We start from the raw sequence: 107,887 nt of genomic DNA on the forward strand, positions 1-107,887 counted from the left end.
GCCTACGACATCGCTCTCGACATCGAGCGGTAAGCCGGAAGGCCCGATCGGTGACTCGGCAGTCGCCGGTTCGTGTCGCCCCTGGAGACGGAGGCAAAAACGTTGGAATCGGCCCGTAAACGCTGCGTTCAGCCGGTGACGTTGACGCGGTTGGTCGAGATATGCAGGTACGTGACCCGGACGACGTCGTCGCCGCGAGTCAGGGTCTGTTTCTCCCGGAGTGCTTCGTCGTAGTGGATCGATCCTTTGTTGATGGTCGTCGTCCCGGTGACCAACCCGCCGTACACTTCGCCGAAGTCGAGGTTCACGTCGCCGGTCCCGCCGTTGCCCGGCGGCGCGTAGATGACGCCGACGTACTTGGCGGGGTCGCTCCCGCCGCCGCCCCCGGAGCCGATCCGGCCCGTGAAGTTGGCCGGGCCGAAGATACGGAACTGGTTCGCGTCGTCGCCGGCGTTGGTGATCGCCGAATCCTTGTCTAGGGAGAGGTCTTCGGTGTGTGGGCCGGCGCCGTCGACGTAGATGAACACCACGCCGTCGCCCAGCACCTCGATGTCGCTGTCGGCGAGGTGAATGTACTCCTTTACCGAGAGCGTGACGTTCCCGCTCGTCGTATCGAAGTATATCTCCTTGCCGGAGGCGTCGATCCGGTCCAGATAGTAGTTACCCGGCCCGATAGTGACCTCGTCGGACGGGCTCGCAGCGCCGTAATCGAGCGCGTCACCGGAGATACTACTCGTTCCGCCGTTGCCGTTGCTGTCGTCGGCCTCCTCGACTGTACTCCGGATGAGATAATCGAGCGCGCCGCGTTTCTGGATTCCGTCGATCTGGTTGACGGTCCCGCTCGCCGTCGTGATTCTGGACTGGCAGTCGGCGATGCTTGGCTGGCAGGCCGTCGTGTAGTTGATGTCGCCGCCGACGTCGGGTTTCCCGCCGCCGTTGCCGACCTTGACGGTTCCGCCCGAGACCAGCGAGCCGTAGAAGTTGTCACCACCGGCCCCGCCGCTGATGTCGATATCGTTCCCGTAGATGACGTCACCCTTGTTGTCCGGCGTCTGGCTACAGTAGTCGTCGCTCGTCCCCGAGGAGTTGTAGCTGTCAGTGTAAGTGTCGGCCCGACAGACGCTCTTGGCCGCACCGTTGACCTCGAAGGTCCCGCTGGCGGCCAGGCTCGCGGCCGCCGAGTTGACGTCGCTCGCCTGTAGCGGCGTGACGAGGTCGACGGTCACGCGGCTGTTAGGATGATCGTAGCTGACGTTGCCCGTCGTCCGTTGCTCGAAGAAGGTCCCCCAGGCTCGGTAGTAGTCGCTCTGGACGGTCACCTCGACCTCGCTGCGCTCCAGCGGGTTTGTGAAGTTACCGTTGGCCGACTCGTTAGGGAAGTACGCCTGGGACGTGTTGCGGCTGATGACGGCTCGGCCGTCGATCGATTCGTCACCTGAGACAGTCACTAGCGGGAGTGTCAGCGTCGCCTCCCGGTAGTGGAACTCCGGCGGCGACACCATCACGGCGTTGCTCTCGCCGTCGGATCGCCAGACTCCCCCGCCCTGATAGGCGATCTCACGATCGTCGTTGTCGTAGACGATCGCACCCATCGACTCGTTCATGATCGTTGTCGATCCCCCACCGGTGAGGTTCGTGTAGGTGACGTCCATCCAGCCGGTGTTCTCCGCGACGCGATAGCTGTCGCCCGACGACACGGCGAGTGATACTTCCTGGACCTGGGAGTTACCGAGGGCGACCATCGCCGCCTGTGAGTCCAGTTGCGTCATCGACTTCTCGGCACGCTCTATCGATAGTTGATCCTGTGTCGAGCCGAACGCTTCCGCCCCGAGTGCGACTGTCAGCGCGGTGCCGCTGACGACGATCGCGAGGATGAGAATGACGCCGAGCGGACTGCTCTGGCCCCGGTTCCCGATATCGGGTGGTTCGCTCACCATACCTCACGCTCCGTCGACGCTGTGTCGGTCGTACTGTCCCGACAACCGCCCACAGCGACCCGCTCTTGTGACCCCATTGTCCTGTCTCGTGTTCCCGTATGGATACTCCTACCTATCCAGTTTTCATATATGATATTTGTGGCCGAACCGTCGTACTGACAGGTTCGTTCGCTGTCCGCCGACAGCCGGCCCGGTCCCACCACTCCCGTCGTCGCTGGTCCCAGGACAGTACCGTTCGAAGCGAGTAGTAACCGTTATACGCGTCGGCAGACCAACGTCGGACGGGAACAGCACGACCGCAAATCTGACACGCCGTGGGCTTCCACGGCTCGGGATTGCGGCCGTGTTCGGCACCGGACGGTGCCAATACGCCTCGCGACCGGTAGCGACGAGCGGTTCGTGCAGTTCCAACACAACTATGGCACGAATGCATACACGCCGCCGTGGCTCGTCCGACTCGGACAAGCCGGCGGCAGACGAACCCCCGGAGTGGAGCGACGTCGACGCCGATGCCATCGAGGATCGCGTCGTCGAACTCGCCGAACAGGGCCACTCGCCCAGCGAGATCGGCCTGAAACTGCGCGACGAAGGCGTCCAGGGCACTCCCGTCCCGAACGTCAAACTCGCGACCGGCAAGAAGGTCACCGAGATCCTGGAGGACAACGAGGCCGAACCGGAGTTCCCCGAGGACCTCCGGAGCCTCCTCGAGCGGGCCGTGCGCCTCCGTGACCACATGGACGAGAACCCGACGGACTACCAGAACAAGCGTGCGCTCCAGAACACGCAGTCGAAGATCCGCCGGCTCATCGACTACTACCGCGGTGACGAGATCGACGAGGAGTTCACCTACAGCTACGACAACGCCGTCGAAGCCCTCGGACTGGAGTAACCACGATGTCGACGACCGGTCGGGACGACGCGTCGGCCACCATCCCGAGTGATATCGCCACGACGCTCGCCGACGCGACGTTTGTCCGTCTCGTCAGCGGCGTCACCGGCGATGCGCTCGCTGGCACCGGTGTGCTGGCGCGGGCACTGGCCGACAGCGGGACGCCGTTCCAGGCAAGCGCCGTCGGCCCCTTCGCCGACCCCGACCGGTCGACCGACGCCGACGTCACCGTCGCACTCGGCCGCCAGTACACGGCTGCGGATCACACCGTCCGCGATCGGATCGCGCCAGCGGCCTTCGAGGCCGCCCGCGAACTCGGCGTGACCGCCAGCCCGACGCTGGCGCTTGCCGGGACGATCGCGGCCGGCGACACCGACAGCCGAGTCGCCGAAGCCGCCGAGCAGGCCGGCGTGACCCGCCGACCGGGCGTCGCCGTCCCGGCGACGGACCTGGCCGACGGGCTGGCCCACTCGACGCTGCTCTCGGCTCCCTTCTCGGGTGACTCCGACGCGGCACGGGCCGCGCTGGCGTCGCTCGACCTCCCGGACGACCTGAGCGAGGACGACCACCGGCGCGTCGCCTCGCTTACCGCACTCGCCGTCACCGATGCCGAGGACGCCTCGCCACGCGCCGCCGAGGCCGTCCAGCGGGCGCTCCGACCCTACGTCGGTGGCCCCTTCGAGACGGTCGGCGGCTACGCGGACGTGCTCGATACTGTCGGGCGGGAACAGCCAGGTACCGCCGTCGCGCTCGCTCTCGGGCACGACGGGGTCCGCGAGGACGCACTGGTCGCCTGGCGCCGTCACGCGAACCGTGCTCACGAGGCCGTCCAGACGGCCACAACCGGCCGCTACGAGGGCCTCTTCGTCGCCCGTGGCGACGAGATGCCGATCGGAACCGTCGCCCGACTGCTCTCGCAGTACCGCTCGCCCGAGCCCGTAACGCTGGTCGTCACCGACGGCCACGCCGCTGCCCGGGCGACGGACGGCCGCGACGTCGCTGCCGCGATGGACGCGGCGGCGGCCACAGTCGACGGCGAGGCGGTCGGGACGGGGACTCGCGCACGGGCACGGTTCGACGTGTCAACGGCCGACCTCATCGAAGCGTTCCGGGAGGCAGTATGAACGACGCCGAGATCCGTACGACCCACGGCAGCCCCGCGACTGCAGTGCGGATCGCGGCCGCGCTCCGACCGGACAACACCGACGAGATGCGGACGTGCGTCGAGGGCGACACCGTGGTGACGACCATCGATCGGGAGTCGATCGGTGGCCTCCAGGCGACTGTCGACGACTACGTCGTCAACCTCCGGGTTGCAGCACAGCTTTCCGACCAACCGACACACGACACAAACCATGAGTGAACGAAGCGTCTCCAAGCGCAAACAGCAGAAACGGTGGTACACCGTCTACGCTCCCGAGCAGTTCGACCGGGAGGAACTCGGTGAAACCACAGCAGACGAATCGGAGAAGGTGCTCGGTCGCACCATCGAGACCACGCTGGGCGAACTCCAGAACGACGCCAGCGAGAACAACACGAAGCTGACCTTCAAGATCAACGAGGTCGCCTCGGACTCGGCGTACACCGAGTTCACCAAACACGAGCTCACGCGGGATTACCTGCGCTCGCTCGTGCGCCGTGGCTCCTCGAAGGTCGAGGCCTTCATCACCGTGCTGACCACGGACGACTACCGTGTCCAGATCCAGCCGGTCGCCGTCACGACCAAGAAGGCCGACGCCTCCCAGGAGAAGGCGATCCGCCGCACGATGATCGACCTCGTCGAGGAGACGGCCAAAGACCGGACCTTCGCAGAGGTAATCGACAGCGTCGTCGAAGGCCGTCTCTCCTCGGCCATCTACGGCGAGGCGAAGGACATCTACCCCCTGCGCCGCGTCGAGATCCAGAAGACGACGCTGGAAGCCCGGCCCGAGGAAGTCGCAGCCGAAGAGGAAGCCTCCGTCGACGTCGACGAGGAAGACGTCGAAGTCGAGAGCTAATCCGCTCGAACACACTTTTTCGTCGCGCCGCTTCGAAGTGGCGACGCCGGCTATCCCGTCGTCGTGCTGGGATCGTCAGTGACGACGACGGTCCCGACCATCCCGCCCCGCTCGTGGGGGATACAGAAGTACGGGTACTCCCCGCGGATCTCGAAGGTGTGGCTGTAGCTCTGGCCCTCGAAGAGGGTCCCGCCGTCGCCTGCACCCCACGCTTCCCGGGCGCTCTCCTCGTCGTCGAAGCCGCCGGAGGCCCAGTAATCGGCCCCCTCAGGAAGGCCGGACTCGTAGGCCGTCACGGAGTGGCCCTGCTTGCTCGTGTTGCGCCAGACCACCTCCGCCCCCGGCGCGACCTCGATCGTCTCTGGGCGGAACGCTCTGGCAGACATTCCGATGTCGTACTCGGCGCTCGTGCCGCTGGTGCCGATACATCCGGCGAGGCCCGCTGCTGTGACCGCGCCGACAGCCCGGAGGTAGGCCCGTCGCTCCATGGTCTCGCTCGGGACTGGACGGACAAAGACACCTCGGTTCTGCACTGCTACTCCCGGAAGGTCAGCCCCGATCGCAGCTCTCGCGCGTCCGCGAGTAGTCGTTCGCGATCCTCGCCGGTCAACGTGACGTGGCCCATCTTCCGGAGGTCGTACACGTCGCGCTTACCGTACCAGTGGAGGTGAGCCCGATCGGTTTCGAAGACCGATCCCTCGCCAGAGAGCGTCGCAGGCTGTCGTTCGTCGACGTCGCCGAGGATGTTCGTCGAGACCGTGGGGAACCGCTGGTCGGTGGGGCCGAGTGGTCGGCCGGTCACTGCCCGGAGGTGTTGCTCGAACTGCGAGGTGTGACACCCCTCGATGGTCCAGTGTCCGGAGTTGTGGGGCCGGGGCGCGATCTCGTTGAGCAGGATGCGGTCGTCGCCGGTCTGGAACAGTTCGATCCCGAACACGCCCCGACCGTCCAGCACGTCCAGCACGTTCAGTGCGACCTCTTGGGCGCGCTCTCGGACCCGCTCGCTCGCTCGTGCGGGCGCGACCATCTCGCGAAGGATCTCTTCCTCGTGGACCGTCTCGGTGACCGGGAACGTCGCCCGCTCGTCGTCGCCGCGACAGCCCATGACCGCCAGTTCCCGCTCGAAATCGACCATCTCCTCGACCATCGCCGGCCCGGCGACGTTGTCGATCGCCGCCTCCACGTCGTCCGGCCCCTCGACGGGAACGTTCCCGCGGCCGTCGTAGCCGCCGGTCCGGGCCTTGAGCATCGCCGGGTAGCCCAGCTCCTCGCAGGCTTCCCGGAGGTCGTCGGCGCTCTCGACCGCGCGGAACGCCGGAACGGGGACGCCCGCGTCGGCCAGTCGGCGCTTCTGGACGAGTTTGTCTTGGATGGTCCGCAGCGTCTCCGGCGCCGGGTGGACGGGTGTTCCGGTCGCCTCGGCGACCGCTTCCAGCACGTCCGGGTCCGCGAGTTCGATCTCGTAGGTCAGATACTCGGCACGTTCGGCGAGTTCCCGAAGCGTCTCGCGGTCGTCGAACTCACCAACGACTTGGTCGCGGACGACCGGCAACGCCGGGCACTCCGGCGTCGGGTCCGAGACCACGAGGTCGATCCCAAGCGGGGCAGCCGCTTCCCCCAGCATCCGGCCGAGTTGGCCACCGCCGACGATCCCGACGGTCGGCCCTGGCGAGGAGAGTGTCATCTATCGGGCGATACCTCAGCGGTCGGGTTAAGGGTTCTCTCTTTGCCTGACTACGACGGGCGCTGGTCGGTGTGTGATTCGTGAATCCAGACGGTGAACGTGTTCTTGTACCCGCCAGTCCGTAGCTGATGGGAGCGCCGTTCGTACCCTGCCGGGCCGAGCTGTTTCCCTGGCTGTGTCCCGTCGAACGGCTGTGTGATGACGATCGGTGGCTGTTCGTCGCTGACCATCCGACTCAACTGCTCGCGGTCGTTCTCACAGACGGTCTCCATCTCTCCCGAGGCGAAGTACCACGGCAACGGCAGCGTGTTGTACCACTTCAGACAGGTCGGCCGCAGGTTCCAGAAGGCCTCGCCCCACTCGTCGCGGTTCTCCTGCACGTAGGCGCTCCCGCCGTCGAAGTCGTCGCCGCTCTCCCCGTAGTAGACGACCACGTCGGTCCCCTGATTGTCGCGGGCGATGCGCTCCATCGCGGTGAGGTCGCTCCGTAGTTCCTCCTGGGGCTGTGCGAACTGGACGAGCGGGTTCGACTCCTCGTGGGCGTTGCTGTAGACGGTCGTGGCGGCGACGTTGCCCACGAGTGCGGTGACGAGAACGAGTACGAGCGCGGCGGTGGCCACGCCGGTGATGTCGTCGATCGAGATCGCTTCGACCCCCCAACGGAACACCGCAGCGACGCCGACGCCGGCCGGGATCGCCAGGGGCACCACGACGTGGGCGCCGATCCAGGGGTTCCCGATGTCGGTGCCGATGGGGTAGCCGACGATCGAGACGTAGCCACAGTAGGCCGCGAACGGGACGAGATGTCGCGGCCGGATCGAACCCACCCGATCCAGCGCGTAGCCGAACGCCGAGAAGGCGACCAGCGGTCCACAGGTGTACGCGAGTGCTTCGAGCAGGATCCCGTAGTGGCCGTCGACTTCCTCGTAGAACCGGTCGAACCGCTCCCCGAGCGTACTCTCGCCGGTGGTCGTCGCCCGCTCGGAGGCCGGGTTGAACCAGTTGCTATACTGCTCGATAACCCGATCGTAGGTCACCTGGACCAACTCCGGGAACATCGCCGGGTTGGTCACGCCGTTCCAGAAGTTGACGCTGTCGGCCGTGGGTGTCGCCGGCGGGTGCTGGATGCCGGCCAGGCCCGCGCCGCGTGGCGCGTAGAAGAACAGCGAGACGGCGAAGAAGATCGCCAGCCCGATCCCGACGTGGCCGACGTAGGCGACCACCACCTGCCAGGGGCTCCCGTGGCGGTCACGGAACGATCGAACAGTCTCGACGAGGAGGGTCACGTCCGAGCGGACGCGACCGGTCATCCGGTTCCAGATCGCCGACGGCGACGGGACACTGGCGAGGAACGACGCCGCGTCGCGGTAGCCGTTCGGAAGGACGAGAACCTTCGCCAGCAAGAGCCCCGTCGCCCCGAGCCAGGTCACGACGTAGACGATGGCGTTCTCCTTCGAGGCGAACCCGAGCGCGGCGAAGGCGCCGACACCGTAGAGATAGCGGGCCTTCCGGGTGTCGTAGAACCGAACGAGCAGGCCGAAGGCGGTGAACATGAACGCCGCGACGAGCACGTCGCTGCGCATGAACCGCGAGTAGTACAGCAGGAGGGGGTTCAACGCGAGGAAGGCGGCGACGCCGACGACCTCCTCCCGGCGGAGGTGCTCACGGAAGAGCAGTGCCGTCACCGGCAACAGGCCGCCGACGAGCGCCACGGGGAGGCGCATGATCACGTCGCTCGTTCCCAGCACCGAGAACAGCCAGGCGTCGACGTGCTGGATGAACGGGCCGTGGATGATGTACCGATAGGTGAACGATCCCGTCTCGGCGAGGTTCAGCGCCCAGTAGGCGACCCGTCCCTCGTCGTAGTGGGCGACTCGGGAGCCGAGACCGACGACGCGGAGAGCGACGGACAGGAGCGTGATTCCGAGGACCACCTTGGGGACGGCGTAGTCGTCGCCGTCGGCCCAGGCAGCGACACGTTCCCGCAGGCGTTTCAGCCGCGAGAGTTCACGGGGCGGCGCAGCCATACCCGGTGTGTGAACAGCGGTCGTTAGAACACTTCTGGTTTCCCGAAGCCGGAACGGTAGTTCTTTAGGGATAACAGCCACCCACACGAGTATGGTGCAGCTCGGGCTGGTCGTCGCCCAGTACGACAAACACGGGCAGGTCGTCGAGGAGATGGAGGAGTCGGCCCGACAGGCCGCCGCCGACCACGACGCCGATGTCGTCGAGACGGTGGCTGTCCCCGGCTCCTACGACACGCCGCTGGCCGCCGATCGGCTGGCACGCCGGGACGATGTCGACGCCGTCGCGGTCCTCGGCGTTATCGTCGAAGGCGACACCGACCACGACGCGGTCATCGCCGACGCGGCGGCACAGGGATTGACCGATGTCGCCCTCGACCGCGACACGCCTGTCACGCTGGGGATCATCGGCCCCGGTATGAGTACAGCCGAAGCCGAGGCACGAACTCACAAGGGCGGCTCGGCAGTCACGAGCGCCATCGAACTCGCTACCCAACTACCATGACTATGGACTTCGCATCCCGCGTCGAACGTGTAGAACCGAGCGCGACGCTCGCGATCAGCAACAAGGCCGCCGAACTGGAGGCCGAGGGGAAAGACGTCGTCGACCTCTCGGTCGGCGAACCCGACTTCGATACCCCCGAGAACATCAAGGACGCCGCGAAGGACGCTCTCGACGCCGGCCACACCGGCTACACCCCTTCGAACGGCATCCCGGAACTCAAGGAGGCCATCGCCGAGAAGCTCCACGACGACGGCCTGACCCAGTACGGTCCCGAGAACCTCATCGTCACGCCCGGCGGTAAGCAGGCCCTCTACGAGGTCTTCCAGACGATCATCGACGATGGGGATGAGGTCGCCCTACTGGACCCGGCGTGGGTCTCCTACGAGGCGATGGCGAAACTCGCCGGCGGGACGCTGACCCGCGTCGACACCGCGGCCCACGACTTCCAGCTAGAGGGCGCGCTCGACGACCTCGCGGCCGCGGTCTCGGACGACACCGAACTGCTGGTGGTCAACTCGCCGGGCAACCCCCACGGCGCCGTCTACTCCCGCGAGGCGATGGAGGGCGTCCGTGACCTGGCCGTCGAACACGACATCACCGTGATCTCCGACGAGATCTACAAGGAGATTACCTACGACGGCGCCGAGGCCGTCTCGCTGGGAACGCTGGAGGGCATGGCGGACCGTACCGTCACGCTCAACGGCTTCTCGAAGGCCTACTCCATGACCGGGTGGCGGCTGGGCTACTTCGCGGCCCCGGAAGAGCTGGTCTCGCAGGCAGGGAAGGTCCACTCCCACTCGGTCTCCTGTGCGGTGAACTTCGTCCAGCACGCCGGCGTCGAGGCGATCACCAACACCGACGAGGCCGTCGAGGAGATGCGCCAGGCCTTCGCGGAACGGCGCGAGTTCCTGATGGGACTGTTCGAGGACCACGGCGTCCACGTTCCCGAGCCACAGGGCGCGTTCTACATGATGCCGGAGATCGCCCCGGACGGCGACGACACCGAGTGGTGTGACAAGGCGATCTCGGAGGCCCAGGTCGCGACGGTCCCCGGCAGCGCGTTCGGGACGCCCGGCTACGCCCGTATCTCCTACGCCAACAGCAAGGAGCGCCTGCAGGAAGCGGTCGACCGACTGGCCGAACACGACCTGCTGTAGCGGTTCATCCAGCGAGTCAGTGTACAGCCGTTCTCACGACACGCCGTCGTGTTCACTCGCGCTCGTCGAGCACGCGGGCGATGATCTGACCGGTAGAGAGGAGGGATTCGTCGCCCTCCTGTTCCAACGGGCTCGCCCGCCGGACGTCACAGTCGATGCCACGCTCAGAGAGCGCGTTCCGGAGCTTCTCGATGTCGTGATGTTGGTCGTAGCCCAGCGCGATCACGTCCGGTTCGAGCCGTTCGATCGGGACGAAGATGTCCTCGGGATGGCCCAGATGGGCCTCGTCGACCGGCTTCAGCGACGCCACCATCTCCCGCCGTTGCTCGTCGGGCACCACCGGCGGCTCCTTGTGTGTGACGTTGACCGAGCGCGCGACGATGACGTGGAGTTCATCGCCCATCCGGGCGGCGTCCCGGAGGTAGTGGACGTGTCCGGGGTGGAGGATGTCGAAGGTCCCCTGTGCGACGACCCGCGTCACGAGTCGAACTCCTCGTCGCGCAGTTCGCGGTCGATGTCCGACTGGTCGAAATCGAAGAACGTCTCCTCCGGCGGGGCGACGTCGAGTACCGGGAGGTCGATCGGTTGGCCCTCGTTGTCGAAGGCCTGCCAGTCGTCGGGACCGTACGGGTACCCCAGGATGATGTGGACATCACCCCGACCGAACGTCGCCAGGTCGGCGTCGCTGGGCTGTAAGACGCCGTTGGGGTGTGAGTGGATCGACCCCGCGGCGCGCATATCGTTGGGGACCATACTCGTCTTGACGGTCGCACTCACCGGGTTCGATTCGGTGCCCGGGATGACGAGCACGTCGGTCAGGACCGTCCCGTCCTCGTCGAGTCCGACCTTCGTCGCGTCGTCGCCCCGGAGCAGCCCCATGTACTCGTTGGGGTGTGACTCTTCCGAGGCGGCACGCGCGAACTCCAGTGCGGACTCGGCGATACCGAGGATACCGCCCGAGCGGAACAACGCCATACACACAGTCGGTGGGGCTGGCTTCTAAGGGTTGTGTCTCCGGCCAGCGGGCTCGCGTCCCGCGCTTTCCCGGCCAATTATCGTCGCTCGGATCGAGCGGCGCTACCCAGCGATTCCGAAGAGTACAAACGGCACAACACCGAAGTGACGGCAAATGTCTTCGCCAACCGGCACCGACGACGGTGCCGCGGTCCCCGATGGGGGGACCGTCGTCTACGATCTCGCTGCAGAGTGTACCGCCGACGATCTGGAGGACGATGGCCGCTACCTCGCGACTGTCAACGGCGTCGTCGAGTACGGTGTCTTCGTCGATCTCTCCGATACCGTCTCCGGACTCGTCCACGATTCGAACCTGTTGGGCGACTACGATGTCGGCGACGAACTCGTCGTCGAACTCGCCGAGGTCCGCCCCGATGGCGACCTCAGCTTCGACGAGGTCCGACTCGACGACTACCGGCTCGAACCGGTCGCTCACGGTGATCTGACGACCGTCGCCGACCTCGACGACGTGACCGGTGATACTGTGATCGTCGAGGGGACCGTCGTCCAGATCAAACAGACCGGCGGTCCGACCGTGTTCCAGCTCCGGGATACGACCGGCGTTGTCCCGTGTGCCGCCTTCGACGAGGCCGGCGTCCGCGCCCATCCCGGCGTCGAGATCGACGATATCGTCCGGATCGCCGGCCGCGCCGAGGAGCGGGACGGCGGCGTCCAGATCGAGGTCGATTCGCTGACCGTCCTCGACGGCGAGCCGGCGGCTGCCGTGCGGGACGACCTCGACGCCGCCCTCTCGGAACTGGCCGAACCGGCGGACATCGACCCGTTGGTCGAGTGGCCGGCCTTCGAGAAGCTCTGGGACGACCTACGGGAGGTCGCGACCGAACTCCGCCGGACGGTACTCGCTGGTCGGCCGATCCGAATGCGCCACCACGCCGACGGTGACGGGCTCTGTGCCAGCGTCCCGCTGCAAGTCGCGCTCCAGCGGTTCATCGCCGAACAGTACGAGGACAGCGACGCGCCCCAGCACCTCCTCAAGCGCCTGCCGAGCAAGGCCCCCTACTACGAGATGGAAGATGTCACCCGGGACCTGAACTTCGCGCTGGAGGACCGGACCCGCCACGGCCAGAAGCTCCCGATGCTGTTGATGCTCGACAACGGCTCGACCGAGGAGGACACGCCGGCCTACCGGAACCTCCGACACTACGACATCCCTGTAGTCGTCGTCGACCACCACCACCCCGACCCGGAGGCCGTCGAGCCGCTCATCGAGCACCACGTCAACCCCTACCTCCACGACGAGGACTACCGGATCACGACCGGGATGCTCTGTGTCGAACTCGCCCGGATGATCGATCCGACGCTGAGCGAGGACCTCCAGCACGTCCCTGCCGTCGCCGGCCTCTCGGACCGATCCGAGGGCGAGGCGATGCCGGACTACCTCGAACTCGCCGGCGAGATGGGCTACGACGAGGGGGACCTGCGGGACATCGGTGAGGCGCTTGACTACGCGACCCACTGGCTTCGCTACAGCTCCGGCGAACAGCTCGTGACCGACGTGCTCAACGTCGACTGTGACGACCGGGACCGCCACGAGGAGATCGTCGAGTTCCTCGCCGACCGGGCCGAACGCGACGTGGCGGACCAACTCGACGCCGCGATGCACCACGTCGACCACGAGCGACTCGACAACGGCGCCCACCTCTACCGGATCGACGTCGAGAACCACGCCCACCGCTTTACCTACCCCGCTCCAGGGAAGACCACCGGCGAGATCCACGACCGGAAGGTCGCAGAGACCGGCGATCCGGTCATCACCATCGGCTACGGTCCCGACTTCGCCGTCCTCCGGAGCGACGGCGTCCGGCTGGACATCCCGCGGATGGTCAACGAACTGACCGCGGAGGTCGACGGTGGCGGGGTCTCCGGCGGGGGCCACCTCGTCGTCGGCTCGATCAAGTTCGTCTCCGGGATGCGCGACGAGGTGCTCGACGCCCTCGTCGAGAAGATGGCCGAGGCCGAGATCGACGAGGAACTCGGGAGTTCGACGGCGCTCCCCGAAGACGTCGACGTCTGATCGATCACCCTCGTCCGACGGTTTCCGCGAACTCAACTCGACGCAACGCCAGCACAGCTACGATCCCGACGCCGAGACCGATTCCCAGTAATTCGAGGGGTAAGCCACTCCTTCCGCCCTGCCAGTCGGCGTCGAACACTTCCCGGTAGTACGACGCTACCTCCGACCCGTGGAGGAGGAGGACGACCTCCCGGTTCGTGGTCGCGGCCTGCTCGTTCCAGTTGAGGCTGCCGGCGACGACGCGGTCGTCGACGACCGCGCCTTTCGCGTGGATCTTCTCGTACCGGCCGGCGGGGTCGGCGACGCGGGCCGAGAGCGGGCTGTCGGTCCGGTCGGCCCACTCCCGGAACCGCTCGACCGTTGCTCGGTTCTCCTCGCGGACGTACCAGGCGTCGCTCAGGAGTAGGCGGACCTCGACGCCGCGCTGGGCCGCTCGACGCACCGCCCGCAGAAGCGGCTCGTCCCACCCGCCGACAGTCGGCTGGACGACGGCGATTCGCCGGTCGGCATCGTCTATCGTCTCAATCAGACGTTGCTGGGCATTGTCGGGTGTGACCAGTAGTTCCGTTCGCTCGACCGGGATGCTCGTCGGTTCGAAGCGTCGTGGGTAGCTCCCGACTGCCCGTTCACCACGCTCGAACTGACGGCCACGCCGGTAGGACTGCCAGCGGGTCGCGTCCCGCCATCCCGCGTCGGCGCGGAACGTCGTCGCCAGCCCCTCGACGACGCTCGGCTGTTCGGTCGCGACACCCCACCCGCGGCTGCTGTTGCCGCCAGTCCCGGCCGGTTTCCAGTTCTCGGTCAGGACGACCGCGCGCCCGTCGGCGACCGCATACTTCGCGTGGTGGTAGCGGTACCGCGCACGTGGCCCCGCGATCATCCGCACCTCGACGCCCGCCTTGACCAGACGGTCCAGCGTCCGGGCCTCCGCGCGGGTCCGATCGCCGACGGGGTCGCCCTCCAGCAGCACACGTACCCTCGCTCCCCGCCGTTTTGCCGCGATCAGGGCGTCAGCTACTCGTTCGGACGTGAGGGTGTAGCCGGCGAGTAGGACCCGACTCTCGGCCGTTCGAAGGGGTTCGAGTGGGGCATCGGGTGCGTCCGGGAGCGTAAACGCCCGGACGGACCCGCGGCCCGCGGTGACGACCGGTCTGTCCGAAGCACCGAGTGGTCGCCAGCGGATCGTCGAGCCGGCGACGACGCCGATATCTCCCTCAGTAGCATCGGTGTAGCGGACGCTGTCGATCGTCTCACCGTCGGTGACGAGCCGAACCCGTTCGCCGCTGTTGGCCAGTTCCGGGTGGTCCGGGAGCGCGACGACGGGATGATCGACCAGCGGTCGGACGGCGTCCGGCGCCGCGGTCAGCGCGACCGTTCCGGTGACTGTCTCGTTCGGGAGCGTGACCGTCGACTGGCCGTCCGAGAGTGCGTACCGACTCAGACCGGTCCGCTCGGGAACGTCGAGGACGACGAACTCGCCGGTGTCGCCACCGGCCACGGGATTCGGGTAGATCGCGTGAATCGACGGATCGGTCGCGGTCGGAGTCGACTCCGGGCCGGCAGCGACCGAGGGACCGATAGCTGGGGTGACGAGCAGGCAGATCAACGCGAAGGCGACGAACGACCGCATCGGAGGGTCTGGTCGCCCTTCGGTACAAGAAGGTTCGGCCGTGGGGACAGGCGATGGATCAGGCGCTTGCGGCCTTCTCGGCCTCTGCCTGGACGAGATACGCGCGGTCGTCAACGTACTGTGCGGCTTCGTCGAGTGCGCGTTCGGTGCCGATCTGGCGCAGCGCCCACGCGGCCGACGCGCGGGCCTGGTCGCTCTCGTCGCTCTTGAGGAGGTCCCCGAGCGGTTCGACCGCACGGGTATCGCCGAGCAGGCCCAGCGTGCGTGCGGCCACCGAGCGGATGTCCTCGTTCTCCGAGTCGAGACAGTTCGCGACCGGCTGGACGGAGTCGGGGCTACCGATCGAACCCAGCGCGCGCAGCGTCACCTTCTGGAGTGCGGGGTCGCCGTCCCCGTCGATGAAGTCGTGGAGCGTCTCGCAGGCACGGTCGTCGCCGATCTTTCCGAGTACCTTGATCGGTCCCTTGTCGCGCCGTTGGGCCTTCTCGTGCATCGCCTCGAAGGCCGGCTCGGCGTCGCTCCCGAGGTGATAGAAGATGTCGATGATGTACTCGTCCATGAACTCCGAGCCGAGCTTCTCGAACGCGAACAGCACGTCTTCGATGTTGCCCTGCTTCGCGTGGAGTTTGGCCGCGTTCCACTCGGGTGGGAAGTCCTTGCGGTTCTCGTTGGTCAGGATGTCGTAGAAGCCCCGTGCGTCGAGCTGTTCCCGGACGGTCAGATCGTCCCAGACCTCCGCGGCCTCCAGATCGTCCGCTAGCGTCTCGGCGACCTCCAGAAGCGAGGCGATCGTGTCGGCGTCCTCGTCGGCGTCCAGCCCGGCGGCGTCGATCGCGTCGGCGACCGTCTCAAGCGCGGAGCCAGCGTTGATGAGGTCCGTCTCGGTGTCGGCGTCGTGGGTGACGTGTTCGCTCGCCGTATCGAGGAACGACCGGATCGCTTCGAGCGCTTCGCCTTCGCCGTCTTCGGTCCATTCGCTGTCGTTGACCGTCGACTGTGCGGTCTCGACGATCCCGACGACATCCTCGGCGTACGGGCCGCGTTGCGCTTCGAGGCCGTCCCGGAGGTCCGAGAGCTTCGACTCCAGCTCCGCTCGGGGGTCCTCGGCGTCCTCGTCGTCTTCGTCCGGCTCCGGGAGGTCGGCCGACTCCAGCGCGCTCTCGATGTCGTCCAGTGTCGCCTCGACCTCGTCGAGGTCGGCCTCGGTTTCGGCGCCATCGAGGGCGCTCTCGGCCTCGTCGAGCCGTGATTCGAGTGCGTCGGCGGTTACGTCCGCGCCGACGCTGTCGTCAGACGCCTCGGCGTCGTCCGTGGGCGCCTCGGTCTCGTCCTCGGGTGCCTCGTCGTCCCCGTTGCTCATGTACGACGATGTGTCGGTGTGGGGCAAGAGCGTTTCCTTTCTTGGCTAGGGTCGGCGTGAGCGAAACCACATACGCTTAGGTGCCCCGCCGTGGAGCCTGGGCTATGACAGCCGACAGCGTGCAGTCCCTGATCGACCAACTCCACGAGGAAGCGGCGATGGATCGGCCCGACGAACTGACACCCGACGTGGGAATCGTCATGGGATCGGACTCGGATCTGGCGACGATGGCCGGCGGGAAGGGGAAACGGCCGGGCGCGTACGCCGCGCTCGCGGAGGAACTCGACTTCGAGGAACAGACCGACTACGCCGACGCCCCCGACGCTCGGTTCACCTTCGAGACGTTCGTCGTCTCGGCACACCGGACCCCGGAACTGATGTACGCGTACGCGGAGACCGCTGCCGACCGTGGTCTCGACGTGATCATCGCTGGTGCCGGAGGGAAGTCGGCCGATCTCCCGAACATGACCGCCTCGATCGCGTACCCACTGCCGGTCATCGGCGTCCCCGTCCAGGAGAAGTCCGTCGACTCGGTCATCGGGATGCCACAGGGGGCACCGATCACTGCCGTCGACGCGGGCAAGTCGTTCAACGCCGCACTGAGCGCCGTTCAAATCCTCGCACGCGAGCACGAAGCCCTCCGCGAACGACTGATCGAGTACCATCAGGGCCTCCAGGAAGGGGTCGGTGACGTTTCGCGGGACCTCCACGAACTGGGGACGCCCGGGTTCAAGGCCGAATACTGGGACGAATAGGGCGCGTGCGTGCCCGACCGCCGGCTGTGTCGGGCCGGTACTCACCGACCGCCGATCGCCGTCACAACGGGCGCGTGACCGACTCGAAACCCGAACAATGAACCCTTATATGCGAGTACACCTAACCGGCGAACGATAGGAGATTCCGGAATGAGTAATGCATGGATTGCCATCGGTGCGCTCGCGCTCGTGGGGCTCGCGATCCCGCTGGGGATGATGACGGCGTCGAGTCTTCTCCGGCCGAGCGTTCCCGAACAGGGCAAACGAACCACCTACGAGTCCGGTGAGGTGCCGACTGGCAGCAGCCGACATATCCGTTTCAACATCCAGTACTACATGGTCGCGCTGCTGTTCATGGTCTTCGACATCGAGACGGTCCTCATCTTCCCGTGGACCCTCATCTACCGAGATGCGGTGTCGGCCGTCGGCATCACCAGGGTTCTGTTGCCGATGGTGGTGTTCGTCGGCATCCTCGTCGTCGGACTCGCCTGGGCGTGGCGTAACGGCGCGGTCCAATGGGTGCGTAACCCGTCGGTAACGAAGGGGGCAGATACATATGAGTAGTGACCAGACACCGCCGACCGAGGTATCGACACGAGAGGCCCGGATGGGCGAGGGCGCGGACGACCGCTTCAACTCCAAACTGCGGGAAGCGTTCGGCTCGACGCCGTTTATCCTCACCAAGTTCGACCAGTTCATGAACTGGGTACGGGGCTCCTCGATGTTCATGCTACAGTTCGGGATCGCCTGCTGTAGCATCGAGATGATCCACACCTACGCGATCAAACACGACCTCGATCGCTTCGGTGCCGGCGTCCCGCGGGCCTCACCGCGGCAGGCCGATGTTATCATCGTCCCGGGGACTATCGTCTCGAAGTTCGCCCCGCGAATGAAGCGGGTCTACGACCAGATGCCCGAGCCGAAGTTCGTCGTCTCGATGGGTTCCTGTACCGTCTCCGGCGGCCCGTTCCAGGAGGGGTACAACGTCGTCAAGGGCGCGGAGGAGGTCATCCCGGTCGACATCCACGTTCCCGGTTGCCCACCCCGGCCCGAGGCGCTGATCTACGGCGTCGCCAAGCTCCAGGAACGGATCGCCAACGGCGAGTCCTCGCCGGTGACGGTCAAACCCTACGAACTCGAACAGTTCGGCGATCTCGAACAGGACGAGCTCGTCCAGAAGCTCGCCGACGAGGTCGACGAGGAGGACCTCGTGATGCGGTACAACTGGGACAACTCGCCCTGACTACCAATGAGTCTCGAAGAACCTACACCGGACACGACGGTCGATGTCGGAGTGACCGACGACGGGCTCGACTACGACGCGCTGGCCGCCATGCTCGACGGACACGTCCTCGAGCGCGAACAGCACGTCAACGCCGAGGGTTTCGTCATCCGCCCCGACGAGGTACAGACGGTCCTCTCGCAACTACGGACCGAAGCCGGCTTCGACCACCTCTCCTGTGTCACCGGCCAGGAGTACGACGATCGCTACGAGACGATCTATCACCTCAAAAAGTACGAGGACCCGACCCAGGAGCTGTCGATCGTCGTCCCGTCGCCGAAGGACGACCCCGGAAACGAGTCCGCAGCCCGCGTCTACTCGACGGCAGACTGGCACGAACGCGAGGCCTACGATCTCGTCGGGCTAGAGTACGACGATCACCCGAATCTCGAACGGATTCTCCTGCCCGAGACCTGGCAGGGCCACCCGCTCGGCCAGGACTACAACCAGGACCAGCCCCAGATCGTCACGCTGCGTGAGAACGCCAACCCGCTCCAGGAGGACCACCGGAGCGAGGAGAACCCGGACACGATGTTCGTCAACATCGGTCCGCACCACCCGGCGACCCACGGCGTGCTCCACGTCAAGACGGTGCTGGACGGCGAGCAGATCGCCGACATCGAGCCCGACATCGGCTATCTCCACCGCTGTGAGGAGCAGATGTGCCAGCAGGGGACCTACCGCCACCAGATCATGCCCTACCCCGACCGGTGGGACTACATCTCGGCCGGCATCCTCAACGAGTGGGCCTACGCCCGCGCGGCCGAGGACCTCGCGGACATCGAGGTTCCGGAGTACGCACAGGTCATCCGAACCATGTCCGCGGAGATGTGCCGGATCGCGGCACACATGCTCGCGCTGGCGACGTTCGCGCTGGACGTCTTCGGCGACTTCACTGCGGTCTTCCAGTACGGCATCCGCGACCGCGAGATCGTCCAGAACCTCCTGGAGGATCTCACCGGGCAGCGGCTGATGTTCAACTACCTCCGGCTGGGCGGCGTCGCCTGGGACCTTCCCGAGCCCCGCGAGGAGTTCTTCGAGAAGACGCGGGACTTCCTCGACGAACTCCCGGAGAAACTGGAGGAGTACCACGACTTGGTCACGGGCAACGAGATCTTCCAGATGCGGTGTGTCGACACCGGCGTTCTCTCGCCCGAGCAGGTCAAACAGTACGGCGCGACCGGTCCCGTCGCACGGGGATCGGGCGTCGACTACGACCTCCGGCGGGACGACCCCTACGGCTACTACGACGAACTCGACTGGAACGTCGTCACCGAGGATGGCGGCGACAACTTCTCGCGCGTGCTCGTCCGTATGCGCGAGGTCGAGGAATCCGCGAAGATCATCGAGCAGTGTGTCGACCTGCTCGAACAGTGGCCCGAAGACGACCGCGAGATCCAGGCAAACGTCCCGCGGACGCTGCGCCCGGACCCCGACGAGGAGATCTACCGCGCCGTCGAGGCCGCGAAGGGCGAACTGGGGATCTACATCCGCTCGGACGGGACGGACAAGCCGGCCCGATTCAAGATCCGGAGTCCGTGTTTCTCGAACCTCCAGACGCTGCCCGAGATGTCTCAGGGTGAGTACATCCCGGACATGATCGCCTCGCTGGGTAGCCTCGACATCGTTCTCGGGGAGGTCGATCGGTGATGCAAAGCGGCGGTGCACCACTCCCCGAGATGCTCGCGGAACTGCTCGGGCTCGATCCGACGAACCCCGGCGTCATCCTGGTGATGGCACTGATCGCCTCCGCCGCTGTCGGCTCGTTCGTCCTGACGAACACGGCCATCGTCATCTGGGCGAAACGGAAGATCACCGCGGCGTTTACCGACCGCATCGCGATCAACCGCGTCGGCCCACTCGGGCTGCTCATCATCGTCGCCGACGCGGTCCGCCTGCTCTCGAAGGAACTGATCGTCCCGGAGGGTGTCGACCGCCCGGCCTGGGACCTCGCGCCGCTGGTGCTGGCCAGTTCGGCCCTGCTCGGGTTCGCGGTCATCCCGATGGACATGGAGTACAACATCCAGATCGCCGACCCCGAGGTCGGGCTGGCGTACGTCTTCGCGACGGCCTCGATCGCCTCGGTCGGCCTGGTGATGGCCGGCTACGCCTCGAACAACAAGTACTCGTTCCTGGGCGGGTTACGCGCGGTGGCACAGAACATCGCCTACGAGATCCCGCTCATCCTCACGGGCGCGTCGGTCGTCATCTTCGCCGGCTCGCTCCAGATGAGCGAGATCGTCACGGCCCAGCAGCAATCCCTGATCGGTCCCATCCCCTCGTGGTACGCGTTCGTCAACCCGTTCGCGTTCGTCCTGTTCATGATCGCGAACCTCGCGGAGGTCGGACGGAACCCGTTCGACATCCCCGAGGCGCCGACGGAGATCGTCGCCGGCTACCAGACGGAGTACTCCTCGGTGTACTTCGTGTTGATGTACCTCGGTGAGTTCATCCACATCTTCCTGGGCGGGGCTATCGTCGCGACCATCTTCCTCGGTGGCCCGGCGGGGCCAGTCCTCCCCGGGATCGTCTGGTTCATCATCAAGATGTGGGCAGTGTTCCTGTTCACCCAGTGGGCCCGGTCGGCGGTCCCCCGTGTTCGCATCGACCAGCTCATCGAGATCGGTTGGAAGGGCATGCTCGTGCTTTCGCTCGCGAACCTCATGCTGACAGCCGTGATCGTCGGGGTGGTCAACGTATGAGCACAGCGACGTTCGACAACGGCGGTGATCCACAATGATCGGAGTCTTGAAATCCATGGCGACGACGATGAAACACGCCCTCGAAGGGGAGACGTTCACGGTCGAGTATCCGGACGTCGCCCCCGAGGTGAGCCCCCGCTTCCGTGGCGTCCACAAGTGGAGCCAGGAGCGGTGTATCTGGTGTCGACAGTGTGAGAACGTCTGTCCGAACAACACCATCCAGATCGTGATGGACGATCAGCGCAACGGCGAGCAGTACAACCTCCACATCGGCCAGTGTATCTACTGCCGGCTGTGTGAGGAGGTCTGCCCGACCGACGCCATCCTGCTGACCCAGAACTTCGAGTTCACGGCGGACACGAAAGACGAGTTCGCTTACGACAAAGAGCAACTGAAGAACGTTCCGTGGTACAAGGACATCGACCCCCTCGAATCGCGCGAGCCAGACCGGGGCGCCTGGATTGGCGAGGGCGAGGGCGAAGTCGATTACCAGTAAGCTCGTATCCGGCGGCGAATCCACCGATCCGTCTTTTCGTCGACGTTCTCCTCCCGAGCGACAGCTATCGGCCACTTGAGCGACACAAAATGGCGAACGAAAAGAGGAATCTTCAAAGGGCCGCCGGAAAGAGGTTCAAAGTAAGATGGGACTGTACGAGTCAATCGCGTTCGCGCTGTTCGCCATGGTTACGGTGGGCAGCGCGTCGGGTGTCGTGTTAGTGCGCGACGTCTGGCACTCGGCGTTGTTACTGGGTGTGTCACTGGTCAGCGTCGCAGTGTTTTACGTGCTGAACCAGGCCGCATTCGTCGCAACGATGCAAATTCTGGTGTACGTCGGCGGCGTCCTCATCCTCATCACCTTCGCGGTGATGTTAACCCGGGAGGACGAGTCGGTCATCGAGGTGACACCATGACAACGAAACCCGAGATCAACACCGAGGGGAATCTCACCGCTGGACTGGCCGCTATCGCACTGTTTCTGGTGCTGGGTGGCGTGTTCCTCACGGCGTCGTTCTCGACGCCGATCGGGTTTCCCGAGGGTGCAGCCGTCACGAAGAGTCTCGGCGCGGCGATGTTCGACATCGCCCCCGGCGCGCTGATGGGCGATGGGCAGACGGCCGTCCCCGCTGAAGGATTCATCGTCGCGTTCATCGCGATTGCCGTGGTCCTCGATGCGGCACTCGACGGCGCCCTGATGTTGGCAAAGCGTGACGACGAGGAGGATGTCGCCGCCGACGGGGGGGAGAGACGGTGATACCCGTTCAAGCGTACCTTCTGCTGTCGGCGGCCGTGTTCTGTATCGGTCTGTTCGGTATTCTGACCCGGAAAAACGCGCTTATCTTCCTGATGTCGGTCGAGCTGATGCTGAACGCGGCGAACATCAACTTCGTCGCGTTCTCGCTCCACCACGGCAACCTCTCGGGACAGGTCTTCTCGCTGTTCACGATGGGGATCGCGGCAGCCGAGGTGGCAGTCGGGATCGGTATCATCCTGGTCCTGTACCGTAACTTCAGTGACGTCGACGTGACGAAGGCGACGACGATGAGGTGGTAACAATGGCTGCATTCACATACGCTCCGGCGATCGTCCTGCTGCCGTTCGCATCGTTCCTCGTCGCACTGTTTGCCGGCGACCGGATGCCCAAGGGCGGCGCGCTGGCCGGCATCACGGCGACGGGTGGATCGCTACTGCTCTCGATCTGGGTGGCGCTGACTGTCGGTGGCTTTACGGGTAGTTCCACGTCCTACAACGAGTTTATCTACACGTGGGTCGCAGGGGTGGAGTCGATCCAGCTTCGCTTCGGGTTGCTTATCGACCCGCTCTCTGCCCTCATGCTGTTGATCGTCTGTCTGATCGCCTTCCTCGTCCACGTCTTCTCGCTTGGCTACATGAACGACGAGGGCGAGACGGGCCTCCCCAGGTATTACGCCGGGCTGGGCCTGTTCACGGCGAGCATGCTCGGGTTCGTCGTCGCCAACAACCTCCTGATGGCGTTCATGTTCTTCGAGCTGGTGGGCCTGTGTTCGTATCTGCTCATCGGCTTCTGGTTCCGCGAGGACGGCCCGCCGTCGGCCGCGAAGAAGGCGTTCCTGGTCACCCGTTTCGGTGACTACTTCTTCCTCATCGGCGTGGTCGGTATCTTCGCGACCTTCGGGACCGGACTCTTCGCTCCGATCACGGAGGGGGGCGAAGTGGTCGCACAGAGCTTCCCGGCGCTGGCCGAACACGCCGTCGTCGACGGCGAGACCGGCCCCATCTCGATGCTCGATACCGTCGGACTCGGCCCACAGGCCTGGTTCACGGTCCTGGGCCTGCTCGTGCTGGGCGGTGTCATCGGGAAGTCCGCACAGTTCCCGCTGCACACGTGGCTCCCCGACGCGATGGAAGGCCCGACGCCGGTCTCGGCGCTCATCCACGCGGCGACGATGGTCGCGGCCGGCGTCTACCTCGTCGCGCGTATGTACGGTTTCTACGCTATCTCGCCGACCGCACTCGCGGTCATCGCGCTGATCGGTGGGTTCACCGCACTGTTCGCGGCGACGATGGGCCTGGTCAAACAGGAGATCAAGCAGGTGCTGGCGTACTCCACTATCTCCCAGTACGGATATATGATGCTCGCGCTGGGATCGGGTGGCTACATCGCCGCGGTCTTCCACCTGACCACCCACGCCGTCTTCAAGGCGCTGCTGTTCCTGGGTGCCGGATCGGTCATCATCGCCATGCACCACAACGAGAACATGTGGGACATGGGCGGGCTGAAAGACCGGATGCCGGTGACCTACTGGACGTTCCTCTCCGGGTCGCTGGCGCTGGCCGGCATCGTTCCCTTCGCCGGCTTCTGGTCGAAAGACGAAGTGCTGTACGAAGCGCTCATCCACGGATTCGGGAGCGAGGGCGGCCTCGGGACGGCCTATCTCGTCGCGTACGCGATGGGGCTGTTGGCCGTCTTCTTCACCGGCTTCTACACCTTCCGGATGGTGTACCTGACCTTCCACGGCAACGCCCGGAGCGACACCGCACGTGACCCCGAACCGGTCCACTGGAACGTCAAGGGGCCGCTCACGGTACTCGGCGTGCTCGCCGCGACGATCGGGTTCATCAACATGAAGCCCGTGGCGGAACTGACCGGCGCACACATCGACTTCCTCCACACGTGGCTCAACGGCCCAGAAGAGGGCGGCTGGCCCGCGGCGCTGAACACCGGTCTCCACCACTACGAGACGCTCCTGCACGACGTCTCACACGTCGCTGCAGGCTACCCGCTGGGCGAGACTCCGACGCTGCTGGCCTCGGCGGGCGTCTCGCTGGGTCTCGCGCTCGCCGGTGCCGGTGCCGCGACCGCGCTCTACCGCGGCCCGGACCCGGTCGAGCACACGGACAAGCTTGGCGGTCTGAAGACGCTATTCATGCACAACTACTACCAAGACGAATACCAGGTGTGGCTCGCGACGGGCGTCACCTACCCGCTGGCTCGCGCGATGGACAAGTTCGACCAGGGCGTCGTCGACGGCGTCGTCAACGGTATCTCCAGCGTCAGTCTGTTCGGCGGCAGCCGCATCCGGCGTATCCAGTCCGGTGTCGTCAGCAACTACGCTGCGCTCCTGACGCTCGGGCTCGTGCTGTTGCTTGCCTTCTTCGGCATCATGGGGGGGTGGTTCTGAATGTGGGTCGCTGCCTTACTCGCGGTGACGCTGCTGGGAACCGGTCTCGTCTTCCTGTCGCCGGACCGGTACGCCGGGAAGCTCGCGGCCGGCATCAGCGCAGTTCCGGCCGTCGCGACGGTGTACATGTACTGGGTGTACCTGACCCAACACCAGGGCGCGGGCAACGCCTTACTCTCGCCCGGTGACGTCGCGTTCAGCCAACAGGTCCCGTGGATGGAGCTTGGCGGCTTCCAGATCGCCTACTACGTCGGACTCGATGGCGTCAGCATGCCGTTGCTCACGCTGACGACGATCCTGACCACGCTCGCGATCGTCTCGGCCTGGACGCCCATCGGCGAGCGCCAGTCCCAGTTCTACGGGCTGATGCTGTTCATGGAGACGAGCCTCATCGGCGTGTTCACCGCGCTGGACTTCTTCCTCTGGTTCATCTTCTGGGAGGGCGTGCTCATCCCGATGTACCTGTTGATCGGCGTCTGGGGCGGCCCACGACGCAAATACGCCGCGATCAAGTTCTTCGTCTACACGAACGTGGCCTCGCTGATCATGTTCACTGGCCTGTTCGCGCTGGTGTTCAGTACGGACCTGACCTCGCTGGCCCTGCCGGCGATGGCCGAGGCCTTCCGGTCGGCGTCGGGACTTCCCGAGATCGCCGGCGTTGGACTGGCGACGATCTCGTTCGTCCTGATGTTCTTCGGCTTCGCGGTGAAGGTACCCGTCTTCCCGCTGCACACGTGGCTGCCCGACGCCCACGTCGAGGCCCCGACGCCGGTGTCGGTAATGCTTGCCGGCGTCCTCCTGAAGATGGGGACCTACGCACTGCTGCGGTTCAACTTCACGATGCTGGCCGAGACCGCGCGAGCGCTCGCGATCCCGCTCGCGATCGTCGGCGTCGTCAGCGTCATCTACGGCGCGATGCTCGCGCTGGCACAGCGTGACCTCAAACGGATCGTCGCGTACTCCTCGATCTCGTCGATGGGATACGTCATCCTCGGGCTCGTCGCCTTCACGCCCCACGGGATGGGCGGTGCGACCTTCCAGATGGTCGCCCACGGGCTCATCTCCGGGCTGATGTTCATGTGTGTCGGCGTCATCTACAACACGACCCACACGCGCATGGTCGGAGACATGTCCGGGCTCGCGGACCGGATGCCCAAGACGATCGCCGTCTTCGTCGCGGCCGCCTTCGGTTACATGGGGCTGCCCCTGATGGCCGGCTTTGCGGCCGAGTTCCTCATCTTCCAGGGTGCCTTCGACGCGGCGACGCTTGGCAGCGCCGCGCCGATCCTGACCAGCGCCGCGATGTTCGGTATCGTCGTCGTCGCCGGCTACCTGCTGTGGGCGATGCAGCGCACGCTGTTCGGTGAGTTCGAACTCGGGACGGACTACGACGTGACGCCGGCGGCGTTCCACGACGTCGCGCCGCTGGTGGTGTTGCTCCTGTTGGTCATCGTCCTGGGTGTCGCACCCGACCTCTCCTACCAGATGATTCAAAACTCGCTCGTCTCCCTCGTCGGAGGTGGTGCATAGATGGTCCACCAGCTTCCCCCGTGGGCAGGCCTCGCGCCGGTGTTCGCACTCGCCGGATCGGCACTGCTCCTGTTGCTGGCCGATAGCGTCGACCCCGATACGACCAACACGGGAGTGCTCAGTGGTATCTCGGTTATCGGCTCTCTCACCTCTCTCGGGCTTGCAGTCTGGTTCATCGTCGGCGGGACCGGTATCCCCCAGAGCCAGGGTGGCCAGGGAACGCCGACCCTGTTCAACAGCCAGTTGATCGTCGACCAGATGGCCCTGTTCTTCATGATCATCGTCGCCAGCGTCACGGCGCTCGTGGCACTGGCGAGCTACGACTATCTGGAGGGCCACAGCTACCAGGCGGAGTTCTACTCGCTCGTCTTGCTCGCCGCGACCGGTATGTCGCTGCTGAGTGCGGCGAACAGCCTGGCGACGGCGTTCATCGCGCTGGAACTCGTCTCGCTACCGTCGTACGCGCTCGTCGCGTTCCTGAAGAAGAACCGCGGTAGCGTCGAGGCGGGCCTGAAATACTTCCTCATCGGCGCAGTGTCGTCGGCGATCCTCGTCTACGGCATCTCGCTGGTCTACGCCGCGACCGGTGTGTTCCGGTTCGACGGCGTCGCGGCCGCGATCGACAGCGGCGTCGTCCAGACGGTCGTCGACGGGAGCGTCCAGGCACAGAGTGGGAGTCCCGAGATCCCGATGTCGATACTGGGTGTCGGTATCCTGATGATCATCGGTGGCGTCGCGTTCAAGACGGCCTCGGTCCCGTTTCACTTCTGGGCGCCGGAGGCCTACGAGGGCGCGCCCGCGCCGATCTCGGCGTTCCTCTCGTCGGCGTCGAAGGCGGCCGGCTTCGTGCTGGCGTTCCGTGCCTTCGCCGTTGCCTTCCCTATCGAGTCGCTGATCGGTGGGCCAATCCAGGCACTCAACTGGGTCGTCGCCTTCCAGATCCTGGCGATCGCGACGATGTTCGTCGGGAACTTCGCCGCGGCCACTCAGGAGACGGTCAAACGGATGATGGCCTACTCCAGTGTCGGCCACGCCGGCTACGTCCTCATCGGACTGGCGGCGCTGTCCTCGACCGGTGAGGGGCTCTCGTTCAGCATGAGCGCCGGGATGGCCCACCTGCTAGTCTACGGGTTCATGAACACCGGTGCGTTCCTCTTCATCGCCCTGGCCGAGTACTGGGGCGTCGGTCGCCGCTTCGAGGACTACAACGGACTGGGCAAGCAGGCGCCGCTGGCCTGCGGGGCGATGACGGTGTTCCTGTTCAGCCTCGCCGGCCTCCCGATCGGCGGCGGGTTCTTCTCGAAGTTCTACCTGCTTGAGGCGACGGTCAACGTCGGTGCCTACTCGCTGGCGGTCGCGCTCATCGTCAACAGCGCGCTGTCGCTGTTCTACTACTCGCGAGTCGTCAAGGCGATGTGGATCGAGGAACCGACCGGCGATCGCAGCATCGAGTCGTATCCGACGGGCCTCTACACCGCGATCGTCGCCGCGGCCGTCGTGACGGTCCTGCTCCTGCCCGGTTTCCCGGCCGTCTCGGACCTGGCAACCCAGGCCGTCTCGTTCCTGTAGGCTACTCCTCGCGTTCGTAGACGAACACGCCGCCGTTCTCCCGTTTCTCGACGCGGTCACGCGCTTCTAGTACGTCCAGGTGCCCGACGGCCTCGCTCATCCCCGAGAAGTACTCCGTCGCGGGCAGCTCGCCGAACAGCGCCGTCATCACCTCTACCGGCGTGGTCACGCCCTCGTCGACGATCGATTCGACCTCGCCGGTCCGCTGTTCGTGGGCGTCGAGGATATCGTCGATCCGCCGCTGGGGTGATTCGACGGGTTCCCGATGTCCGGTGAGAAACCGGTCGTGGCCCTGCTCGCGGAGCCAGCGCAGCGAGTCGTTGAACGCCGGCAACACACGGGGGCGTTGCCCACCGGGTTCGGCGGGCGGCTGGAGGAACGGATTGGGGGTGATATCCGCGAGCACGTTGTCCCCGACCAGCGCTTCGTGGCGTCCGTCGGTGTCGTACGAGAAGACGATCTCGCCGACGGAGTGACCGTCGACGGGGTCGACCGTCAGGGGTTCGTCCTCGACTGTGACAGTGTCACCCGCTTCCAGCGCTCGGTCGGTTTCGACGCTCTCGGCGTAGGCTAAAAACGCCTCGGGGAGCTGTGTGACCGTCTCCGCGGTCTCACGAGAGGTCCCACAGCGTTCGAAGAAATCGACGAAATACGACTGCTCGTACTCCAGACGGGCCGCGAACTCGGCCATGATCGGTTCCGCGTCGGCACTCGCGAGAACGTTCGCCCCCGCCGTCCGGAACCGTTTGGCGAGTCCGAAATGGTCGGGGTGTGGGTGTGTCACGAGCACTTGCTCTACGTCCCCCGGTGCGAGCCCGCGCGCTTCCAGGGCTTCCAGCAGCCGGGACCAGGCTTCCTCGCTGTCCGGTCCCGGGTCGACGACGGTCCGTCCGGCGATGTAGGCGTTGACCGCACCGACCTGGAACGGCGTCGGGACCGAGATACGGGTGAACATACACCGCCGTTGCGCACGCGGGTGGATAACGGTTCGTTCCGCGGCACCGGAAACGCCCAGGCGGGCACAAAGGATTTATTCGTTGTCTCCGTAGGGACAGATATGAACAAACACTTCGAAGACGCACGGTACTACCTCAAGCGCGCCGGCGAGACCGCCACCAAAGGCGTCAAAGAGGAACTCGAACCGGTCGAAGAGCGGTTCCGCGAACTCACCGGCAAGGAAGAGGAGCCCGAACCGAACCGCTTAGAGACGGTCAAAGCCGACCTGAAAGACCTCCAGCAGCGAGCGGAGGGTGACGCCGAACAGGCGATCAAGGACGCCCGCGAGAAGATCGGTGACTACCGCAAGAGCGAGCAGTCCGAGGCGTAAGCGCCGGAAGGGGCGCCGCCGTCCCCCAGACGATAACGCTTAAGTCCAGTCATCAGATAGCTGGATGTACCGGGTTGGTGATCTAGTCCGGTTATGATACCTCCTTCACACGGAGGAAGTCGGCGGTTCAACTCCGCCCCAACCCACTTGCCTTCTTGATGGAGTGAAAGGACAGGACAGCAGTGGTGCCCTTATAAGCTTCCTGTCCAAGCGCCTCCTCATTCGGCCAAGTCTCCGAGTCGACTCACGCGAGCGTTTCCACTTGGACAACACTCAGGCAGGGGCAAAAAGGTTTAGACGAAACTAATTGAGAGGTTCTTAGAGACTTTTTAAAACTGGCTACAGCTGTATCGGGCAATTGGGGCCACCCCGCGAGAGAGCAGAATCTGGTGTGCAACCCGAATCTAACCTTGGTAGTAACTAACAAGGTAGGAAAGCACCGGAGGAGGTGGTCACGTGGGGTTAGCTCTCAGCTAAACCGCCACGCGTGACCGACAGGAACAGTCCTGTCAGCGACTTCCTTGCGGACGAACTTCCGCAGTTCCTCAAGGTCCTTCCCCACCGCTTCGTTGTAGCGGTTGGGGGCGTAGTCCCTGACGGCTTGAAGAAGTGCCTCCCGCGTCGGCAGAACCCGCAGTTCGCCTTGCGGTTCACCTCCGTCCGTTCGGGCACGTCCTCGTTCCTCGAAGATATACCCGATGATAGGCTTAGACTTCTGGCCGTTAATCGAACCGCGTTCTGCGGCTTCTCGGGCCAGTTGTCTGGCGTAGCTGTTGCTAAGGTCCAGAGCATCGGCAATGTCCGAAACGGACACCGGCTCTGGTTCACTGTTCACGTATTCGCGGAGTTGCTCTAACCTGTCTTCTCGGTCCATCAGTCAGTGCGACCGTGCTTACCACAGTGCGCGAGAACAGGGACAGACCTAAGATTGGTGAGTTAGTAGACTTCACCGGAAAGGCTATCTCTGCTTCATTGACCGTGGGTTGGCTTCTGGCCCCTGCGGTCGCAAGCAGGGGCTGGTCTTTCGCAGTGCGCGTGCAAGTGCCCTTAACACGCTGACGCGCACGAGGCAATCTCCACTGCCTCAGCATCCATCCTGCCGCCGTCAAACGAGATAATCGTCGCATCTCTGAGGCTATTAGCCTGTTGTGCATCCGGACACTTGAACCTTACTTCTATTCGACTTCGATAGCGCAAGTAGCACCCAATAAAGCGGATAATAGAGCAGATTATTTTCGGTTAACCTAACAAATAGGTCCAACAAGCAAGTAAAAGAGCCTATCTGAGGGTGAAACCGCCATACCTGAGACTGATATCTTACCGATTTAGCTGGGAATTAGCGGTATTCTTCACTCTAGAGTATTCACATCTGACTTGGCGCATTTCTCGATAACTTGTGGGCGGAAAATATTACTGTTTGGGGTCTCAAAAAGGAACTATGGGGAAGATAGACGGAAACCGATATCCACAACGAATGGATGCTGAAGATGCAGTTGAAGTTGCCAAAGCAGCAGTTAATGAGTTTGAAGGTGAACCGCCTAATAAAGAGGTGTTCGCTGAGGCATTAGGTCACTCCACTGCAAACAGTGGCGCATATATCAAAAGGGTTGCAGACGCCCGGAGTTACGGATTGCTCCCTAAGCAGGGACTTGAGGCTACTGAGCTTGCACACCGTGTAGCAAATCCTAAGGATGAGAAAGAGTTGCACGAGGGAATGTTTGAGATGTACCAGAACATTCCTATCCTCGAAGAACTTTACGAAAACCTTGACGGAAGAGAGCCACCAAACAAACTTTGGAGCGTGCTAAGTGAGATTACTGAAGCCAGTCGTACTGAGGCTAAAGACGCCGAAGAAGACATTAAGAGGCTGTACAACGATATGGTGGGGGTGGCGGCGAAGAAGGCAGATACAAGCAGTAAACCTCAGTCAGACCGGACGCAAGTCCCGACTGAATCCCAATCTGGTGGCGTAAACGAGACAGGGAACCCTGCTTCAGACAGTGATATATACTTAAAAGTTGGCAGTGACGAGCATAAATTCGAGGAACTAACCGCTATCAATATCGAAATTGCACAGAAAATTCTCGAATCGAAGAAACCCGCGAAATCGACAGGCAAAAAGGGTAATAAAGACGAATCTCAAGACGCAGATACAGAGTCACACGCTACATTTGATGAGTTTAACTAAATCAACTGTATCCGATTCGGTTTTATAGAACAGTATACCCCATTGTCGCCTGCGCTCCGCGACGGCGGTCCACCTCCGCTGGCGCTCCGGTGGCAGGTAAACACACCGCTCCCCTACCTCTTCGCCCGGCCTACATTCTGCTACGTTTAGTATCGCCTTGTGGTGCTGTTCCTGTGGGGAGTGTTTAGTTATTCAACCCATCCTCCCAATCTTCCAGTGACTCTAATAGCTCTGAGCCGATTTGCCATGCTCCAAAGAGAAAGGAAAAAAGTCCCGTAGCAAAAATCATCATTCCAATGAAAAACAGCCTTGCAGGAGAGTAAGTGAGCGCCCATAAGGATACATATGCGATGATAGCGAAGAAACTTAATGCACCTGAGAAGAACAATATGACAGTGGGAACTGCTTTGACAGCGCCCACATTTTCTGTATCCACGTGGCTTAAAATTACAGAAACCATCGCTATTGAGACGAAGAGCACGATAGTTATTGGAATGAGGTTCTGCTCGAAAAACGCCATATAGGGCTCTGGTGAATCGCTGGACAGCGCTGGTTTCGACCGTTAGAACTAGGAAGATGAAGCGGGAAACCGTCGATGATTCATGTCTAAGATCTCCCGCTTCACGAGCCAAGTCGTTCAGTTAGCTAAAAATGCTGTTGGTGAGCGAGGCGAAGTCGCCGCCCCCGAAGGGGGTGGCGGCTTCGCCGAGTATGCGGTGGTGTCGCTGCACTGTCTGCGGGTTTACCTGGAAAAATCCTACCGAGAGGCACTCGATTTGCTGAGCGAGATGCCACAAATACTCGGAGAGATTGGCCTCAACGCGGCTGATCTCCCCGACCACTCCACGCTAGTCAAGTGGTTTGACAGAATCAAGACAGCACTCTGGCGAGTGCTGCTGCGCCTCTCGGCGCAGCTGCACGACATGAGCGGTCACGCCGCCATTGATGCGACGTTTTTCGACCGGCAAAACGCCAGCAAGCACTACTGCCGACGGACGAATTACCGGGTTCAGACGCTCAAAGCAACTGCTCTCGTCGACACAGAAAGCCAAGCCATTCTGGACGTTCATTGCACGACTGAGAAACGCCACGACACACAGCTCGGCTGGCAGGTCGCCCTCCGCAACGCGGGCGACCTCGCCAGCCTCGCTGCGGACAAAGGCTACGATTGGATGGAGTTACGCGAAAAACTCCGCGAAGAGGGCGTAAGACCGCTAATCAAACATCGTGAGTTCCGGCCCATCGATCACGCGCATAACGCGCGGATCGATGGGCCTCGATACCGCCAGAGAGCCATGTGTGAGACCGTCTTCTCCACAATCAAGCGCACGCTCGGCGACGCCGTGCGTGCGCGAACTTGGTACGGTGAATTTCGTGAACTCGTCCTGATGTGTGCGGTTCACAACATCAAGCAATCTCTGAAACAGTGAAATCAAGCTACGTCTGGCGATTCACCACGGCCCCATATAGCTATCTATCTCGCCGGGTACTGAAAGGAAGACAAGATAGAAGGCGAGGATAGCTCCACTGAGAAGAAACAGAGCAACGCTTGCCAACATACTTCTAAAGTTCTGGATGAAGGAAGACACTCTAGAAGCGTCTTCTTCAATATCGATGAGTTCTACGTTGTCGGAGGCGACCGTGAATCGAAGAACGAGTTGAGAGATATAGATGACTGCTGTGATGGCAAGTATGATGACTTGGAGGAGCTGAATTACGTGATTCACAGTGAGCGACATTTCAGTTAGTTCTACCTCTCTGAAGATGGAAATAGTGTTCGGAGAAGCGTTCCTCAGGATAGATGAGTATAAATGCAGAAGGGACATTGTCAAATGACAATTAAGATACTACCTGTCTTGATCATATCGAGAGATGGCTATCATCCGCTGAGGACTGCGAACCGAACGCGGCTTGTGGTTCGAGTCCGCCGTCTCTCTGGATGTCTCCGCGGGCACAACGCGTAATCCCCTGGGGAACGCTGGCTGTAGTATGTCCGAGGAACCACTCCACGAGCGGATGGAAGCGTACGAGCGGTTGGCGACGGAGGCAACAGAGCGCGCCCGCGAGCGTGATCGGGTCGCCGCCGACATCGGCGACCAGCTCGCTACGGCCGTCTCGTCGGCCGCACAGGAGACGGGCGTCACTATCGAACCGGGGGACCGATCCAGGGACGGTCGTCGGTTCAACCTCACCGCCAGACTGGACAGCGCGGCGCTCGTGGCGGCCGTGACACGCACGCTGCCCGACGGTTTCGTCGTCTCGCACGTCAACGACGACGGCTCGCTGGACGTGGAGTGGACGGGAAAGCGCGAGACGCCCTCGAAGCGGGAACACGGCGCGATCCTGAAAGCCATCGTCGCCGAGGAGATGGTCCTCGACGAGGACGGACTCGTCGATACCGTCCCGACGCGCAAGCGGGTGCTGTCCCGAGCGGTCGAGTTGGGGCTCGACGAGAGCGATGCCGACGACCGGCTCGCGCGGTTAGCGACGCTGGATGTCGTCGATATCATCGACGGCAGCGTCTACCCGGACGAGAACTTCTCGCGGTACTGAGGGAGTCACACCGACTCGACGAACGTCGCGTCGGCGGAGGTCCGGCCCTCGTTGAACGACAGGACCTTCGCACGGATCACGTCGCCGGTCGAGAGCCCGCCGGGGATGTCTTCGACGAACAGGACGAACCCCTCGACTTTCCCGACGGCGACCCGGTCCCCGGAGTGGTGAGTGGAGAACTCAGTCACGCCGAACTCGTAGGTCGAGCCGACCTTGACCGGCGGCTCGCGTTCCTGTGCGGCTTCGTGGGCCTGTTTCGACGCTCGCGTGTCCGACGAACGGTACCGCATGATCGCGTAGGTGCCACCGAGACCGACGGCACCGCCGGCAGCGGCGGCGAGGACGAGTAGTTCCATAGCGGATGGGTCGTGGCCGTGCCCCTTAGCTTCCGGCACTTGGCGGTGACTCGGGAGCCGTCCGACCCGGTGTCCCCCTCCGTGTTACCGTCCGTTTTGTACTCCTCCATGGCGGCCGCGAAGCTCTCGACAGCTAGTTCGTCTTCGAGACGCCCGTCTCGCGAGGGCGACGTTGACGTGTGCCTGTACGCGACCGCGCCGCGTTGAATCGCGAACTGAGAGAGCGTCCCGGCGGTTACTCGGGCCGTGGGGTCGGCAGCGAGCGGTGGCGCCGCGGTGGGACGAGGAAGTAGCCACGCCGACGGACGAAGATGTACTCCAGGATGCCGTTGTTCACCCGCTGGCGGACCGCGGGGGTCTCGGCGGTGATGTCGGTGCCGTTCATCGCCTCCCGGACGGCTTCGAACTCGGAGATGCCCCGCTGGAGGGTCGGGAAATGGAGGCTCGCTACTTTCTGGTCCGAGCCGATGTCGTCGGTCGACTCGAAGTGGCGCCGCAGGAGCCTGACGTTGCCGTCCTCGTCACGGTTGCCGCGGGCGGCCTTCTGTGCGTGGCCGACGCGGCCGAACTCCCGGGCCTGGTCGACGATGTCGTCGACGTACTGGTCGACCTTGCTGTCGTCCCCCAGGTTTGCGCCGATCCCCTCGACGAGGTCGTCCTCGGCGTGGCCGGGCGAGAACATCTCCATGACCTGCTCGCGGTGGTCCTGTTCCCCGTACCAGTCGCCCAGGCGCTGACGGAGGTTCGCGACGGCTTTCGTCGTTCCGCCGGCGAACGGCCCCGAATCGAGCGTGACGTAGTCCTCGGTCGCTTGGTTGCCGACGAAACCGGCCTTGAACCCCATGAACAGCGGGGATTCCTCGGGAACCGGGTTGCCTTCGGGGATGCCTTCGGCGTCCTGGCGCTGCGCGGGGAGGCCGGCGCCGACGAAGCCGGTCCGGCGGGAGTCGACGGTCACGGCGTCGGTGAGCCGTGCGGTGACGTCCTCGCCGTTGATCGTCCCGCGGTCGCCGGTCAGTCCCGCCTCGGCTTCGAGGACCACGTCGGCGTTGTCGCTGGCGAGGTGGACCACGGCGTCCTGGGTGTCGAAGGTCGGCGTCTCGAACCCCGAGAGTGCGCGCGGTTCCGGGAGGTCGAGGTCGTCGGGGAGTGATCGGTCGAACCGGTCGAAGTACGCCCGGGAGTACGCGACGCTGAACACCAGGCCGTCGTTGCTCCACTCGTAGGCCCGATCCAGCGTCGAGAGGGCTTCGTTGACGGTGGCCCGTGCGTCATCGCCGGGTGGCCCGTCGGCGTCGAGGTCGACGTAGAGGAGCAGTTGGTGTTCCGGCAACAGCGAGTTCCCGTGATCGTCGTGGCGGATGTGCTCGCGCCAGGCGTGTTGGCGGGCGGGTTTCGCGTCGGGGTCACCGGTCGGCACTGGCTCGTCCCTGAACCGGCCGAGACACGCCGAAAGCGCGCTCGCGCCGCCGACGGCGACCGCTGCCTTGCAGAACCGGCGTCGTGAGAGCCCGTCGTCCAGCGGCTGCATGCCTGGGGATTGACGGTCGGCGTGTAAGCGCGTTGCGGTCGGTTACAGCCCCAGGATATCCCGGAGGCCGCCACTATCGCTGTCGGTCGCGTCGGCTTCGACGGTGGCGTCGCCCGGCAGTTCCCGGGCGAGTTCGGTGACCTCCTGCTCGCCGAAGCGCTCGTCGTCCCGTGCGTCCTCGATCCAGGCGGCCCACTCCTCGTCGGTCAACAGCCCCCGGGAGTCGGTTCCCCATTGGTCGACCAGCGCCTCCCGGTCCTGGAAGGGGATGTCCATCCCGCTGTTGCCCCAGTACAGCGGCGAGAGCTCGAAGTCGTACGTCTCGTGGTCGAGCCAGACGAGCCGGTACGGATAGCCGTTGTAGAGGAAGACATCGTCGGGGCCGACACGGTCGCCGGTCGGGAGTTCGAGCCGCTCTGACATACCTCCGGCTAGGCGAGCGAGACAGTTCAGGGTTGTGTCCGGCGGAAAACCGAGAGCGGACCACACTGGGTCGTCGGCGGTCAGTACTCGTGGAGCGGTCGCTGTCTGATCTTCGAGCGGAGTTCGGCCAGCGAGGGGTTCTCGTCGCCACTGAACTGCTGACAGACCGCGTGGACCTCCTCGCGAGTGATCTTGACGTTGCCCTCCTCGATGACGTCGGCCGGCCGATCACGGAGTTCGCGGATCGTCCCGACGGCGAGCAGGAACGGGATGGCCCACGCAGACAGACGGTTCCCGCGGGTCTCGGGCATCGCGTCGAGCCAGTTCTGGGCGCCGTCGAGGTAGCCTTCGGCCCGCTCGGTGACGGCCTCGATGACTGGGACCAGCGCGGTGGTGTGGCCGGTGTCGCCCACGTCACCGTGGTCTAGCCCCTGCTCGTCGAGCAACTCCAGCGGGAGGTAGACGTTGTTCTCCTCTTCCATGTCGGTCGCGGCGTCCTTTGCGACGTTGACCAACTGGAGCAACAGGGCAAACGACCGCGCGTTGGCCTCCATCTGTGCGACCTGTTCGTCGCTGGCCTCGTGGGAGACCAGCCCCGTCACGAGCGTCCCGACGGTCCCGGCGGCGTACCAGCAGTACTCTTCGAGTTCTTCGAGGGTCTGGATACGGAGTCCGCCCTCGTCGGCGTAGCGGTCGACGAACATCGCCATCCCGTCGACGAGTTCCCGGACCGGACCGCGGATCGTCTCCGGTGAGCGCCCTTCGAGGGCTCTGAACACGTCGACGACGCGGCCGGCGTTGTCGACGACGCGCCAGTCGTCGTTTTTCGACTCCGGAATCCACTCGTCTGCGGCCTCCCGGAAGGTTCGGATGGTCGTATCCGCCTCGGGGTCGAGGACGCGACTGTACGTCCGGAGGAGGTCGGCCTGGACGGCTGGGGGGACGTGACCGGCGTCCTCGATCGTGTCCGCGACGCGACAGAGGAGGTAGCCGACGCAGATGTCACGCGCCATCGGCTCTTCGAGTTCCGCTATCGTCAGACTGAACGTTCGCGATACCCGATGGACGGCGTCGTAGCACCACTCGATGTCTTCCTGTGACGACCGGTCAGTGTGGTTCTGAGACATTCCCGACATCCGCGGTAGGGCATACTGTGATAAAAATGGGGCGGCTATCGATCCCGGTCGGACCGGAGCGCCACGCATAAGCAGCGGTATCCCCTAGCGCAACCATGCATACGGCCCACCGGCCGGTGACCGACCGATGAACGACAGCATCGCGCTCGGGGTGGCAATCGCCGCGGTCGTCGTCGTCCCCGGACTGGCAAACGGCTTCCTCAACGCCCTCGGGTTCCCGACCGTCGGCAGCATCGTCTGGGCGCTGGGCTACGGTCTCGGCGTCGTCTTCATCTGGTCCGAGTGGATCCGCCCGCTGGACATCACCGGCCCCGAAGGTGTTTCCCTCTCCGAAGACGAATCGACAGGCGATCGCTCCTGAACGTGCAGAAACGAACATACTACAGCAGTAGTAGTCATCCAGAACTGTTAACCCGATTGTCGAGACACACACGTGTATGACAGAGCAGTCGCTCGGCGAGGGTGTTCCCGGACATCAGGCCCGCGCCGGCTGGAGCCGCGAGCAGGCCGGAGCGATCGAACGGACCGACGACACCGTTGCCCCAATCGTCTACCCGCCCGAGGACGACCAGATCCCCGAGGTCCACATCTGGGACACGTGGTTCCTGCGCACCCGTGACGGCACGCTCGCCGAGGTCGACGGCTACCGCGTCTGTTTCTCGCTGACCGCGCCGTCGGACCTGCTGCCCGGCAAGCGCCACGACGTGGCGACGATCCGGTGTTTCTACTCCGACGACGGGAAGAACTGGCACAACGCGGGTCCGGTCTTCGAGGACGCACTGGGCCAGCGCCAGTGGGCCGGCTCGGCGCTGTACGACGACGACGGCTCGGTGTATCTGTTCTACACGGCTGCCGGGGAAGACGGTGCCGAAGACCTCACCTACGGCCAGCGGATCGTCGGCGCCGGCGGCGGCCGTATCCACACCGACGACGGCTTCGAACTGTCTGGCCCCTGGACCCACCACGAACTGCTCCAGCCCGACGGGGAGCGCTACGAGCGCGAGGACCAGTCCCGCGCGATGATCTATACGTTCCGTGATCCGTGGTTCTTCGAGGACCCCGAGACCGGCGAAACCTGGCTTCTCTTCGAGGCCAACTCTCCCGTCCCGGAGGGGAGCGACGCCTGTGGCGGCGACGCCGAACTGCAGGGGTTCAACGGCAGCGTCGGTATCGCCCGCTCGCCGTCGGGTGATCCCCTGGAGTGGGAACTGGAAGCCCCCCTCTTGGACGCCGTCGGGGTCAACCAGGAACTCGAACGGCCCCACATCGTCTACGGTGACGGGCTGTACTACCTCTTTTTCTCCAGTCACCTCCACACGTTCGCGCCCGGCCTCGACGGCTTCGACGCGCTGTATGGCTTCGTCGCCGAGGAGTTGCGCGGCGACTACGTTCCGCTGAACGACTCCGGCCTGGTCGTGACCAACCCCGGGAACGCACCGTTCCAGTCCTACTCCTGGATGGCGTTTCCCCACGACGACGAGGTGTTGGTCCAGAGTTTCTTCAACTACTACGAGTTCGCCGGCGAGACGTTGGACGAGATCGCACACCTCCCCGAGTCCGAGCAGATGCGCCGCTTCGGCGGGACGCTCGGTCCGACAGTCCGGCTGGACGTCGAGGGCACCCGCACACGGATCATCGGGGCGCTTGGTCACTGGCACATCCCGATGGCCGGCGAGGCATTGCCCCCGACCGACCGGGAACTGATCCGGCGGGGGCGGGCCAGCGATCGCGGGAGCTACGGACAGTAGACCGGCCGTAGCGTTTTGGTCTCCCGGCGCGTCTACGGCATACGAACCGATGCGCGGCGACGACACCACCGTCCCGGACCCCGAACACGCGCTCGCAGTCGTCGGACACGGCGGTCTCGAACGACTGGGACGAGGGTTGGGACGGGTCCCCGGTGTCACGTCGCTGGCCGAACCGCCCGCTCCCGACGGCGAGAAGGCGGCCGTCACGCTCCTGCTGACGGACTTTGCCGACGGCGTCCCGCCGTCCGTCGAGTGGATCGACGGCGTGACTGTCGGCGCGGGACTCTCGCTCGCCGTGATCGGTGCCCCCGCTTCGGCCGACGCCCTCGATCCGACGGTCGCCCGCGAGATCACGCGGCTCCGGGACGCGGTCGACGCGACGGTGGTCGTCCCGCCCGCGTGGCATCGCCGCGGTGTCCGCGGGACCGTGACGACGCTCGCGGACCTGCTCGTCCGGCCCGGCGTCATCAACCTCGACCCGGCCGATGTCCGGACGGTCCTGCAGGCCGGGCCGACGGCGGCTATCGCGACGGGTTCCGGAACCGACAGCGGGGACACCGCCAGCGACGCTGTCACGGCGGTCCGGGCGGCACTGGAGACGCCGTACGCGGACGTGGGGCCGCCGGCGGCCGTCCTCGTCAATCTCGTCGGCGGACCGGAACTGACGCTCGCTTCGGCGGTCGAGGCCGTCGACGGCATCCAGCGGTCGGTCCCCGACGACGCGGTGTTGCTCTGGGGGGCCGCCGTCGAGTCGTCGCTGTCGACGGTCCACGCACAGGTCGTCGCCAGCAGCGCCACGGCGCCGGCGTTCGAAGGGGTCGTGTCGGCGGCCCGCGAGCCCTCGCCGGGCGAGAACTGCCCGCGGTGTGGCGGCCACGTCGCGGCCTACACGCTGGGGGACAGCCACACGGTCGCCTGTGACGACTGCGGGTTCTCTGGGACGAGCACGCGGCTGTGAGCGATGACTACTGTGACACCCGGTCGGTCCCGGCACGGGGCCAAGCGCCCGCCAGCTCCCAGACGTCCAGCGAGGCGACCGTCGCCCGGCCGCCCTCGGCCCGCAGCGAGATACCGGTGGCGTCCTCGCGGGTGGGGTAGACGCGACTCGTCAGACAGTGGCGCTCGTTAGCGAACACCTCGACGACGGAGCCGTCGACGAACACGCGTAGGGACAGCGGCGAGTCGTAGGGGGTCACCCGCATCCGCTGGGTCGCGCTCGTGGCCCGTTCGTCGAGGCTGGCCGTCGAGCGGTCGACGGACACCTCGGAGCGTCGCGTGTACCGGATCGGCGTCTGTTCCTCCCGGTCGGGCGTCTCCAACACCGACAGCTCCAGGGCGTCGGCGTCGTCCAGTCGAACCGTCGAACGCAGTTCGAACTGGCAGCTATCGATGTCGAGCGTCCGGCGCTCGCTGTCGAGACGCAGGACGTCGTGACCGACGTTCTCACCGCGTAGCTCCCGGAGTTCCGGGGCTGGCCGCTGACAGAGGCCGCCGTCGTCGGCCAGACTCAACTCCCGGGGGAGCGACATCGTGCCGGACCAGCCGGCGTCCCACTGCGCGCTGACGTCCCTGGCCTCCGGGAGCCATCCCCAGGTGAGGACCCGCCCGTCGTCGAGCCACATCGACTGGGGGGCATAGAAGTCGCCGTGGTCGAGCTTGTCCCGCCGTTCGGCGTCGAACTGGCCGTCCTCGTAGGTCCCCAGGAAGTAGATGACGTCCTCGTAGTTCGAGATGTGCAGCAGCTGTTTCTCGCCGAAGTCGAGCAGTTCGGGACACTCCCAGACGGTTCCGGCCGTGTCCCGGTCGCCGGTCAGGATCGGCCCGCGGTACTCCCAGTTCCGGAGGTCTCCGGACTCGTACAGCAGGGCCGCGCCGCCGCCGTCCTCGATGCCGGCGCCGATGAGCTGGTACCAGGTTCCGTCCTCGCGCCAGACGCAGTGGTCCCGGAACTCCCCGTCCCAGTCCTCCGTCGAGAGCACCTGTGGCTCCCGGGGGACCTCCTGGATGATCGGGTTCTCGGGGTCTTTGCTCCAGGTTCGCAGGCTGTCGTCGTCGGCGGTCGCCATACAGGGTAACTGGAGCTTCTCGCGACCGCCGGTGTAGAGGACCGTCGGGGTCCCGTCGTCGTCGACCGCACAGCCGGACCAGCAGCCGTCACGGTCCGGGCCGTCCGGCGAGGGCGACAGCGCGACCGGTTCGTCCTCCCAGTGGACCAGGTCGTCGCTGACGGCGTGGCCCCAGTGGATCGTCCCGTGGAACGGGCCGGCGGGGTTGTACTGATAGAAGAGGTGATAGCGACCGTTCCAGTGGATGAGACCGTTGGGGTCGTTCAGCCAGTTGGCCGGCGGCGTGACGTGATAGTTCGGGCGGAGCCGGTCGGTCGCCAGCCGGTCCCTGGCTAAGCCGAACGTCCCGGCGTCGTTCGGTCGGCCAAGCAGCGGCGACCGCTCCCCGCCGGCCAGCTGCCGGAGGGCGTTGCTCACGAGCGTCTCGCGGTTGCGCTGGCAGATGTCGTGGGTCGGGTGGAGAAAGGAGACGGCCGACCCGATCCCCAGCACCTGTCCGTCGCCGGGATGCCAGGCGATCGTCGACAGCTCCGAGACTGCGTCGGTGTCCGCCCGTGCAGTGCTCGCGAGCACGTCTCCCCGGGTCGGGACCACGCCTTCGTATCGAGCGTACGGAACCGTCACCCCGGGACCGCGAGTGTGGATACGCAGCGTGTCGAACTCCGCGTGGACGGGGTGGTCCTCGTAGAGGGCCTTCCACAGCGGCCCGGTCGGCTCGGAGATCTCCTCCCAGCCGGTCTCGTCGGGTGGGACCGTCTCGAAGCCCAGCGGGACGACCGCGCCCATCGCGCCCAGCGTGAGCAACAGTCCGCTGCCCGATTCGACGGCCGACCGAAGCGTCTCCGCGGCGTCGGCCGGCAAGTCGTCCGGATCGAACTCGTCGTCGCGGTGCCACCACAGGACGTCGAACGCCTCGGGAGCAACCGCCGTGAGTGAACACCGCTCGACCGTCCCGGCTGCTTCCTCGCACCAGTCGTAGGCCGCCGCCTGCTCGTCGGAGCAGGAGTCGGCGTAGAGACAGCCGATACGCAGCGATTCGACCATTGGCGGAGAGTCACTCTCTCAAATATAAAAATATTCGGTAATCGTTCGTGCGTATTTATGCACGATTCCGCCGTCGCGACCTACTTTTCGACGACAGAGTGGTTGTTCTCGCCCGCCGCGTGGGCCGGTGTCGTCTCGTCGACGGCCCCGTCGCGGTCGGATGTCGGCTGGGACCCGTCGTCACACTCGGTCAGTTCCGCCTGTGCCCGTTCGATGCGCCCCTCGACGGCGTCTAGTTCCGTCCGGAGGTGCTCGACGGCGTCGGGATAACAGTCGTGGGCGGTCTCCAGAGCGTTCTCGAATGCCTCTCGGGCTGCTTCGAACTCTTCGATAGCCGGGTCGTACTGACCGGCAGCGGCGTACCAGTCCCCGGCTTCGGTCTTGTCGCTGGCGATCGTCCGCCGGGTCTCCGTGAGCCGTTGTGCAACCTCGCCGAGTCGGTCCCGGATAGCTGCGGGATCGCCGTCGAACCGGCGCTCGTCGGCACCCCAGTCGAGCCCCATGGCGGTTCGGTACCGTTCGAGGGCTATCTCCCAGTGGGTAACAGCCTGTTCTGGCTCGTCTGCGGCTGCCGCCGCTTCAGCCGCCTGTTCGGCTCGCTCGATCGGAGCGGCCGAGAGCCGATCGAGTGTCTCACGCAGTCGGTCACGCTCCGACTGGACAGTCGATACGTCCGGCACGTCTTCGTATCGGTGCGAGAGGGCTGCCTCGTATTCGTCGAGTGCCGCCTCGAACGTGTCGTATGCGGCCTCGTATCTCTGGTCTCGCCAATACTGCTCCCCCTCGTCGCGGAGTTGGTTTGCGTAACTCCGGCGGATCCGTGTGTCGACTGTCGCTGCGCGTGCCGACACCGTCTCGACGCGCCGTTCCATCGCCGCGACGGCCCGTTCCGACGGAACGCCCGAGACAGTTGCCTCGGCGTCACTGAGCCGATCGAAGGCGTTCCGTACAGCGGCTCGTGCAGCGGCTATATCGCCGTCTTCCCGCCGGTCACTGGCCTCGACGAGCGACGTTCGGATGTCCTCCAGGACCGTCTCGGTGTGAACCCACGCCTGCGAGACGGCATCCAGAAACGTCGTGACCGTATCGAGCCCGTCGGTTCCACAGTACAGCGTCAGCGTCGCCCCCCCGGTCCGTCTGATCGTCAACTCACCGTGGCGGAGTCGGGTTGTGGTCTCGACCTGCTCGATCTCGGCGTGTGGGACAGCGAACTCGTGATCGCCGTCCTCGTCGACGCCGCCGACGAGGATCACCAGACGGCGGTCGGTGACGACGCCGATGGTCCGGTAGCCCTTCCCCGGACGCACCTCGTCGCGGCGTGTCTCCGATTCGAACGTGACCCCGTATTTCCCGTTCGTGAGGACGAACTGTGCTCGTTCGTCCCCCTCCAGTGCCGCGGTAGCCGGTGACTCCTGGAGCGTCCCCGACGACAGGAACCCACCCTGTCCGGTACTGGTGAGGACGTCCGGGAGATCATCCTCGGAATTATCTAAAATGATAATCTGACCCATCAAACAACTCTACAACCCCTTTCTATATGATATTCTCTTATCTATCCTGATACTCTCGGACGGTGTTTTTCGGCTATCGGTGAAAATCCTACTCGGTGACGGGGAGAATTTTGTCTGCACGGCGGATCGTCGGCTCTCCGACTGACACCTGTCTGACTGCCATTTAGGTGCCACGTTCACGTACCGTCTGCCATGTCTCGGCGAGTGGAGCAGGCCAACGACCGGCCCGAGAAGCGGCGGCCGTCAGCACGCGAAGAGCCGTTCGTCCGTCTCGACATCGCGGTGTTCGAGTCGCTCACTGACGACAGCGGCCTCTCTCAGTGTGGGAAGCGACCGCGGATCGAACGGTGGCTGGACTGCTGGGGCGATCCCTGAGAGCCGTTAACTGTTCTCGACCAGCCTGGTAGCGATCCGCTGGGCGCCGATAGTCGCCGCGTCGGCGGGCTCGTCGGCGGCCGTCGCTTCGATCTCTCGGTCCAGTTCCTCGCTGAGCCGTTCCTCGAACTCCTCGACGATACCGGGGATACAGGCCATCCCGCCGGTGAGGACGATCGGCTGATCGAGGGCGAGCTGGTACACCTTCATGTGGTCGTTGCCGAGTTCGGGCAGGAACGTGTTAGCCAACTCGTCGACCGCCTCGTCGAGGTACTCGTTGACGGCGTCCATCACCGACCGCTCGATGGTGAACTCGTGTGAGCCACCGCCGGGCTGTTGGATGATGTCGGTAAACGGCTCGAAGTCGACGAAGTCCGCGTGTTCCTCCTTGTACTCGCGGGCGGTCTGGGTGTCGATGTTGACCCGGCCCTGGGTCTCCTCCTCGACGTAGTTCGCGATCATCCGGTCGACCTCGTTGCCAGTGACTGCACCCGTCGTGAACGGCGCGAGCTGTTCGCCACGCCGGTAGGCCGAGGCTTCGAGGTTCGTCGAGCCCATGTTGACCGCGACGAATATCTCGTCGATGGCCTCCAGATCGTCGCCGAACGCGGGGATCGAGCCACACAGCGACTCGGGGTAGCTCTCGACCAGTTCCTGGCCGATCGAGGACTCTTCGATGACCGACCGGAGGTTCTCCAGCCCGGCCGGGTTATCGATCGTCGGGATCGCGTAGACGACGCCGCTGTCCTCGGGGATATCGTTCGCCTCGATGATCGCCTCGAAGAACGTTTTCGTCATCTCGGCGCGGTCCGCGTCCTCGGGGAGACCGGACCGGAGCATATACTGGACGCGATCGGGGTACTCCCTGGCGGCCTCTTCGCCGTAGAGGATCTTCTCCTCACCGGTGAGCGCGTCCTCGTAGGTCGCCATACAGGTCAACGACTTGACGATCCGGTTCCCGCCGTCCTCGTCCGGAAGTGCGATGACCGTCCGGGTACTGCCGAGTTTGACGCCGACGGGTACCGTGCCGCCGTCGGTCCAGCTCTCGGTCGCCGCGTCGTCCCCCGGTTCTGCGTCGTCATCACTCATGATTGGTAGCCTGTTCGCTCGCGTGTGGTATATAACCTCACCTCAAGAATCAGAGCTGATACCGCCTTACGTCATCGCAGTTAGTTTCGCGATGTACACCAGACTCAGCATGTGGTCGTCCACGTCGAGGTCGTTGCCCTCGTTGGCAGCCGACTCTTCGACGCCCAACAGGTAATCCGAGAGATCGGCCGTGACCTCCTCGGTGACCCAATCGACCGACTCGTAGTACGACAGCGCGTTGTCGGCACCTTGATACCCCGAATGCAACACCAGAAACTCCAGCCACTCGAAGACGACGAACTCGGCCGCGTAGGTCTCGGGGAGCGATTCGAGATACGGCTTCTCCAGTTCGTCGCCGCCGAGAAACGGCAGCAACTCCCGGTAGAGCCCCGACCGGAAGGAGTTCCCGGTCATCTCTTCGCCGTCGCCCTCTCCGAGTCCGACATCGGCGAGGTTCGACGGGTCGGGGAGCTCTCCGTCACCCAACCCGTTGTCCTGGTCCCCGCGCTTGCGGGCCAACTCCCGCAGTTCGTCGAGGTCGTAGTCGCGCGGATTGATAGTCATTGTACATACGTTCCAGCTACTGAGATATAAAAGTTCCACCCTGTCTGACTGCCGTCAGACGCCTTTTCGGGGCCGCTACCCGGGAAATACGCCGTCGTCTCCGAGTTCCGCCGTTGATAATCGGGGGCGTATTTTTATAGTGACCGGGCGATGAGTTCCCTCCACTTCGAGATGACGAGATCAGCAGCGGACGGCCCGGCGCGTATCTGCGTGACAAACGCGAAAGGCGGGACCGGGAAGACGACCATCGCCATCAACGTCGCCGGGGCGTTGAACGACAGGGGACGGGACGTCCTCTTCGTGGACCTCGATCCACAGGGCAACGCCACCGAGGGGCTCGGACTCGTCGACGCGTACGACGCCGAACCACCCACCCTGTTCGACGCGCTCACCGGCGACCCGTCGCTCCTGTCGGAGTTGGTGGTCGAACACGAGGAGATGGACGTCGTCCCGTCGAGCATCGACATGCTCCAGGCCGAACACGAGCTAACGATCGCGGACCTCATCGCACGGGTCCAGACACAGAACCGCGAGATCGATCCGGAGACGCTGGCGTCGTTCGCGATCAACGTCTCGCCGTCGATGGTCTCGGGGAGCCACGCCTTGGACACGCTCGACCGTGCGCTTTCGACGATCAGCGGCTACGATTACGTCATCATCGACTCCCCGCCGTTCTACGGGAAACTGACCGACACCGGCGTCTTCGCCGCACAGCACATCATCGTCCCGGCGCTGACCGAGGCCACCTCCGAACGGGCCATCGAACTGCTGATGGACCAGATGGCGGCCATGGAACGCCAGACGGGCGTCTCCGTCGAGATGCTCGGTGTCGTCGCCAATCGGGTCGAGACGACCGCGGAGGACGAGACGATGCTGGAGTGGTTCAACATGGCGTTCCCGGAGCGTCCGGTCTGGGAAGTGCGAAAGCGGGTCGCCCTCCAGCGGGCGTTCAGCGCCGGTCGGTCGGTGTTTGCGGCCGACGAGAACTGTGATATGGCCGCGGTGTTCGAGGAGATCGCCGCGGAGTTCGACAGGACCTTCGGATACACTGAGGTGACAGCATGAGTGACGACGACGACCGTATGGACCGTGCAGAACGCATCCGGAAGATGCGCGAAGGGGATCGAGAGGCAGACACCGGCGACTCGTCGACGGAGCCGACCGACGAGTCGTCGACGACGGATGCCGACGCGGACCGCGGGGAGACCCCGGAGCAGGACGAGTCGACCGACGACACCGCCCCGACGGCGTCGGAGACGACAGCCGACTCCGAGGAGTGGTTCGACGAACAGTCGGAGGACGCAGGCGACGCCGACGCGACGGCCGATCCCGGGGACGGTCCCCAGTCGGCCGACGACGCGCTCTCGGCGGCCGAACGAGCGGCACAGTCGGCGGCACAGTTGTCGGGTGGGGAAGCGGCTACCCCCGGCGGCGAACAACCGGGTGACATCTCCGCGACCGCGACGGCGATGCAGGGGCCGACCGGCGTCGAACTGCCCGACCAGCAACTCCTCGATGAGGCGATGTCCGGCTCCGAAGCGCCCAGAACCGAAGGGGGCGCACGGGCGGCGGCGGTCGGCGAGGAGACCGGCTCCAAGAACGAGGAGTTAGTCCGTGTCCTGGAGTTCACCCTTTCGGGGGAACACTACTGTCTGGACATCGAGTACGTCGAGGAGATCGTCAAGCGAGACAGCATCACTCGGGTCCCGAACACGGCCGACTACGTCGAGGGCGTCGTCGACCTTCGCGGACAGATCACGACGATCCTCGACCCGACGGCGATGATGGATGTCGAAGATACCGGCTCCCAGGATCTCGTCGTCGTCTTCGATCCGGAGATGTCCGAAGACCAGGGTGCGATCGGCTGGGTCGTCGACGAGGTCCGGCAGGTCGCCCCGGTCACCGAGGACCAGGTCAACGACCCGCCGGTCGACGCCGAGTACATCAACGGCGTCGTCGACCGCGAGGACCAGGACCAGTTCGTCATCTGGATCGAACCCGACGACGCGCTCGAACAGGCGACCCTCGACGACGAGGACTGACCTCACTTCTCGGTCTCTGACAGCGCCTCGTCGATCTCGTCTTCGTCGATGGCTACGTCCAACTCTTCGCGGACCAGATCGACGGCGTTCTCGATGGCACCCACGCTCCCCAGGTAGCCGGCGCCGACGGTGGTTTTCAGTGCCAGGGCCGTTCGGCCGGTCAGCACCGTCGGCCCGACCTTTGCGACGGCGTCGTCGCCGACCGACACCAGCCACCCGGGCACGTCGAAGGAGTAGCGGGTCAGCCGCGGCTCGAACCCGCCCCGGCCGTCCCGGAGGTGGTCGACCAACGCCGCGATGTTGCCGCCGGCGACGCGAGCTTCACGGATCGCGGCCGACGCGCTCGCCGGGACCGCCTCGCCGTCGCTGTCGACGACCCGGGCAGCGTCGCCGACGGCGAAGGTCCGCTCGCCGAGACGGAGGTCCGCCCGGACGACCGGGCGCTCCTCGCCCATCGCGTCGGTCCCGGTGATCCCACCGGTCCAGACGAACTGGTCGTAGGCGAGGTCCTCCCCGTTCTCCAGCGAGATCGTCTCCGCGTCGGCCCGTGCCACGGAGTCGCCCGTTCGGACGGTCACGCCGGCATCGACCAGCGCGTCGTGGACGGCGACCTGGAACGACTCCGGGAACGTCGGCGCGACCTCCGACTCCTGTTCCAGCAGCAGCACCTCGGTGTCGGTCCCCTCCTCGTCACGGAGCGCGGCGAGTTCGCCGGCCACCTGAATTCCCGAGAGGCCCGCGCCGCCGACGACGACTCGGCCCGAGGACAGCGCCAGGAAGGCCTCTCGGATCGTCCGGGCGTCATCGAGCCGTTTCAGCGGTGTCGCGTGGGCACGCACGCCCGGGAGGTCGTAGAAGGCCGTCCGGGCGCCCAGACACACCGCCCCCACGTCGTAGGACAGCGTCTCCGCGCCGTCCAGGGTCGCCGTTCCCGCGTCGGGGTCGATAGCCGTCACCGACGCGGTCCGGAGTTCGCAGTCCAGTACCGCGTCGAGGTCGACCGAGATCTCCTCGGCCAGCGACGGCCGCCGGACAACCCGGTGGAGTTCGTGTTGGACCACGTGAGTGGCGCTCTCGTCGACGACCACCAGTTCCACGTCGTCGGGGAGAGTCCGTTCGAGCTTCCGGGCGAGGGTCAGGCCGGCGTAGCCGGCACCGAGTACAGCGACGCGCATGTGTGCCGGTAGGGTCCCGACGCCCATAACCGCTCGCTCAGAACAGCGCCGCGTCCGAATCGAGGACGCGGGCGGGGCCGCCGACCTCCCAGACGCGGGTGTCGACCCCACAGTCCGCGACCGCGGCTTCGACCTCATCGACGTGGTCGGCGGTGGTGTTGATGTAGACGCTCGCGCCGGTGTCGACCGAGAAATAGACGGGCAGGTCCCGCTCCGTGCGCAGTTCGCGGACGGTGTTGAAGATATCGATCGTCCGGGGTTGCCAGTAGACCCAGCCGGCGGGACCGGTCATCGTCGTCGCCGCCAGCGACAGGGAGTCGTGCTCGGCCAGCTCGAACGCCCGGTCGAAGTCGGTGTCGTAGAGCGCGTCGCGCATATCGGAGATCTGGCCGTGGATGTGGGCCATCCGTGCCTCGAACATGTGGCTGTCGGCGGCCTCCTTGTGTGCAGCCTCCGTTTCCTTATACGAGGGGACCATCCCGGCGACGATCCGGAGGTCGTCATCCAGGTCGGTCTCGATGCGCTCGCTCCGGCAGTCCTTGTCGTTCATGCCCGTCCGGAGGTGCGAGAACGCGCCCGTGACTGCCCGGGCGGCCGAGGAGGACCCCCGACGGGCGACCGTCGAGATCTCCGGGCGAGTCATGTCGAGGCCGGCGGCCTCGACCAGCGCCATCGCCGCCGCGGCGAAGCCCGACGACGAGGAGCCAAAGCCGATGTTGGTCGGGAAGTTGTTCGTCGACTCGAAGCGGACGCCGTGGTCGATGCCCGCCAACTCCCGGACGTGGTCGACGACGGCGTCGATCCGCTCGGCGCCCCGGCCCTCGACCGGTTCGCCGTCGATGACGTAGCTGTCCTCGGTCCGGTCGGGCTCGAACTCGACGGTCGTCTTCGAGTGACTCGGCGCCGTACAGACGGAGATGCTGTCGTGGTACGGGAGGCGAAGCTCCTCGTCGCGCATCCCGTGGTACTTGACCAACCCCTGGATCGGGTGGGCCTTCGCGGTCGCTTTCATACCTCACCCTTCCGGGCCGGTCACTTTGCTATTGCGAACCGGCACCGGCGGCCCGATCAGTCCTGGTCCTCGATCTCGGCGTCGGGGGCGTTGGTCTTGACGCTCTCGATGCCCTGTTTGGCCTTGGCCTTGCTGGCGTAGCCCTCGCCGCTGTCGGCGATGATGTTGCCGTTGTCGTGGCGGAGCCGCCACCGCCAGTCGTCGGCCGAATCGACGTAGAGTTCGAAGGTCGCTCCCATCGGTACCGGGCCACACGGAACCCATTCAAATGAAACTGTGGGCCGTACGAGCAGTTTCGGGGGGGTTCCGCCCGGAACGCCTGACCGCCTGTGGGCGGCTCGTCGGTCGACCTCCGCTCAGTAGTCGGGGTTCTCCTCCCGGACGCCCTCGCGTTTGTTGACCAGGCGAGCGAGCGTAAACAGCGCGTCCGAGAGCCGATTGAGGTAGACGATCGCCGTCTCGTTGACGACGGCCTCCTCGGCGGCCAGCGAGACCGACCGTCGCTCGGCTCGGCGACAGACCGCTCGCGCGTGGTGGAGCTTCGCACCCGGTACCGATCCCGAGGGGAGGATAAACGACTCTAAGGGGTCTAGTTCCTCGTCGGCTTCGTCGATGATCGCCTCGATCTCCTCGACGTGGGCCTCGGTGAGCCGCGGGTCCCCCTCCTCGGGCTGGGGGTTCGCGAAGTCGGCCTGGATGATGTGGAGGTGGTTCTGGACCGCCCGGAGTTTCTCGTCGATGTCGTCGTAGCCGGTCGGTCGTACGACGCCGACGAGGGCGTTTACCTCGTCGACGGTGCCGTAGGCCTCGATGCGGCGGCTGTCCTTCGAGACACGCTCCATGTTCCGGAGGTCGGTCTGTCCCTGATCGCCGCGGCCGGTGTAGATCGTCATAGCCGAGGCTGGGGCTGCCACGACCTTATACCCGTGCGTCGACGTGCCAGCCGACTGGTTACAGGCGGCGCTCCAGTTCCGAGAGTGCGGCCGGCGGGAGATCGACTCTCGCCAGGAACGCCTCGCGCTGTGATGGATCGCCGTGACCGGCGACGAAGCCGTTGAGGCGGGCGGCGACCGTCGAACCGACGAAGCCGTCACCGTACTGTTCGACGAGTTCGTCGCCCAGGATCGGCGTCGATCGGAGTTCGTACTTCTGGTGGGTGTCCTCCGCGAGGAAGAACGCCTCCAGGGGTTCGATCGGCGTCCGAACGGACTTGCCGGTCCGATCGGCCAGTGCGTCCCGGGAGCGTTCGGCGGCCGCCCGCTGGTCGTTGTCGTGGACGAGAACGACCCCGCGGTACTGGCGTTTGCGGGCCGCCGAGAACGGATCGTGACTGCGCCAGCAGATGTCCAGCAGGTCTGGATAGTCGAGTACGTCGGGGTCGTACTCCACCTGGACGACCTCGGTGTGGTCGCCCAGCGAGTAGTAACTAGGTGCTGGCTCGGTGCCGCCGGCGTACCCCACGCGAGTCCGGACCACTCCTTCCATCGCGCCGAAGCGGGCGTCGGGACCCCAGAAACAGCCTAGTCCGAACGTCGCTGTTCGCGTCTCGCCGGGCGGCGGCGCTGCCTCGTCCGGGGCGAGCGCAGTCGTCCGGTCGGTCGTTCCCATATCCCTCCGTTGGCACCGGTGTCGGTTCCGTCCTTCGCTCCCGAAACCGGGAGCTTCAATTGTACCGACGTGAAACAGCCTGGTATGAGCCTGGAACTCGAACACTACTGTCCGGAATGTGACCAGTACTGTGACTTCTGGAAAGTCGCCAGCACGCGGATGCATCTCGGCAGGAAAGTCAAGTGGCACTGTCCGGAGTGTGACTACGGGTTCGTCCGCATCGACGGCGAGGTCGACACTGCACAGGTCGCGTAGTTCTATACTGCTATTGAGGGCTCTTAGCAGCGGTTTTATTTGCCCTGTTCGACGACCGGGACGAGCCATGTATTCCGATCCCGACTGGGTGACCGACGACCGCCAGCAATCACCCGAGGAGCCGACCGTCGAACTGCGATCGACGGTCGTCCACTACAGCGACGGACCGGACCGCTGTACGGTGTACCCGCCCGATTGCCCCGAGACCGCCCGCCTCACGACCTGGCTCAGTGCCGACCGGAGCGCGTTCGTCGACCGCGATGTCATGCGGTGACCGGGATTTTATATTCGATGGTGACGACGTACGAGTAATGAGTATCGACGTGCTCCTGGTCGACGAAGACCGTGACGTGCTCGAAATCGTCGAGACGTTCCTGGGGCAGGAAGACGGGTTCGAGGTGACCGGCGAGACCGACCCCGAAGCAGCGCTCGAACGGATCGGCACCGAGGGGTACGATGCGGTCGTCAGCGACTACAAGATGCCGAAACTCGACGGACTGGAACTCTGTTCGGCGCTCCGTGACCGCGGGAGCGATATCCCCTTCCTCCTGTTTACCGCCCGTGAACTCGAAGACTTGGAGGGCGAGGCCGCGGAAGCGGGGGTCACGAACGTCGTTCAGAAGGGGACTGGGACCGAGCAGTACGGCGTCCTGGCCGACCACATCCGCGACGTGGTTTAGGTATCGGTCCGTGGGAGTCGGAGCCGAACGGTAGTCCCGTCGGTGTCGGCGTCGAACTCTACCGAACCGCCGTAGGAGTGAGTGATCCAGATGACGAGCCACAGCCCCAGGCCGCTGCCGTGGGTCAACTGGGTGATCGACTCGTCGCCGGTGAGAACGTCCAGTTCGTGGTCGGGAATCCCCGGACCGTCGTCGACGACGGTCACGGTCACGGTTTCCGGGGCGACCGCGACATCGAGCCAGACCGTCGGACCGGGGCCGGTATGTTCGACCGCGTTTTCGAGTAGCTCTTCGAGGACTCGATGGAAGCGGCCGTCGGCGGCAACTGCTGGCTGATCGGGGAGCGATGTCTCGATGTCGACTCCGTACTCCTCGGCGATAGCGTCAGCGACCGATCCCGCGACCGACGGGATATCGACCGGTTGGTTGCCGGCGTCCTCGCGGCGGACCGACTGCTCGATCTGGCGAGCACGATCGCTGAGGGAGGCGACTGCTTCGGCTTTCCCCTGGAGGCGATCCAGCAACGACGCCAGTTGCTCGTCCTCGACCCGTTCGCTTATCTCGTCTGCCAGCCCCAACACGACCGTCAGGTCGTTCCGGAGGTTGTGCCGCAACACTCTGTTGAGGACTTCGAGCCGGCGTTCGCGCTCACGCTGTTCGGTGATGTCGGTGTAGATTCCGAACCCGGCGACGGTGTCGTCGTCCGGCTGGGTGTAGGGGACACCCCGGAACAGGAAGTCGCGAGCGCCGTTTGCGGTCTGACGGCGGACCTCCGCCTGGACTGTCTCGCCGTTCCGGGCCAGTTCGTCGAGGTGAGCGGCCTCCTCGTGGATCTCCTCACCCGGTGGGAGGATGAACTCGTTGATGTTCGAGCCGATCACCTCGGTACGGTCGAAGCCGAACACGTCGGAGAACGCGGCGTTGAGCGACGTGACGATCGGCTCCCCGTCGACGAACTCGCTCTCGGTGACGGCGTCCGGGAGGTTGTCGAAGAGATACGTAAAGCGGTCCTGCTCCTCCTGAAGTTGCTCGCGGGCTCGTTTGAGGTCGGTGAGGTCCCGCACGACGCCGACCGTTCCCTGGAAGCTCTCGCCGTCGACGAGCGAGACCTCGATCTCGGCCGGGCGGCGTTCCCCCTGTGCCGTCGTCAGTTCCGTCTCCAGTTTGCTCCCGTCGGCCTCGCCCGCTCGCAGGTCACGGATCTCCCGCTCGAAAGCCGCGATCGCTCGGTCGTCGAGGACCTGGCCGGGATGCTCGCCAAGCATCTCCTCGGGATCGAAGCCCAGCCACTCGGCCAGCGGGTCCGTCACGAGTTGGAACCGGCCATCAGTGTCGAGGACGTACACCATGTCCCGGACGTTCTCGACGACCGTCTGGTAGCGCAACAGGTCCTGTTCGCGGGCGACGCGGTCCAGTGCCGCGGCGGCGTTCGAGGCGAGGATCTCTGCGACCGATTCGTCGGTGTCGTCGAACCCCTTCGGATCGTCGGTCCCGATGCTCATGACCCCGTGACTGCCCATCGGAACGTACATCGCACCGGTGACGGGGATCGGCCCGTCGACGAGGTGGCTGTCGGAAAACTCGTCGAAGTCGTCGACCCTGACTATCTCGCCCCGCTGGAACGCTCTCCCGGGGAGCCCCTCGTCGGCGTCGTACAGTGGCCGCTGTGGGGCCTTGTCCGTCGCGGCGACGACGCCGAGTGTCCCCTCGTCCTCGTCGTACAGCCGAACCAGATTCATCTCGAACCCGAGGTCACGGTTGGCCGCACTGATGACCGTCTCCGCGACTTCTTCGGGGCTGTGGGCCTGCATGAGCGCGCGGGTCGTCTCCAGCAGTCCCGACAGTGCCTCGTCACGACGGCGCTGTTCCGTGATGTCGTGGAAGTATACCGACAGGCCGTTTTCCGATGGGTAGGCGGTGACCTGGAACCATCTGTCGATCGGCGGGTAGTACGCTTCGAAGGTCGTCTGGCTCTGTGTCTCCATGGCGTCGTGGTACTGGCGGTAGAACTTCGAGTCGACCGCGTCCGGGAACATCTCCCAGAGGTTCTCACCCAGCACCGTCTCCGCGTCCTTTCCGAGAACTTCCTCTGCGCGGCTATTGAAGAAGGTCAGCTCCCAGCTGTCGTCGACGGCGAAGAACGCGTCGCCGACCCGCCGGAGGATCTGTTCGGTCCGCTCGCGGGCCAGTTCGAGTTCGCTCTCGCGTTCCTTGCGTTCGGTGATGTCACGGATGACGCCGGCCGTCCCGACGAACTCGCCGTCGTCGTCCCGCAGAAGGGTCATGTGGTCTTCGGCCGGGAAACTGTTGCCGTCGGCCCGCTGGAGTTCCAGGTCGAAGGTGGCCTCGTCGTCGAGGGTGCCAAACAGCATCTCCCTGAGGACAGTTACGGCCCGCTCGACCATCTCGTCGGTCTTGACGACGCTCGTGTGTGAACCCAGGAGTGCCTCCTCGGAGTAGCCGGTCAGATCGAGCATCGCCTCGTTGACGAACTCGAAGTTGCCCTCGTCGTCGAGGGCGTAGACGCCATCGTCGACCGCCTCGATGATGTTCTCGTACCGTTCGAGTTCCGTCTCGCGGTGTCGGCGCTCGACTTCGCGGCTCACCCACTGGATGAGGACCTCGATGAAGGTCTGCTCGGCGTCGGAGAAGGGCTTGGTCCGTGGCTCGTCGTCGGCGAAACACAGTGTCCCGTACAGTTCGCCGTCGACGTGGATCGCCCCGCCCATGTAACAGGCGATGCCGCTGGTCTGGTACGGAATACTGTCTTCCCACCCCTCCTCGGCGGCGTCACGGATGCCGAGGGTCTCGCCGTCCTGGACGATGCGCCGACAGTACGTGTGATCGAGGTCGACCGTGACCCCTTCCCGGACGATGTCGTGGTCCCCGACGAGGGTCTGGATCTCGTAGTCGTTCCCGTCGATCCGGCTCAGATAGCCAAGCGACAGGCCGAGCCGGTCGGCACCCAGTCGGAGGACACGCTCGATCGTCTCCTGCTGAGTGAGCGCGTCGTTTGCGGCCAGTCGCGCGAGCTTCTGGAGGAACTCGTTGTTCGTTCTGAGCGCGGCCTCGCGCTCCCGCTGTTCCGTGATGTCGGTCGCGATGGCGACCAGCCGGGGCGCTTTGGCGTCCCGTTCCTCGATGACTCCGTTCGTGTAGAGCCACCGACTTTCGCCGTCGAGATGGACCCGGAACTCCGATTCGAACTGCTCTCCCCCCTCGCGTGCCTTCTGGAACTCCTCGCGGAGCCCCGGGCGGTCGTCGGGATGGACGCGGTCGAGGAACTCGGTCAGTGACCCGCCCGCCGTCTCCGACGTTGTATTGAACAGCGCCGCGGTCGCGTCGTCCCACAGCAACTCGTCGGTTCCGAGGTTCCACTCGTAGACGCCGGTATCGGTTCCGTCGAGCGCGAGATCGAGGCGTCTGTTGGTCTCTTCGAGGAGTTCCTCGCGCTCTTTTCGGTCCGAGTCGTCGTCCCCGGTGCGGTGCGCATCGATGCGTTCGGCGAGGTCAGTCTCGTTTCGCGGCACGTACTCGGTTGCGCCGGCTCGGGTTGCCTCGGCTGCGACACGACCGTCCGGGCGGTCCGTACAGTAGAGGATAGGGACGGACGCGTCCGTTTGCCGGAGGGAAGCCACGACGTCGAGGCCGGTTTCGGCTCCGCCGAGTTCGTGTTCACAGACGATTACCTCCGGAGAGTCCTCTGACAGACGTTCTACCGCCGTTGCCGACGACGAAACCGCTACCAACCCGTCGACCGACAGTGTGGGTGCCCCCCAGTCCGACGGCCGGACGTACAGGACATCGACTTCCTCCGACATACTGCGAATACACGTAGGAGCAGCGCGAGATACATATACTCCTCGGCGTCGTTATCAGCGCCGAAAGTTGGCCCGCAGTATTGCGGTTCGTGTCCGGCGGACGGTCGAACCCGATCGTCGTCAGCGATAAACCGCACTTCGCGATAGAAAACTGGTAGCGGTGAGCCGACACACGATTTAGGGCTGTCGAGCGCGAACAGCCACGTATGTCACTTCGACAACTCGTCCTCTGTCTGGCCGTCGTCCTCTCGGTGGGCGTCGCTGCCGGTCCCGCGACAGCACAGACGAGCGATACCGACACACACGTGGTCGCGGCCGATGGAGGCGGCGAGTTCCGGACGATCAGTGGTGCTCTCGCGGTCGCCGACGACGGTGACACCGTCGAGGTTCGTCCCGGTGTCTACCGCGAGCGCGTGACCGTCAGCGATACCGTCACGCTCGTCGCACCTGACGGTGCAGTCCTCGACGGCGGACAGTTCACCAACAGCACGGCTGTCAACCTCGGGAACTCGACCGACGCGACGATCCGTGGGTTCACGGTCCGGCACTACACGGTCGGTGTCTGGGCCAACGGGACGGCCGGCGATTGGACCGTCACGAACGTCAGCGTGATCGGCGGGACGGTGGGGATCGAGGCCAGCAACGCCACCGGCGACTGGACGGTCGCGAACACGACTGTCGCCGCCACGACTAACGACGCGCTGTATGCCGCCCGGTCGAGCGGCGAGTGGACGATCACTGAGAGCCGGTTCGACGCGCCCGGCGGTGACGGGATCGACGCGACCCGGACAACTGGGGACTGGCGGGTCGGCGACGCTGTCGTCACGCAGGCGGGGACTGACGGAATCGACGCCACCGGCGCGACGGGCGACTGGGCAGTGACCGATAGCAGGATCAGCGACGCCGAACGCGGGCTGAAAGCCATCCGATCGGACGGCGATTGGCGAGCGACGACGGTAACCGTCCGGGACAGCCCCGTCGGAATCACGGCCCCGCAGGCGACGGGTGCATGGACGGTCACCGACGCCGACGTACAGGGAAGCGGTGTCGCTGTCTTCGTCGGCCGGACCACCGGTGCCTGGACGATCGAAGCGAGTCGTCTCGGCGGTGGTATCCGTGGCGTCTACGCGTTCGGGACGCGGGGTCCCTGGACGATCCGGGACACCGCGGTCACGACGAACGATTCGCCCGAGGCTGTCGGTGTCGATACCCGTGAGGCGACGGGTGACTGGCGGACACAGAACGTCTCTGTTCGGGTCGCTGGGTCGTAGTGCCAACGGATGCGTCCTGATCCGTTCCTGTTCGGACCAACTGTCGCCGCCGTCTTCCGGTCGTGACTGTGTTTGCTATCGCGAATACCGGTTTATCGACGGCAGGGCGAAACAGCACATTGAAATCAGCCCACGCGGGAGAGAGCCGTATGAGACTGCTGCGACGACTGCGTGGCACCGCCGAAGAGCGCACACGGGTCGGGCTGTTCGTCGACGGCCCCAACGTCCTCCGCAGTGAATTTGACGTGGACTTAGACGACGTGCGACTCCTCGCGGAATCGTACGGGCCGTTGGTGACGACGCGGCTTTATCTGGACGAAAACGCCTCACCGGGGCTCATCCAGGCCGGGGAAGCCCGGGGATTCGCGGTCGTCACGACGAGCGGTGACGTCGACGTGCGACTCGCGGTCGACGCCACGGCGGCGGCGGTCGACGACCGCATCGACGTGTTGGTGATCGCCTCGCGGGATACGGATTTCAAGCCCGTCATGGAAGCCGCCGCGCGAGAGGGCGTTCGGACTGTGGCTGTCGCACCGGGCGAACACGGGCGCTCCGATGCCCTCCGGAACGCCGCACAGGACGCCCTCTCGCTGGACGGGGACGTCGAATAGGTTTTACACGGGGCCGTCCGACGCCCGAACATGGAGATCGACGAGACGCCGGTTCTGGACAACCACTTGCATCTCGATCCGGTCCAGGGGCGCAACACCGAGGCTGCCGAGGAGTTCGCCGACCACGGCGGAACCCACCTGCTCGTGTTGAACAAACCATCTTGGCATCTGGTCGAGGCCGCGACCGACGAGGAGACGTTCCGCGAGGGGTTCGACCTGACCGTCAAGGCGGTCGAGGACGCGACCGAAGTGCTCCCGGGGCGGGCCTGGCCGGTTCTGGGCGTCCATCCGGCACTGATCTCGCGGCTCATCGACGAGGGATACACCCCTGCGGAGGCACGGGACATCATGCAGGCCGGACTCGACGTGGCCGCCGAGTACGTCACTGACGGCCCGGCCCTGGCGATCAAGTCCGGCCGACCGCACTACGATGTCGACGACAACGTCTGGGCGGCCTCGAACGAGGTGATGCGCCACGGGTTCGCGCTCGCGGCCGACGGGGAGTTCGCCATCCAGCTCCACACCGAGGGCGGGGAGGACTTCGGGGATGTCGCACAGTGGGCGGAGGCAGACGGACTCGACCGCCGCCAGGTCGTCAAACACTACTCCGGTGGGCGGTTGCGCGGGCCGACCAAGTCGGTGCTCGCGGACAAAGACGAGATCGAGACGGCCATCGAGGAGGACGACCCGTTCTTCTTAGAGACCGACTACATCGACGATCCGGAACGACCGGGTGCGGTACTGGGGCCGAAGACGGTCCCCCGACGAGTGCGGTGGCTCTTAGAGAACGGACACGACGACGCGGTCAGAACTGCCTGCGTGGAGACGCCGAAAGCGGTCTACGGCATCGACACGGAGGCGACGCTCGCGGACTGACCATCAGCCGAACTTCCCGGTGATGTAGTCCTCGACGCGTTGGCTCTCGGGGTTCTCGAAGATCTTGTCGGTGTCGTCGTACTCGACGAGTTCGCCGCCGGTGAGGAAGACGGCCGTTTTATCCGAGATCCGGGCGGCCTGCTGCATGTTGTGGGTGACGATGACGACGGTGTACTCCGTCGCGAGCTCCTCGATGAGGTCCTCGATCTGTGAGGTGGCGATAGGATCGAGCGCGGAGGCGGGTTCGTCCATCAGGACGACCTCCGGGTCGACGGCGATCGCGCGGGCGATACAGAGCCGCTGTTGCTGGCCGCCCGAGAGATCCAGCGCGGAGTCGTCGAGGCGGTCCTTGACCTCGTCCCACAGCGCGGCCTTCTTCAGGGACTCCTCGACGACCGCGTCGATATCGTCGGTCTTGTCCTGAATTCGCAGCCCGTAGGCGACGTTGTCGTAGATGCTCTTGGGGAAGGGGTTGGGGTGTTGGAACACCATCCCGATCCGGCGGCGCAGGGCCACGGGATCGACGTCACTGTCGTAGACGTTTTTCCCCTTGAAGGTGAGTTCACCTTCGACGCGCGCGATGTCGATGAGATCGTTCATGCGGTTGATACACCGCAGGAACGTCGACTTCCCACAGCCCGAGGGACCGATCATCGCGGTGACCCGGTTCTCGGGGATCGCGAGATCGACCGCCTGGAGTGCCTGGGTCTCACCGTAGAAGACGTCCAGATCCCGAGATTCGATGACCGTCCCGGTCGATGGCGGTCGCTCGCGGGTCGTCTCGTCGAGACCGCCGGTTCCGGGCTCCGTTTCGACGAACCCGCTCTCGTCTGTCTCCCCGTCCGTGTCGCTTGCCATGTCTTGTTGTGTCATTAGTTGGCCTCCTGTTGGTATTTGTTGCGTACGAGGATCGCGACGGAGTTCATCGTCAGCAGGACGATCAACAGCGTCACGACCCCAGCGGCGACGACCCCGTATCGGAAGTCAGCAGAGGGCTGGAACGCCCAGGCGTAGATCTGCATCGGCATCGCGGTGAGTTTCCCGAACAGGCCCGAGGGCGGAGTGAATTTCGTCGTCGCCACCCCGATCATGATCAGCGGGGCTGTCTCCCCGATGGCCCGACCCAGCGCGAGGATCGTCCCGGTCAGAATGCCCGGCAGCGACCGCGGGAGGACGACGTTCCGGATCGTCTGCCAGCGGGTCGCCCCCATCCCGTAGGAGGCCTGTCGGAGCGAGTCCGGTACCGACCGGATCGCCTCCTGGGCCGAGATGACGACGATCGGGAGGATCAACAGCGAAATCGTCATCGAGGCCGTCAGCACCGTCCCGACGCCGAACCCGCCGTAGGACACCGGGCCGAACTGGGCGTTGATGTTGACGAACACGCCCAGCCCGAGCAGTCCGTAGACGACCGAGGGGACGCCGGCCAGGTTCGAGATGTTCACGTTGACGATCCGGGTGAGGGTTCCGAGGACCCCGTTCGCGGGCGCGTACTCTTCGAGATAGATGGCCGTCCCGACTCCGAAGACGAACGTGAACACGCTGACGAGCGCGATCAGGAACACCGAGCCGATTATCGCCGGGTAGAGGCCGGCTTCGGCGGCGCTCGTGATCGCCGGCGGACTGGTGACGAACTGCCAGTCGAACCAGGGTGACGGTTCGGTCGCACCGATGGTATCCACGACAGTCTCGCCCAGCAGGAAGCCGATGACGGCGATCACGGGCAGTGCGAAGGCTCCCCACCGTTCACGCTGACGGACCGTGTTGGCAATCGCGAAGCCGACCGGGAGCCCGAACATCACGAGGGCGATGAGCCAGACGGAACGAGAGACGATCGGAACCATATCGACTACCGGGACGGCTCCGATCGCGAGCACGGGCAGTGCGGCCCCGGCGAGGAGACTCCGACGGCGATCGACGCCGAGTCGGTCCTGTGTCAGGAACGCGACGACCCCCGATGCGGGGAGGACGAGCGAGAGGAAGTAGACGCCGGGGCCACCGAGCATCGCCCCCAGGCCCGACAGCGGACCGAGCGCGAGCGTCCCGACGATCGGGCCGAGGACGACCGTTCCGAGCATCCCCAGGCCGACCCAGGTCGCGCCCCGGTCGTACTGGCCGTAGACGAACAGCCCGAGGGTCGGGCCGAGGACGGTCAGGAAGTACGCGAACCAGATCGCCGGCGAGGCGATGATATCGAGGACGATGACGGCCGCGACGGTCAGCATGAGTCCCCCCAGTGTGAGGCTGACCAGTTCGAAGGCACCGACCGCGACCGCCGGCCGTACTCTCGCGTACAGTCCAAAGCCCACCAGCGGCACCAGCAGTGTCGCGGTGTAGGCGAGATACCAGCCGACACCGGCACTATCTAGCCCCATCGCGTCCCAGAAAACGTACGCCAGTAACGCGCCCAGCGCGAGGATTCCGACGATCGACGCGACGAACGCGACGGTCTTGAAGACGATATCCTTGACGCGACTGACCTCCCCGAACTCCGTCTGTGTCTGTGTAGCCATTACTCGTAGACCTCCCGGTACCGACTGGCGACGAGGTTACTGACGACGTTCATCGACAGCGTGATCACGAAGAGGGTGATCCCGATGGCGAACAGCGACTGGTAGGCTGTCGACCCGCCGCCGATGTCGCCGCCGGCGATCTGGACCATCGAGGCAGTCATCGTCGCCGAACTCTCGGCGTACAACCCGAGGATGTCCGCCGGCGCGACGTAGGGGACGCCGAACGCGGACTTGACCGGCGGGATATCCGGCGGCTGTGAGCCCGCAGCGACGACGACGGCCATCGTCTCGCCGATGGCCCGCGAGACCGCGAGGATGAACGAGGAGGCGATGCCGGAGACGGCCGCCGGGACTACGATGGTCAGCGAGACGTTGAACTTCGTCGCGCCCAGCCCGTAGCCGGCCTCCCGCAGCGAGTCGGGGACGGAACTCATCGCGTCCTCGCTGATCGAGGAGACCATCGGGATGATCATGATACCGACGACGATCGAGGCCGACAGCGCGTTGAACAGGCCAAGCGTCGGCAGCCCGAGCCCGAGGAACCCGTTCAGGGCGTTGATGAGAACGTTCAGCGCAGGGGTGATGTAGACGAGCGCGAAGTAGCCGTAGACGACCGTCGGGACACCGGCAAGCACCTCCAGCATCGGTTTGAGGATCGAACGGGTTCGATCGCTGGCGTACTCGCTGATGTAGATCGCCGTCAACAATCCGATCGGGAGCGCGAGCACTGCCGCCCCGACTGTGATGAGTAACGTCCCGAGAACGAGCGGGAGGACACCGAACGCGATCGGTTCGAGATTGGGCTGGAAGGTCGTTCCCGTCAGGAAATCCATGATCGGATAGGCCGCGAAAAACTCCGTCGCATCGAGCAACAGGACAGCGATGATACTCACCGTCGTCAGAATAGATAACACAGCACAGCCCGCCAGAGCGTATTTGTAGGCCGACTCCCGGACCGTCCTGAATCCCCGGTCGCCCGACAGGTCCGGGGTCTGTCCCTCGTTGCTCATCGTACTCGTTGGTCCCTATATCTGGTCGTGGCAAAAAGGGCTCGAAGTGTGTCCATAGTTCTATTGTGGCTGTATAGCTGGCTATGATACGGTTGGCCGAAGGCGGGTCTACTGGACTTCGTCGATGACGCTGTTGAGCGCGTCGAGTTCGGACTGCATCGTCTCCTGGGTTTTGGGGACGTAGCCGATCTCGTCGGCGATGAGCGAGGAGTTGGCGCTCTGTTCGACGTAGTAGCGGGCGAATTCGGCGACGTGTTCCTCCGCCAGCGCGCTCTTTCGCGGGTAGGTGAACAACGGCCGCGAGAGGGGCTGGTAGGACCCTTCCTTGGCGGTCTGGAGCGATGGTTTCACACAGCCGCTGCCGTTGTCGATGCCCAGGGCTTTGACCGCGTCGGTGTTGCCCTGGTAGTAGGCGAACCCGAAGTAGCCGATCCCGTACTGGTCCTGCTGGACGCCCTGGAGGATGATGTTGTCCTGCTCGGTGGCCTCGTAGTCGCTGGTGTGGTTGGCTTCCTCGCCCAGGATCGCCTCGTTGAAATAGTCGAAGGTTCCCGAGGTGTCGGCCGCGCCGAACCGGTTGATCGGCTGATCGGGCCAGCTACTGTCGACATCCGACCACTGGGAGGCGCCATCGGCCCGCCAGATCTGTCTGAGCTGGTCCGGAGTCATGCAGTCGACCCAGTCGTTCTCGTTGTTGACGATGACCGTCAGCGCGTCTGTCGCGACGTTGATCTCGTGGTATTCGATCCCGTTCTCCGAACAGAGTTCTTCCTCTTCGCTTTTGATCGGCCGCGAGGCGTTGTTGAACTCCGCGTTACCGACACAGAAGTGGTTGCTGAAGCCGCCGCCGGACCCGGTCGGGGAGACACTGATGTCGACGCCGTCGTGTTCCTGCTGGAACCGGTTGGCCACGGCGACTGCGACCGGGTACACCGTGCTGCTTCCGGTGATCGTAATTTCGCCGGAGAGTCCGCTCGACCCCGATCCGGAGCTTCCACCACTGCCACCACCGTTACCGCTGCCGCCACCGTCTCCGCTACCCGAGGGGCCTTCCGTACAGCCGGCCAGTGCGATGGCGCCGGCGGCGCCAGTACCTGTCAGGAAGCGACGACGCGAGATACCGCGGGTCGGTTTGTCCGTCATCATCAGTATGGAGACTATGGGTGAGTAAGTACGCTACTATGATTTCTATAGTTGGGTACCAAACCTATATAGAAATATATTGGAGTCACCCTCCTATTTATCACTAATTCTCCCTCTCATACTCGAATATGCCGACAAAACGGTGCTAACTCGAACTGCAGTCGGTTTCTTCCCACGGTCCGTCTACGGCGTGTCAACCGTGTTCTTGCGTCGAAAATCCGGGATATCTGGGTATAGCGGTAGTAACGACGGATATCTGGGCCTGAGGAAATAGTATATAGATTGGGGTAGATTTATGGTTTCCGGGTCTCGATACCGAGGTACATGGAGACACGCAAGGTGCAGGTGACCGGCGGTTCGACGTACACCGTCTCGCTTCCGAAAGACTGGGCGACCGACAACGGCGTCAGCGCGGGCAGCGTCGTCGAGTTCCACGCCGAAGACGACCTGCTGTTGCTGGCACCACAGCGTGACGACGACCGTGTCGAGGGGACACTCGACGTCGACGGACTGGACAACCGCCACGAACTCACACGTGCGGTGATGACGATGTACGTCAGCGGGTTCGACGTTATCCGGCTTGAGGCGACCCGGATCACTGCCGAGCAGCGACGGATCGTCCGGGACGCGACACAGGGACTCGTCGGACTGGAAGTGATCGAGGAGACGTCCGACCGCGTCGTCCTCCAGGACCTGTTGGACTCCTCGGAACTGTCGGTCCACAACGCCATCACCCGGATGCGGCTGGTCTCGTTGACGATGCTCTCGGACGCCGTCGAGGCCCTCATCGAGGACGACGACGACCTCGCACAGGACATCATCCAGCGCGACGACGACGTCGACCGGCTCTGGTATATGGTCTCGCGGGTGTTCCGGACCGTCCTGCGGAACCCGACGGCGGCAAACGAGATCGGCTTCCCCCGGGAGACGGTCTTCGATTACCAGTCCAGTGCCCGCCAACTGGAACGGATCGCCGATCACGCCACGAAGATCGCCGGACTCTCCCAGGAGGTCGGTGAGATCACGGGCGAGACGGCCGACCTGCTCCGACAACTCGAATCGGAGGCGACGACGGTCTCCGAGACGGCGATGGACGCACTCCTGACCGACGACGGCGACGAGGCCGTCGAACTGGCGAACGACGCCCGCGCTCGCATCCCCGGCGTCGACGAGACCGCTCGGGAGGTCGACAGCAAGGTCAGAGAACTGGACCCCCAGAGTGCACAGATCCTCGGCCGGGTCGTCGACTCGCTGTCACGGACTGCCGACTACGGCGGCAACATCGCCGAGAGCGCCCTCCAGAAGGCCGCACCGCGACCCTAACCGTAGAACCGTTCGAGCGCGTCGACCGCGCCCGCTCGGCTCTCGTAGTACCGCCGATCGCCTGCCGGAGTTCTGACTGCGTACGCGTACGTATCACTGTCCGGACGGTACCAGTGGTCAGCGTGCCGTTCCAAGATGTCTCGACCGCCGTCTGCGGCCGAGGACGAGACGGAGGCAGCCGTCGCCGTCTCCCCACCGACGAGTAGCTCACCGTCGATCGGGTAGTCGCTCGGGATCCCGTCGGTGGCGTTGTCGTTGCGGCTGGCTTTCAGCGCTTCGCGCATCAGGATCACCTGGACGTTGACGACGGGTTCGCCGTCGTCGGGGTACTGCTGGTCGTAGCTCCCGTCCTCGTTCATCGTCCAGCGTTTGCGGTTGTCCGACAGCAGCAGTTCGAGGACGAACTTCAGTTGGCGACGGATCTCGGGGTTCTCGACCGGCGTGACCGCTTCGACCCGACTGTCGAGGTTACGGGTCATCCAGTCGGCACTGCCGATGTAGTACTCCGGCTCGCCACCACCGTCGACTGTCTCGCCGGGCGCGGGAGCACCGTTGCGGAAGTAGAAGATCCGGGAGTGTTCGAGGAAGCGACCGACGACCGAGTGGACGGCGATGTTTTGACTGACCGCCAGTTCCGGCCGGAGCCGACAGATGTCCCGGACGATGAGGTCGATCTCGACGCCAGCCATCGACGCGCGGTACAGTTCTTCGACTATTTCCGGGTCTTCGAGACCGTTGACCTTCACGACGATACGTGCAGGGCGCCCGGCCTGTGCGTGGCGGGCCTCCCGACGGATGTAGCGGGTAAACTCCCGTCGCATCGTGACAGGCGCGACGAGCAGCTTCCGGAACTCCTCGTCGAGTCCCGGTCCGGTAAAGGAGTTAAACAGCGTCACGAGGTCCTGGCCGATGTCCCGGTCGGCGGTCAACAGCCCCAGATCGACGTAGCCCTTGGCCGTCTCCGAGTGGTAGTTCCCGGTCCCGACGTGCGAGTACAACTCGACGCTGTCGTCCTCTTCACGGACGACGAGTGCCGTCTTGGTGTGGGTCTTGAGCCCGATCGTCCCGTAGGCGACGTGGATGCCGTTTTCCTCCAGTCGGCGAATCCATTCGAGGTTGTTCTGCTCGTCGAAGCGGGCCTTCAGTTCGACCATCACCGCTACCTGTTTGCCGTTCTCGGCGGCGTCGATCAACGACTGGATCACCTGGGAATCGCTGGCTGTCCGGTAGATCGCCGCCTTCACCGCGAGCACGTCGGGATCGTTCGCGGCCTCCGAGAGGAACCGCTGGACGGTGGTCCCGAAATCGTGGTACGGATGGTGCAACAGGATGTCACGCTCGTCGATCTGTTCGAAGATGTCGTCGCTGCTGTCGTCCTGCTCGAAGGCTGACCAGGCGGTGTCTTCCAGCCGGGGATGTGGTTGGGGAGTCCACGGTTCGAGTTTCAGTTCCGGTCGATCCAGATCGGTCAGGGACATGAACTCCCGGTAGTCAAGCGGCCCGGGAAGGTCGTAGATCTCCCGCTCGTCGAGTTCGAGTTGTCGTTTGAGCGTCTGGCGTATCCGCGGGTGGGCGTCCCGTTCGATCTCCATCCGGACGACCGTCGCGAACCGCCGCTGTTCGAGGACCTCCTCGATCATCTCGATGAGGTCTTCGGCGATCTCCTCGTCGCGCCGGACCTCCGCGTTCCGGGTCAGTCGGAACAGGGCCGTGTCGACGATCTCGACGTTCGAAAGCAGGAGATCGAGGTTCCGTTCGATGACCTCCTCGACGAGGACGTACCGGCTGTCCTCGCCGACCTGGACCAGCCGCGGACGGTTGGGCGGGATCTTCACCCGGGTAAACGTCGGCTCCTCGGTCTCGGGCGAGCGCGTCAACACCGCGAGCGATAGCGACCGGTTGGAGATAAACGGGAACGGGTGGGCGGGGTCGAACGACAGCGGGGTCAGGGTCGGCAGTACCGACTCCTCGAAGTACTCCCGCATCCGGCTCTGTTCGGCGGCGGTCAGGTCGTCGTACGCGAGGATGTCGATCCCGGCCTCGGCAAGCGCCGGGCGGAGCATCGACCGGTAACAGTCGGCCTGCTTCTCTAGCATCGGCCCCAGAACGTCGTGGACTTCCGTCCACTGTTCCCGTGGCGTTCGCCCGTCGGCGGCCTCCTCGGTGATGCCGGCCTCGATCTGTTGCTTCAGCCCGCCGATGCGTTTCATCACGAACTCGTCGAGGTTCCGTGTCACGATCGAGAGGAACCTGACACGCTCCAACAGCGGATTGCGGTCGTCTAACGCCTCGTGCATGACCCGGCGCTGGAAGGAGAGTTCGCTCAGTTCCCGGTTCAGATACAGTTCGGGGTCCTGCAGGTCGACGTCCCGGTCGGGCTCGTAGGGTGGCGGTAACTCGTCCATCTCACTTCGGAACGGACTGGAGTTGCGGATCGACGATGCTGTCGGCCGACCGGGACTGGTATGTCTCCGGGGGGTCGACGGTGACGAGTTCGTCCGCCGCGGTGTCGTAGGCGGTCAGCTGTCCGCCGTAGACACAGCCCGTATCGAGACCGACGGCCCAGTCGGTGACCAGTGGTTCCGAGAGGACGGTGTGGCCGAAGAACACACGGGGGCCTTCGCGGCGCGTCTCGAACCAGTAGGGCCGGTCGTAGCTCCCGTCGGGGACCAGCGACCGGTTGTTCAGCAGTTCCGTGAGACTGTGTTCGGCGACGGGTTTGCGGTGGTCGATGCCGCCGTGGACGACGACGGCGCCGTCCCAGGAGAGCAGTACGGGCAGGGACTCGATATACGCCAGGTCCCCGTCGGTGAGCGCGTCGATGGACTTGCGCCCGTCGATCAGTTTCTGTTCGTTGTTCCCACGGACGCTCAGGAGGTTCTCGCGCTCGCGGACGATATCGAGGACGCCCTTGCTGTCGGGGCCTTTCCTGACCAGATCGCCGACGAAGACGACGAGTTCGTCGGTCGCCGGGTCGAGTTCGTCGAGGAGCCGTTCCAACGTCTCCCGACAGCCGTGGACGTCGCCGACGACGTAGATGTTCGCCCACTGCTCGCTGTCGATATGTCTGTGCTGTGCGTCGATAGCCGGATCGAGTGTCGGTGTCGATACCATCTGGAGACTCCGCCCGAGGGGGCGCTTGTCCGTAGTGGGCCGGACTCAGCTTAACGGGTTTATAATAGCCGTCTATACGGATATATACTGCTATAGTAACAATCGGTCTGTTTGACACACCGATCGAACTGCTGTCGTGCGATCGGATCTGTACTGGTTTTCAATGGCTACGACACGTTGCAGTCGCTGGGGACGCTGCGTATCGAAAAGAGCCCGCGGCGTTACTCGACGGCGACGGCGTTGACCTGTCCGTCCTGCCCGGGGCGGGAGGTGACACGCGCTCGGCCTTGGGAGGTGTCGATGATTGCGCCTTTGGTGATGATGTTCCGGCGGGCGTAGTTGGGGTTCGAGGGGTTCTCGACGACGTTCTCGATGGTCGCCTCGTGGGTCGTCGCGCCGTCGGCGACGCTCGCGATGTCGGTGGTGACCGCACGGACTTTCTGGGTGTTCCCGCGGGAGTCGACGACCTTCAGTTTCGGGTCGCCGACCTGGGTCTCGGTGGACTCGGTGCCCAGTTCGTGTTTCTTCTTCTTGTGGTTGGGCCGCCGTCGGCCGCCTGTCCGCTTGCGTGGGGAGCGTCCCTGGTCTTTCATACCTCAGAGATAACCCAGGGTACACTTGAACCGTTCGATGCCGACTCGGGACCGTAACGGTTAGGCCCGGGCCGGCCCCCGGAGGGAACGATGAGTCTGAAGACGGCCGTCGCCGCCCCGTTCCGACAGCGCGGGACCGACCGAATGGGCGAGAGCGAGTTCGTCGTCGCGCTCTCGCTGGACCGGGACTGGTTCTCTCCGGACCAGGCGAAGACCCTGGTCGATGTCGCCGAGGGGGAGGGGTTCGTCACCCGGGACGGCGACGACCTCGTCGTCGGTTTCGACCCGGGTACGGTCGACATCCCCGACGGGTTCGTTCCGTCGGAGGACGTGCTCCAGTCCCGGTCGACGTTCGAACGGCTCCTCGAAGCCGTCGTCTCGACCGGCGTCGAGAAGCGAACCGCCGTCGGCGAGATCAACGCGCTCCAGTCCGAGATCGGCGTCACCGTCGAGACCGCGGCAGTCCTGTACGCACGTCGCGAGGGGATCGACGTGGCGGACCTGGCAGCCGACGTTCGGGAGGAACTCTGATGGTCGAGGATCGGATCACCGACGGGAAACGGATCGGACAGCTCCTTGCCTCGGAACTTACTGGACTCGATCGGGGACCGCTCAGCACCGTCTCGGTCGTCGACGCCGATCCCGATGTCGAACCGGTACCGGAAGGCGAACTCGCCTACCGGGTCACTGCCGGCGAAACGTCGGTCGGCGAGGTCCGCGTGACTCCCGAGACTGCCCGACTGGCGCTGTCGACGACAGTCCAGCCGGATATTCCGGAGTACGCTGCTGTCACGGTCGAACAGACCGAGTCGGGGACGGTACTGGTCGCTCACAGCGGTGCCGCCGTCAAGCAACTGGTCGGCGTCGTCGAACAGGTACTGGAGCGGGCCGATTAGGCGTGGCCCGGTTCCGCCAGAACCTGTGACGTCCAGGCGATAAAGCCCGTCAGGACGAGCGCCGAACCGACGAACGCGAGGCCGGCCGCCGCGAGCAAGACGGGGAGCGTGAAGCCGATCGGCTGACCGAGTGCCATCACGATCGGGGCGACGACGATACAGAGCGCGCCGGCCGCGACCGCCTGTCGCTGTCTGTGTGTGAGATCGATCCCGAGTTGGAACCGGCTCTCGGTCGGCTCCGGTGCGGCCAGTCCGAGACAGAACAGCGGGACGGCGACGAAGACCAGCGTGGCGGCGACGGCGTTGGCCCAGAGCGCCCAGCCGCCGGTCGTCGGTGCGACCGACAGCCCCGCGCCGACGACCAGCAAGACGAGTCCGCCGACGAGTCCGACCGGGCGGAGCCGTGGGTTCTCGATCGCCTCCCCGAGGTCCGGTAACGTGTCGGCGACGTGGCCGACATCTAGGGGACGGTCCATAGCTGTGAGGTCTTGACAAACTCACATATATTCGCCCCTCTGATTATTACGTCTGATAACTGGGGGAGAGGGAAACGTTTGTACCCCCACCTCGCGGGAGCGTAGGTATGCAGTTCTTCGACCGCCTCGCCGACCGTATCGACGCCGTCGACAGTGTCCTCTCGGTGGGACTGGACCCCGACCCCGGTCGGCTTCCCGACGCCGTCGCCGACGCCGACCTCCCGCGGTTCCAGTTCAACCGCCGGATCATCGACGCGACCCACGAGCACGCGGCCTGTTACAAACCCAACGCCGCCTTCTACGAGGACCCCGACGGCTGGCGTGCGCTCCGTGAGACCATCGCCTACGCCCACGGCAAGGACGTCCCGGTCCTGCTGGATGCCAAGCGGGCCGACATCGGTAACACTGCCCGCCAGTACGCTCGCATCCTGGACGACGATCACGGGCCGGCGGCCGACGCCATCACGGTCAACCCCTTCCTGGGACGGGACTCGCTGGAGCCGTTCCTCCAGCGTGAGGACAAGGGCGTGTTCGTCCTCGGGCGGACGTCAAACCCCGGCGGTGCGGACCTCCAGAACCTCGAACTAGCCTCCGGGGAACCGCTCTACGAACGGGTCGTTCACCTGGCGGACCTGTGGAACGACACCGGCAACGTCGGCCTCGTCGTGGGTGCGACTGCGCCCGAGGAACTGGAATCCATCCGGGAACTCGTCCCGGAGATCCCCTTCCTGGTCCCCGGCGTCGGTGCCCAGGGGGGTGACGCCGAGGCTGCCGTCGAACACGGATTGGCCGACGGCGTCGGTCTCGTCAACTCCTCGCGGGGGATCATCTTCGCCGGCGAGGAAGCCGCCGACCGCGGAAACGAGGGTGCCTTCTTCGATGCTGCCGGCCAGGCAGCAAAGCAACTCAGCGGCCGGCTGAATCAGTACCGCTAGAACCGATACGTGTCGACACCGTCGGGCAGGTTCTCGGGGTCGACGCGGTCACCGGGACCGCCGACCTCGCTCGCACACTCGACACAGAGGCCCCGCTCACGGTCCCAGTGGCGGTCACAGACGAGTCGGCCACAGCGGTCGCAGGTGTGGTCGACGTCCGGGCGTTCACAGATCTCACAGAGACCGGCGACGCTCATACCGGAGTGTACCACGCCGAGCCGTTTGAACCCTCTGGCGGTCGGGCAGGCGAGACGCTTACGGTGCTCTGGACCGAACGATCGGGCGTGCAGTACGACCGGCTCATCACGGGTGTCGCTGCGGTGTTTGCCGTCCTGACTGGCATGCTCACGGTGGTTGGGCTCCTCGTGAACCCGGCGGTGCTCTTCCTGGCGCTGATGTTCGGCGCGTCGACGTATTTCATGTACTACCACGCCAGCGGGAAGATGGCAGCAGGCGTCTACGAGCGCGTGGAACGGCGGGCCGCCCGTGGCGGTGCCGACCGCCGCAGCAGTGCTCGCCGCGGTGGGTTCGGTGCCGGCCCGCGCGAGGAGTGGACGGGACCACGGGACGGCCGGAACGTCCGTGACGTGGCCCGTGAGGCACGCCGGCGGGCCAGCAACGGGGGTCGGCGCCAGCGACAGCAGCGCCAGGCCGGCCGACAGCGCCAGCGTACCCGGCGCCCCCGGCGGGACGATGGCCCCAGCGTCGCGGAGGCGTACCAACGACTCGATCTGGAACAGGGTGCCGACGAAAGCGCGGTCAAAACGGCCTACCGCGAGAAGGTCAAGGAGGTCCATCCGGACACCGACTCCGGCACCGAGCGAGAGTTCAAGCAGGTCAAGGCGGCCTACGAACGACTGACCGACGACTGATACGGATTACTGTCGCTGTTTCCCGGTGATCGTCCGATCGTAGCTCGTCGATACCGGGAAGAGACTACAGTAATCCGTCTGACACCGCAACGGCAAAACCCGTCCGCCCGCGAGAGTGAGCTATGTCTCCCGAGACGCCGCCGCTGGCGGTCGATATCGATGGAACGCTGACCGACGACCGGCGGGCGCTCGACCCGCGGGTGATCCCGGTGATCCGGAACTGGCCCGAGCGGGTCGTCGTCGCCACCGGGAAGGCGATGCCGTTCCCGATCGCGCTGTGTGAGTTCCTGGGGATCGAACGGACGGTGATCGCCGAGAACGGCGGCGTCGTCTTCGTCGAGTCGACCGACCGGCTGGAGTTGGTCGGCGACAAGGCGGCCGCGGACGCCGTGGCGGCCGCCTACCGCGAGCAGGGGTACGACCTGGGCTTCGGGACTGTGGACCTCGCCAACCGCTGGCGTGAGACCGAGATCGTCGTCCAGATCGACCAGCCAGTCGCGCCCCTGGAGGTGCTGGCCGAGGACCACGGTCTGGTCGTCCTCGATACGGGCTATGCCTACCACGTCACCGACCCCAGCGTCGACAAGGGGACCGGACTCGAAACGGTCTGTGCGGAACTGGACCGCGAACCGGGCGACTTCTTGGCCGTTGGGGACTCCGAGAACGACGCCCAGTTGTTCGATGTCGCCGGTGAGTCCATCGCGGTCGCGAACGCCGACGCGACCGCTCGCGGGCGCGCTGATCGGGTCACCGAGGCGAGCTACGCCGACGGCTTCCTCGAAGCGGTAGCGCCGTATCGTGAGTGAGTCATCCGGTCCAGCCCCGCACGAGATCGTCGTCGACGCGGTCCCGCCAGGTACCGAATGCGTCTTCGCACTCCGGAGTCGTCTGGACGTGGTCGACGAAGCCGGCGCCGGGCGAGGAGAGTCCCGCGCCACAGAACGGATAGCGGTCCGGGTCAGTCCACGTTTCGGTCGTTGCCATACGTCGTCGTGAGCCGAACTGACACTTCAATCTGATCGCTAGAGTACATAGTTCGGTGGTTGTGGTTTGCTGTCCCTTATACAATATTTCGAAGTTCGATACCGTGTTTCCCACGCGAGGCCGTCGATCGTATGCGAGACGAACGCTCGCGAAACAACCGGTGGTGTGGGAGCTTCAATTACCTAGTATTCTCATGTCGGTATTATAACAACCTTCTTGGTCGCTGACCGGCTCCGCTCCGGTAATGGCTATCAACCAGTCCACGACCGCCGACGCGTACCACTGTCCCGACTGTCACGGCGAGATTACCTTCGCCGACGGCAGCTGGGAGTGTACCGACTGCACCTACGTCCCGCGACACAGCGCTGACTGATCGGAACCGCCCAGTTATTATGCGTGATAGACTCATTCGAACCGCTCAATAGCCGGTAGCGGCTCCCAAACCCGGAGAAGGCTTATATTTCACCCCCCGTTACGGACGCGCATGAGCCCCGACCAGGCCGTCCTCAGACGCGCGCTTGACCGCGGCGAGGAAGAGGGCGGCAGCGTCGAGTTCAAGGAGCGGCTCACGGAGAACCTCCATCTCTCGGAGGGCCGCCTGGAGTCGCTTACAGCCCAGTTGCGACATCGCGTCCTCTCGGGAGACGGCGAGGCGACCTACGTCGTCGGCGTCACTGACGACGGCGGCATCGCCGGTATCTCGCCGCCGGAGTTCTCCGAGTCGATGGACGTGTTGAGCCTGCTGGCCGAGGAGGCCGGCGCACACATCGAGGCAGTCCAGACGTGGGGCGTCGACGGCGTCACCGACGACGGGACGCCATCGGTCGACGACGGCGAGGAAGCCCCGGAGGGAATCGTCGGCGTCGCGACCGTCCGGGAAGGTGCCGTCCTCCAGGACGACGACCATATCGTCGTCGGCACCGCCGGTCACGTCGACCACGGCAAGTCCACGCTCGTCGGCTCGCTGGTCACCGGCGAGGCCGACGACGGTGAGGGGTCGACCCGCGGGTTCCTCGACGTTCAGCCCCACGAGGTCGAGCGGGGCCTTTCGGCGGACCTGTCCTACGGCGTGTACGGCTTCGACGACGACGGGCCGATCCGGATGGACAACCCACACCGCAAGACCGACCGGGCGCGCGTCGTCGAGGAGGCCGACCGCCTGGTCTCTTTCGTCGACACTGTCGGGCACGAGCCCTGGCTCCGGACGACGATCCGTGGCCTGGTCGGGCAGAAACTCGACTACGGCTTGCTGACGGTCGCGGCCGACGACGGCGTGACCGAGACCACCCGCGAGCATCTCGGTATCCTGCTGGCGACGGACCTCCCGACGATCGTCACGATCACGAAGGCCGATATCGTCTCCGAGGAGCGTGTCGCCGAGGTCGAACGCGAGGTCGAGCGAGCGCTGCGGGAGGTCGACAAGACCCCGCTACGCGTCGAGCGCCACGGCGTCCGGACGGCGATCGAGGAGATCTCCGAGACGGTCGTCCCGGTGCTGACGACCAGTGCAGTCACCCAGGAAGGGCTTGACGATCTGGATGCGATGTTCGAGGCCCTGCCGAAGACGACCGGCGAAGTCGGCGAGTTCCGGATGTACATCGACCGGACCTACAACGTCCAGGGTGTCGGCGCGGTCGCCTCGGGCACCATCAAGGCCGGCGAGGTGGAGGCCGGCGACGAACTCCTGCTCGGACCGATGCAGGACGGGGCCTTCCGGGAGGTCGAGGTCCGCTCGATCGAGATGCACTACCACCGCGTCGACGAGGCCAAGGCGGGCCGGATCGTCGGGATCGCGCTGAAAGGCGTCCGCGAGGCCGACATCCAGCGCGGGATGGTCCTGCTGCCACGGGACGCCGATCCGACCCCGGTCCGGGAGTTCGAGGCCGAGGTGATGGTGTTGAACCACCCGACCCGGATCGGCGACGGCTACGAACCCGTGATCCATCTAGAGACGATCAGCGAAGCCGGCGTCTTCCACCCCGAGGGTGGGCAGTTGCTCCCGGGCGACGCCGGCCAGACGCGTGTCCGGTTCAAGTTCCGGTCGTACCTCGTCGAGGAAGGCCAGAAGTTCGTCTTCCGGGAGGGCCGCTCGAAGGGCGTCGGGACCGTCACCGACGTGACGCCGGCCGAGTAGCCGTCGCCCCGTAAGACACGACAGCACCCCGCAGACCCACCGTTAGGTATCGGCTATTTTACCGTCGCTACCGAAGGTCTTCCCAACCAGCATGGACATTCTCCTCTTCGGGGCCACGGGTCGGTCCGGGAGCCGCTTTCTCGAACTCGCTCTGGCCGACGGCCATCCCGTGACCGCCTTCACCCGTGATCCGTCCGAACTCCCGTCGGGCGTCTCCGTCGTCGAGGGCGACGCCACCGACTCCGACGCGGTCGCCGCTGCAGTCCCCGACCACGACGCCGTCGTCAGTGCGCTCGGGCCGACCGACGGCGACGACAGCGCTGTCCTGACCGACGGGGTCAGGAACGTCGTCGACGCCATGGAAGCGACCGGCGTCGCGAGGCTCGTCGCCGTCGGTGCGGCCGGGGTCCTCCAGGCGACACCCCGGCACCTCCGGTTGGACACGCCGGAGTTCCCGGCTCGGCTCCGGGACATCGCCGCCGCCCATCGGGCCGCCTACGAGGCGATCCGAGCCTCGAAGCTTGACTGGACGCTGGTCTGTCCACCGTTCATGCCCGACGGGGAGCCGACCAACCACTACCGGACGACCGCGGAGTACCTACCGGACGGCGGCCAATCGGTGTCCTCGGGCGACGTCGCCGCCTGCGTCTACGAGACACTGATCGAGGATCGCCACTACCGCGAACGGGTCGGTATCGCCTACTGAGCGTCGAGGCCGAAACTCTCGGCGAGAACGTCTTCGCTCGTCGATCCGACCACGTGGGTGTCCCCGCCGACCACGTCGATTGTCACCTGTGCCGGGGCGAACAGTTCGACCGGTAGCTCCGCGAACTCCCAGTCGGCGTCCTCGAAGACGCCAGCCAGCGGCCGGTCGTACTCCGCGGCAGCGACGGAGGCCACCTCGTCGAAGCGGTCGAACGACTCGTCGACGGTCAGGTGGACCTCCCCACCGTATGCCAGAGCGTCGGTCGTCCGGGCCATCGCCGTCTCCTCGTCGCCGGCCACCGGTGCGACCGGGGCGCTCGCGTTCGCCGACAGCACCGAAACGGGATCGAATCCGAGTTCGGTGAGTCGGAACACAGCGAGTTCGGCCGCCCGAGCGGCGGCGACGACGCTCCCGGTGATACTCGCCGTCGCGAACGTCGGGAGGAACACGCCGGTCTCGGGGACGCCGGTCCGCTCGGCGACGGCCTCCGCGACGCTCTCGTCGGGCAGTCGATCGGACTCGACCGCCAGGACGGCGAAATCGTCGGACTCGCGGTAGCCGACCCGCTCGAAGATCTCCTCCTCGGCGACCAGCGCGCGTGCGGGACCGCTCCCCAGCCCCTCGAACCCCTCGGTCGAGAGTTCCCACCCTCCTTTTTGGGAGCACAGCAGGGCCAGCGCCGGGTGGTCGGTCGACAGTTCGACGTGGGTCAGGGGCGCGCCGGCGACCGTTCCCATCGCCGACTGGACCGTCGCCAGCCCGGCGGTCTGGATCTCCGCCAGTAAGAGCCCGGCTTCGACGGCACCGGGGACCTCGACCCCGAAGTCCAGGACTGCGGCGTCGCCCTCTAAGGCGTGGACGTCGATCGTCAGCTCCTCGGCGAAGTCGATGGCCTCGTCGATAAGTTCCGTGGCCATTCGGTTGAGACTCTCCATGTCGCCAGCCTGGTGGGGGACGGGTAAACACGTTCCCCTCTCGGCCCCGTCAGTCGGTGACGACCAGCGTTGCGGGCCGCTCCTCGACGGGGACGATCGCCCCGCCACTCTCGGTGACGGCCACGATCTCGCTGGCCGTCTCGATGCTCGCGTCGGCGGGTATCGCGGGTAGCCCCCGCGTCACGATCGCGTCCGTCCGGTCCGGTACGGGTCGGCACGGCGGGGTTGGATCTGTGTCGGCCATCTTTCCCTCCGACTCGGAGCAACGGTCTGTCAGATGATAAACTCCGTCAACCGTTCTCACACCTCGGGAACGGCGACGGTCACTCCTCGCCGTCGCTCCGGGCCGCGCGACCCAGTTGCTCCTCGACGGCGTCGACCTTCTCGCTGGCCCGTTGTTCGACGGTTCGCTTGTCGTCGATCTTCAGGAACGTCTCGACGCGGTCGGACTGTGCACCGACGGCTTCGTGGGCGGCGTGTGCGGCCGCGAACAGTTCCTCGCTGTCGTCGGCTTCGATGATCGTCCCCATCGGTGTGGTCTCGTACTCCACGTCGAAGTCGTCCAACGCCGCGACGGCGTCGGCGACGTAGGGCGCCATGCTCTCCTCGACGACCGGTGCGACCGAGAGGAACCCGATGCAGGTCATATCAGGGTCGTCGAACAGGGCGGCCCTAATCCTGTTGTTCCGCCGCGCGAAGTCGACCACCACACACTGGTCTCAGCCTCTCCGGAACACCGTTTCGTGTTCTTGCAGGTCGCGGATCACGACGTACCCGAACACCGAGAGGACGACAGCGGAGAACACGGCCCAGAGATGGAGGTTGATCGACCCGATCCCCGCCCAGTGGGGGACCACCGGCCGTTGAACCGGCTGGACGAACGGCCACAGTAGATCCGGTGGAAGTTCCGGGTTCCCGTCCGTTAGCCCCGTCCAGTTGTCGGCCAAGACATGGGTGCCGTATGCGAAGACGAACACAGCCCCCGCCCGCAGCCTGTGAGTCTCCAGAGCGTACCAGCCGACCAAGAGCGAGAGTGGTATCGCAAACGGGAGTGAGTGCATGAACACTCGGCCCGACGGAATCAGGTGGAAGACGTGAGCCAACGGCTTGTCGATCAGGTCCGGGAACTGGCTCCCTACGGCACAGAGGCCGACGAGACTGGTCGACGGAATCCGTCGATCACGGACGAGGGCGAACGCGACGACCGGGATCAGGGCGAGAGCGAGATGCGCGGTGGGGAACATCGGCGACGATACTCCATCCTCCTCGGCCTGGGTTCATACGGACACTGCTCGGTGGTCCGTAAATTGCACCAGTATCGCGACTCGCTTCGCTCGTCGGTTGGTATCGACAGAAATGCGCTGGAGGGGATTTGAACCGGAGGAAGACGGTCCGTGTCACTCACTGCGTTCGCTTCCCGGGCTGCGACTGATAGGGTTCAAATCCAGGGGCGATTTCGTCTCGCAACGCGACTCGCTCCGCTCGTCGGTTGGTATCGACAGAAATGCGCTGGAGGGGATTTGAACCGGAGGAAGACGGTCCTGCTCGTCTCACTTCGTTCGACTGCGCGGGCTGCGACTTCCAGGGCTCAAATCCCAGTACCGCATTCACCGCATACAGGACGCGGCGCGACGAGACGCGCCGCTTGCAGTTTGAATTCGGAGAAGTGCGCTGGAGGGGATTTGAACCCCTGTTGTGACCATGGCAAGGTCACGTGATACCACTACACTACCAGCGCTCACTTCGTTCGCCCTGACCCTCGCGGCCGTCCTGCGTCCGCTCGGTACCAGCGCGCACCGCGCTTCTCTGCATCCCAATCTGGGGAGGGTGACAGTAAAAAGCCTTCCGTTTCATGGGGAAAATCGTGTGCTGTGAGGGCATCCGACGGCCCGCTGTCGGGGAGGTTCGTGGGTGTCGCTCACGTGGACCGTCCTTTCGGAAGCGGCAAACGACTGGTAACCGATTCTTCTGCAAACAGCAGTGATGGACCATGTGAACGCGTCTCAACGCGCGCGTGAAGCGGGGTCTTTTTAAGCCCGGGAAGGGGACATATCGGCACAGTCTAGTGGCGCGACGTGGAAGCGTCACGGCATGACGACCAGCGTGCTCGTGCCGTCTTCGCTCACACGCGAAGCCGAGGACAAACGCGAGGCGACTCGCAAGCTCGGATACGTGGCCCGCGCGGCCACGGTCTTCCGGGTCGATCGGCTGACCGTCTTTCCCGACCCCGACGGGGCGGGAAAGTTCGAAGACGGGTTCGTCGAAACCGTGTTACGGTACGCCGCGACGCCGCCACACCTCCGAAAGGAGATGTGGGGCAAGCGGGGCGAACTGGAGTACGTCGGCGTCCTGCCGCCGCTCCGCGTGCGTTCACAGACCGGCTCCGGATCCGAGGGTTCGGGGTCGTTAAGACAGGGAATCGTGACCGAGGTCGGAGCTGATGGGCGCGTACGGGTCAATTGCGGACTGCAACACCCGATCTCCCTTCCCGTGCCAGACGGTCTGGACGTGGAAGCAGGGGAGCGCGTGACCGTCAGGGTCTCTTCGCGACGGCCGGTCCGGGCGAAACTCGTCGACGCCCCCACCACGGGGTTCGACGTCGTTTCCGCGGACCTCGATACGGCACTCTCGCGTGACGACGCCGGGCTCACTATCGCGTCATCGCGATACGGTGAGCCGGTTTCGACGGCGCGGCTCGGCCAGATCGCCGAGCGCCGCGACGCCGCGGGCGACATGACAGTCGCCTTTGGCGCACCCGAGCGCGGGTTACCGTCGATACTCGACGTGGACCCGGACGCCGCCGGGGGAGACCACACCGACGATCCAGCAGGGTTCGACCTCTGGCTGAATACGGTTCCGAACCAGGGCAGCGAGGTCGTGCGAACGGAAGAAGCACTGTTCGCCTCTCTCGCCTGTCTAACCCTCACGGAGTAAACGAATGCCACAACCAAGCAGACCACGCAAAGGCTCGCTGGGCTTCGGCCCGCGCAAGCGCTCGACGAGCGAGACGCCTCGCTTCAACAGCTGGCCCTCCGACGACGGCCAGCCGGGCGTCCAGGGGTTCGCCGGCTACAAGGCGGGCATGACACACGTTGTGCTCGTCAACGACGAACCCAACTCCCCCCGCGAGGGGATGGAGGAGACCGTCCCGGTGACGGTCGTCGAGACGCCGCCGATGCGCGCCGTCGCGCTGCGAGCCTACGAAGACACGCCGTACGGGAAGCGTCCGCTGACGGAGGTCTGGACCGACGAGTTCCACGGGGAACTCGATCGCACACTGGACCTGCCGGAGGACCACGACCCGGACGCTGCAGAGGAACAGGTACGTGACGCACTCGAGGCCGGTGACCTGGGCGACATCCGACTGATCACCCACACCGTCCCCGACGATGTCCCGAACGTCCCGAAGAAAAAGCCCGACGTGATGGAGACTCGCGTCGGCGGCGGAACGCTGTCGGACCGCTTCGACCACGCGCTCGACCTCGTCGGAGACGGCGGCGAGCACTCGATGAACGACGTCTTCCGCGCCGGCGAGTACGCCGACGTGGGTGCCGTCACCACCGGGAAGGGGACCCAGGGTCCCGTCAAGCGCTGGGGCGTCCAGAAACGGAAGGGCAAACACGCTCGGCAGGGATGGCGCCGACGGATCGGCAACCTCGGTCCGTGGAACCCGTCCCGCGTGCGCTCGACGGTCCCCCAGCAGGGTCAGACCGGCTACCACCAGCGCACCGAGCTGAACAAGCGTGTCATCGACATTGGCGAGGGCGACGACCCCAGCGTCGACGGCGGGTTCGTCAACTACGGCGAGGTCGACGGCCACTACACGCTCGTGAAGGGCTCGGTGCCCGGTCCGGACCAGCGACTGGTTCGCTTCCGGCCCGCAGTGCGCCCGAACGACCAACCGCGCCTCGACCCCGAGGTGCGCTACGTCTCCACGGAATCGAACCAGGGATAATCTATGCAGGTAACACGCTACGACCTGGACGGCGACGCCGACGGTGAAGTCGACCTGCCGGACGTCTTCGAGACGCCGGTCCGGACCGACCTCATCCAGAAGGCTGTCCACGCCGCACAGGCAAACCGGAAACAGGACTACGGCTCCGACGAGTACGCTGGCCTCCGCACGCCGGCCGAGTCGTTCGGAAGCGGCCGCGGCCAGGCACACGTCCCCAAACAGGACGGTCGTGCCCGCCGCGTCCCGCAGGCGGTGAAAGGGCGTCCGGCCCACCCGCCCAAAGCCGAGAAGGACCGTTCGATCGACATCAACGACAAGGAACGCCAGCTCGCCGTCCGTTCGGCGCTGGCGGCGACCACCGACGCCGAACTCGTCGCCGAGCGCGGTCACGAGTTCGACCGCGACGAGGTGCCCGTCGTCGTCTCCGACGACTTCGAGGACCTCGTCAAGACCCAGGAGGTCGTCTCCGTGCTGGAAGCGCTCGACGTCCACGCGGACATCGAGCGCGCAGACGAGACAAAGATCAAGGCCGGACAGGGGAAGGCCCGCGGACGCAAGTACCGCCGGCCGTCCTCGATCCTGTTCGTGACGAGCGAGGAGCCGTCGACGGCCGCCCGCAACCTCGCGGGCGCCGACGTGGCGACGGCGAGCGAGGTCAACACCGAAGACCTCGCACCCGGTGCACAGCCGGGTCGACTCACGGTCTTTACCGAATCCGCACTCGCGGAGGTGGCCGACAGATGAGTTGGGACGTCATCAAGTTCCCCCACGTCACCGAGAAGGCCATGAACGACATGGACTTCCAGAACAAGCTCCAGTTCGTCGTCGACGACGCGGCGACGAAGAACGATGTCGTCGACGCCGTCGAGGACCAGTACGAGGTCGAGGTCGTCGATGTGAACACACAGAACACGATGGACGGCGAGAAGAAGGCGGTCGTTCGCCTCTCCGAGGACGACGACGCCCAGGAAGTCGCCTCCAGGATCGGGGTGTTCTAACGATGGGACGACGAATTCAGGGACAACGACGCGGTCGCGGGACGTCCACGTTCCGGGCGCCCTCGCACCGCTACAAGGCTGACCTTCAGCACCGTAAGGTCGAAGACGGCGATGTCGTCGCCGGAACGGTCGTGGACATCGAACACGACCCCGCCCGCTCGGCACCGCTCGCGGCAGTCGAGTTCGAGGACGGCGACCACCGGCTCGTGCTGGCGCCCGAAGGCGTCGGCGTGGGCGACGAACTGCAGGTCGGCGTCAGCGCCGAGATCGCTCCCGGGAACACGCTCCCGCTCGCGGAGATCCCCGAGGGCGTTCCGGTCTGTAACGTCGAGTCCAGCCCCGGCGACGGTGGGCGCTTCGCCCGTGCGTCCGGGGTCAACGCGACGCTGCTGACCCACGACCGCAACGTCGCGGTCATCAAGCTCCCCTCCGGGGAGATGAAGCGGCTCGACCCGCAGTGTCGCGCCACCATCGGCGTCGTCGCCGGTGGCGGTCGGACCGACAAGCCGTTCGTGAAGGCCGGCAACAAGCATCACAAGATGAAAGCGCGAGGGACGAAGTACCCGCGCGTCCGCGGTGTTGCGATGAACGCCGTCGACCACCCCTTCGGTGGCGGTGGTCGTCAACACCCCGGCAAACCCAAGTCGATCTCGCGCAACGCCCCGCCGGGCCGGAAGGTCGGGGACATCGCCTCGAAGCGAACCGGTCGAGGTGGCAACGAATGAGTTCTGTTGCACGCTCCGCGCGCAACAACCTCATTGGTGTCACCCGAGGTGACGACAAATGAGTTCTGAATATCAAATCGGCCACGAAGGAGAGTTCTCCTTCCGCGGCCACACGCTCGACGAGCTGCAGGAGATGGAGCTCGACGAAGTCGCGGAACTGCTTCCCGCACGCCAGCGGCGAACTATCACACGCGGTCTGACCGAGGAAAAGCAGAAACTCCTCGAGAAGGCGCGCGAGGCCGAAGAAGAGGAGACGGCGAACAACCCGATCCGGACACATCTGCGGGACATGCCAATCGTCCCAGCGATGGTCGGGCTGACCTTCGCCGTCCACAACGGCCAGAGCTTCGAGCGAGTTACCGTCGAGCCGGAGATGCTCGGCCACTACCTCGGTGAGTTCCAGCTTACCCGCACCGACGTCGAACACGGGCAGGCCGGCATCGGCGCGACACGCTCCTCGAAGTTCGTACCGCTCAAGTAATCATGGGAATCAGCTACTCAGTCGACGCCGACCCGGACACGACGGCCAAAGCCATGCTCCGGGAGCGGCAGATGAGCCACAAGCACAGCAAGGCCATCGCCCGGGAGATCAAGGGCAAGACGGCCGGCGAGGCTGTCGCGTACCTCGAAGCGGTTATCGAGGGCGACCAGCCCGTTCCGTTCAAACAACACAACTCGGGCGTCGGTCACAAGAGCAAGGTCGACGGTTGGGACGCCGGTCGCTACCCGCAGAAGGCAAGCGAAGCGTTCCTCGACCTGATCGAGAACGCAGTCGGCAACGCCGACCACCAGGGCTTCGACGGCGAGTCGATGCAGATCATGCACGTCGCCGCCCACAAGGTCGGCGAACAACAGGGCCGCAAACCCCGAGCGATGGGGCGAGCAAGCGCCTGGAACACGCCACAGGTCGACGTCGAACTCATCCTCGAGGAGGTCGAGGAATAATGGCGGACGAACAGCAGTTCATCGAAGACGGCCTCCAGCGGACCCAGATCGACGAGTTCTTCTCGGAAGAGCTCGGCCGTGCCGGCTACGGTGGCATGGACGTCGCCAAGACCCCGATGGGGACCCAGATCGTCCTCAAAGCCGAGAAGCCAGGGATGGTCATCGGCAAGGGCGGGAAGAACATCCGGAAGATCACGACCCAGCTCGAAGAGCGGTTCAACCTCGACGATCCGCAGATCGACGTTCAAGAGGTCGACGAGCCGGACCTGAACGCCCGCATCGTCGCGGACCGACTGGCAAACGCGCTCGAACGCGGCTGGTACTTCCGGAAGGCCGGTCACACCACGATCGACCGGATCATGGAAGCCGGTGCGCTGGGTGCCGAGATCGTCCTGTCGGGGAAGGTCACGGGCGCTCGCTCGCGCGTCGAGAAGTTCAACCGCGGCTACGTCAAGCACAACGGCGAACCCGCCGAGGAGATCGTCGACTCCGGTGTTGGCGTCGCGGTGATGAAGCTGGGCACCATCGGTGTCCGGGTCAAGATCATCCCGCCGAACGCCCAACTCCCCGACGACTTCGAGATCTACGAGGACGTCGAGATCGAGGACTACGTCCCGGAGACCGAGGGCGACTCCGTCGAGGAACTCCTCGAAGGCGAACCCGACGACGCCGACGCGGCGCCCGTCGAGGCTGACGCTGACGAGGCCGACGACACTGCAACCGATGTCGACGAGGATGTCGTCGATGAGGAGGTCGTCGAGGAAGAAGTCGATGTCCCGACTGACGACGACGTCGAGGAAGTCGACGTCGACGATATCGAGGCGGCTGTCGACGAGGAACTCGACGAGGAGACCGAGGCGGAAGCCGAGGAACTGATGGACGAGATGGACGAGGAGGATGACGAATGACCGTCCTGCACGTCACCGAGATCCGCGACATGACGCCCGCCGAGCGGGAAGCAGAGCTCGATGACCTCAAGACGGAACTGCTGAACACCCGAGCCGTCAAGGCCGCGGGTGGCGCGCCGGACAATCCGGGGCGTATCAAGGAACTGAAGAAGGCTATCGCGCGCATCAAGACGATACAACGCGAAGAAGGCGACCTTCAGGAGAGCGAATAATGCCACTGACCCCCGAGACGCTCCCACGACACGAACTCGTCGGCCTCGACGTCGAGGTCGTCGCTGCGTCCAACCCGGACGCCGTCGGTATCAGCGGCAGCGTCGTCATGGAGACGACGAAGCTGCTCTCTGTCGAGGGAGCCGACCGGGTGTGGCACGTGCCGAAGGACGCGGCGACGTTCCTGTTCACGCTCGATGACGAGTCCCGAACGCGGGTCCGAATCGACGGCGAACGACTCGTTGCCCGTCCCGCTCGACGCACAGAAACTACAGGAGATTCACAATGGCGCTAGGACTGAACGTACAGGAGCCGGAGGAGACCTGTACCGACCAGAACTGTCCGTTCCACGGAGAGCTCTCCGTTCGCGGACAGACACTGGACGGTACAGTCGCCTCCACTGACATGGAGAAGACCGTCGTCGTCGAGCGCGAATACGACGTGAAGGTGCCCAAATACGACCGCTTCATGAAGCGGCGTAGCCGGATTCCGGCACACGCACCCGACTGTCTCGACCTCGCGGAGGGCGACACGGTCACGATCGCAGAGTGTCGACCACTCTCGAAGACAAAGAGCCACGTCGTCGTTGGCGTGGTCGCAGACGAACAGGGCGGTGACAACTGATGGAAGCACTCAACGCTGACGTCACGCAGGGCCTCGAAAAGGGCTCGCTCATCACGTGTGCCGACAACACGGGCGCACGCGAGCTCAAGGTAATCTCGGTCCACGGCTACTCCGGGACCAAGAACCGCCACCCCAAGGCGGGCCTGGGCGACAAGATCACGGTCTCGGTCACCAAGGGGACGCCGGAGATGCGTCGCCAGGTGCTCGAAGCCGTGGTCATCCGCCAGCGAAAGCCGATCCGTCGACCCGACGGCACGCGCGTGAAGTTCCAAGACAACGCGGCCGTCATCGTCGACGAGAACGAGGACCCCCGCGGGACCGAGCTCAAGGGCCCGATCGCGCGTGAGGTCGCCGAACGATTCGGCAGTGTCGCTTCCGCAGCGACGATGATCGTATAGAACCATGAGCGAGAAACCAGACAAACAGCGAACGAGTCAACGACGCGCGCCGCTGCACGAGCGGCACAAACAGGTGCGGGCCACGCTTTCGGCCGACCTCCGCGAGGAGTACGGTCAGCGCAACGTCCGCGTCAACGCCGGTGACACGGTGGAAGTGCTGCGCGGCGACGACGCCGGCGAGGAGGGCGAAGTGCTGGATGTGGACCTGGCCGACGCGGCCATCCACGTCGAGGACGTCACCCTCGAGAAGGTCGACGGCGAGGAAGTGCCCCGCCCGCTCGACACTTCGAACGTCCGGGTCACCGACCTGGACCTCGAAGACGACAGGCGGCAGGCGCGTCTCGAATCGGAGGACGATACAGCATGAGCAACCACCAGAAGCGTCTCTCGGTGCCAAACAGTTGGCCCGTAGAGCGCAAGACAGCGACGTTCACGGTCAAGGCCGGTGCCGGCCCGCACGGTGAGTCGGGGGTTCCCCTGCTCATCGTCCTGCGGGACGTGCTGGGCTATGCCGACAACCGAAAGGAAGCGCGTTACGCGCTCAACGAGGACAACGTCCTCATCAACGGGACGCCCGTCTCCGACGAGGAACGCCCCGTCGGGATGTTCGACATCATGGCCTTCACCGAGCGAGACGAATACTACCGCGTGTTCCCCGGCGAGGGCGGTCGGCTGGCGCTGACCGCCATCGACGGCGACGCGGCCGACTCCAAACTGGGCAAGATCGTCACCAAGACAAACGTCTCCGGTGGCGACGTCCAGCTGGGGCTTCACGACGGGCAGACGCTGCTCGTCGAGGACGGTGACGCCTACAACGGCGGCGACTCGATCGTCGTCGACAACGAGAGCGGCGAGGTCGTCGCCCACTTCGAGTACGAGGAGGGCGCGCTCGTCACCGCCGTCGACGGTGCCCACGCGGGCGAGATCGGGACGGTCGAGGAGATCCAGGTCACGCCTGGGTCATCCCAGAACAACGTGCTGGTCGAGCAAGACGACGGCGGCTTCGAGACGGTCGAGGAGTATATCGTCGTGATCGACGAGAACTTCACGGGCGATTCGGAGACCGCGAGCGACGAAGGTGATGACGAATGAGCTCGGAGAGCGAATCGGCCGACTTCCACGAGATGCGCGAACCGCGCGTCGAGAAGGTCGTCGTCCACATGGGGATCGGCCACGGTGGCCGTGACCTGGCGAACGCCGAGGACATCATCACCGAGATCACCGGTCAGACGCCCGTCCGGACGAAGGCAAAGCGGACCGTCGGCGAGTTCGACATCCGCGAGGGCGACCCGATCGGTGCGAAAGTCACGCTTCGGGCCGACGAGGCCCACGAGTTCCTGGAGACGGCACTGCCGCTCGCGGAACTCTCGGAGCGGCAGTTCGACGACACCGGCAACTTCAGCTTCGGCGTCGAGGAACACACGGAGTTCCCGAGCCAGGAGTACGACCCGAGCATCGGGATCTACGGACTGGACGTGACGGTCAACCTCGTCCGGCCCGGTTACCGCGTCGCCAAGCGCGACAAGGCGTCCCGATCGATCCCCTCGAACCATCGACTCGACCCCGCGGACGCGACCGCGTTCATCGAGTCGACCTTCGACGTTGAGGTGAGCGAATGAGCGAAAGTGAAACCACGGACGAGCCCGACGCCGAGGCCGACACGGAACGGACCGGCCAGCTCGAATCCTGCCAGCGCTGCGGGCGCGAGCAGGGGCTGGTCGGCAAGTACGACATCTGGCTGTGTCGCCAGTGCTTCCGCGAGATCTCGCGGGGAATGGGCTTCAAGAAATTCAACTAACCATGACAGGTAACGACCCATTCGCCAGTGCGCTGTCGGCCATCAACAACGCCGAGAGCGTCGGCCATCTGGAACAGACAGTATCGCCCGCCTCGAACGAAATCGGCTCCGTCCTCGAGGTCTTCTACGACCGCGGGTACATCGACGGGTTCAGCTTCGTCGACGACGGCAAGTCCGGTGAGTTCGAGGTCGAACTGAAAGGCGCCATCAACGAATGTGGCCCGGTCAAGCCCCGCTACTCCGCTGGGGCCGACGAGTTCGAGAAGTGGGAGAAGCGGTTCCTCCCCGCCCGTGACTACGGGACACTCGTCGTCACGACCAGCCACGGCGTCATGAGCCACTACGAGGCCCGAGAGGAGGGCATCGGTGGCCAAGTAATCGCGTACGTCTACTAACAATGACACGAGTAGCACTGGAGATTCCGGCAGACGTGACCGCCGAGACGGACCATCTCGACCTCACCGTCGAGGGTCCCAACGGCAGCGTCACGCGACGGCTCTGGTACCCCGATATCGATGTCTCGGTCGACGGTGACGAGGTCGTCATCGCTTCCGAGGAAGAAGACGCAAAGACGAACTCGACGGTCGGGACCTTCGAGAGCCACGTAGAGAACATGTTCCACGGCGTGACCGAGGGCTGGGAGTACGAGATGGAAGTCTTCTACTCTCACTTCCCGATGCAGGTCGACGTCGAGGGTGACGAGGTCGTCATCGAGAACTTCCTCGGCGAGAAGGCCGCCCGTCGCACGACGGTCCACGGCGAGACCGAGGTCCAGATCGACGGCGAGGAACTCACGCTCACTGGTCCCGACATCGAATCTGTCGGCCAGACCGCAGCGGACATCGAACAGCTCACCCGCGTCAACGACAAGGACGTCCGGGTGTTCCAGGACGGGGTGTACATCACCCAGAAACCGAACCGAGGTGACGCCTGATGGCGGACGACGAATTCATCGAGCTGACGGACATCAGCGGCGTCGGCGACGCGAAAGCCGACTCGCTCCGTGAGGCCGGCTTCGAGACGGTCGACGACATCCGCGGTGCCGATCAGTCGGCACTCGCAGAAGTCAGTGGCATCGGAAACGCGCTCGCAGCGCGAATCAAGGCCGACGTCGGTGGCCTCGAAGTCGAAGAGGAGACCGAGGCTGAAGTCGAAGAGGAGACCGAGGCCGAAGACGAGTCCGCGGACGTGGAGACGGAACTCCAGGCCCGTGGACTCGCCGACAAGACGCCCGACCTCGACGACGAGGAGGCTCGCCTGCTGACCCAGCGACACCGGGTCGGCAAGCCACAGTTCAACCGTCAGGACCACCACAAGAAGAACCGCGTCTCGACGTCGTGGCGCCGCCCCCGTGGCCAGCTTTCGAAGCAGCGCCGCGGCATCAAGGGCAAGGGCGACACGGTCGAGGCCGGCTTCCGGTCCCCGACTGCGGTCCGTGGCAAGCACCCCTCGGGCTTCGAGGAAGTGCGTGTCCACAACGTCGACGACCTCGAGGGCGTCGACGGCGACGTCGAGGCGGTCCGTATCGCCTCGAAGGTCGGCGCTCGCAAGCGCGAGCTAATCGAAGAAGCAGCAGAGGACGCGGGCATCCGCGTGCTCAACCCCACCTACGTCGAAGTGGAGGTTTCGGAATGACTGATCTCTCCGCACAGAAGCGACTCGCGGCAGACGTCCTCGACGTCGGGAAGAACCGCGTCTGGTTCAACCCCGACCGACAGGGCGACATCGCGGACGCGATCACCCGCGATGACGTTCGCGAACTGGTCGACGAAGGTGCCATTCAGGCGAAAGACGAGAAGGGCAACTCCCGTGGCCGCGCCCGGGAACGCCAGGAGAAACGCGCCTACGGCCACCAGAAGGGAGCCGGTTCCCGGAAGGGCAAGGCCGGCGCACGACAGAACGAGAAGGAAGCATGGGAGTCGCGCATCCGCGCACAGCGCGAGAAGCTGCGCGAACTCCGCGACGACGGCACGCTATCGAGCTCACAGTACCGCGACCTCTACGACAAGGCCGGCGGTGGCGAGTTCGACAGTGTCGCCGATCTCGAACGATACATCGACGCAAACCACGGTGACGAATAATGGCGACAGGACCACGATACAAGGTGCCGATGCGGCGACGCCGCGAGGCCCGTACCGATTACCATCAGCGGTTGCGCCTGCTGAAATCCGGTAAGCCCCGCCTCGTTGCTCGAAAGAGCAACAAGCACGTCAGGGCGCAGCTGGTGACGGTTGGCCCCGACGGTGACCGCACGCTCGCATCCGCTCACTCAAGCGACCTGGCCGAGTACGGCTGGGAGGCCCCGACGGGCAACATGCCCTCGGCGTACCTCACCGGTCTGCTCGCCGGGCTTCGCGCACAGGAAGCGGGCGTCGAGGAAGCGGTCCTCGACATCGGCCTCAACACCCCGACCCCCGGATGTAAAGTATTCGCAATACAGGAAGGCGCAATCGACGCCGGCCTCGAAGTCCCGCACAACGACGACGTACTCGCGGACTGGCAGCGCACGCGCGGTGCCCACATCGCCGAGTACGCCGAGCAGCTGGACGGTCCGCTGTACAGCGGCGACTTCGACGCTGCAGACCTCCCGGAACATTTCGACGAGACCCGGGAGACACTACTGGAAGGTGACATCGAACTATGAGTGCTGACAACGGCTGGGAACCCAAGACACGCCTGGGCAAGAAGGTTGCCGAGGGCGAGATCGACTCCATGGAGGAGGCGCTGAACTCTGGGCTTCCCCTGAAAGAATCGGAAGTCGTCGACCAGCTCGTTCCCGATCTGGAAGACGAAGTGCTGGACATCAACATGGTCCAGCGGATGACTGACTCCGGCCGGCGTGTGAAGTTCCGCTGTGTCGTCGCCGTGGGCAACCGCGACGGCCTGATCGGCTACGCAGAAGGGCGTGACGACCAGGTCGGCGGGGCGATCCAGAAGGCGATCGACATCGGCAAGCTGAACCTCATCAACGTCTCGCGAGGCTGTGGGTCCTGGGAGTGTGGCTGTGGCCGTCCCCACACGGTCGCGCTGCGCACCAAGGGCAAGGCCGGCAGCGTCGAAGTCGAGCTTCAGCCCGCCCCGCGCGGGTTGGGCCTGGCGGGCGGAGAGACCGTCCGAAAGGTGCTCGAACTCGCCGGTATCGAGGACATCTGGACCCGTTCGTCGGGCAACACCCGTACCACGGTCAACTTCGCGAAGGCGACGTTCAACGCGCTCCAGAACACGGCCGAAGCCCGTGTCCCCCAGCGCACCTTCGAGAAGCGTGAGGTGATCGAGTGATGCACGCGCTCGTCCAGATCCGTGGCGATGTCAACATGCACACGGACATCCACGACACGCTGAAGATGCTGAACGTCCACCACGTCAACCACTGTACGCTCGTCCCAGAGACGGACACGTACAACGGCATGGTGACGAAGGTCAACGACTACGTCGCCTACGGCGAACCCAGCCAGGAGACGCTCGAACTGCTCCTGGAGACCCGTGCAGAGCCCGAGGAGGGCGACGCCGATGTCGACGACGAGTGGGTCGCCGAGAACACCGACTACGACGACATCGCTGGGCTCGCGTGGGCGCTCATGTCCGAGGAGACGACGCTGCAAGAGCAGGGACTCTCCCCGACGCTCCGTCTGCACCCGCCACGTGGCGGCCACGACGGCGTCAAACATCCCGTCAAGGAGGGCGGCGAACTCGGGAAACACGACACCGAGGGAATCGACGAACTCCTGGAGGCGATGCGATAATGACGAGCAAGAAACGACGACAGCGCGGCTCGCGCACACACGGCGGCGGCTCGCACAAGAACAACCGCGGGGCCGGTCACCGCGGTGGTCGCGGTGCGGCCGGTCGCGACAAGCACGAGATGCACAACTACCCGCCGCTGGGCAAGAGCGGGTTCAAGCGTCCCCAGAAGGTTCAGGAGGAGGTCGAGACGGTCGACGTCCGCGAACTCGACGAGGACGCCGCGTTGCTGGCCGCCGACGGCGTCGCCGAGCAAGACGGTGACACCTACCACATCGACGTCCGCGAGGTCGTCGAGGACGGCCACGACGTCGACGCCGTGAAAGTGCTGGGCGCCGGTCAGGTCCGGAACGAACTCAGCCTCGTGGCCGACGACTTCTCCGAGGGCGCTCGCGAGAAGATCGAGGCCGCAGGCGGCGAGACCGAACTGACCGAGCGCGGGCAGGAACGCCAGGCCCAGAAGACTGACAACGAGAGCACCGAGGAGTAACAGATCATGAGCTGGAAGGATACCGCCGAACCACTGCTCGTCCGGATGCCGGCAGTCCGCCGGCCGGAGGGGCACGTCCCGTTCAAACGGAAGCTGCTGTGGACAGCCGGCGTGCTCGTCCTCTACTTCTTCCTGACGAACGTGAAGCTGTTCGGGCTGGACATCGACGCCAGCCAGAACATCTTCGGTCGTTTCGGATCCATCCTTGCCTCCGGGCAAGGGAGCATCATGCAACTGGGCATCGGGCCCATCGTCACGGCGTCGATCGTCCTGCAGTTGCTCGGCGGGGCCGACCTGCTCGGGCTCGACACCCAGAACGACCCGCGTGACCAGATCCTCTATCAGGGCCTCCAGAAGCTGCTGGTGCTGGTGATGATCTGTCTGACCGGGCTGCCGATGGTCTTCGCCGGGAACTTCCTCCCGCCGGACCAGGCGGTCGCGAGCACGCTCGGTGTCGGTACGACGGCCGTCCAGGGGCTGATCTTCGCGCAGATCTTCGTCGGCGGTGTCCTCATCCTGTTCATGGACGAGGTCATCTCCAAGTGGGGCGTCGGCTCCGGTATCGGGCTGTTCATCGTCGCCGGCGTGAGTCAACGACTGCTCGGTGGCGTGCTCTCGACGCCGTTTATCGGCAACCAGAGCGGCATCCTCCACACCTGGTTCCTGTTTGCCACGGGCGAGCGGGCGATCGGCCCCGTCCTGGCACCACAGGGACTCCAGACGCTGTTTGTCACACCGGGTGGCGGACGGCTACTGGCGCTGATCACGACCATCCTCATCTTCGCGGTGGTCGTCTACGCCGAGTCGGTCCGGGTCGAGATTCCACTCTCGAACGCCCGGGTGAAGGGCGCGCGTGGTCGCTTCCCCGTGAAGCTCATCTACGCCAGCGTCCTGCCGATGATCCTCGTGCGTGCGCTGCAGGCCAACATCCAGTTCCTCGGGCGGATCCTCTGTTCCCAGGTCGGGAACACGCTCCCCTTCGGCCTGGGGACCTACGGCGGCCAGTGTAGCCAGCCCACCGGTGGGCTGTTCTACTTCCTGGCACCGATCCAGGCCCCTGGAGACTGGATGTGGTGGCTCCAGGGCGCGACCCAGCCGATCTGGCAGATCCTCATCCGGATCGGCGTCGACCTGACGTTCATGCTGATCGGTGGGGCGATCTTCGCCATCTTCTGGGTGGAGACCACCGACATGGGGCCGGAAGCGACGGCCCAGCAGATCCACAACTCCGGGATGCAGATCCCCGGGTTCCGACAGAACGTCGGTGTCATCGAGAAAGTGCTGGAACGCTACATCCCCCAGGTCACCGTCATCGGCGGTGCCCTGGTCGGGCTGCTGGCGGTCCTGGCGAACATGATGGGCACCATCGGCGGTGTCTCCGGAACCGGGCTGCTGCTGACGGTCTCGATCACGTACAAACTGTACGAGGAGATCGCAGAGGAGCAGCTCATGGAGATGCACCCGATGATGCGCCAGATGTTTGGCTGATCGGGACCACATTGTGTCCCCGGTCTTTATTTTATAGTTCCGTGTAGCCATCGCCATGGCTGACGGCGCTCACAGCAAAGTCAAACTCAACGTCCGAGTTACTCCATCTAAAAAACAAGAGTGGAAGGATTCTCTTGACGATGGACAAACCCTTTCGTCACTTGTCCAGAGAGCGGTAGACAAAGAAATAGGAGATGAATATATTCCTCGTCAGGCACTGGATGATTTGGAAATCTCCGATAGTGTTGAAGTTGACCTGAGCGAAGTAAGTTCTGAACTGAATGGACTCAACAGTAAGGTTGGTGGGCTACAGCAAACTGTGAGTAGTCTTCAAACACAGCTCGATGACTTATCGGTTCCTGGGGAAGAGCCAGATGAAAAAGAAATCTCAGATCTCGCTATGGCTCTGGCGAGCCATGTTCCGAAGTTTAGCAACTACTCTAAAGATCTTCAGGAGCGTGTCCACTCCTCGAATATGGAGCGCAAGTATGCAATTACTGACAAACTAAAAACTCTCCGCGAGAAAGAGCCTCAGAAATTCATCGATGGGAGTGCCCAGCGACACGTCCAGTATGTCGATGCGGATCTCCCACGTGTTCGCCAAGCCCTAATTTATCTTGAAAAACAAACTACTGAAAACATTGGGAGCGTGATGGTTAACGGGACTCGACACTGGTACCGTGGAGTACCATCATGAGAGACGACAAAGGGAGATACCGTCGCCCTGATGATAAGCAAATTTCTTCTGAAATGGAAGAATTGCTTGGTCTATATTTAGCTAGTCTGCAAGAACAGAAATCATCTACCTCTCAGTCTACGGTCGAAACTCGCCGACGTGAAGTCAGATACTGGCTAGCCTTCTGTGAAGCAAACAGTATTGACCCGCTAGCAGCTGAGACCAATGACATACGCGGGTACATTCAGACGAATACAAATTATGCAGATACCACTCTCGACAGTTACTACCGATCTATTCAATCGTTTTACTCGATAGTAGCTAACGACCAAGCATCCGCCGAATTAGAACTGGAGAACGGTCACCCATGCCGTGACAAACACGATATCGATCTGAAAGAGGATTATAATATCCACGGATCAACTCCAGAATACAAACTCCAACACAATCTTTCTGGAAACGATATTGACGGCGTACGCGAGTCTGACCAAATCATTGCTCTAAAACCGGAGACTATCCACGAGTTATTCGATCATGTTCCCGGCGAAACCGAATACAATAAATTGAGGAACGAAGTAGCGATTCGATTAGCATGGTATACTGGGTGTCGAAGCGAGGAACTCTCTCGTCTGAAAATTGAGAATATAACGTGGGATCAGTGCCAAATTGAACTCCGATCCGCGAAGTTAGATCCAGCTGAAAACCCGGATCTAATCCGGCGGACGGTGTTCTTCCCGAATGAATTCAGACTCACACTCAGACGGTGGGTGGAGAGAGAACGACACTCATATTCTAGTGCTGCTGAACCGGAATCTGGGCGAATATTAGTCACAACTCATAATCCGGAGATGCGACCAGCAGGGATTAGCGATATTATCAAGCAAGCTGCCCGGAATGCAGGTATCCAACGGCCTCTTCGACCGGCTGACCCCGGGCCTGGCGAGGAAATAAAAGAGTGGGTTGTGACAAGCCACAGGATACGGAGATCGGCAATTAGTCACTGGGTTAATGATTGTCCCGAGATTGACATCCATCAGGCACGTCAGATGGCGGGTCATGCGAAGATCGAACAAACAATGAATTATGTTGAGGATGACGTTGAACAGATTGGAGATGACTATCAGCGAGCGATGAGTAAGCAGAGATAACTCAGGCTCTATTAAAATCCAAATGTTATACGGGATTATTGAGTTGACTCTGTTGAAACCCTGTATCGGTGATATGTTTTACAGTTGTGCTGAATACAGAGCCTATAGCTTGTACAAAGATTTCTCCTGAAGCAGTTACGTGCGAGTATTTAGCGAAGACAAATAATGAACCACGGTAGCCAATAATCTATACAAACTCTGTCAAGACTAATGTGCGAGATATAGAGACCGAGTACCATCCGAAAGACAATCAATCGCCGAGCAGGTCAGGAATCCTCGAACTCGTCGTTGATGTACTCCATCTGTTGCTTAGGTTCGAGCGGGATCGTCCGATTACCCTGTCGGAGATAGAATTCCTGGTCTCCTTGATTTTCAAGATGTGCCGGCCTTGAAGCGTGGTCTACGTTGACGACGCAGACATCCTTGTTCTCCATCGTGACGAATGAGACATCGATGAAGTCGTTGAACCGCGGTTCCATAGCCGATCCAATAATATCATGCAGGTGACGTTGGAACACCTCCCGTTTTTGTTCTTCGCGGAAGGTTTCATAATCCTCTTCGAGTCCATAGATATTCCCATCGTCCTCCACGCCGATGAGTAACGTCCCTCCGTCGGCAGAATTGAGAAATCCATTAATTGTTTTGAGACACTGATACTCCACACGATCCGTCGGCATCCCTCGACCCTCCACATCAGTCCGGAAGGTGGATTTGAATTCCGTCGTCTGTGACTCACCATCTTCAATTAGGACCCGCACATCGGTGTCTTGAGCAGCAGAGTCGTGTACGTTGAGCGGGATTTCTTCAAGATGGTCGTCGATTTCGGAAATGAAGAACTCGACACGTCGGTTGATGAACTCATCGAGGGTCTTATAACCGACATCGTCATCTCGGCTCCATTCGAGCAGTGCTTGCGGAATAAGATGTGATGCCAACACTGCATCGAACCCATCACCGTCATAATCACGGAGATACTCAATTGGATTCCGATCACTGATTTCTAAGTTCGTAATCTGCGGGAGATATGCTATATTCATCAAACTGTCTTCGTCATACTCGTCTTCTCCAGGGTAATTCTCGACGAAGTTACGTGGGAAGATGTGGTGGAGATTCGGTTCTTTCTGGAGTTGATAATAGACGTCTGTGAGAACCGAACGGTCGTGATGTTTCCAGTCTTTGGGGTCGTGTGAGGCCATGAACGCGAGGATTGCCCGCGAGAACCTCCCCTGGTAGCTGTAAGACGCCGATCGAAGATCGTGCTTGTCGAGCCGGAACTCTTCGAACTTAAATTCGCCACCAGTCTTCTCATCGTAAAGCGGGTCGAGGTGGTCCTGACGAAGGTGTCCGGTATGCCGGAGTAGGTTTTCGGACTGGAAAGAGTAGAACCAGAAGTACTTCTGCAGGAAGTCATAGTCTGGATCGTTGTTCTCATAAAAATAGAAAGCAACGGTGATGTAGAAGTACCGGAAGGGAACCAGATTTGGGCCTTTGAGATTGAGGTGGTTTTCGAAGAAATCGAATGTCATACGGAAGGCCCGCTTGGCTTCGTCCCACACCGCCTCAATCTGGTGGGTTTTGATTTCATTGAGAAATCTATCTGTAATATTATTGACCTCATTTCCGTCGACATGATATTTGATTATCATTGCCAGCATCTCCAAATACGTCTTGTTCGAGATGCTGACGAACTCTCCTTCCGTATTTTCTCGGAAATCCTCTATCATTTCACGAAGATAGAATCCGCCATCGGCATGGTCGGTCGGACGGAAGGTTTTGGCCACGATGATATCGAAGATATCGAGTGGTTCCCCCTCTTGATTAACCCGTTCGAAAATCTCGGTAACTTCGTTAATTTCAATATCACGGAGTTTGATAAATGGGATTCGATACTGCTGTAGAACTTTACTGAAACTTCGCAACCGGGCTCTAATCGGATGGTCATTTTCGAGCCCCTGATCAGCGAGCCGGTCGTCGATCACCCATGGATCTTTGTAGATGTCGATTATTTTGAACACGTGTTTGCTGTCCTCATCAACTTCGTCCTCGAAGAGAAATCGCCGTTTGTAGTTGGCATCGTCCACATCATCGGCTTCTTGGACTTTTAGGTCGATATACAATGTGGGGTCGAAATCACCTTTCCACTCTCCTTTCACTCCATACAGAGACGTTAGCAGAGCAGTTGTCCGCTGCTGTCCGTCGAGAATGTAATTGAAATTTGAATCTTTGTCCGGGTCGTTTATTTCATGACCACCGATTTCGCGGTGTTTTTCGAGCTCGGTATCAGAATTCCAGATAAGGATGCTCCCGATGGGATAAAAACGATAAATACTGTCCCACAGCTTCTTGATGTTGTCCCGCTCCCAAACGACCTCTCGCTGGAAGGTAGGAATTTGATACTGCTGCTGTTTCAATCCCTCAATGTAGGACCCAATTGGTTCGTCATCGGGCCTGATTGGATCACCGTGCTCCATATGACTAATCAGGTTACCGCAAGCATCATTAAAATATGCAATAGCTTTTTATTTTGAGGAATTGCTGCACACGCTTATGATGTCGATGGTGTTCCAGCCCTCATCGGACTGAGAGAACGTCGGCCCATACCGTGCTCGATCCTGACTCTATATGCCACACACAGTTCCTATCAGTTTCTGAGGGTTTCAACCGAGCCGTTGAGTTCAGATTTCCAAATATACGAGCTGATATAGGTGGGAAACTCCTGACCTATGTCCCTGCTTTGAGATCGTCCCATTTCTCGGGGTCTTCCCACTCCCGTATCGACGGTGTCGTACGCTCGTCCTCGACATCCTCGGCGGCCTCAACGGCATCGTCCGACGGAGGGGTAAGATCTTCTCGCGGAACTGGATCAGGACGCTCTCGACTTTCGAGGGTGAACGCTCGTTCAATGCGTTGGGCCAGTTGCTGGCCCGATGCTCGTAGGTAGGCGACGGCGACCTCGATGCTCTTCCATCCCATGATCGCCTGCAGGTAGGCTGCTTCGAGGCCAACATCCGCCCAAAAGAGTGCCGAGTGCGCTCGGAGCGCATGCGGGTAGATGTCGTCGACGTATGCCCGCTCGGCGAGCTTGTCGACGCGGTTGTTGATTGTCGACGCGCACATATCGAGTTCGCCAACCTCGTCAGCGAACTGCTCGACGGCGATAATTGTCTCCGGGCACCAACCGTAGTAGATTGCTCGGACGCTGGCCTCGGTCTTGGGGCTCCAGCAGAACTCCAGTGCTTCCTCGACGGAGATGTCCTTCTCATCGGCATACTCTTCAGCGCGCTCGAGACAGTACTCGCAGAAACAGTCCTCGTGCGCCGGAACTAGAATGAGCTTCCGATTCCGGTCAAGCCACTCTGGTCGGAAGTGTAGGAGTTCCCCCTTCCGCAGCGTCAGCCAACCGCTGCCAATCGTGATGAACCTGTCCTCAAGTTCAGTCTCGTAGTCGTCCTCGCCCAGGTAGGTTGCCGAGAGAAGGCGATCAAATTCTTCCGAGTTCGGTGCATCGTGCGCCGCGTGGCGCTGCGTTGTATCGAACATGGCGTTTGGACGGTCCAATTGTCCCACTTAATCGGTTGGATTTCTATGGAGATTTTCTCGGGTATGGCCCGGTCTGGACACCGTCTGCGGCGTCTGAGATTCCAACAGACTAAGTGGGTCGAGATTGGCTCCGACTCGCCAGCGCTGGTCGCTGAAATTCCAAATCGCAAAAGTTTATTATGGGTTTATATATTCCGCTCAATACCCACTGCTCGGTGTCCAACCAAGACCTCGCGCGCGGTGAGAACGCCGGCGGGGCCCCGCCGGCGCATTGAGTCTGGTGTTACAGGATAGTGGCGAGTCAAGTGATGTAGAAATCGACGGTGTTGGAGATCAAGGGGGGTAGTATGGTCAGTGTTGACAGCAGACTTGTTTTGACACCAGTAGTTGGTAACATGGTTCCCTTATTCAGAAATTGGTGTGGAAGAAAGGAGTGACATGACTTCCCAGGCGAGCTGCGGTGGGTTTTGTGCGTGGAATGTATGTGGTTCGTGTGTATATCCGGCGTCACCAGTGCGTTCTTGAAAATGTCCCCACCCATCGACATGCTCTTGCTCATGATGGTGCCAGCCGAAATCGGTCTCCTCATCGCTGTAATGAAACGCGAATTCAGGGCGGGTGTCCGGTGTCTCTCCCGCAAACCAGTGCACAGTCAATGTCGCATTCTCACGGTCAGTCCCCCATCGTTCTGGCGCTAAGTGTGCCCGTAGCTCTGTGAATTCACCATCCGGAAAGCCCTGGACGGTAGTCACTATCGGATGCCGTTCGAGCTCTTGCTGGATTGCACGAAGTGCTCGATGAGACGCTTCAGACGGATTGTATGAGCCAGTCATCCGTCAGCGCTATGCAGATGCCCGAAAGTCCGTGGTGTACGTGGCGTAGTTTTCGATAGCGTCCTCTAGGACAGAGAGACGGTAGAGTGCGAGTTCCCAGTCACTTGCGGTTTTCCTGAGATCCCGCGTCTGAGAAGCGGTATCCGTCTCTGCAGCCCGGGTACGGACCTCGTCAGGGGAGTCCGCGTTATATTCGGTTCCCCACCCTTCGATTTTGGACTGTACCTCAGCCTTCAGAGCAATCAATCCGTCGCGGTCATGCTCTTCGAGAAGGTCCCGAAGTGTTTGTATTCGTGTGTGGAGCGGGTCGGGGGAATAGAGTGCTCCATCGTCGTGTTCTGTCTTGAGCAGGACGTTCAGGTTGACAAGTCGTTCCAGATGGTCTCGTGCTGTATTCTCCGCGACTTGGGCCTCATCCGCGATATACGATACCGGGCGTGGTTTGGAGACTGTCGTGGCGACTGACTGCACACGGTCGAACGCTGTTGTGTGTTCTTTCCAGGCTTCAACACCCGGCGGCTGGTCGGTCATAATCCCCTGTAAGAGTCACGGCGCAATAAATCTATTTCTGGATTAGATAATTGATTCTCACTCCGTTCCGATCACAGAATTATAGTACGCTTCTCAGTAATGTTGACGGGGCAGTCGGCATTACATCAGATCGGTATCTGTCTATTGTCCTTCGACGTAGTCGGGCCGCTCAGCGTACTCAATGGGATCCGTTTCATCAAGTCGCTGGAATGCTTGAAGACGGAAGGCACACGCATCGCAGGCCCCACATGCTGGTGCTTCATCCCGATAGCAACTCCAAGAGTATTCATATGGGACGCCGAGGTCAAGACCGCGTTCAGCAATATCGGTTTTCGACCAGTCAGTAAACGGTGCTTCAATCGAAATGTCAGTCTCATCTTTTGTCCCTATATCAACCAATTGCTGGAATGCCTCGAAGAATTCCGGTCGACAGTCGGGATATCCGGAGAAATCTTCTGAGTGAGCCCCGATATACACTGAACCGCAGTCATTCGCTTCAGCGTAGGAAACTGCCATCGAAAGTAGGTTCGAGTTTCGGAATGGGACGTACGAACTCGGCACCTCTTCGCTTTCCAAGTCAGCGTCTTCCACTTCAACGTTATTGTCAGTCAGGCTTGACTCACCGATTTTCGAGAGGTGGTCAGTTGTGAGGTGCAGGAAATCTGCTGCATCGAAGTGCTCAGCCTGGGCTTTCGCACACTCCAACTCTTTGTCTTCCGTTCGTTGACCATAGGATGTGTGCAGCAGATACAGGTCCTTACCCGCGTCTTTTGCCACCGCTGCAACTGTTGCGCTATCCATGCCACCCGATGCCAGTACGACCGCTCGTGCTTCCTGTGACATATTAGTTGCTCGCCTCGTTGAATCGCCGCTGTTCGTCGTCAGTTGGTTCTCCGGCTACTGCTCTCGTTACGGTTTCAGTTTTTGTCTCCACACCACGCATCGCTTCACACAGATGGGTCGCTGAGATCTCAACGAGCACAACCTCTGCACCCACTTCGTCGCCGAGACCATGCGCGATATCTTGTGTTAATTGTTCTTGCATCGTGAGTTGTCGTGACTGCCATCGGACGTACCGCGATAATTTCGAGAGTCCGACAACCTCTCCATCCGGTCGATACGCAATTGTGGCCGACCCGAAGTACGGAAGTAAATGGTGCTCACAGAGACTATACACCGGTATCCCTGTCTTCACGACGAAACTGTTACCTGCCGCTTCGAATGTTCGAAGCTCCGGTTTCGCATTTAAGCGAGATCCTTCAGTAAGTGTCTTGAACGCACTTGGAACACGACGCCGCCACGTCTCCTGAAGTTCTTCGCTTTCGGGATCCCCACCGACAGCCTCTAAGAGTAATCGAACGCCTTCTTGTGCTTTCGACCAGTCAATCGCATCCTCTCCTTCATCAACGCTCTTGACGCTTTCCATCGCCTCAGTTTGGACATCGTCAGCCATCGTTAGGTTCCCGACGCATCATTCCACAGGTCGACATGCAGGCGCGGCGTGTATCGATAGCCGTACTCCATCGCCAGTTCGGCCGTCGCCTCACGTGTCTCTTCTAATCGCTCCCTCGTCGCTCCTTCCGGCATCAACAGCACGTCATCATTCCTGATCCGCTGTGTCGTCGACTGCCGCAACCGCCCGAGCAAGGATTCGATTTCCGGCATATCTTGCTCACCGGTCACGACAAATTTCAGTTGAAACTCGTACTGCTCCACGAGGGACGAGAGGGCGTCCATGTCCACGCGTCGCTCTTCGTGTTTGTCTTCCCACTCGCCCTCGCCTTTCGGGTCCTTCGCCGGCGTGGGCGTACTGCTCGCAAGCTTCGGGCTGATGCTGGCCAGGTCGATTGCGGCGTCTCTGTGAATTGTCCCGTTCGTTTCCACCGTCGTGTGGTAGCCGTCTGCTGAGAGTTGATCCAGTAGCTCGACGACCCCAGTATGCATCATCGGCTCGCCGCCGGTGACAACGACGTGCTCACACTGTTCGTGCGACTCAACCTCTACAAGAATCCCCTCGACATCCATCCACGCGTGAGTGGGCTCCCACGAAGTATGATAGGAATCACAGAACCAACACCGGAGATTACACCCACTCGTACGGACAAAAACTGTCGGTACGCCGGCTAAAACGCCTTCTCCCTGTAGCGAGTAGAATAGCTCGTTGATCGGTAGATTTCCCTCACTCTCAGACGTAACCCCATCTGCGTCAGCGTTGACCGGCATGATTACGGGGCCGCACAGAGCTCGCCAGTCTCTCGCACAGATACGGCGACATCTGAGACGGTATCAGGGAGCCTCTCGGTCAGTTTCTCCTCTAAGAGGACCGCCATTACCTCTGCCGTGGGTGGGTGGTTGAGGACAACCAGTGCATCTTCGTCGCCGCTCTGTTCGAACGCCTCAATCAATGGATCACCCTGTTGGACGAGGAACCGGTGGTCCCATTCTGATATTACTGAGGTAATATCTCCTTTGTCGACGACCCAGCCCTCGGAAGTCAGTTCGCCGCTCACCGAAACCGTAATTTCGTAGTTGTGGCCGTGTGGGCGGCTACATTTGCCATCATGATGGAGAATCCGATGTCCAGAACTGATCCGGATTGGACGGTCCTCACCGACCCGCAGTTCTCTTTCACCTGCATCAACAAGGGGGCTATCTGTTAATTTGTCTTTAGATAATCCACTGGCCATACCCAGAGAATATCACTGTGTCACTTATAGCTATTCCTCTGAACGGTCTTGATCGTTTGTACGAACTCCTATGAGCCAATTATAGAAATTCTGGCTATATTGAAATCCTCAGTTGCTGATAGTTTACTGAGACCGTTCTGACTCGATGGAAACGCTGCTATCCCTGGAGAGCGTGAGGTAAGCATGGGACGCAAGAGACCGACCTGTATTCAGTGCCTTAGAGCATGTCGTGCTGACTGGTCCATGCGCGAAAGAAGCCGAATCATGGGCGCTACAGTCCGGATGCCGCGAGGCGCGGCATCCGGGAAAGCCCGAATAGGTGAATATCTGCCTCACGCGCTGGCGTCCCGAGTCACAAGATAGCCACCCCGGCAGTGAAGGCAGCTGTGTAATCGTCGAGACGAGGGAACTGAGGGCCGCTGACTTAGCGGCCCTCAGTGGCCGGCCGAGGCCCACCGTTAGCTACTGCTATAGCCAGACAGCGACCGCACCGCATGACGATTTGGGCCGCCTATCGGTTGGGAGAGACGTAGATCCCGGGACGGCGCAACTATTTTATCGAAAACGGTGATTTGTGTAGGTAGCAGCGTTTCCATAGGTGAATACAGAGCGCTTATTCAGCACGTAGCAACCCGAGAATCGGGGTCAACTGATTTGGTCAGTACAACCCCTGCATCGCTCACCGCGGTCCGACGCACACGGTTCCGTTTGTACTCTCCGTTGGAACAGTCCCAGTGTATCTGACAGAATCAGTGTGCAAGATATAGAGCTTCAACCCAGCACTAAGCCTGGTTATGTTTCACGCATCTCATGCTGGCCGTCCGCTGACTAAGCTTGCAGATTACTCGTTTCACTCCCTTTGGTATCGTAGGAACGATGGTATCCCCGTTGACTCCATTGTTCGTCCATGAGCGACGGGACTGGCCTGAAAACAAAGATACAACTCCAAAACGCATTAGATAGGGTTGTACAGAGGGCGTACGAGAACGGGTAGAGGTCAATAATAGCGCCTACGCACATCGCCATGACGGCCCTGAAATTCCCGATCGGGAGATAGATTTCACCGGACGACAAAGACAGTGAAGCATGATAAATAAACGCCCTGAATGGAGGGCCGCATTAGATACCGTCTTTACAACTGGTACGTGCTTCCTGTTCGCTTCGGACTGGATTCGATGTTACTCAAATGGGACTGTCCGATCGTAATCAATCTCCAAATGGTGGAGGGCAGCCTCACTAACGATAGCCAATAGAATCGCTGACCCAATGATTGCAAGAAAGAGTGGGAATAAAAAATCCGCTTCAATAGACTTGTTGAGTGATCCCCAGTAGTCACGGACGATCGTTTCTTGAGCGATTGCAAGCATACCCAGAAGGAACATACCCATCATTACTGAGAACCCCTGATCGACAATTCGACGCTTTGTGCCCGGAACATTGTCGGACCAAACTGTCAAAAACTCGCTCATCCGAAGGGCGGTATTCACTACTTGTAGAAAAATGGCTATTCCAAATGCTACTTCAGCATTAATGGTATCTCCTCCACTAATGAAAGCGTAATAAACGAAGGTTATGAGAACCCCAAATATGGAAGCTGCTTGGTGGATGAGAAACAGTTTGAGAATTTTTGACGAGATGGACTCTACTTCCTCCGATTCTGGGTCGTCTGCGGTCTTTTCGGTATCGTGGTAGACAGCTAGTTTATAATAGATATAGCTGAAGGCTCGGACAGTAAACATCGTAAACGGCAGTGCAAAGATACTGAATGCTATAAAGTCCCATACTGTCGTCTCTCCCATACCTGTCCAATAATATAGATAAGACTTAGTTGTAACTATTTAACAGAGCAATAGGAAAGGTCCCCAGGAATCAGTCTGCAGGAAGGAGGGTAACGGTACTATCATCGCCGATTCCTTCTTCGATTGAGTCAATAAAGAAGCCTGCAAAGTACACAGTCATAACGACCACAAGGGCTATGAGCGCGTACTCAATCGGGAATCGCTCAACCGAGATGAGACCTAGTACTGTATAGATTCCAATAGTCCCGAGGGCGTATGCGGCGATTGACGCCTTACGCTCTAACATACCAGTGCATACTGACAGGGAGGTATTAAGAACTTTGGTTATGTCTGACGGAAATCCTCCGTTTCTCAGTGTTTGAACCTCTGATAACGCGGATAAATCCTCGCTAATGGAAAGTTATAATAGTGGTAATGAGAACCACACATGTACGGGTTGTCACGATTTCGTTACGGATCTTTATTGAAGCCGTGATATTGTCAATCACACTGGATTGCAACAGGGTCAAAATTCTGACTTTTAGAAATGACAGGTAGTTAGACGAAATCATTTGTTGCGTCCTATTTTATTTTTAAGCAACATCTCTTCTATTTTTTTTGCCTCCTCGAAGACTCTATCGCCTCTTTCCGTGCGCTGATACTCAACTCTCCTTGGGTTGATTTCTAATCTGGTTATAAGCCCGTATTCAGATAAAATTCGCAGAGAGCGGGCTAAGGTATCTGTTGAAGAGTCGACTCGGTCTTCAATGGAACCGTATCGTAGGGCCTCCTCTTGATCAAGTACACTCAGCACTTCTAGTAACGCTTTCCGTCCCAACACTTCCGGGAGCGCTGTAAATTCCACATCTCTCGGTTACGCCCGACGTATATCAGTCCTCTAGTAGCTTGGATAGACCAAAGTTTTATTCCACAGCTGAGCTCACCTTACTGCATGGATTCGTTGCATCAACGTCGAAAACTGAGCACAGCCCACGGGGAACTGGAAACACCGTTGCTCTTTCCAGTCCGAAACGTGGGCAAGCGACACAAAGACAACACTCCCGAATATACCTCGGAAATTCCAGAACTGGGTGTTGGGATGGTCAATGCCCGCGCGATACGCGAGCACGACGATCTCTGGGGGTCAATCCACTCGGGCTCTACGCTACGCTCAGAAATGGGGGTTCCCGAAGACACTATTTTGTTCGCCGATAGCGGGGGGTTTGATTTTCGTGACGAAGGTGTCAGTCTCGACACTACCCCAGAAGAAACGCTAGAGACACAACGTCATATTGAGGCCGATATTTACGGGACAGTCGATATTCCGCTATCGACAGATCGTCGCGACAAAGTCAACAATGAACGGATCAGCGAAAACATCGAGCGTGCGCTGACCGCGAGTGACAAGCACGAGGGTGATGCACTTCTTTACGCTAGTGTTCACGGGCATAATCCGGACACCGTGCGTAACGGGATTCACTATCTTGAGGACCACGGTGACTTCGACGGTTATGCACTCGGAAGTCTAGTTCCGATCCGTACAGACTACGAGCGAGTCACCAAAGTCATCTTGGCAGCACGGCGAGCAACTGAAAAACCACTGCACGTATACGGTCTCGGTGGGATTGTGTATCAGCCGCTCTTGCTGTACCTCGGCGTTGATACGTTTGATTCTACCTCGTTTATCCGGTCAGCCGGCAAGCGAAACTATCTAGTCCCAGGATTTGGAGGGACAGAACTCCATACTATCGACAGCCTCGACCGACTTCCGTGCGCCTGTCCTGTCTGTGGGGCAAGGTCATTTGACGAGGTTCGGGCCGATCGTGATCTGCTGACGAGACATAACCTCTGGGCTCTTGTGACTGAACTTCGTCGGTTCCGGTATATAATTGAGTCCGGACAGGACATAGAGTCATATCTGGACCTGCGGTTTGAGGGCAATAACGTAACCAAGCGGGCATATCGGCTGGCGAAGCAGCAAGTCAGAGGATTGGCATGAGTGAACAGCGACCGACAATCCGCCCGGTCACGCTCGGGCGTCTGGTTGATGTCGCTGACCGTTGTGTGCGAGCGACCGAGCCGGTCACTACTGACGTGATCGCAGACGAACTGAATGTGACAGAGCGCCGTGCACGAGAAACACTTCTTGAGGCGTGTCGAATCGGCCTGCTCAACGTGAAAGACGGTAACAACTCCGACGCCGAGCAATTCAACATAACTGGGGCAGGTGAGTCTTTCATCACCGCTGTTCGTCGCTCGGATTGGGCAGAGGTAAGTAATCGACTCGAAGCCGGAAGTCCACAGTATTCCGCGTTTCTGGCCGTTATTGACCAAGGACGATCAGGAACAACTAATGAGGGTTCAATGAAGGCTTCGGAAGTATTGGAATCCCTGAAAGAGCGAGCCGAAGATACCCCGTACACGTACAATCAAACGAGTCTCGACGTTCTCACTGGTTGGGGAGAGAGACTCAATGTCGTGGGCAGAAACGCATTTACCGAGACATTTTATCCGGTGTCTGTCTCGGAAGTCGGGCCGACCGCTTTCGCCGACGCACTATTGAGTGTATACGATGAGTTGGAGGCGACTGCAGGAATAAATCTCTCTCAACGATACCTCTCGATTCCAAGACTCCGTGAGCACGTCTGTGAGCGGCTTTGTTGTTCACGAGCGACGTTCGACGAGATGCTTGTGCAACTGTGTGCAGACAATATCGGTTCACTCGAACTCTCGGGCGGGCCAATCGATACGGCAGCAAAAGAATCCCCCCGTGGGATTAGATGCATAGAACTGAGTGAGGGCGACGGACTTGTTGCGACGACACAGACAACCGACCGCGTTCTCAGCGGTCTTGAACAGTACGGCAAACGCTACTACTACCTCGCGGTATTCGACCGCGACCTCAACATCGACACATGAGTCAAGACATTTTCACCGACGACAGCTTTGGTATCACTGATCAGCAGCGCGACTACGATGAATTCGGGTTAGAGATGAATCCCTTCCCGTACAGTCCAGTCCCCGATGACGATCCCACCGTCTATTGTGGTCAGGAGCATGCAGCCACCCAAATCGGAGAAACCGTCTCTTCGCTGCTAAGCACCGGGAAATCTAAACACCTCGTCCTCACTGGAAAGTACGGTAACGGGAAATCACATACACTAAAATACACTCGTTCTTTGCTGCGCGACCGAGATGATGTAGTCGTCGGCTACGTCGCTCGGCCTGGTGATGGTTTCCTTGATATGTATCATGAATTTGTCTACGATATCGGCTTTGATCGGCTGCAGTCGTTTGCATACGAATTCTTAGCGCAAACGGCTCGAGAGGCTGATATTGAGGCGAGCCCGCGCACTGCATCAAATATGGAGTCGATGATTGAATCCGGTAATCTCCTCTTGTCGGACCTCGTCCAGCCGGCGATACAACGACTAAGTGATGTGACACAATTCGCCGATTTCGCGCGTGCGATAGTCCATCTAGTGTATCAGGACACCAACCTTTATGCTTGGCAATGGCTCACTGCTGAGGGAATCCGCTACGAACAGCGGAAGGAGATGGAAATCCATAGCGCTCTCGACGACGACACGATGGGCGTTCGTGCTTTTACGGCTCTCAAACGAATGTTGTTAGAACTGGGCTATACCGGAGTCTTTGCCTTCATCGATGAGTTTGAGAGTATCGCTCGTCTATCACCGAAAGACGAGCAGGCGACGCTCAACAGCATCCGCCACCTGATGGACCAGAACAGCCACGGAATCTGCTTGCTGTTCGCTTGTGCACCGGAGG

124 protein-coding genes, 2 tRNA genes and 1 pseudogene (2 of these 127 cut by a window edge) are annotated in these 107,887 nt (G+C 63.0%); 76 read left to right on the forward strand and 51 right to left on the reverse strand.

Translation table 11 applies throughout. From position 1 onward, the window contains the following. Positions 1-33, forward strand: the final stretch of a protein-coding gene (locus tag VJ109_RS11610) for a DUF7289 family protein (RefSeq protein ID WP_324756870.1). The gene continues 744 nt to the left of window position 1, outside the view; 33 of the gene's 777 nt are visible here — the last part of the coding sequence; its start codon lies beyond the left edge, outside the window; the stop codon is at positions 31-33. 95 nt (positions 34-128) lie between these two features. Here the strand turns inward: VJ109_RS11610 and VJ109_RS11615 are convergent, their stop codons facing one another. Further along, positions 129-1,937 (reverse strand): DUF7289 family protein, encoded by a 1,809-nt coding sequence (locus VJ109_RS11615; protein ID WP_324756871.1) that lies wholly within the window; start codon positions 1,935-1,937, stop codon positions 129-131. Between the two features lie 418 nt (positions 1,938-2,355). On the opposite strand from VJ109_RS11615, the gene VJ109_RS11620 reads away from it, so the two are divergent. Genes VJ109_RS11620 through VJ109_RS11635 form a run of 4 tightly spaced genes read left to right on the forward strand, consistent with a single transcriptional unit; the run spans position 2,356 to position 4,823 of the window. Continuing rightward, positions 2,356-2,826 carry a 30S ribosomal protein S15 gene (locus tag VJ109_RS11620; RefSeq protein ID WP_276222582.1) on the forward strand — a complete coding sequence of 157 codons (471 nt, stop codon included), beginning with the start codon at positions 2,356-2,358 and terminating at the stop codon, positions 2,824-2,826. A 5-nt stretch (positions 2,827-2,831) separates the two neighbouring features. Beyond that, complete coding sequence (locus VJ109_RS11625) at positions 2,832-3,950, forward strand: hypothetical protein (protein WP_324756873.1); 1,119 nt, start codon at positions 2,832-2,834, stop codon at positions 3,948-3,950. Continuing rightward, the gene (locus VJ109_RS11630; RefSeq protein WP_324756875.1) at positions 3,947-4,189 is read left to right on the forward strand and encodes a KEOPS complex subunit Pcc1; all 243 of its coding nucleotides are present in this window, start codon (positions 3,947-3,949) and stop codon (positions 4,187-4,189) included. The genes VJ109_RS11625 and VJ109_RS11630 overlap by 4 nt, the downstream gene beginning before the upstream one ends. Next, entirely contained in the window at positions 4,182-4,823 is a 642-nt protein-coding gene (locus VJ109_RS11635) for a 30S ribosomal protein S3ae (protein WP_324756877.1), read from the forward strand. Before VJ109_RS11630 ends, VJ109_RS11635 begins: the two co-directional genes overlap by 8 nt. Before the next feature lie 50 nt (positions 4,824-4,873). On the opposite strand, the gene VJ109_RS11640 is transcribed toward VJ109_RS11635, so the two are convergent. From VJ109_RS11640 to VJ109_RS11650, 3 genes are read right to left on the reverse strand one after another with little or no spacing between them, the layout of a single operon-like run. Next, a complete protein-coding gene (locus VJ109_RS11640) occupies positions 4,874-5,311 on the reverse strand; it encodes a plastocyanin/azurin family copper-binding protein (RefSeq protein WP_324756879.1) in 438 nt (145 codons plus the stop codon). A 47-nt stretch (positions 5,312-5,358) separates the two neighbouring features. After that, entirely contained in the window at positions 5,359-6,507 is a 1,149-nt protein-coding gene (locus VJ109_RS11645; protein ID WP_324756881.1) for a 5-(carboxyamino)imidazole ribonucleotide synthase, read from the reverse strand. A 50-nt stretch (positions 6,508-6,557) separates the two neighbouring features. After that, on the reverse strand, positions 6,558-8,534 hold the full coding sequence (locus VJ109_RS11650) for a flippase activity-associated protein Agl23 (protein ID WP_324756882.1): 1,977 nt from the start codon (positions 8,532-8,534) through the stop codon (positions 6,558-6,560). A gap of 91 nt (positions 8,535-8,625) precedes the next feature. Here VJ109_RS11650 and ribH point away from each other — a divergent pair, with 91 nt between their 5' ends. Both ribH and VJ109_RS11660 read left to right on the forward strand, forming a co-directional pair. Next, positions 8,626-9,036 (forward strand): 6,7-dimethyl-8-ribityllumazine synthase, encoded by a 411-nt coding sequence (gene ribH / locus VJ109_RS11655; RefSeq protein ID WP_324756883.1) that lies wholly within the window; start codon positions 8,626-8,628, stop codon positions 9,034-9,036. After that, the gene (locus tag VJ109_RS11660; RefSeq protein WP_324756884.1) at positions 9,033-10,193 is read left to right on the forward strand and encodes a pyridoxal phosphate-dependent aminotransferase; all 1,161 of its coding nucleotides are present in this window, start codon (positions 9,033-9,035) and stop codon (positions 10,191-10,193) included. The genes ribH and VJ109_RS11660 overlap by 4 nt, the downstream gene beginning before the upstream one ends. A gap of 52 nt (positions 10,194-10,245) precedes the next feature. On the opposite strand, the gene VJ109_RS11665 is transcribed toward VJ109_RS11660, so the two are convergent. Beyond that, positions 10,246-10,674 (reverse strand): FAD synthase family protein, encoded by a 429-nt coding sequence (locus tag VJ109_RS11665; protein WP_276222573.1) that lies wholly within the window; start codon positions 10,672-10,674, stop codon positions 10,246-10,248. Beyond that, positions 10,671-11,168: a Mov34/MPN/PAD-1 family protein gene (locus VJ109_RS11670; protein ID WP_276222572.1), complete on the reverse strand. Its 498-nt coding sequence runs from the start codon at positions 11,166-11,168 to the stop codon at positions 10,671-10,673. The genes VJ109_RS11665 and VJ109_RS11670 overlap by 4 nt, the downstream gene beginning before the upstream one ends. Before the next feature lie 154 nt (positions 11,169-11,322). Here VJ109_RS11670 and han point away from each other — a divergent pair, with 154 nt between their 5' ends. Then, positions 11,323-13,242: a Hef-associated nuclease gene (gene han, locus VJ109_RS11675; RefSeq protein WP_324756886.1), complete on the forward strand. Its 1,920-nt coding sequence runs from the start codon at positions 11,323-11,325 to the stop codon at positions 13,240-13,242. 4 nt (positions 13,243-13,246) lie between these two features. Here han and VJ109_RS11680 read toward each other — a convergent pair whose 3' ends face one another. Beyond that, positions 13,247-14,872, reverse strand: a complete 1,626-nt coding sequence (locus VJ109_RS11680; RefSeq protein ID WP_324756888.1) for a phospholipase D-like domain-containing protein — start codon at positions 14,870-14,872, stop codon at positions 13,247-13,249. A 58-nt stretch (positions 14,873-14,930) separates the two neighbouring features. Continuing rightward, a complete protein-coding gene (locus VJ109_RS11685; protein ID WP_324756889.1) occupies positions 14,931-16,232 on the reverse strand; it encodes a HEAT repeat domain-containing protein in 1,302 nt (433 codons plus the stop codon). A 104-nt stretch (positions 16,233-16,336) separates the two neighbouring features. On the opposite strand from VJ109_RS11685, the gene VJ109_RS11690 reads away from it, so the two are divergent. The 12 genes from VJ109_RS11690 (at position 16,337) to VJ109_RS11745 (ending at position 27,729) form a co-directional block, all read left to right on the forward strand. Next, entirely contained in the window at positions 16,337-16,987 is a 651-nt protein-coding gene (locus VJ109_RS11690) for an AIR carboxylase family protein (RefSeq protein WP_324756890.1), read from the forward strand. 150 nt (positions 16,988-17,137) lie between these two features. Next, on the forward strand, positions 17,138-17,551 hold the full coding sequence (locus tag VJ109_RS11695) for an NADH-quinone oxidoreductase subunit A (protein ID WP_324756892.1): 414 nt from the start codon (positions 17,138-17,140) through the stop codon (positions 17,549-17,551). Further along, entirely contained in the window at positions 17,544-18,230 is a 687-nt protein-coding gene (locus VJ109_RS11700) for an NADH-quinone oxidoreductase subunit B (RefSeq protein ID WP_276222565.1), read from the forward strand. The genes VJ109_RS11695 and VJ109_RS11700 overlap by 8 nt, the downstream gene beginning before the upstream one ends. A gap of 6 nt (positions 18,231-18,236) precedes the next feature. Further along, positions 18,237-19,919 carry an NADH-quinone oxidoreductase subunit D gene (locus VJ109_RS11705; RefSeq protein WP_324756894.1) on the forward strand — a complete coding sequence of 561 codons (1,683 nt, stop codon included), beginning with the start codon at positions 18,237-18,239 and terminating at the stop codon, positions 19,917-19,919. Next, positions 19,919-20,971, forward strand: a complete 1,053-nt coding sequence (locus VJ109_RS11710; RefSeq protein ID WP_324756896.1) for a complex I subunit 1/NuoH family protein — start codon at positions 19,919-19,921, stop codon at positions 20,969-20,971. The genes VJ109_RS11705 and VJ109_RS11710 overlap by 1 nt, the downstream gene beginning before the upstream one ends. Positions 20,972-21,005: 34 nt before the next feature. Next, entirely contained in the window at positions 21,006-21,467 is a 462-nt protein-coding gene (locus VJ109_RS11715) for a NuoI/complex I 23 kDa subunit family protein (protein WP_276222562.1), read from the forward strand. A 145-nt stretch (positions 21,468-21,612) separates the two neighbouring features. Beyond that, entirely contained in the window at positions 21,613-21,882 is a 270-nt protein-coding gene (locus tag VJ109_RS11720) for an NADH-quinone oxidoreductase subunit J (protein WP_276222561.1), read from the forward strand. Next, positions 21,879-22,223, forward strand: coding sequence for a proton-conducting membrane transporter (locus VJ109_RS11725; protein ID WP_324756898.1), 345 nt, complete (start codon positions 21,879-21,881; stop codon positions 22,221-22,223). Before VJ109_RS11720 ends, VJ109_RS11725 begins: the two co-directional genes overlap by 4 nt. Continuing rightward, entirely contained in the window at positions 22,220-22,522 is a 303-nt protein-coding gene (gene nuoK, locus VJ109_RS11730; protein ID WP_276222559.1) for an NADH-quinone oxidoreductase subunit NuoK, read from the forward strand. Before VJ109_RS11725 ends, nuoK begins: the two co-directional genes overlap by 4 nt. Positions 22,523-22,524: 2 nt before the next feature. Next, positions 22,525-24,630, forward strand: coding sequence for an NADH-quinone oxidoreductase subunit L (gene nuoL, locus VJ109_RS11735; RefSeq protein ID WP_324756900.1), 2,106 nt, complete (start codon positions 22,525-22,527; stop codon positions 24,628-24,630). Then, positions 24,631-26,160 carry a complex I subunit 4 family protein gene (locus tag VJ109_RS11740; RefSeq protein WP_324756901.1) on the forward strand — a complete coding sequence of 510 codons (1,530 nt, stop codon included), beginning with the start codon at positions 24,631-24,633 and terminating at the stop codon, positions 26,158-26,160. After that, positions 26,161-27,729, forward strand: coding sequence for an NADH-quinone oxidoreductase subunit N (locus VJ109_RS11745; RefSeq protein ID WP_324756902.1), 1,569 nt, complete (start codon positions 26,161-26,163; stop codon positions 27,727-27,729). Position 27,730: 1 nt separating this feature from the next. Here VJ109_RS11745 and VJ109_RS11750 read toward each other — a convergent pair whose 3' ends face one another. Continuing rightward, positions 27,731-28,684, reverse strand: coding sequence for an MBL fold metallo-hydrolase (locus VJ109_RS11750; RefSeq protein WP_324756903.1), 954 nt, complete (start codon positions 28,682-28,684; stop codon positions 27,731-27,733). A gap of 102 nt (positions 28,685-28,786) precedes the next feature. Here VJ109_RS11750 and VJ109_RS11755 point away from each other — a divergent pair, with 102 nt between their 5' ends. Then, positions 28,787-29,056, forward strand: coding sequence for a DUF7553 family protein (locus tag VJ109_RS11755; RefSeq protein WP_324756904.1), 270 nt, complete (start codon positions 28,787-28,789; stop codon positions 29,054-29,056). 71 nt (positions 29,057-29,127) lie between these two features. Continuing rightward, a tRNA-Val gene (locus VJ109_RS11760) sits at positions 29,128-29,202 on the forward strand. A gap of 323 nt (positions 29,203-29,525) precedes the next feature. On the opposite strand, the gene VJ109_RS11765 is transcribed toward VJ109_RS11760, so the two are convergent. Then, on the reverse strand, positions 29,526-29,930 hold the full coding sequence (locus VJ109_RS11765) for a hypothetical protein (protein ID WP_324756905.1): 405 nt from the start codon (positions 29,928-29,930) through the stop codon (positions 29,526-29,528). Positions 29,931-30,494: 564 nt separating this feature from the next. Here VJ109_RS11765 and VJ109_RS11770 point away from each other — a divergent pair. Further along, complete coding sequence (locus VJ109_RS11770) at positions 30,495-31,244, forward strand: hypothetical protein (protein ID WP_324756906.1); 750 nt, start codon at positions 30,495-30,497, stop codon at positions 31,242-31,244. A gap of 184 nt (positions 31,245-31,428) precedes the next feature. Here VJ109_RS11770 and VJ109_RS11775 read toward each other — a convergent pair whose 3' ends face one another. Further along, entirely contained in the window at positions 31,429-31,764 is a 336-nt protein-coding gene (locus VJ109_RS11775; RefSeq protein ID WP_324756908.1) for a hypothetical protein, read from the reverse strand. An 82-nt stretch (positions 31,765-31,846) separates the two neighbouring features. Here VJ109_RS11775 and VJ109_RS11780 point away from each other — a divergent pair, with 82 nt between their 5' ends. Next, positions 31,847-32,674: an IS5 family transposase gene (locus tag VJ109_RS11780; protein WP_324756909.1), complete on the forward strand. Its 828-nt coding sequence runs from the start codon at positions 31,847-31,849 to the stop codon at positions 32,672-32,674. Between the two features lie 21 nt (positions 32,675-32,695). On the opposite strand, the gene VJ109_RS11785 is transcribed toward VJ109_RS11780, so the two are convergent. Beyond that, complete coding sequence (locus tag VJ109_RS11785) at positions 32,696-33,070, reverse strand: hypothetical protein (RefSeq protein ID WP_324756910.1); 375 nt, start codon at positions 33,068-33,070, stop codon at positions 32,696-32,698. A 163-nt stretch (positions 33,071-33,233) separates the two neighbouring features. Between VJ109_RS11785 and VJ109_RS11790 the strand changes: the two genes are divergently transcribed. Beyond that, on the forward strand, positions 33,234-33,797 hold the full coding sequence (locus VJ109_RS11790; protein ID WP_324756911.1) for a hypothetical protein: 564 nt from the start codon (positions 33,234-33,236) through the stop codon (positions 33,795-33,797). A gap of 5 nt (positions 33,798-33,802) precedes the next feature. Here the strand turns inward: VJ109_RS11790 and VJ109_RS11795 are convergent, their stop codons facing one another. From VJ109_RS11795 to VJ109_RS11810, 4 genes are all read right to left on the reverse strand, one after another. Beyond that, positions 33,803-34,153 (reverse strand): TRAM domain-containing protein, encoded by a 351-nt coding sequence (locus VJ109_RS11795; protein WP_324756912.1) that lies wholly within the window; start codon positions 34,151-34,153, stop codon positions 33,803-33,805. A gap of 235 nt (positions 34,154-34,388) precedes the next feature. Then, positions 34,389-35,684: a DUF7405 family protein gene (locus tag VJ109_RS11800; protein ID WP_324756913.1), complete on the reverse strand. Its 1,296-nt coding sequence runs from the start codon at positions 35,682-35,684 to the stop codon at positions 34,389-34,391. A 42-nt stretch (positions 35,685-35,726) separates the two neighbouring features. Further along, positions 35,727-36,107, reverse strand: a complete 381-nt coding sequence (locus VJ109_RS11805; RefSeq protein ID WP_324756914.1) for a hypothetical protein — start codon at positions 36,105-36,107, stop codon at positions 35,727-35,729. A gap of 80 nt (positions 36,108-36,187) precedes the next feature. Then, complete coding sequence (locus tag VJ109_RS11810; protein ID WP_324756916.1) at positions 36,188-37,234, reverse strand: phytoene/squalene synthase family protein; 1,047 nt, start codon at positions 37,232-37,234, stop codon at positions 36,188-36,190. A 136-nt stretch (positions 37,235-37,370) separates the two neighbouring features. Here VJ109_RS11810 and VJ109_RS11815 point away from each other — a divergent pair, with 136 nt between their 5' ends. The 3 genes from VJ109_RS11815 (at position 37,371) to VJ109_RS11825 (ending at position 39,949) form a co-directional block, all read left to right on the forward strand. Next, entirely contained in the window at positions 37,371-37,604 is a 234-nt protein-coding gene (locus VJ109_RS11815) for a DUF7996 family protein (RefSeq protein WP_324756917.1), read from the forward strand. A 76-nt stretch (positions 37,605-37,680) separates the two neighbouring features. Further along, complete coding sequence (locus VJ109_RS11820) at positions 37,681-38,991, forward strand: glycoside hydrolase family 68 protein (protein ID WP_324756918.1); 1,311 nt, start codon at positions 37,681-37,683, stop codon at positions 38,989-38,991. A 49-nt stretch (positions 38,992-39,040) separates the two neighbouring features. Next, a complete protein-coding gene (locus VJ109_RS11825) occupies positions 39,041-39,949 on the forward strand; it encodes an FtsZ/tubulin family protein (RefSeq protein ID WP_324756919.1) in 909 nt (302 codons plus the stop codon). A gap of 7 nt (positions 39,950-39,956) precedes the next feature. Here VJ109_RS11825 and VJ109_RS11830 read toward each other — a convergent pair whose 3' ends face one another. Then, complete coding sequence (locus VJ109_RS11830) at positions 39,957-42,101, reverse strand: GH32 C-terminal domain-containing protein (RefSeq protein ID WP_324756920.1); 2,145 nt, start codon at positions 42,099-42,101, stop codon at positions 39,957-39,959. An 80-nt stretch (positions 42,102-42,181) separates the two neighbouring features. Further along, positions 42,182-43,612, reverse strand: coding sequence for a hypothetical protein (locus tag VJ109_RS11835; protein ID WP_324756922.1), 1,431 nt, complete (start codon positions 43,610-43,612; stop codon positions 42,182-42,184). A gap of 192 nt (positions 43,613-43,804) precedes the next feature. Between VJ109_RS11835 and VJ109_RS11840 the strand changes: the two genes are divergently transcribed. After that, positions 43,805-43,987, forward strand: a complete 183-nt coding sequence (locus VJ109_RS11840; RefSeq protein ID WP_324756924.1) for a hypothetical protein — start codon at positions 43,805-43,807, stop codon at positions 43,985-43,987. A gap of 6 nt (positions 43,988-43,993) precedes the next feature. Here VJ109_RS11840 and VJ109_RS11845 read toward each other — a convergent pair whose 3' ends face one another. Together VJ109_RS11845 and VJ109_RS11850 are read right to left on the reverse strand one after the other, a co-directional pair. After that, positions 43,994-45,076 (reverse strand): actin-like salactin, encoded by a 1,083-nt coding sequence (locus VJ109_RS11845; RefSeq protein ID WP_324756925.1) that lies wholly within the window; start codon positions 45,074-45,076, stop codon positions 43,994-43,996. Positions 45,077-45,142: 66 nt separating this feature from the next. Next, positions 45,143-45,640 carry a FlaD/FlaE family flagellar protein gene (locus VJ109_RS11850; RefSeq protein ID WP_324756927.1) on the reverse strand — a complete coding sequence of 166 codons (498 nt, stop codon included), beginning with the start codon at positions 45,638-45,640 and terminating at the stop codon, positions 45,143-45,145. A gap of 171 nt (positions 45,641-45,811) precedes the next feature. On the opposite strand from VJ109_RS11850, the gene VJ109_RS11855 reads away from it, so the two are divergent. Further along, positions 45,812-46,705 carry a ParA family protein gene (locus VJ109_RS11855; RefSeq protein ID WP_434737282.1) on the forward strand — a complete coding sequence of 298 codons (894 nt, stop codon included), beginning with the start codon at positions 45,812-45,814 and terminating at the stop codon, positions 46,703-46,705. After that, the gene (locus VJ109_RS11860; protein ID WP_324756930.1) at positions 46,702-47,682 is read left to right on the forward strand and encodes a chemotaxis protein CheW; all 981 of its coding nucleotides are present in this window, start codon (positions 46,702-46,704) and stop codon (positions 47,680-47,682) included. Before VJ109_RS11855 ends, VJ109_RS11860 begins: the two co-directional genes overlap by 4 nt. 2 nt (positions 47,683-47,684) lie before the next feature. On the opposite strand, the gene VJ109_RS11865 is transcribed toward VJ109_RS11860, so the two are convergent. The 5 genes and pseudogenes from VJ109_RS11865 to msrA all read right to left on the reverse strand — a co-directional run bounded on the left by VJ109_RS11865 (position 47,685) and on the right by msrA (position 51,477). After that, complete coding sequence (locus VJ109_RS11865) at positions 47,685-48,857, reverse strand: NAD(P)/FAD-dependent oxidoreductase (RefSeq protein WP_324756932.1); 1,173 nt, start codon at positions 48,855-48,857, stop codon at positions 47,685-47,687. Positions 48,858-48,894: 37 nt separating this feature from the next. Continuing rightward, the gene (gene mvaD, locus VJ109_RS11870) at positions 48,895-49,869 is read right to left on the reverse strand and encodes a phosphomevalonate decarboxylase MvaD (RefSeq protein WP_324756933.1); all 975 of its coding nucleotides are present in this window, start codon (positions 49,867-49,869) and stop codon (positions 48,895-48,897) included. Between the two features lie 56 nt (positions 49,870-49,925). Next, positions 49,926-50,102: pseudogene (locus VJ109_RS11875) on the reverse strand (HVO_2922 family protein); the annotation flags it as partial. A 123-nt stretch (positions 50,103-50,225) separates the two neighbouring features. Beyond that, the gene (locus VJ109_RS11880) at positions 50,226-50,762 is read right to left on the reverse strand and encodes a cob(I)yrinic acid a,c-diamide adenosyltransferase (protein WP_324756934.1); all 537 of its coding nucleotides are present in this window, start codon (positions 50,760-50,762) and stop codon (positions 50,226-50,228) included. Positions 50,763-50,820: 58 nt separating this feature from the next. Next, positions 50,821-51,477 carry a peptide-methionine (S)-S-oxide reductase MsrA gene (gene msrA, locus VJ109_RS11885; RefSeq protein ID WP_324756936.1) on the reverse strand — a complete coding sequence of 219 codons (657 nt, stop codon included), beginning with the start codon at positions 51,475-51,477 and terminating at the stop codon, positions 50,821-50,823. Positions 51,478-51,561: 84 nt separating this feature from the next. On the opposite strand from msrA, the gene VJ109_RS11890 reads away from it, so the two are divergent. The 3 genes from VJ109_RS11890 to VJ109_RS11900 all read left to right on the forward strand — a co-directional run bounded on the left by VJ109_RS11890 (position 51,562) and on the right by VJ109_RS11900 (position 52,412). Next, a complete protein-coding gene (locus VJ109_RS11890) occupies positions 51,562-51,732 on the forward strand; it encodes a DUF7838 family putative zinc beta-ribbon protein (RefSeq protein ID WP_276222515.1) in 171 nt (56 codons plus the stop codon). A 67-nt stretch (positions 51,733-51,799) separates the two neighbouring features. Then, positions 51,800-52,006: a DUF7511 domain-containing protein gene (locus tag VJ109_RS11895; protein WP_276222513.1), complete on the forward strand. Its 207-nt coding sequence runs from the start codon at positions 51,800-51,802 to the stop codon at positions 52,004-52,006. Positions 52,007-52,043: 37 nt separating this feature from the next. Beyond that, entirely contained in the window at positions 52,044-52,412 is a 369-nt protein-coding gene (locus VJ109_RS11900; protein WP_324756939.1) for a response regulator, read from the forward strand. On the opposite strand, the gene VJ109_RS11905 is transcribed toward VJ109_RS11900, so the two are convergent. Continuing rightward, on the reverse strand, positions 52,409-56,233 hold the full coding sequence (locus tag VJ109_RS11905; protein WP_324756940.1) for a PAS domain S-box protein: 3,825 nt from the start codon (positions 56,231-56,233) through the stop codon (positions 52,409-52,411). The genes VJ109_RS11900 and VJ109_RS11905 overlap by 4 nt on opposite strands. 206 nt (positions 56,234-56,439) lie before the next feature. On the opposite strand from VJ109_RS11905, the gene VJ109_RS11910 reads away from it, so the two are divergent. The 3 genes from VJ109_RS11910 to VJ109_RS11920 all read left to right on the forward strand — a co-directional run bounded on the left by VJ109_RS11910 (position 56,440) and on the right by VJ109_RS11920 (position 58,991). Next, positions 56,440-57,504 carry a right-handed parallel beta-helix repeat-containing protein gene (locus VJ109_RS11910; RefSeq protein WP_324756941.1) on the forward strand — a complete coding sequence of 355 codons (1,065 nt, stop codon included), beginning with the start codon at positions 56,440-56,442 and terminating at the stop codon, positions 57,502-57,504. Between the two features lie 149 nt (positions 57,505-57,653). Continuing rightward, the gene (locus VJ109_RS11915; protein WP_324756943.1) at positions 57,654-58,115 is read left to right on the forward strand and encodes an NYN domain-containing protein; all 462 of its coding nucleotides are present in this window, start codon (positions 57,654-57,656) and stop codon (positions 58,113-58,115) included. A gap of 30 nt (positions 58,116-58,145) precedes the next feature. Beyond that, positions 58,146-58,991 carry a TatD family hydrolase gene (locus VJ109_RS11920; protein WP_324756945.1) on the forward strand — a complete coding sequence of 282 codons (846 nt, stop codon included), beginning with the start codon at positions 58,146-58,148 and terminating at the stop codon, positions 58,989-58,991. Between the two features lie 3 nt (positions 58,992-58,994). On the opposite strand, the gene pstB is transcribed toward VJ109_RS11920, so the two are convergent. The 4 genes from pstB to VJ109_RS11940 form a co-directional block, all read right to left on the reverse strand. Beyond that, a complete protein-coding gene (gene pstB / locus VJ109_RS11925; protein ID WP_434737257.1) occupies positions 58,995-59,864 on the reverse strand; it encodes a phosphate ABC transporter ATP-binding protein PstB in 870 nt (289 codons plus the stop codon). Beyond that, positions 59,864-61,504 (reverse strand): phosphate ABC transporter permease PstA, encoded by a 1,641-nt coding sequence (pstA, locus tag VJ109_RS11930; protein WP_324756947.1) that lies wholly within the window; start codon positions 61,502-61,504, stop codon positions 59,864-59,866. Before pstA ends, pstB begins: the two co-directional genes overlap by 1 nt. Continuing rightward, a complete protein-coding gene (gene pstC, locus VJ109_RS11935; protein WP_324756949.1) occupies positions 61,504-62,514 on the reverse strand; it encodes a phosphate ABC transporter permease subunit PstC in 1,011 nt (336 codons plus the stop codon). The genes pstA and pstC overlap by 1 nt, the downstream gene beginning before the upstream one ends. A gap of 108 nt (positions 62,515-62,622) precedes the next feature. Beyond that, positions 62,623-63,657 (reverse strand): PstS family phosphate ABC transporter substrate-binding protein, encoded by a 1,035-nt coding sequence (locus VJ109_RS11940; RefSeq protein ID WP_324756950.1) that lies wholly within the window; start codon positions 63,655-63,657, stop codon positions 62,623-62,625. Positions 63,658-63,981: 324 nt separating this feature from the next. Here VJ109_RS11940 and VJ109_RS11945 point away from each other — a divergent pair, with 324 nt between their 5' ends. Continuing rightward, positions 63,982-64,980 (forward strand): PhoU domain-containing protein, encoded by a 999-nt coding sequence (locus VJ109_RS11945; RefSeq protein ID WP_324756951.1) that lies wholly within the window; start codon positions 63,982-63,984, stop codon positions 64,978-64,980. Here VJ109_RS11945 and ppk1 read toward each other — a convergent pair. The 3 genes from ppk1 to VJ109_RS11960 form a co-directional block, all read right to left on the reverse strand. Next, on the reverse strand, positions 64,977-67,385 hold the full coding sequence (gene ppk1, locus VJ109_RS11950) for a polyphosphate kinase 1 (protein WP_324756952.1): 2,409 nt from the start codon (positions 67,383-67,385) through the stop codon (positions 64,977-64,979). The two genes, VJ109_RS11945 and ppk1, sit on opposite strands and share 4 nt — an antisense overlap. Before the next feature lies 1 nt (position 67,386). Next, complete coding sequence (locus VJ109_RS11955; protein ID WP_324756953.1) at positions 67,387-68,094, reverse strand: metallophosphoesterase family protein; 708 nt, start codon at positions 68,092-68,094, stop codon at positions 67,387-67,389. Between the two features lie 221 nt (positions 68,095-68,315). Beyond that, on the reverse strand, positions 68,316-68,687 hold the full coding sequence (locus tag VJ109_RS11960) for a 30S ribosomal protein S8e (RefSeq protein WP_324756955.1): 372 nt from the start codon (positions 68,685-68,687) through the stop codon (positions 68,316-68,318). Between the two features lie 90 nt (positions 68,688-68,777). Here VJ109_RS11960 and VJ109_RS11965 point away from each other — a divergent pair, with 90 nt between their 5' ends. Both VJ109_RS11965 and VJ109_RS11970 read left to right on the forward strand, forming a co-directional pair. Next, the gene (locus VJ109_RS11965; RefSeq protein WP_324756957.1) at positions 68,778-69,218 is read left to right on the forward strand and encodes a DUF2240 family protein; all 441 of its coding nucleotides are present in this window, start codon (positions 68,778-68,780) and stop codon (positions 69,216-69,218) included. Further along, on the forward strand, positions 69,218-69,583 hold the full coding sequence (locus VJ109_RS11970; protein ID WP_324756958.1) for a DUF7993 family protein: 366 nt from the start codon (positions 69,218-69,220) through the stop codon (positions 69,581-69,583). Before VJ109_RS11965 ends, VJ109_RS11970 begins: the two co-directional genes overlap by 1 nt. On the opposite strand, the gene VJ109_RS11975 is transcribed toward VJ109_RS11970, so the two are convergent. Further along, a complete protein-coding gene (locus VJ109_RS11975) occupies positions 69,580-70,059 on the reverse strand; it encodes a hypothetical protein (protein WP_324756959.1) in 480 nt (159 codons plus the stop codon). The genes VJ109_RS11970 and VJ109_RS11975 overlap by 4 nt on opposite strands. Positions 70,060-70,166: 107 nt before the next feature. Between VJ109_RS11975 and pyrF the strand changes: the two genes are divergently transcribed. Further along, complete coding sequence (pyrF, locus tag VJ109_RS11980) at positions 70,167-70,994, forward strand: orotidine-5'-phosphate decarboxylase (protein ID WP_324756960.1); 828 nt, start codon at positions 70,167-70,169, stop codon at positions 70,992-70,994. On the opposite strand, the gene VJ109_RS11985 is transcribed toward pyrF, so the two are convergent. Further along, the gene (locus tag VJ109_RS11985; RefSeq protein ID WP_276222482.1) at positions 70,991-71,191 is read right to left on the reverse strand and encodes a hypothetical protein; all 201 of its coding nucleotides are present in this window, start codon (positions 71,189-71,191) and stop codon (positions 70,991-70,993) included. The genes pyrF and VJ109_RS11985 overlap by 4 nt on opposite strands. An 87-nt stretch (positions 71,192-71,278) precedes the next feature. On the opposite strand from VJ109_RS11985, the gene VJ109_RS11990 reads away from it, so the two are divergent. Together VJ109_RS11990 and VJ109_RS11995 are read left to right on the forward strand one after the other, a co-directional pair. Beyond that, on the forward strand, positions 71,279-71,866 hold the full coding sequence (locus VJ109_RS11990) for a J domain-containing protein (protein WP_324756963.1): 588 nt from the start codon (positions 71,279-71,281) through the stop codon (positions 71,864-71,866). Positions 71,867-71,988: 122 nt separating this feature from the next. Continuing rightward, a complete protein-coding gene (locus tag VJ109_RS11995) occupies positions 71,989-72,672 on the forward strand; it encodes a phosphoglycolate phosphatase (RefSeq protein ID WP_324756965.1) in 684 nt (227 codons plus the stop codon). Position 72,673: 1 nt separating this feature from the next. Here VJ109_RS11995 and VJ109_RS12000 read toward each other — a convergent pair whose 3' ends face one another. Further along, positions 72,674-72,850: a DUF7501 family protein gene (locus VJ109_RS12000; protein ID WP_324756967.1), complete on the reverse strand. Its 177-nt coding sequence runs from the start codon at positions 72,848-72,850 to the stop codon at positions 72,674-72,676. 244 nt (positions 72,851-73,094) lie between these two features. On the opposite strand from VJ109_RS12000, the gene VJ109_RS12005 reads away from it, so the two are divergent. From VJ109_RS12005 to VJ109_RS12015, 3 genes are all read left to right on the forward strand, one after another. Beyond that, on the forward strand, positions 73,095-73,223 hold the full coding sequence (locus VJ109_RS12005; protein WP_324756968.1) for a hypothetical protein: 129 nt from the start codon (positions 73,095-73,097) through the stop codon (positions 73,221-73,223). A gap of 111 nt (positions 73,224-73,334) precedes the next feature. Next, the gene (locus VJ109_RS12010) at positions 73,335-74,984 is read left to right on the forward strand and encodes a GTPBP1 family GTP-binding protein (protein WP_324756970.1); all 1,650 of its coding nucleotides are present in this window, start codon (positions 73,335-73,337) and stop codon (positions 74,982-74,984) included. Positions 74,985-75,075: 91 nt separating this feature from the next. After that, positions 75,076-75,690, forward strand: a complete 615-nt coding sequence (locus VJ109_RS12015; protein ID WP_324756971.1) for an NAD(P)-dependent oxidoreductase — start codon at positions 75,076-75,078, stop codon at positions 75,688-75,690. Here VJ109_RS12015 and mch read toward each other — a convergent pair. The 5 genes from mch to VJ109_RS12040 form a co-directional block, all read right to left on the reverse strand. Next, positions 75,684-76,625, reverse strand: a complete 942-nt coding sequence (mch, locus tag VJ109_RS12020; protein ID WP_324756973.1) for a methenyltetrahydromethanopterin cyclohydrolase — start codon at positions 76,623-76,625, stop codon at positions 75,684-75,686. The genes VJ109_RS12015 and mch overlap by 7 nt on opposite strands. A gap of 49 nt (positions 76,626-76,674) precedes the next feature. Beyond that, positions 76,675-76,869, reverse strand: coding sequence for a hypothetical protein (locus VJ109_RS12025; protein ID WP_324756974.1), 195 nt, complete (start codon positions 76,867-76,869; stop codon positions 76,675-76,677). Between the two features lie 79 nt (positions 76,870-76,948). After that, positions 76,949-77,272 carry an MTH1187 family thiamine-binding protein gene (locus tag VJ109_RS12030; RefSeq protein WP_324760344.1) on the reverse strand — a complete coding sequence of 108 codons (324 nt, stop codon included), beginning with the start codon at positions 77,270-77,272 and terminating at the stop codon, positions 76,949-76,951. Between the two features lie 72 nt (positions 77,273-77,344). Beyond that, the gene (locus tag VJ109_RS12035; RefSeq protein ID WP_324756976.1) at positions 77,345-77,869 is read right to left on the reverse strand and encodes a metal-dependent hydrolase; all 525 of its coding nucleotides are present in this window, start codon (positions 77,867-77,869) and stop codon (positions 77,345-77,347) included. A 423-nt stretch (positions 77,870-78,292) separates the two neighbouring features. Next, positions 78,293-78,363 (reverse strand) — tRNA-Gly (locus tag VJ109_RS12040). Between the two features lie 353 nt (positions 78,364-78,716). Between VJ109_RS12040 and VJ109_RS12045 the strand changes: the two genes are divergently transcribed. Genes VJ109_RS12045 through VJ109_RS12175 form a run of 27 tightly spaced genes read left to right on the forward strand, consistent with a single transcriptional unit; the run spans position 78,717 to position 94,729 of the window. Beyond that, positions 78,717-79,559: an RNA methyltransferase gene (locus VJ109_RS12045; protein WP_324756977.1), complete on the forward strand. Its 843-nt coding sequence runs from the start codon at positions 78,717-78,719 to the stop codon at positions 79,557-79,559. Positions 79,560-79,563: 4 nt separating this feature from the next. Beyond that, on the forward strand, positions 79,564-80,580 hold the full coding sequence (gene rpl3p / locus VJ109_RS12050) for a 50S ribosomal protein L3 (RefSeq protein WP_324756978.1): 1,017 nt from the start codon (positions 79,564-79,566) through the stop codon (positions 80,578-80,580). A gap of 3 nt (positions 80,581-80,583) precedes the next feature. Then, a complete protein-coding gene (gene rpl4p / locus VJ109_RS12055) occupies positions 80,584-81,324 on the forward strand; it encodes a 50S ribosomal protein L4 (protein WP_324756979.1) in 741 nt (246 codons plus the stop codon). Next, the gene (locus tag VJ109_RS12060) at positions 81,321-81,578 is read left to right on the forward strand and encodes a 50S ribosomal protein L23 (protein WP_276222466.1); all 258 of its coding nucleotides are present in this window, start codon (positions 81,321-81,323) and stop codon (positions 81,576-81,578) included. Before rpl4p ends, VJ109_RS12060 begins: the two co-directional genes overlap by 4 nt. A 2-nt stretch (positions 81,579-81,580) precedes the next feature. Beyond that, on the forward strand, positions 81,581-82,303 hold the full coding sequence (locus VJ109_RS12065; protein ID WP_324756981.1) for a 50S ribosomal protein L2: 723 nt from the start codon (positions 81,581-81,583) through the stop codon (positions 82,301-82,303). Between the two features lie 58 nt (positions 82,304-82,361). Next, entirely contained in the window at positions 82,362-82,784 is a 423-nt protein-coding gene (locus tag VJ109_RS12070; protein ID WP_324756983.1) for a 30S ribosomal protein S19, read from the forward strand. A gap of 2 nt (positions 82,785-82,786) precedes the next feature. Beyond that, a complete protein-coding gene (locus tag VJ109_RS12075; protein ID WP_324756985.1) occupies positions 82,787-83,248 on the forward strand; it encodes a 50S ribosomal protein L22 in 462 nt (153 codons plus the stop codon). Further along, positions 83,248-84,156: a 30S ribosomal protein S3 gene (locus VJ109_RS12080; protein WP_324756986.1), complete on the forward strand. Its 909-nt coding sequence runs from the start codon at positions 83,248-83,250 to the stop codon at positions 84,154-84,156. Before VJ109_RS12075 ends, VJ109_RS12080 begins: the two co-directional genes overlap by 1 nt. Continuing rightward, on the forward strand, positions 84,153-84,368 hold the full coding sequence (gene rpmC, locus VJ109_RS12085; protein WP_276222456.1) for a 50S ribosomal protein L29: 216 nt from the start codon (positions 84,153-84,155) through the stop codon (positions 84,366-84,368). The genes VJ109_RS12080 and rpmC overlap by 4 nt, the downstream gene beginning before the upstream one ends. Continuing rightward, the gene (locus VJ109_RS12090; RefSeq protein ID WP_276222454.1) at positions 84,368-84,661 is read left to right on the forward strand and encodes a ribonuclease P protein component 1; all 294 of its coding nucleotides are present in this window, start codon (positions 84,368-84,370) and stop codon (positions 84,659-84,661) included. Before rpmC ends, VJ109_RS12090 begins: the two co-directional genes overlap by 1 nt. Then, a complete protein-coding gene (locus tag VJ109_RS12095) occupies positions 84,652-84,990 on the forward strand; it encodes a 30S ribosomal protein S17 (RefSeq protein WP_324756989.1) in 339 nt (112 codons plus the stop codon). The genes VJ109_RS12090 and VJ109_RS12095 overlap by 10 nt, the downstream gene beginning before the upstream one ends. Then, positions 84,990-85,388 (forward strand): 50S ribosomal protein L14, encoded by a 399-nt coding sequence (locus VJ109_RS12100; RefSeq protein ID WP_276222451.1) that lies wholly within the window; start codon positions 84,990-84,992, stop codon positions 85,386-85,388. The genes VJ109_RS12095 and VJ109_RS12100 overlap by 1 nt, the downstream gene beginning before the upstream one ends. 4 nt (positions 85,389-85,392) lie before the next feature. Beyond that, the gene (gene rplX, locus VJ109_RS12105) at positions 85,393-85,755 is read left to right on the forward strand and encodes a 50S ribosomal protein L24 (protein ID WP_276222448.1); all 363 of its coding nucleotides are present in this window, start codon (positions 85,393-85,395) and stop codon (positions 85,753-85,755) included. Continuing rightward, positions 85,752-86,480 (forward strand): 30S ribosomal protein S4e, encoded by a 729-nt coding sequence (locus VJ109_RS12110; protein WP_324756993.1) that lies wholly within the window; start codon positions 85,752-85,754, stop codon positions 86,478-86,480. Before rplX ends, VJ109_RS12110 begins: the two co-directional genes overlap by 4 nt. Next, positions 86,477-87,007 carry a 50S ribosomal protein L5 gene (locus VJ109_RS12115; protein WP_324756995.1) on the forward strand — a complete coding sequence of 177 codons (531 nt, stop codon included), beginning with the start codon at positions 86,477-86,479 and terminating at the stop codon, positions 87,005-87,007. The genes VJ109_RS12110 and VJ109_RS12115 overlap by 4 nt, the downstream gene beginning before the upstream one ends. Continuing rightward, a complete protein-coding gene (locus VJ109_RS12120; RefSeq protein WP_276222444.1) occupies positions 87,004-87,186 on the forward strand; it encodes a 30S ribosomal protein S14 in 183 nt (60 codons plus the stop codon). Before VJ109_RS12115 ends, VJ109_RS12120 begins: the two co-directional genes overlap by 4 nt. Before the next feature lie 2 nt (positions 87,187-87,188). Next, a complete protein-coding gene (locus VJ109_RS12125) occupies positions 87,189-87,581 on the forward strand; it encodes a 30S ribosomal protein S8 (RefSeq protein ID WP_324756997.1) in 393 nt (130 codons plus the stop codon). A 2-nt stretch (positions 87,582-87,583) separates the two neighbouring features. Then, complete coding sequence (locus VJ109_RS12130) at positions 87,584-88,120, forward strand: 50S ribosomal protein L6 (RefSeq protein ID WP_324756999.1); 537 nt, start codon at positions 87,584-87,586, stop codon at positions 88,118-88,120. Continuing rightward, complete coding sequence (locus VJ109_RS12135) at positions 88,120-88,821, forward strand: 50S ribosomal protein L32e (protein ID WP_324757001.1); 702 nt, start codon at positions 88,120-88,122, stop codon at positions 88,819-88,821. The genes VJ109_RS12130 and VJ109_RS12135 overlap by 1 nt, the downstream gene beginning before the upstream one ends. Beyond that, positions 88,818-89,267, forward strand: coding sequence for a 50S ribosomal protein L19e (locus VJ109_RS12140; RefSeq protein ID WP_276222436.1), 450 nt, complete (start codon positions 88,818-88,820; stop codon positions 89,265-89,267). The genes VJ109_RS12135 and VJ109_RS12140 overlap by 4 nt, the downstream gene beginning before the upstream one ends. After that, a complete protein-coding gene (locus VJ109_RS12145) occupies positions 89,267-89,830 on the forward strand; it encodes a 50S ribosomal protein L18 (RefSeq protein WP_324757003.1) in 564 nt (187 codons plus the stop codon). The genes VJ109_RS12140 and VJ109_RS12145 overlap by 1 nt, the downstream gene beginning before the upstream one ends. Next, positions 89,827-90,465, forward strand: a complete 639-nt coding sequence (locus VJ109_RS12150; protein ID WP_276222432.1) for a 30S ribosomal protein S5 — start codon at positions 89,827-89,829, stop codon at positions 90,463-90,465. The genes VJ109_RS12145 and VJ109_RS12150 overlap by 4 nt, the downstream gene beginning before the upstream one ends. Then, a complete protein-coding gene (gene rpmD / locus VJ109_RS12155; RefSeq protein WP_324757004.1) occupies positions 90,465-90,929 on the forward strand; it encodes a 50S ribosomal protein L30 in 465 nt (154 codons plus the stop codon). Before VJ109_RS12150 ends, rpmD begins: the two co-directional genes overlap by 1 nt. After that, positions 90,929-91,417, forward strand: coding sequence for an uL15m family ribosomal protein (locus VJ109_RS12160; RefSeq protein ID WP_324757006.1), 489 nt, complete (start codon positions 90,929-90,931; stop codon positions 91,415-91,417). The genes rpmD and VJ109_RS12160 overlap by 1 nt, the downstream gene beginning before the upstream one ends. 6 nt (positions 91,418-91,423) lie before the next feature. Beyond that, positions 91,424-92,905: a preprotein translocase subunit SecY gene (gene secY, locus VJ109_RS12165; protein ID WP_324757008.1), complete on the forward strand. Its 1,482-nt coding sequence runs from the start codon at positions 91,424-91,426 to the stop codon at positions 92,903-92,905. 55 nt (positions 92,906-92,960) lie between these two features. After that, on the forward strand, positions 92,961-93,602 hold the full coding sequence (locus tag VJ109_RS12170) for a hypothetical protein (protein WP_324757009.1): 642 nt from the start codon (positions 92,961-92,963) through the stop codon (positions 93,600-93,602). Then, complete coding sequence (locus VJ109_RS12175; protein WP_324757010.1) at positions 93,599-94,729, forward strand: tyrosine-type recombinase/integrase; 1,131 nt, start codon at positions 93,599-93,601, stop codon at positions 94,727-94,729. Before VJ109_RS12170 ends, VJ109_RS12175 begins: the two co-directional genes overlap by 4 nt. A 266-nt stretch (positions 94,730-94,995) precedes the next feature. Here the strand turns inward: VJ109_RS12175 and VJ109_RS12180 are convergent, their stop codons facing one another. The 10 genes from VJ109_RS12180 to VJ109_RS12225 form a co-directional block, all read right to left on the reverse strand. Further along, entirely contained in the window at positions 94,996-97,200 is a 2,205-nt protein-coding gene (locus VJ109_RS12180) for a GmrSD restriction endonuclease domain-containing protein (RefSeq protein ID WP_324757012.1), read from the reverse strand. 250 nt (positions 97,201-97,450) lie between these two features. After that, positions 97,451-98,269: a site-specific integrase gene (locus tag VJ109_RS12185; RefSeq protein ID WP_324757014.1), complete on the reverse strand. Its 819-nt coding sequence runs from the start codon at positions 98,267-98,269 to the stop codon at positions 97,451-97,453. A gap of 842 nt (positions 98,270-99,111) precedes the next feature. Beyond that, positions 99,112-99,633, reverse strand: coding sequence for a DUF7342 family protein (locus tag VJ109_RS12190; RefSeq protein WP_324757016.1), 522 nt, complete (start codon positions 99,631-99,633; stop codon positions 99,112-99,114). Positions 99,634-99,774: 141 nt separating this feature from the next. Continuing rightward, complete coding sequence (gene queC, locus VJ109_RS12195; protein WP_324757018.1) at positions 99,775-100,476, reverse strand: 7-cyano-7-deazaguanine synthase QueC; 702 nt, start codon at positions 100,474-100,476, stop codon at positions 99,775-99,777. A gap of 1 nt (position 100,477) precedes the next feature. Next, positions 100,478-101,086, reverse strand: coding sequence for a GTP cyclohydrolase I (gene folE / locus VJ109_RS12200; protein ID WP_324757020.1), 609 nt, complete (start codon positions 101,084-101,086; stop codon positions 100,478-100,480). 2 nt (positions 101,087-101,088) lie between these two features. Beyond that, positions 101,089-101,856 carry a 7-carboxy-7-deazaguanine synthase QueE gene (locus tag VJ109_RS12205; RefSeq protein WP_324757022.1) on the reverse strand — a complete coding sequence of 256 codons (768 nt, stop codon included), beginning with the start codon at positions 101,854-101,856 and terminating at the stop codon, positions 101,089-101,091. Between the two features lie 2 nt (positions 101,857-101,858). Further along, positions 101,859-102,320 carry a 6-pyruvoyl trahydropterin synthase family protein gene (locus VJ109_RS12210; protein WP_324757024.1) on the reverse strand — a complete coding sequence of 154 codons (462 nt, stop codon included), beginning with the start codon at positions 102,318-102,320 and terminating at the stop codon, positions 101,859-101,861. A 1,178-nt stretch (positions 102,321-103,498) separates the two neighbouring features. Further along, positions 103,499-104,119: a hypothetical protein gene (locus VJ109_RS12215; protein ID WP_324757026.1), complete on the reverse strand. Its 621-nt coding sequence runs from the start codon at positions 104,117-104,119 to the stop codon at positions 103,499-103,501. Between the two features lie 70 nt (positions 104,120-104,189). Beyond that, positions 104,190-104,405, reverse strand: a complete 216-nt coding sequence (locus VJ109_RS12220; RefSeq protein WP_324757028.1) for a hypothetical protein — start codon at positions 104,403-104,405, stop codon at positions 104,190-104,192. Between the two features lie 261 nt (positions 104,406-104,666). Beyond that, complete coding sequence (locus tag VJ109_RS12225; RefSeq protein ID WP_324757029.1) at positions 104,667-104,963, reverse strand: winged helix-turn-helix transcriptional regulator; 297 nt, start codon at positions 104,961-104,963, stop codon at positions 104,667-104,669. An 87-nt stretch (positions 104,964-105,050) separates the two neighbouring features. Between VJ109_RS12225 and VJ109_RS12230 the strand changes: the two genes are divergently transcribed. The 3 genes in view from VJ109_RS12230 to VJ109_RS12240 are tightly spaced (each overlapping or abutting the next) and all read left to right on the forward strand, a layout consistent with a single transcriptional unit that may run on beyond the window. Beyond that, positions 105,051-106,097, forward strand: coding sequence for a tRNA-guanine transglycosylase (locus tag VJ109_RS12230; RefSeq protein ID WP_324757032.1), 1,047 nt, complete (start codon positions 105,051-105,053; stop codon positions 106,095-106,097). After that, positions 106,094-107,017 carry a hypothetical protein gene (locus VJ109_RS12235; RefSeq protein WP_324757033.1) on the forward strand — a complete coding sequence of 308 codons (924 nt, stop codon included), beginning with the start codon at positions 106,094-106,096 and terminating at the stop codon, positions 107,015-107,017. Before VJ109_RS12230 ends, VJ109_RS12235 begins: the two co-directional genes overlap by 4 nt. Then, a protein-coding gene (locus tag VJ109_RS12240) for a BREX system ATP-binding domain-containing protein (RefSeq protein ID WP_324757035.1) crosses the window boundary here: on the forward strand, positions 107,014-107,887 show its 5' portion. It continues 305 nt past the right edge of the window; only the first 874 of its 1,179 coding nucleotides appear in the window; its start codon is at positions 107,014-107,016; the stop codon falls past the right edge of the window. Before VJ109_RS12235 ends, VJ109_RS12240 begins: the two co-directional genes overlap by 4 nt.

The organism is Haloarcula montana (genome assembly GCF_035666295.1).
Lineage (GTDB): Archaea > Halobacteriota > Halobacteria > Halobacteriales > Haloarculaceae > Haloarcula > Haloarcula montana.

What these genes read in the sequence shown, in the direction of transcription:
- VJ109_RS11745 (WP_324756902.1), top strand. Translation starts at nt 26,161, where the DNA reads ATGGTCCACCAGCTTCCCCCGTGGGCAGGCCTCGCGCCGGTGTTCGCA.
- VJ109_RS11830 (WP_324756920.1), bottom strand. Translation starts at nt 42,101, where the DNA reads ATGGTCGAATCGCTGCGTATCGGCTGTCTCTACGCCGACTCCTGCTCC.
- han (WP_324756886.1), top strand. Translation starts at nt 11,323, where the DNA reads ATGTCTTCGCCAACCGGCACCGACGACGGTGCCGCGGTCCCCGATGGG.
- VJ109_RS12045 (WP_324756977.1), top strand. Translation starts at nt 78,717, where the DNA reads ATGACGACCAGCGTGCTCGTGCCGTCTTCGCTCACACGCGAAGCCGAG.
- VJ109_RS11965 (WP_324756957.1), top strand. Translation starts at nt 68,778, where the DNA reads ATGAGTCTGAAGACGGCCGTCGCCGCCCCGTTCCGACAGCGCGGGACC.
- pstC (WP_324756949.1), bottom strand. Translation starts at nt 62,514, where the DNA reads ATGAGCAACGAGGGACAGACCCCGGACCTGTCGGGCGACCGGGGATTC.
- rpmD (WP_324757004.1), top strand. Translation starts at nt 90,465, where the DNA reads ATGCACGCGCTCGTCCAGATCCGTGGCGATGTCAACATGCACACGGAC.
- VJ109_RS12145 (WP_324757003.1), top strand. Translation starts at nt 89,267, where the DNA reads ATGGCGACAGGACCACGATACAAGGTGCCGATGCGGCGACGCCGCGAG.
- VJ109_RS11635 (WP_324756877.1), top strand. Translation starts at nt 4,182, where the DNA reads ATGAGTGAACGAAGCGTCTCCAAGCGCAAACAGCAGAAACGGTGGTAC.
- VJ109_RS11860 (WP_324756930.1), top strand. Translation starts at nt 46,702, where the DNA reads ATGAGTGACGACGACGACCGTATGGACCGTGCAGAACGCATCCGGAAG.
- VJ109_RS12175 (WP_324757010.1), top strand. Translation starts at nt 93,599, where the DNA reads ATGAGAGACGACAAAGGGAGATACCGTCGCCCTGATGATAAGCAAATT.
- VJ109_RS11960 (WP_324756955.1), bottom strand. Translation starts at nt 68,687, where the DNA reads ATGAAAGACCAGGGACGCTCCCCACGCAAGCGGACAGGCGGCCGACGG.
- VJ109_RS12230 (WP_324757032.1), top strand. Translation starts at nt 105,051, where the DNA reads ATGGATTCGTTGCATCAACGTCGAAAACTGAGCACAGCCCACGGGGAA.
- VJ109_RS12060 (WP_276222466.1), top strand. Translation starts at nt 81,321, where the DNA reads ATGAGTTGGGACGTCATCAAGTTCCCCCACGTCACCGAGAAGGCCATG.
- VJ109_RS11820 (WP_324756918.1), top strand. Translation starts at nt 37,681, where the DNA reads ATGACAGAGCAGTCGCTCGGCGAGGGTGTTCCCGGACATCAGGCCCGC.
- VJ109_RS12005 (WP_324756968.1), top strand. Translation starts at nt 73,095, where the DNA reads ATGGCTATCAACCAGTCCACGACCGCCGACGCGTACCACTGTCCCGAC.
- msrA (WP_324756936.1), bottom strand. Translation starts at nt 51,477, where the DNA reads ATGGGAACGACCGACCGGACGACTGCGCTCGCCCCGGACGAGGCAGCG.
- VJ109_RS11810 (WP_324756916.1), bottom strand. Translation starts at nt 37,234, where the DNA reads ATGTCTCAGAACCACACTGACCGGTCGTCACAGGAAGACATCGAGTGG.
- VJ109_RS12090 (WP_276222454.1), top strand. Translation starts at nt 84,368, where the DNA reads ATGCCACTGACCCCCGAGACGCTCCCACGACACGAACTCGTCGGCCTC.
- VJ109_RS11845 (WP_324756925.1), bottom strand. Translation starts at nt 45,076, where the DNA reads ATGAGTGATGACGACGCAGAACCGGGGGACGACGCGGCGACCGAGAGC.
- pstB (WP_434737257.1), bottom strand. Translation starts at nt 59,864, where the DNA reads ATGACACAACAAGACATGGCAAGCGACACGGACGGGGAGACAGACGAG.
- VJ109_RS12110 (WP_324756993.1), top strand. Translation starts at nt 85,752, where the DNA reads ATGAGCAACCACCAGAAGCGTCTCTCGGTGCCAAACAGTTGGCCCGTA.
- VJ109_RS11995 (WP_324756965.1), top strand. Translation starts at nt 71,989, where the DNA reads ATGTCTCCCGAGACGCCGCCGCTGGCGGTCGATATCGATGGAACGCTG.
- VJ109_RS11850 (WP_324756927.1), bottom strand. Translation starts at nt 45,640, where the DNA reads ATGACTATCAATCCGCGCGACTACGACCTCGACGAACTGCGGGAGTTG.
- VJ109_RS11920 (WP_324756945.1), top strand. Translation starts at nt 58,146, where the DNA reads ATGGAGATCGACGAGACGCCGGTTCTGGACAACCACTTGCATCTCGAT.
- VJ109_RS11685 (WP_324756889.1), bottom strand. Translation starts at nt 16,232, where the DNA reads ATGAGCAACGGGGACGACGAGGCACCCGAGGACGAGACCGAGGCGCCC.
- VJ109_RS12070 (WP_324756983.1), top strand. Translation starts at nt 82,362, where the DNA reads ATGAGTTCTGAATATCAAATCGGCCACGAAGGAGAGTTCTCCTTCCGC.
- VJ109_RS12190 (WP_324757016.1), bottom strand. Translation starts at nt 99,633, where the DNA reads ATGACCGACCAGCCGCCGGGTGTTGAAGCCTGGAAAGAACACACAACA.
- VJ109_RS11975 (WP_324756959.1), bottom strand. Translation starts at nt 70,059, where the DNA reads ATGGACCGTCCCCTAGATGTCGGCCACGTCGCCGACACGTTACCGGAC.
- VJ109_RS11710 (WP_324756896.1), top strand. Translation starts at nt 19,919, where the DNA reads ATGCAAAGCGGCGGTGCACCACTCCCCGAGATGCTCGCGGAACTGCTC.
- VJ109_RS12125 (WP_324756997.1), top strand. Translation starts at nt 87,189, where the DNA reads ATGACAGGTAACGACCCATTCGCCAGTGCGCTGTCGGCCATCAACAAC.
- secY (WP_324757008.1), top strand. Translation starts at nt 91,424, where the DNA reads ATGAGCTGGAAGGATACCGCCGAACCACTGCTCGTCCGGATGCCGGCA.
- VJ109_RS11690 (WP_324756890.1), top strand. Translation starts at nt 16,337, where the DNA reads ATGACAGCCGACAGCGTGCAGTCCCTGATCGACCAACTCCACGAGGAA.
- mch (WP_324756973.1), bottom strand. Translation starts at nt 76,625, where the DNA reads ATGGAGAGTCTCAACCGAATGGCCACGGAACTTATCGACGAGGCCATC.
- VJ109_RS12210 (WP_324757024.1), bottom strand. Translation starts at nt 102,320, where the DNA reads ATGGCCAGTGGATTATCTAAAGACAAATTAACAGATAGCCCCCTTGTT.
- VJ109_RS11660 (WP_324756884.1), top strand. Translation starts at nt 9,033, where the DNA reads ATGACTATGGACTTCGCATCCCGCGTCGAACGTGTAGAACCGAGCGCG.
- VJ109_RS11795 (WP_324756912.1), bottom strand. Translation starts at nt 34,153, where the DNA reads ATGGAACTACTCGTCCTCGCCGCCGCTGCCGGCGGTGCCGTCGGTCTC.
- VJ109_RS11940 (WP_324756950.1), bottom strand. Translation starts at nt 63,657, where the DNA reads ATGACGGACAAACCGACCCGCGGTATCTCGCGTCGTCGCTTCCTGACA.
- rplX (WP_276222448.1), top strand. Translation starts at nt 85,393, where the DNA reads ATGAGCGAGAAACCAGACAAACAGCGAACGAGTCAACGACGCGCGCCG.
- VJ109_RS11715 (WP_276222562.1), top strand. Translation starts at nt 21,006, where the DNA reads ATGATCGGAGTCTTGAAATCCATGGCGACGACGATGAAACACGCCCTC.
- VJ109_RS11790 (WP_324756911.1), top strand. Translation starts at nt 33,234, where the DNA reads ATGTCCGAGGAACCACTCCACGAGCGGATGGAAGCGTACGAGCGGTTG.
- queC (WP_324757018.1), bottom strand. Translation starts at nt 100,476, where the DNA reads ATGTCACAGGAAGCACGAGCGGTCGTACTGGCATCGGGTGGCATGGAT.
- VJ109_RS11740 (WP_324756901.1), top strand. Translation starts at nt 24,631, where the DNA reads ATGTGGGTCGCTGCCTTACTCGCGGTGACGCTGCTGGGAACCGGTCTC.
- VJ109_RS12235 (WP_324757033.1), top strand. Translation starts at nt 106,094, where the DNA reads ATGAGTGAACAGCGACCGACAATCCGCCCGGTCACGCTCGGGCGTCTG.
- VJ109_RS11840 (WP_324756924.1), top strand. Translation starts at nt 43,805, where the DNA reads ATGTCTCGGCGAGTGGAGCAGGCCAACGACCGGCCCGAGAAGCGGCGG.
- VJ109_RS12080 (WP_324756986.1), top strand. Translation starts at nt 83,248, where the DNA reads ATGGCGGACGAACAGCAGTTCATCGAAGACGGCCTCCAGCGGACCCAG.
- VJ109_RS11835 (WP_324756922.1), bottom strand. Translation starts at nt 43,612, where the DNA reads ATGGGTCAGATTATCATTTTAGATAATTCCGAGGATGATCTCCCGGAC.
- VJ109_RS11915 (WP_324756943.1), top strand. Translation starts at nt 57,654, where the DNA reads ATGAGACTGCTGCGACGACTGCGTGGCACCGCCGAAGAGCGCACACGG.
- VJ109_RS12170 (WP_324757009.1), top strand. Translation starts at nt 92,961, where the DNA reads ATGGCTGACGGCGCTCACAGCAAAGTCAAACTCAACGTCCGAGTTACT.
- VJ109_RS11650 (WP_324756882.1), bottom strand. Translation starts at nt 8,534, where the DNA reads ATGGCTGCGCCGCCCCGTGAACTCTCGCGGCTGAAACGCCTGCGGGAA.
- VJ109_RS12065 (WP_324756981.1), top strand. Translation starts at nt 81,581, where the DNA reads ATGGGACGACGAATTCAGGGACAACGACGCGGTCGCGGGACGTCCACG.
- VJ109_RS11825 (WP_324756919.1), top strand. Translation starts at nt 39,041, where the DNA reads ATGCGCGGCGACGACACCACCGTCCCGGACCCCGAACACGCGCTCGCA.
- VJ109_RS11985 (WP_276222482.1), bottom strand. Translation starts at nt 71,191, where the DNA reads ATGAGCGTCGCCGGTCTCTGTGAGATCTGTGAACGCCCGGACGTCGAC.
- VJ109_RS11880 (WP_324756934.1), bottom strand. Translation starts at nt 50,762, where the DNA reads ATGACGATCTACACCGGCCGCGGCGATCAGGGACAGACCGACCTCCGG.
- VJ109_RS11865 (WP_324756932.1), bottom strand. Translation starts at nt 48,857, where the DNA reads ATGCGCGTCGCTGTACTCGGTGCCGGCTACGCCGGCCTGACCCTCGCC.
- VJ109_RS12100 (WP_276222451.1), top strand. Translation starts at nt 84,990, where the DNA reads ATGGAAGCACTCAACGCTGACGTCACGCAGGGCCTCGAAAAGGGCTCG.
- VJ109_RS11645 (WP_324756881.1), bottom strand. Translation starts at nt 6,507, where the DNA reads ATGACACTCTCCTCGCCAGGGCCGACCGTCGGGATCGTCGGCGGTGGC.
- VJ109_RS12130 (WP_324756999.1), top strand. Translation starts at nt 87,584, where the DNA reads ATGACACGAGTAGCACTGGAGATTCCGGCAGACGTGACCGCCGAGACG.
- VJ109_RS11800 (WP_324756913.1), bottom strand. Translation starts at nt 35,684, where the DNA reads ATGCAGCCGCTGGACGACGGGCTCTCACGACGCCGGTTCTGCAAGGCA.
- VJ109_RS12150 (WP_276222432.1), top strand. Translation starts at nt 89,827, where the DNA reads ATGAGTGCTGACAACGGCTGGGAACCCAAGACACGCCTGGGCAAGAAG.
- VJ109_RS11725 (WP_324756898.1), top strand. Translation starts at nt 21,879, where the DNA reads ATGACAACGAAACCCGAGATCAACACCGAGGGGAATCTCACCGCTGGA.
- VJ109_RS12000 (WP_324756967.1), bottom strand. Translation starts at nt 72,850, where the DNA reads ATGGCAACGACCGAAACGTGGACTGACCCGGACCGCTATCCGTTCTGT.
- pstA (WP_324756947.1), bottom strand. Translation starts at nt 61,504, where the DNA reads ATGGCTACACAGACACAGACGGAGTTCGGGGAGGTCAGTCGCGTCAAG.
- VJ109_RS11785 (WP_324756910.1), bottom strand. Translation starts at nt 33,070, where the DNA reads ATGTCCCTTCTGCATTTATACTCATCTATCCTGAGGAACGCTTCTCCG.
- VJ109_RS11905 (WP_324756940.1), bottom strand. Translation starts at nt 56,233, where the DNA reads ATGTCGGAGGAAGTCGATGTCCTGTACGTCCGGCCGTCGGACTGGGGG.
- VJ109_RS11620 (WP_276222582.1), top strand. Translation starts at nt 2,356, where the DNA reads ATGGCACGAATGCATACACGCCGCCGTGGCTCGTCCGACTCGGACAAG.
- VJ109_RS11700 (WP_276222565.1), top strand. Translation starts at nt 17,544, where the DNA reads ATGAGTAGTGACCAGACACCGCCGACCGAGGTATCGACACGAGAGGCC.
- VJ109_RS11630 (WP_324756875.1), top strand. Translation starts at nt 3,947, where the DNA reads ATGAACGACGCCGAGATCCGTACGACCCACGGCAGCCCCGCGACTGCA.
- VJ109_RS11775 (WP_324756908.1), bottom strand. Translation starts at nt 31,764, where the DNA reads ATGGCGTTTTTCGAGCAGAACCTCATTCCAATAACTATCGTGCTCTTC.
- rpl4p (WP_324756979.1), top strand. Translation starts at nt 80,584, where the DNA reads ATGCAGGTAACACGCTACGACCTGGACGGCGACGCCGACGGTGAAGTC.
- VJ109_RS11615 (WP_324756871.1), bottom strand. Translation starts at nt 1,937, where the DNA reads ATGGTGAGCGAACCACCCGATATCGGGAACCGGGGCCAGAGCAGTCCG.
- VJ109_RS11625 (WP_324756873.1), top strand. Translation starts at nt 2,832, where the DNA reads ATGTCGACGACCGGTCGGGACGACGCGTCGGCCACCATCCCGAGTGAT.
- VJ109_RS12010 (WP_324756970.1), top strand. Translation starts at nt 73,335, where the DNA reads ATGAGCCCCGACCAGGCCGTCCTCAGACGCGCGCTTGACCGCGGCGAG.
- VJ109_RS11900 (WP_324756939.1), top strand. Translation starts at nt 52,044, where the DNA reads ATGAGTATCGACGTGCTCCTGGTCGACGAAGACCGTGACGTGCTCGAA.
- VJ109_RS11890 (WP_276222515.1), top strand. Translation starts at nt 51,562, where the DNA reads ATGAGCCTGGAACTCGAACACTACTGTCCGGAATGTGACCAGTACTGT.
- VJ109_RS12135 (WP_324757001.1), top strand. Translation starts at nt 88,120, where the DNA reads ATGGCGGACGACGAATTCATCGAGCTGACGGACATCAGCGGCGTCGGC.
- VJ109_RS12115 (WP_324756995.1), top strand. Translation starts at nt 86,477, where the DNA reads ATGAGCTCGGAGAGCGAATCGGCCGACTTCCACGAGATGCGCGAACCG.
- VJ109_RS12220 (WP_324757028.1), bottom strand. Translation starts at nt 104,405, where the DNA reads ATGTTAGAGCGTAAGGCGTCAATCGCCGCATACGCCCTCGGGACTATT.
- VJ109_RS11765 (WP_324756905.1), bottom strand. Translation starts at nt 29,930, where the DNA reads ATGGACCGAGAAGACAGGTTAGAGCAACTCCGCGAATACGTGAACAGT.
- VJ109_RS11780 (WP_324756909.1), top strand. Translation starts at nt 31,847, where the DNA reads ATGTCTAAGATCTCCCGCTTCACGAGCCAAGTCGTTCAGTTAGCTAAA.
- VJ109_RS11970 (WP_324756958.1), top strand. Translation starts at nt 69,218, where the DNA reads ATGGTCGAGGATCGGATCACCGACGGGAAACGGATCGGACAGCTCCTT.
- VJ109_RS11910 (WP_324756941.1), top strand. Translation starts at nt 56,440, where the DNA reads ATGTCACTTCGACAACTCGTCCTCTGTCTGGCCGTCGTCCTCTCGGTG.
- VJ109_RS12185 (WP_324757014.1), bottom strand. Translation starts at nt 98,269, where the DNA reads ATGTTCGATACAACGCAGCGCCACGCGGCGCACGATGCACCGAACTCG.
- pyrF (WP_324756960.1), top strand. Translation starts at nt 70,167, where the DNA reads ATGCAGTTCTTCGACCGCCTCGCCGACCGTATCGACGCCGTCGACAGT.
- VJ109_RS11945 (WP_324756951.1), top strand. Translation starts at nt 63,982, where the DNA reads ATGGAGACACGCAAGGTGCAGGTGACCGGCGGTTCGACGTACACCGTC.
- ribH (WP_324756883.1), top strand. Translation starts at nt 8,626, where the DNA reads ATGGTGCAGCTCGGGCTGGTCGTCGCCCAGTACGACAAACACGGGCAG.
- VJ109_RS12025 (WP_324756974.1), bottom strand. Translation starts at nt 76,869, where the DNA reads ATGGCCGACACAGATCCAACCCCGCCGTGCCGACCCGTACCGGACCGG.
- folE (WP_324757020.1), bottom strand. Translation starts at nt 101,086, where the DNA reads ATGGCTGACGATGTCCAAACTGAGGCGATGGAAAGCGTCAAGAGCGTT.
- VJ109_RS11955 (WP_324756953.1), bottom strand. Translation starts at nt 68,094, where the DNA reads ATGGTATCGACACCGACACTCGATCCGGCTATCGACGCACAGCACAGA.
- VJ109_RS11770 (WP_324756906.1), top strand. Translation starts at nt 30,495, where the DNA reads ATGGGGAAGATAGACGGAAACCGATATCCACAACGAATGGATGCTGAA.
- VJ109_RS11695 (WP_324756892.1), top strand. Translation starts at nt 17,138, where the DNA reads ATGAGTAATGCATGGATTGCCATCGGTGCGCTCGCGCTCGTGGGGCTC.
- VJ109_RS12160 (WP_324757006.1), top strand. Translation starts at nt 90,929, where the DNA reads ATGACGAGCAAGAAACGACGACAGCGCGGCTCGCGCACACACGGCGGC.
- VJ109_RS12140 (WP_276222436.1), top strand. Translation starts at nt 88,818, where the DNA reads ATGACTGATCTCTCCGCACAGAAGCGACTCGCGGCAGACGTCCTCGAC.
- VJ109_RS12120 (WP_276222444.1), top strand. Translation starts at nt 87,004, where the DNA reads ATGAGCGAAAGTGAAACCACGGACGAGCCCGACGCCGAGGCCGACACG.
- VJ109_RS11855 (WP_434737282.1), top strand. Translation starts at nt 45,812, where the DNA reads ATGACGAGATCAGCAGCGGACGGCCCGGCGCGTATCTGCGTGACAAAC.
- VJ109_RS12215 (WP_324757026.1), bottom strand. Translation starts at nt 104,119, where the DNA reads ATGGGAGAGACGACAGTATGGGACTTTATAGCATTCAGTATCTTTGCA.
- VJ109_RS11750 (WP_324756903.1), bottom strand. Translation starts at nt 28,684, where the DNA reads ATGTTCACCCGTATCTCGGTCCCGACGCCGTTCCAGGTCGGTGCGGTC.
- VJ109_RS11895 (WP_276222513.1), top strand. Translation starts at nt 51,800, where the DNA reads ATGTATTCCGATCCCGACTGGGTGACCGACGACCGCCAGCAATCACCC.
- VJ109_RS11670 (WP_276222572.1), bottom strand. Translation starts at nt 11,168, where the DNA reads ATGGCGTTGTTCCGCTCGGGCGGTATCCTCGGTATCGCCGAGTCCGCA.
- rpmC (WP_276222456.1), top strand. Translation starts at nt 84,153, where the DNA reads ATGACCGTCCTGCACGTCACCGAGATCCGCGACATGACGCCCGCCGAG.
- VJ109_RS11815 (WP_324756917.1), top strand. Translation starts at nt 37,371, where the DNA reads ATGAACGACAGCATCGCGCTCGGGGTGGCAATCGCCGCGGTCGTCGTC.
- VJ109_RS11720 (WP_276222561.1), top strand. Translation starts at nt 21,613, where the DNA reads ATGGGACTGTACGAGTCAATCGCGTTCGCGCTGTTCGCCATGGTTACG.
- VJ109_RS12095 (WP_324756989.1), top strand. Translation starts at nt 84,652, where the DNA reads ATGGCGCTAGGACTGAACGTACAGGAGCCGGAGGAGACCTGTACCGAC.
- VJ109_RS12180 (WP_324757012.1), bottom strand. Translation starts at nt 97,200, where the DNA reads ATGGAGCACGGTGATCCAATCAGGCCCGATGACGAACCAATTGGGTCC.
- VJ109_RS12205 (WP_324757022.1), bottom strand. Translation starts at nt 101,856, where the DNA reads ATGCCGGTCAACGCTGACGCAGATGGGGTTACGTCTGAGAGTGAGGGA.
- VJ109_RS11805 (WP_324756914.1), bottom strand. Translation starts at nt 36,107, where the DNA reads ATGTCAGAGCGGCTCGAACTCCCGACCGGCGACCGTGTCGGCCCCGAC.
- VJ109_RS12015 (WP_324756971.1), top strand. Translation starts at nt 75,076, where the DNA reads ATGGACATTCTCCTCTTCGGGGCCACGGGTCGGTCCGGGAGCCGCTTT.
- VJ109_RS11640 (WP_324756879.1), bottom strand. Translation starts at nt 5,311, where the DNA reads ATGGAGCGACGGGCCTACCTCCGGGCTGTCGGCGCGGTCACAGCAGCG.
- VJ109_RS12030 (WP_324760344.1), bottom strand. Translation starts at nt 77,272, where the DNA reads ATGACCTGCATCGGGTTCCTCTCGGTCGCACCGGTCGTCGAGGAGAGC.
- nuoL (WP_324756900.1), top strand. Translation starts at nt 22,525, where the DNA reads ATGGCTGCATTCACATACGCTCCGGCGATCGTCCTGCTGCCGTTCGCA.
- mvaD (WP_324756933.1), bottom strand. Translation starts at nt 49,869, where the DNA reads ATGAAAGCGACCGCGAAGGCCCACCCGATCCAGGGGTTGGTCAAGTAC.
- VJ109_RS11680 (WP_324756888.1), bottom strand. Translation starts at nt 14,872, where the DNA reads ATGCGGTCGTTCGTCGCCTTCGCGTTGATCTGCCTGCTCGTCACCCCA.
- VJ109_RS12075 (WP_324756985.1), top strand. Translation starts at nt 82,787, where the DNA reads ATGGGAATCAGCTACTCAGTCGACGCCGACCCGGACACGACGGCCAAA.
- VJ109_RS12035 (WP_324756976.1), bottom strand. Translation starts at nt 77,869, where the DNA reads ATGTTCCCCACCGCGCATCTCGCTCTCGCCCTGATCCCGGTCGTCGCG.
- ppk1 (WP_324756952.1), bottom strand. Translation starts at nt 67,385, where the DNA reads ATGGACGAGTTACCGCCACCCTACGAGCCCGACCGGGACGTCGACCTG.
- VJ109_RS11755 (WP_324756904.1), top strand. Translation starts at nt 28,787, where the DNA reads ATGAACAAACACTTCGAAGACGCACGGTACTACCTCAAGCGCGCCGGC.
- rpl3p (WP_324756978.1), top strand. Translation starts at nt 79,564, where the DNA reads ATGCCACAACCAAGCAGACCACGCAAAGGCTCGCTGGGCTTCGGCCCG.
- VJ109_RS11705 (WP_324756894.1), top strand. Translation starts at nt 18,237, where the DNA reads ATGAGTCTCGAAGAACCTACACCGGACACGACGGTCGATGTCGGAGTG.